This window comes from Streptomyces sp. NPDC043853, assembly GCF_056436025.1.
On record NZ_JBWKDJ010000001.1, the window covers coordinates 1,099,251 to 1,214,593 of the forward strand.

A 115,343-nucleotide genomic window follows, 5' to 3' on the forward strand; every position below is an offset into this window, starting at 1 on the left:
GGTGGGGGCCCCTCCCCCAGCCCCGTCTCCGCCCTCCCCCCTCCCAGGGGCGGGAAAAGCGGGGGAAAGAACGGAAGAAGACGGGGGGGGGGCAACCGTTGTTCCCCCCGCCCCTGTCTTCGTCGTCACCCGGGCGCCGGTGCGCCCGTGGGTCAGGACTCGCGCCGCTCGGCGCCGGCGGCGGCCGCCTTCCGGGCCCGCTCGGCCTCCTCCTCCGCCTCCATCTCGGCGAAGACGTCGATGGGCGGCGGGGCCTTCGCCAGGAAGACCCAGGTGAAGTACACGGCCAGCACCATCGGCGGCAGCTTCAGCGCGATCAGCAGCCAGCCCAGCTGGGTGGCGTCGCCCCACCAGTACAGCGGGAAGAGGATGGCGTACTTGGTGAGGAAGATGATGCCCCAGGCCAGGCTCGCCTTGGTGTAGGCCTTCTTGCGCCCCGGGTTCCGGGTGCGCCAGGAGAGGTTCTCCTTGAACACCGGCCCGAGGACCACGCCGAGCAGCGGGAAGCCGACCAGCGCGGAGAGCGTGAAGGCCACTCCGAGCCCGGCGCCGTAGATCATGCCCGGGAGGTAGAAGCCCTTGGCGGTTCCGGTGAAGAGGGCGAAGGCGACTCCGACGCCCACGCCGAAGACCCCGCTGAAGGCGTGCTTGACGGTGTCCCGCCGCAGCAGTCGCACGATCACCAGCAGGACCGCGACGGCGCCCGCCGCGATGGCGGACATCTTCACGTCCTTGTTGACCGTGTAGATCATCACGAAGAGCAGCCCCGGGAGCATGGTCTCGAGGGTGCCGCGGATGCCGCCGAAGGCATCGAAGAGGGCCGCCTGCGTCACCGCCTTCTGGTCGGCGGCGGCCGCGGCCTGCTCAGGGGTCGGCTTGTCCACTGACGTCACCGGCTAGTGCTCCTGTCCGAGCGGTCGGAGTTCGTACTTCGGGTTGAAGAGGACCCGGCGGCCGTGGCTCATCGAGATCCGGCCGGAGGCGATCATGCGCCGACCGGGCTCGATTCCCACGATCGAGCGACGTCCGAGCCACACCACGTCCAGTGCGGCCGAGCCGTCGAACAGCTCGGCCTCCAGCGCGGGGACGCCCGCTCGCGGCCGCAGGGTGACGGTACGCAGGGTGCCCGTCACCTTGACTATCTGGCGGTCGTGGCAGTCGCAGATCCGCGTGCACCCCGCGGCTTCTGCGTCCTCCTGCAGTTCCGCCGAATGCAGCTCCTCCTGGGTGGAGGACAGCCGCTCTATCATCCGGCGGAACCGGCCCGCCGGCTTCGCCGGTTTCGCGGGCTGGTCGGGACGCGGTTCAGCACTCATACAGGAAGCGTACCGGCGGCCCCCGGCGTCCCGAAGCCCCCGCCTACTTCTCGAAGCGGTAGCCCATGCCCGGTTCGGTGATGAAGTGCACGGGGTGCGCCGGATCCGTCTCCAGCTTCCGCCGCAGCTGGGCCATGTAGACCCGCAGGTAGTTGGTCTCGGTCCCGTACGAGGGCCCCCAGACCTCCTGCAGCAGCTGTTTCTGGCTGACGAGGCGCCCGCCGTTGCGGACCAGCACCTCCAGCAGGTGCCATTCCGTGGGGGTCAGCCGTACGTCGCGTCCGTCGCGCACCGCCTTCTTCGCGGCCAGGTCCACGGTGAAGCCGGCGGTCTCCACGACCACCTCCTCCCCGCCCGCCGAGGGCGCCGGCTCGGCCCGCCGGACGGCCGCGCGGAGCCGGGCCAGCAGCTCGTCCATGCCGAAGGGCTTGGTCACGTAGTCGTCGGCACCCGCGTCCAGCGCCTCGACCTTCTCGTCGGAGCTGTGGCGGGCGGAGAGCACCAGGATCGGGACCCGGGTCCAGCCGCGCAGCCCCTTGATCACCTCGACCCCGTCCATGTCGGGCAGCCCCAGGTCGAGGACGACCACGTCGGGGTGGCGGGCTGCGGCCAGCTCCAGGGCGGTGGCGCCGTCGGGGGCCGCGTCGACCTCGTACGCGCGGGCCTTCAGGTTGATCACGAGGGCGCGGACGATCTGCGGTTCGTCCTCGACCACGAGCACCCGGGTCATTGAGGTCCTGCTTTCTCTTGGTGATGTGTGTCAGGGGTGGCGGGGTCCGGGGCCGCGGCGCGGAGGGTCAGCACCATGGTCAGTCCCCCGCCGGGGGTGTCCTCGGCGGCCAGGGTGCCGCCGACGGCCTCGGTGAAGCCGCGGGCGACGGCCAGGCCCAGGCCCACGCCGGCCCCGCGGGGGGCGTCGCCGTGCCGCTGGAAGGGGTCGAAGACGCGTTCCTTGGCCTCGTCGGGCACACCGGGCCCACGGTCGACGATCCGGAGCTCCACACGGTCCCCGAGGGCGCCGGCGGCCACCGTGACGGGCCGGCCGGCGGGGCTGTACTTGACGGCGTTCTCCACCACGTTGGCGACGGCGCGCTCCAGCAGCCCCGGATCGACCTCCACCATCGGCAGGGTCTCGGGGAGGTCCAGCGTCACGCTGTCCGCCGGTACGCCGCCCAGCGCCATGGGGACCACCTCGTCCAGGCCGACCGGGCGGACCAGCGGGGTGACGGTGCCCGTCCGCAGCCGCGACATGTCGAGCAGGTTGCCGACCAGGTGGTCGAGCCGGTCGGCGCCCTCCTCGATGCCGGCGAGCAGTTCGGCGCGGTCCTCCTCGGACCAGTGGACGTCGTCGGAGCGCAGGGAGCTGACGGATGCCTTGATGCCGGCCAGCGGGGTCCGCAGGTCGTGGCTGACGGCGGCGAGCAGCGCGGTGCGGATCTTGTTGCCCTCGGCCAGCCGGCGGGCCCGGTCGGCCTCGTCGACCAGCCGCTGCCGTTCGAGTACGACGGCCGCCTGGGCGGCGAAGGCGCCCAGGACGCGCCGGTCCTCGGCGGGCAGCACCCGTCCCGACAGGGCGAGCGCCAGGTGCTCGCCGACCGGCACGCCGACGTCGGCCTCCTCGGGGCGGGCCGCCGGGTGCGGGCCCGCACTGCCGGCCGTGACCCAGGTGCCGAGGCCGCCGTCCCACTCCAGCAGGGCCGCCGATTCCATCGCGAAGGTCTCCCGGACCCGCTCCAGGAGGGCGTCCAGATCGGTCTCGCCGCGCAGCACGCTCCCCGCGAGGAAGGACAGGATCTCGGACTCGGCGCGCAGCCGCGCGGCCTGCTCGCTACGGCGGGCGGCCAGGTGGACCACGGAGGCGACCGAGGCGGCCACCCAGAAGAACACCACGATGGCGACGATGTTCTTCGGGTCGGAGACGGCCAGCCGGTGCACCGGCGGGGAGAAGAAGTAGTTGAGCAGCAGGGACCCCGAGGCCGCCGAGGCCAGCGCCGGCAGCAGGCCGCCCAGCAGGGCCGCGGCCACGGTGAGCGCCAGGAACAGGGGCATCTCGTCGGCCGGGCCGGGGTCGGAGTCGAGGTGCGTGAGCAGGAGTGCCAGCAGTGCCGGTCCGGCGGTGCCGACCGCCCAGCCGGCGGCGATCCGGGGGCGGCCTAGGAGGGCCCCGGTGCGGGTGGCGGGCAGTCCGCCGCGCTCGGCCGCCACCGTCTGTCCCATGCGCCCATTCTTGCGTACGGCGGCATCGGGTACGGCGACGGGCCGCACTCCCCGGGCAGGGGCGTACGGCCCGTCGGACGCACGGCGGGCTCCGGTCCGGTCAGCGGATCTCGGTGACCTCCGGGCCGCGCTCCAGCTGGCCCATGCCGCCGGAGAAGCGGGAGCCCTCCTGGTCCTCCGTCTGCACGCCGTCCGGCACCATCTGGGCATCGGTCGGCAGCTTCAGGACGATCGGGTCGCGCGGAGCCATCGGGCCCTCACCGCGGACCACGACGGTGTCGCGGAAGATGGTCTCCAGCAGCCCCGCGGACTCGGGCTGCACGGCGCCCTGGCCGGAGATCACACCGCGCAGGAACCAGCGCGGCCCGTCCACGCCCACGAAGCGCACCAGCTGCGCACCTCGGGTGCCGTCCGGCAGCGGGACCGGGACCTGCGCGCGGAGCTCCCAGCCCAGCGGGCCCTCGACCTCGTCGATGAGCCCGCCCTGCTGGGTGATGCCCGCGGCGATCTCGTCGCGGACCTCGCCCCAGATGCCCTCCTTCTTCGGGGCGGCGAAGGCCTGGAGCTGGATGGCGCTGTCGCGCAGCACCACGGTCGCGGCGACGATCGCGTCACCGGCGACCTCCACCCGCAGTTCCATGCCCTCCACACCCGGAACGAAGATGCCGCCGAGGTCGACCCGGCCCTCGGCCGGATCGCCGGGCACCTCGGAGACGTCCCACGGGCCGTCCGGCCGCGGGGCCGGCGGCAGGTTCACGCGACGCGGCCCGCCCGTGGCGGGCTCGGCGGCCTCGTCGGCCTCATCGGAAAACGTACTCTCCTCCGCCCCGACGCCGCCCGCGACCTGCTCGGCCGCGCCACCGTCCTTGACGGAGCTGTTCTTCTTGCGACGTCCGAACACGTCACTGTCCTTCCCGGTCGGATACGACCGAAGCGTAGCCATTCCCACCCTGCTGACCAGCGCCGTTTCCGGCCACAGCCGCATGACCACCGGTGGAGCCGAAACCCCCCTCGGCCCGTGCCGAGCCGGGAAGTTCCGCCACCTCGTGGAAGCGCACCTTCTCGACCCGCTGGACAACCAGCTGGGCAATGCGGTCGAAGCGCTCGAACCGGACGCTCTCGCGCGGGTCGAGATTGACCACGATCACCTTGATCTCCCCACGGTACCCGGCATCCACCGTCCCCGGGGCATTCACCAGCGCGAGCCCGCACCGGGCCGCGAGTCCGGAGCGCGGATGCACGAAGGCGGCGTAGCCGTCGGGCAGGGCGATGGACACCCCGGTGGGGAGCACGGCGCGCTCCCCGGGGGCGAGCTCGGCGGCCTGGGTGGTCACCAGATCGCAGCCGGCGTCGCCGGGGTGGCCGTACGCCGGAATGGGCACGTCCGGGTCGACCCGCTTGATGAGTACGTCGACGGGGGCGTGGAGGCTCTGGGCCATCAGGGATTCACCTCGAAGGCGCGGGCGCGCCTGACCTGGTCCGGGTCGGCCATGGCCGCCCGGATCTCCTCGGGCCGGCCGTTCTCGATGAAGTGGTCGACCTTGACTTCTATGAAGAGGGCTTCGGCGCGCACGGCGACCGGGCCCCCGGGGCTGCCTATCCGGCCGACGGCCATGGAGTAGATCTTCCGTCCGGCGACGGCGGTGACCTCGGCCGACAGGTGGAGCACGGTGTCCACGGGGACCGGGAGCAGGTAGTCGGTCTCCAGCCGGCCGGTGACGGCGATGACCCGAAGCAGCCAGTTCAGCGAGCCGAGGGTCTCGTCGAGGGCGGTGGCCAGCACCCCGCCGTGGGCGAGACCGGGGGCGCCCTGGTGGGCGGGCTTGACGGTGAACTCGGCGGTGACGCTCACGCCGTCCCCGGCCCGGGCCTCCAGGTGCAGGCCGTGCGGCTGCCCGGCACCGCAGCCGAAGCAGTGCTCGTAGTGCGCCCCGAGGAGTTCCCCGGGGGCCGGTGCGTCCGGGTGACGGACCGGCACCACGGCGTCGGCCGGGGGCGTCAGGCTTGGGTTTCGTCCACTCACAGGCGGAGACCTTACCCGCGCGGCTACCCGCGGGTCGCCCCGTGCCAAGCTTGGGGACATGCAGCATGCTTCCGCTTCCCCCGCGGGCCCGGTCACGGGCCACGACGAACGTCTGACCGCTCCCCGTGCCTGGTGGGGGATCTCGGTCCTGCTGGGGCTGGCCTGCGCCCTGATGCTGCTGCCTCTGGGGACCCTGCCGCTGCTGGCCGGCCTGGTCGGCGGCACCGCCCTGGCGGGACTGGCCACGAGTGCGTACGGCAGTGCTCGCGTTCGAGTGGTGAACGGGGTGCTGGCCGCGGGAGAGGCGCGGATCCCGGTCTCGGCGCTGGGCGAGCCGGAGGTCCTGGACGAGGAGCAGGCGCGCGCCTGGCGCACGTACAGGGCGGACACCCGGGCCTTCATGCTGATGCGGAGCTACGTGCCCACGGCGGTCCGGGTCGAGGTCACCGACCCGGACGATCCGACGCCGTACGTCTACCTCTCCACGCGGGAGCCGGCGGCCCTGGCGGCGGCGATCAGCGCGGCCCGGGCGGGTTCCGCGGGCTAGCCCGGCCTGCGGGCGGCTTCCGCCGGCCGGAGCCCATGGCGCGCTCCGGGGTCGGCGGGGACGGCCGGGACGGCGCTCAGGCCCGCGGGCCCGCCTCCGGTCCCTGCAGGGCCTTGGGGTCCTCCGGGCCGGGGCCGAGCGGCCGGTCGGGCCGTTCCAGCGGCGGGAGGGCGGACAGCGCATCCCACGGGACGGCCCGCTTCCGCAGGTCCGAACGGACCTTCTCGGCGAGTTTCCTGGTGTCGCGGCGGTTCATCACCGCGCCCACGGCCGCGCCCACCATGAACGGCATCAGGTTCGGCAGGTTGCGGAACATGCGCTTCACGATCTGCTGGCGCAGTTCGCGTTTCATCTGACCGCCGAGGGCCGCGTTGAGCGTGGTCGGCTTGGTCAGGTCGATGCCCCGCTCTTCCGTCCACGCGGTCAGGTACGCCATGCTGCGGTCCTTCAGACCGCCGGGCGGGCGCTGCCCGTAGACCTCGTGGAGCTCGGCGACCAGCTTCAGCTCGATCGCCGCGACTCCGGTGATCTCGGCGGCCAGCTCGGCCGGCATGGCCGGCGGGGCGGGCAGCATCGCGGCCGCGCCGATTCCGGCGCCCACGGCCGAGGACCCGTGGGCCGCGCCGGCGATCAGCTTGTCGGCCAGCTGATCGGGGCCCAGGCCCGGGAACTGGGCGCGCAGTGTCGCCAGGTCCCGTACCGGAACGCGCGGGGCGTTCTCGATGATCCGGTCGGCGATGTACCCCACCACCGCCCGGGCGGTCACGCCGCTCTTGCGCATACCGCTGCGGACCGCCTCCATACGGCGTCCGGCGGGCTTGCCCGCGTCCTCGCCGGGCAGTGCGGGCAGCGGGGTCGCGGCCCGCCCGGTGGACACGTCAGGGACGCCGGGGCCCGTCTCCGGGCCCGTGGCTTCCGTGTCCGTCTCCACCGCGTCACCCTGCTTGCGGAGCCCCAGGAACCGCTTACGGGACGGCGTCGCGCCTGTCACGGCCGGCAGCCTCAGTCGCAGTCGCGGCAGATGGGCTGGCCGTTCTTCTCGCGTGCCAGCTGGCTGCGGTGGTGCACCAGGAAGCAGCTCATGCAGGTGAACTCGTCGGCCTGCTTGGGCAGCACCCGGACGGCCAGCTCCTCGTTGGAGAGGTCCGCGCCCGGCAGCTCCAGGCCCTCGACGCCGTCGAAGTCGTCGTTGTCGATGACCGTGCCGGACTTGTCGTTGCGCCGAGCCTTGAGTTCTTCGAGGCTGTCACTGTCGACGTCGTCGTCGGTCTTGCGTGGGGTGTCGTAGTCCGTTGCCATTTTTCGCTCTCCCCCTCTGGGTGTTAGCGGTGTCTCAGCGCACGTAACGCGCGAGAGGCCGGACTTGTGCCCGACCTGAGGCGGAGATTTTGCCTCACATCAAGGTCTGTTACTCAATCGACACCCGGCCGCCCGCCTGAAGGGGCGATGGGCCGATATGTCGAGGCGGACCGTACACGGTTCGGAATCCTCCTGCACGGACGCCACCCCGAGTATTTTCCGCTGTTCGAGGTGCCGGAAACCCGTACTTTCCCGGGCGTTCCGGCACCCGGGAGATCACGGAACGTGCCGGGGCGGGCACTCGCCACTGTGATCGATCACACAGGGGTGCGGGTCACCGCCCGCTCCGGAATTCAGCCCGGAGCGAACACGGCGTCCTCCGTCAGATCGGCAGGGTGACACGCATCACCAGGCCACCGCCCTCGCGGGGCTCGGCGTGGATGCGGCCGCCGTGTGCGCGCGCCACGGAGCGCGCGATGGACAGCCCGAGGCCGACACCCTTGTCGCTGCCCGTTCGCTCGGTACGGAGCCGTCTGAAGGGCTCGAAGAGGTTGTCGACCTCGTACGCGGGAACCACCGGGCCGGTGTTCGAGACCACGAGCACCGCCTGGCCGTGCGTCACCTCGGTGACGACCTCCACCCAGCCGGCCTCGGGCACGTTGTACCGGACCGCGTTCTGCACCAGGTTGAGCGCGATCCGCTCCAGCAGCACGCCGTTGCCCTGGACCACGGCCGGGGCCCGCTCGCCGCGGATCTCCACGCCCAGGGCCTCGGCCTCGCCGCGCGCCTGGTCGATGGCGCGCGAGGCGACCTCGGCCAGGTCCACGGGCTTGCGCTCGACGATCTGGTTCTCGCTGCGGGCCAGCAGCAGCAGGCCCTCCACCAGCTGTTCACTGCGCTCGTTGGTGGCCAGCAGGGTCTTGCCGAGCTGCTGGAGCTCGACCGGGGCCCCGGGGTCGGAGAGGTGCACCTCCAGGAGGGTCCGGTTGATCGCGAGCGGGGTCCGCAGCTCGTGCGAGGCGTTCGCCACGAAGCGCTGCTGGGCGCTGAAGGCCCGTTCCAGCCGGTCCAGCATCTCGTCGAAGGTGTCCGCCAGCTCCTTGAGCTCGTCGTCCGGGCCGTCCAGCTCGATCCGCCGGGTCAGGTCGGAGCCGACCACCCGGCGGGCGGTCCGGGTGATCTTGCCCAGCGGCGAGAGCACCCGGCCGGCCATCGCGTAGCCGAAGGCGAAGGCGATGATCGACAGGCCGAGCAGGGCCATCAGCGACCGGCTGAGCAGGTCGTCCAGGGCGTGCTTGCGCTGGACGTCCATGCAGGCGGCGACCGCGTCGTTGAGCTCGCGGGCGGTCCGCACCAGGTCGACGGCCGGGCAGGTGCTGCTGGTGACCTTGACGTTCTCGCCGCCGACGATCTTGAACGGGACGGGGCTGCCGACGCGCATGGTCTGCGCGGCGAGCAGGTAGATGATCGACAGCAGCAGGATCCCGGCGATCAGGAACATCCCGCCGTAGAGCAGGGTGAGCCGTATCCGGATGGTCGGCCTCAGCCACGGGAAGGGACCCTCGGGCGGGCCGGGGTCCCAGGTCGGTTTCGGCGGTGCGGCGGGTGGCACGGGGGTCGTGGCCACGCGCGTCAGATCCGGTATCCGGAGCCGGGCACGGTCACGATGACCGGCGGCTCGCCGAGTTTGCGGCGGAGCGTCATCACGGTCACCCGGACCACGTTGGTGAACGGGTCGGTGTTCTCGTCCCACGCCTTCTCCAGCAGCTGCTCGGCCGAGACCACGGTGCCCTCGCTGCGCATGAGCACCTCCAGCACGGCGAACTCCTTGGGCGCCAGCTGGACCTCGCGGCCCTCCCGGAACACCTCGCGGCGGTTCGGGTCCAGCTTGATGCCGGCCCGCTCCAGGACCGGCGGCAGGGCGACGGTGGTGCGCCGCCCCAGGGCGCGCACGCGGGCGGTCAGCTCGCTGAAGGCGAACGGCTTGGGCAGGTAGTCGTCCGCCCCGAGCTCCAGGCCCTCGACGCGGTCGCTGACGTCGCCGGAGGCGGTCAGCATCAGCACCCGGGTGGGCATGCCCAGCTCGACGATCCTGCGGCAGACGTCGTCGCCGTGCACCAGGGGGAGGTCCCGGTCGAGCACGACCACGTCGTAGTCGTTGACGCCGACGCGCTCCAGGGCGGCCGCGCCGTCGTACACGACGTCGACGGCCATGGCCTCCCGGCGCAGTCCGGTGGCCACCGCATCGGCGAGCAGCTGCTCGTCCTCGACGACGAGTACGCGCACGTCGTTTTCCTTCCTCATGGGCCCGGGGCGGGCAGGGTCGATTCCCGCCCTACATCCTGCCCGTTTCGGCCGTAAACCGGCTGTAAGGCGGCGTACGGCGGCCGTACGGCCCGTTCGGGGCGCGGGCGGACCGCTCCCGGCCCGCCCGGGAGTGGTGGACCCCACGCGGACGTCAGGGGGAGGTCAGGCGGACGCGATGCGGAGGTGATGCGAAGGTACGGCGTACGTGAGGCGGACGTGAGGATTCCCTCGCTTCACGAGGTTTCTGGGGCCGACGTGCTGGGGAGGACGTCTGCACACCCCGATCAGCCGATCACCTACCTCCCGGACACCTCCGTGCCACGAAGAGGGGGCGCAACCACCATGGACGCATTCACCGCAGGACTTCTGCAGCGGATCCGCACCACCCAGTCCGACCTGGACCGGGCCCGCCAGTCGGGCGACGACTTCCTGGCGGAGGTCGAACAGGGCGAACTGGAGGACCTCCACCGCCTCGCGGCGGAGTACGGCGTGCACGTCAACGCCGCCTGACCCGCTTCGCCTCACGGCGGGGCCGGCCCACCCTCGGGGGCGGACCGGCCCCGCCGCCGTCTTCCCGCCTCCCGCGAGGGCTGCCGCGGGGTCAGTCGTGCCAGGCGCCCGCCGCGTCGAGCAGCGGCTGCAGCGAGGCGAACACCGCCGGGGTCGCCGCGATCGCGAGCTCGCCGGAGGCCGGAGCGCCCGGCCTGCCCCCGGTCAGCGCGCCCGCCTCGCGGGCGATCAGCTCGCCCGCCGCCAGGTCCCACGGGTTCAGGCCGCGCTCGTAGTAGCCGTCCACCCGGCCGCAGGCCACGTCGCACAGGTCGACCGCCGCGGACCCGCCCCGCCGGATGTCCCGTACCAGCGGGATCACCCGCGCCACGACCTCCGCCTGGCGCACCCGCCGCTCCTGCAGGTAGCCGAAGCCGGTGGCGACCAGCGCCCGGTCCAGCGGCGCCGCCGGACGGCAGGACAGCCGTACGCCGTCCAGCCAGGCCCCACCGCCGAGCACCGCGTGGTACGTCTCCCCGCGCATCGGGGCGTACACCGCGCCCACGACCGTCTCGCCCCGGTACTCGGCCGCGATGGACACCGCCCAGCTCGGCAGGCCGTAGAGGTAGTTCACCGTGCCGTCCAGCGGGTCCACGACCCACCGCACGCCGCTGGTGCCCTCGCTCTCGGACCCCTCCTCGCCGAGCAGCCCGTCCTGCGGCCGGTGCCCGGCCAGGAAACCGGTGATCAGCTTCTCCGCCGCGATGTCCATCTCGGTGACCACGTCGACGGCGCTGGTCTTGGTGGCGGCCACGGACAGGTCGGCCGGACGGCCGTCCCGCAGCAGCTCGCCCGCCCGCCGGGCGGCCTCCAGGGCCAGCTCCAGCAGTTCCCGCTTCAGTGCCTCGCCGGCCGTGTCCCGGTTCGTCACGCCGCCGCCCCTCACGCGTACGGGCTGTCGTCGCCGGCCGCCGCGGGGCGCGGCTCACGCGCCGGGCAGCAGTCCACCGCGCAGCGGTCCTGGGACGCGCCCAGCATGCCCGCCCAGCACCGCTCCACGGGTTCCCCGCGCTCGACCGCGGCCCGCTCCAGCACCAGGTCGCGCACGGCCTCGGCGAAGCTCGGGTCGGCGCCCACGGTCGCCGAGCGGCGGATCGGCAGCCCCAGCTCGGCGGCCTTGGCGGTGGCCTCGGTGTCGAGGTCGTACAGGACCTCCATGTGGTCGGAGACGAAGCCGATCGGGATCATCACCACCGCCGGGGCGCCGGCCTCGTGCAGCTCCTCCAGGCGGTCGCAGATGTCCGGCTCCAGCCACGGGATGTGCGGGGCGCCGCTGCGGGACTGGTAGACGAGCTCCCAGGGACGCTCCACCCCGGTGAGCTTGACGACCTCGTCGACGATCACCTCGGCGACGTCCAGGTGCTGCTTGACGTACGCGCCGCCGGCCCCGCCCTCGGTGTGGTCCTCGACCGGGCCGGAAGTGTCGGCCGCGGCCGTCGGGATGGAGTGGGTGGTGAAGACCAGGTGGGCGCCGTCGCGGACCTCCTCGGGCAGCGACTCCAGCGAGGCCAGCACCCCGTCGATCATGGGTTCGATGAAGCCGGGGTGGTTGAAGTAGTGCCGGAGCTTGTCCACCCGCGGCAGCTCGTAGCCCTCCGCTTCCAGCAGCGCCAGCGCGTCGGCGAGGTTCTCGCGGTACTGGCGGCAGCCCGAGTACGAGGCGTACGCGCTGGTCGTGAGGACGGCGATGCGGCGGCGCCCGTCGGCGGCCATCTCGCGCATCACGTCGTTCAGGTACGGGGCCCAGTTCCGGTTGCCCCAGTACACGGGGAGGTCCAGGCCGTGCTCGGCGAAGTCCTTGCGCAGCGCGTCCAGCAGTTCCCGGTTCTGCGCGTTGATCGGGCTGACCCCGCCGAACCCGAAGTAGTGCTGTCCGACCTCCTTGAGGCGCTCCCGCGGGATGCCCCGGCCGCGGGTGACGTTCTCCAGGAACGGCACGACGTCGTCGGGTCCCTCGGGGCCGCCGAAGGACAGCAGCAGGAGGGCGTCGTAGGGGCGGGCGGATCCGCCTTCGGGGTTCGGGCGCTGGTCAGACATGTCTGGAATCCTGCCACCCGCCACCGACCGGCGGTAACCGGCCCGCACGGAATCCCGTAGGTAAGGTAAACCTAACTTCGACACCCGTTCACCTTGATCCCGCTGCCTGGACAGCCCGTGCGCCCGTGACCGGGCGAACGTAATCTGTTCGGATTGACCACGTCCCTTACGGAGGGCACCCCTTGCCCAGTCCCTACCGCGCGATATTCGCCGCCCCCGGCACCACGGCGTTCACCACCGCCGGGTTCATCGGGCGGCTGCCGCTGTCCATGGTCGGGGTCGGCATCCTGACGATGATCTCGGAGTTCACCGGCCGCTACGCGCTGGCCAGTGCCCTCACCGCCACGCTCGCGCTCTCCGCCGCGGCGGTCGGGCCCCAGGTCTCCCGGCTCGTCGACCAGTACGGGCAGCGGCGGGTCCTGCGGCCCACCGCCCTGGTCTCGTTCCTCGCCGTCGCGGGCCTGGTCCTGGCCGCCGCGGGCGGCCTGCCGGACTGGACCTACTTCGTCTTCTGCGTGATCGCCGGCTGCGTGCCGAGCGTGGGCTCCATGACCCGGGCCCGCTGGACGGCCATCTACCGGGACACGCCCCAGATGCACACCGCGTACTCCTTCGAGTCCGTGGTGGACGAGATCTGCTTTATCTTCGGCCCGATCATCTCGATCACCCTGTCGACCGTCTGGTTCCCCGAGGCGGGTCCGCTGCTGGCCGCCGCCTTCCTCCTGATCGGCGTGTGGTGGCTGACCGCGCAGCGCGCCACCGAGCCGGCGCCGCACCCGCGCGTCGAGCGGACCGACAGGACCTCGGCGCTGCGCTCCCCCGGCCTGCAGGTCCTCACCCTCACCTTCGTGGCCACCGGCGCGATCTTCGGTTCGATCGACACGGCCACGCTGGCGTACGCGGAGGACCTGGGCCACAAGAACCTCACCGGGATCGTCCTGGCGATCTGGGCCTTCGGCTCCATGGTGGCGGGGATCGTCTTCGGCCTGCTGAAGCTCAAGGGCCGGGCCGAGCCCCGCTGGGTGCTGGGCGTGCTCGCCATGGCCGTGAGTATGATCCCCCTCCTACTGGCCGGGAACTTGCCGTTTCTGGCCGTGGCGCTCTTCGTCTCGGGCCTCGCGATCGCTCCCACGATGATCACCACGATGGCCCTGATCGAGAAGCACGTACCACGCGGGAAGCTGACCGAGGGCATGACCTGGATCAGCACCGGCCTGGCGGTCGGCGTCGCGGCGGGGTCCTCCCTGACCGGGATGGTCGCCGACGCCTCCGGCGCGCGCAGCGGATACGTGGTCTCCATCTCGGCGGGGGCGGCCGCGGCGGCGGTGGCGTTCGCGGGTTACCGCCGGCTGACGAGGCCGGCGCAAGGGGAGGAGCCCTCTACCGATGGGGACGGCGACAGCAGCGAAGTACGGGACCGAGTGGCGTAACTGGGCGGGCAACGTCAGCGCCACACCCGCCCGTGTGGTGACTCCGGCCTCGGTCGGGGAGCTTCAGGAGGTGGTCCGCCGGGCCGCCGAGGACGGGCTGCGGATGAAGGCGGTCGGCACCGGCCACTCCTTCACCGCGGCCGCCGTCACCGACGGCGTCCTGATACGGCCCCAGGCCCTGGCCGGCATCCTCGCGGTCGACCGGGAGGCCGGAACGGTCAAGGTGGGCGCGGGAACCGCGCTCAAGGACCTCAACCGGGCGCTCGCCCGGGAAGGCCTGTCGCTGACCAACATGGGCGACATCATGGAGCAGACGGTGTCGGGCGCGACCGGCACCGGCACGCACGGCACCGGCCGGGACTCCGCCTCCATCGCCGCGCAGATCCGCGAACTGGAGCTGGTCACCGCCGACGGCACCCTGCTCACCTGCTCGGAGAAGGAGAATCCCGAGGTCTTCGCGGCCGCCCGGATCGGCCTCGGCGCCCTGGGCGTGGTCACCGCGATCACCTTCGCGGTGGAGCCCCTCTTCTTCCTCACCGCCCGTGAGGAGCCCATGGGCTTCGACCGGGTGACCGCCGAGTTCGAGCAGCACTTCGCGGAGAACGAGCACTTCGAGTTCTACTGGTTCCCGCACACCGGCAACTGCAACACCAAGCGGAACAACCGCAGCGCGGGCCCGGCCGCCCCGCCCGGCGCGGTCAGCGCCTGGGTCGAGGACGAGCTGCTCTCCAACGGCCTCTTCCAGGCCGTCAATTCGCTGGGCCGCGCGGTCCCGGCGACCATCCCCTCCATCGCCCGGATCGCCAGCCGCGCGCTGTCCGCCCGCACCTACACGGACATCCCGTACAAGGTGTTCACCAGTCCGCGCCGGGTGCGGTTCGTGGAGATGGAGTACGCCCTCCCGCGCGAGCGGATCGTCCCGGCGCTGCGCGAACTGAAGGACATGGTGGACCGGTCGGATCTGCGGATCAGCTTCCCGGTGGAGGTCCGCACCGCTCCGGCGGACGACATCGCGCTGTCCACCGCGTCCGGGCGGGACAGCGCCTACATCGCCGTCCACATGTACAAGGCGACGCCCCACCAGGCCTACTTCACCGCGGCCGAGCGCATCTTCACCGCCCACGGGGGCCGGCCGCACTGGGGGAAGCTGCACACCCGGGACGCGGAGTACCTCGCTGGGGCGTACCCGCGGTTCGGCGAGTTCACGGCGCTCCGCGACCGGTTGGACCCGGAGCGCAGGTTCGGCAACGACTATCTGCGGCGGGTGCTCGGGGACTGACCGGGGAGCGGGCCGCCCGCGACCCGGAGCTCCCGGTCCGGCGGTGTGCGGCCCGCGTCCCGTGCCGTTCCCTGACCCTTCCTCAACTCCACGACGGCTCTTGCTCCCCGGCCACGGTGGTCGCCTCGGCGGCCGCCGCGGCAGTTGCTGACAGATGGGCGAAGCAGATAGTTCCACTTCTGTGGATCCTGTGAATCCGGACACCCCGAATCGACCCTGTCCGCAGGCATATCGCCCCCGGCGGGACCGTAACCCCCCAGCCCCCGGACAAGTTCGGCGGCGCGGCGGTCCACCCAGGTGGCCCGAATGGAGTACTGTGGCGAGCCCTGGGACCGTCCGTCCTCACGGATGTCCGGACCCGGGAGAGGGGGCCGACGATGGAGAAACGGCGCTCGAAACCGGCGGTGACGCACTATCGCACGGGTTCCTGCTGCGCAGAGTGACCAATCGGTCACTGTGAGTGGCCAACAGGTAACCGTGCCATAACGGCGATCAAGGGCGCATGCCCGACACGCCGGTTTAACTCGGCAAGGTTGTGGCAGGCTGCACCCGGGCAGGCCACACTCGACTAGCGGAAGCAGCGACGCACGTGACGTCGGCAGGCACCACCCGGGAGGTCCCCATGCCCGAACTGCGTGTCGTGGCCGTCTCCAATGACGGCACACGACTGGTTCTCAAGGCTGCGGACAGCACGGAGTACACGCTTCCGATCGACGAACGGCTGCGGGCGGCGGTGCGGAACGACCGTGCCCGGCTGAACCAGATCGAGATCGAGGTGGAGAGCCACCTCCGCCCGCGGGACATCCAGGCGCGGATACGTGCCGGTGCCTCCGCGGAGGAGGTCGCACAGCTCGCCGGCATCCCCGTCGACCGCGTCCGCCGCTTCGAGGGACCGGTCCTGGCCGAGCGCGCCTTCATGGCCGAACGCGCCCGGAAGACCCCCGTACGGCGCCCGGGTGAGAACACCGGACCCCAGCTCGGCGAGGCGGTGCAGGAGCGGCTGCTGCTGCGCGGGGCCGACAAGGACACCGTGCAGTGGGACTCCTGGCGCCGCGACGACGGCACTTGGGAAGTGCTGCTGGTCTACCGGGTCGCCGGCGAGCCGCACTCGGCGAGCTGGACGTACGACCCGCCGCGCCGGCTGGTCGTGGCCGTGGACGACGAAGCCCGCTCGCTGATCGGCGAGTCGGACGACCTGCCGTCCGCACCGGAGCCGACCTTCCCCTTCGTGCCGCGGATCGCGCGACTGCCGCGGGACCGGCCGTTGGACCGTGCGCTGGACCGCCAGCTCCCGGCGATCGCACCGGCTCCGCCGCCCGAACCGGAAGAGGAACGGGACTCGCTGACCAGCCTGTTGGAGGCGGTGCCCAGCTTCCGGGGCGACCTGGTGGTGCCGGAGCGGCCCGCCGCGGCCGCGGCCGAGCCGTACGCGGAGGGCGCCGAGGAGGCCGAGGAGGCCGCCGCCCCGCCCGCGGCGTCGGCGGGCGCGGGCTCCGCCTACGCGGACGTCCTCATGCCGCGCACGGTGGCGGGCCACCGCGACCGGCTGACCGGCACCACGGACCGCCAGGCCGAGGCGGACGGCGTCCGCCCGGGCCGCCGCGCGGCGGTCCCCAGCTGGGACGAGATCGTCTTCGGCACCCGCCGCAAGAAGCAGGAGTAGCGGGAGCGGGCAGGACAGCCGTCCGCCCGGCGCGCACCACCGCGCCGGGCCGGTGCGGGCCGTGCCCGCACCGGCCCGGACGGCTACTGCGGGTCGGGGCCGACCGCGACCGGACGGGACTCGTCCGAGGACCACTCCGACCAGCTGCCCGCGTACAGCGCGGCCGGGATGCCGGCGACCTCCAGCGCCAGGACCTGGTGCGCGCCCGAGACCCCCGAGCCGCAGTACACGCCCACCTCGGTGTCCGCCGCGGCACCCAGCGCCCCGAAGCGCTCGCGCAGCTCCGCCGCGGGCAGGAAGCGGCCGTCCGTGCCGACGTTCTCCGTCGTCGGGGCCGACACCGCGCCCGGAATGTGACCGCCGACCCGGTCGATCGGTTCGACCTCGCCCCGGTACCGCTCCCCCGCCCGCGCGTCGAGCAGCAGGCCCGAGCGGGCCAGCGCGGCGGCGGCCTCGGCGTCCAGCAGCCCCACCGCACCAGGCTGTGGCTTGAAATCACCCTCGGCCGGAGCCGGTACCTCCGCCGACAGTGCGCCGCCCGCCGCCGTCCACGCGGCCAGTCCCCCGTCGAGGACCCGCACGTTCGGGTGACCCGTCCAGCGCAGCATCCACCACGCCCGGGCGGCCGCCCAGCCCAGCCCGCCGTCGTACACGACCACGGGCGTGTCCGCGCCGACGCCGGCCCGCCGCATCACCGCCCCGAAGGCCTCCGCGTCCGGCAGCGGGTGCCGTCCGCCCGCCCCGGGCGGACCGGCCAGTTCCCGGTCCAGGTCCACGTACACGGCCCCCGGCAGGTGCCCGGCCTCGTACTCCGGCCGCAGGTCGGGCCCGCCCAGCTGCCAGCGGACGTCCAGGAGCACCGGCGGCCGGGAGCCCGCCAGCTCGGCCGTCAGTTCGGATGCAGAGAGGATTGCAGTCATGGCTCCATCCTCCACCCCCGCCCGTACCACGTGTAACAAGGACGACATCGACGGGCCGCAGTGATTCGGTCATCTCCGCGCCGCCACCGGAAAACCCGGCCCGGTCGAGGCGCGGGACGGCCCTCGGAGTGGAAGCATCAGCCCCACAACCGACGCGGCGGCGACGGCGGCACGACGGAGGAGACAGGGCGATGACCGACCAGGCGGAGACGCGGCGCGCCCCCGGCACACCGTGCTGGGTGAGCCTGATGGTGCACGGTCTCGGCACGCAGGAGGATTTCTACGGCGCCCTGTTCGGCTGGGAGTTCGCGCCCGGCCCGGAGCCCTTCGGCCCGTACGTGCGGGCGCTGATCGACGGCAAGGAGGTGGCCGGCATCGGGCAGCTGCCGCCGGACCACAACCTGCCGGTGGCCTGGACGACGTACTTCGCGACCGACGACGCCGACGAGACGGCGGAGACGATCCGCGGCTGCAGCGGCACGGTGGCGGTGGGCCCGCTGGACGCGGGCAACGCCGGCCGGGTGGCGATCTGCTCCGACCCGGTCGGCGCGGTCTTCGGCATCTGGCAGGCCGCCGCGCACATCGGCACCCGGCTGACCGGGGTGCACGGCACCCCGGCGTGGAACGAACTGGTCACCCGGGACACCTCGACGGTCGGCAAGTTCTACCAATCGGTTTTCGGCCATGAGCCGGAGGCCGTGGTCTCGGCCGACTTCGACTACCTGACCCTGCACGTGTCGGGCCGGCCGGTCGCCGCGGTGCACGGGGTGGGGCGCGCCCTGCCGCACGACCGCGGCGCGCACTGGATGACGTACTTCGAGGTCGACGACACCGACGTGGCCGCGGAACTGGCCGCCGACCTCGGCGGGCGGGTCCTGCGGCCGCCCCACGAGACCGCGAACGGCCGGCTGGCCGTGGTCGCGGACCCGGAGGGCTCGATCTTCACGATCGTCCGCAGCGAACGCTGATTCCCCGCGGGGGGCCGCGGCGGGTGCCCTCAGCGCACCGCCGCGGGCACCTGCCCGGCGTCCGCCGAGGGCGCCCGGGGAGCCTTGGCGGTGACCAGCAGGCCTGCGGCCAGGGCTGCCAGGAGCAGGCAGCCGGCCGCCCACCAGAGGGTGCCGGTGTAGCCGTTCAGCAGGGCGAGGCCGGGTGACTTGGGGTCCCAGTCCCGCATGCGGGCGTTCAGGACGCTGCTGAGCAGGGCCGCGCCGAGCGTTCCGCCCGCCTGCTGGACCGCGGTGACGGCCGCGGCGGCCGCGCCGGAGCGCTGCGGGGCGACGCCTGCCGTGCCGGTGGCGAGGAGCGGTGCGAAGGCCGTGCCGGTGCCGAGGCCCAGGAGGAGCATGCCGGGCAGTACCCCGGCCGCGTAGGACGAGGCGTGGGAGGAGAAGGACTCCCGGCCGGTCGTCAGCAGGACCAGTCCGACGGCCGCGGCCAGCAGGCCCGCGACGGCAAGGACACGGGGCCCGGTGCGGTGCAGCAGGCGGGCGGAGACCTGGGTGGAGCCGACGACGACGGCGGCGGCCATGGGCAGCATGGCGGCCCCGGCCAGGGCCGGGGTGTAGCCGAGGGCGCTCTGCAGGAGGAAGACCAGGGGCGGGAACGCGGCCATGGTCCCCGCCCCGGCCAGGAACAGGGCGAGGAAGCAGCCGAGGCGGACGTGCGCGGGGACCCCCTGCGGTGCGGAGGGGCCCTGCGCTGCGAGGCCGCCGTGCGGCGCGGGTGACGGGCGCGAGGTCCGGCACTGCCACCCCAGGTAGGCCGCGAAGAGGCTGCCGCCGGCCACGAGCAGGCCCAGGTTCACCGGCTCGGTCCAGTGGTCCGGCTGGGCCGCGGTGAAGGCGAGGGTGAGGACGAGGAGTCCGGCGGTGCCGAGGATCGCGCCGACCCCGTCGAAGCGGCGTTCGGGGCCGCGGCCGTGGCCGTGGCCCTCGCGCACCAGGGTGAGCGTGCCGATCAGGGCGATCACGGCGAGGAGGACGAGGACGTACAGCGCCGCCCGCCAGCTCAGGGCCTCCATGAACCAGCCGCTCGTGAGGAGGCCGAGGGCCGAACCGCCGCCGGCGATCGCGGCGTAGACCCCGAAGGCCCTGGCACGCTCCTTCGGGTCGCGGAAGCCGGCCGTCACCAGGGCCAGCGCGGACGCCGTCACCAGCGCGGCGAAGGCTCCCTGGGCGCCACGGGCCCAGAGCAGCATGCCGGAGTCGCTCGCCGAGCCGGTGACCACGGAGGCCACCGCGGACCCGGCCAGCCCGACGAGCAGCAGGGTCCTGCGGCCGACGAGGTCGGCGAGGTGGCCGCCGAGGACCAGCAGGCCCGCGAAGGCGAGGGTGTAGGTCCTGAACAGCGGGGCCAGGTCCTCCGAGGGCAGGCCCAGGTCGGCCTGGACGGCGGGCAGGGCGCTGTTGAAGGTCGTCGCCTCGATCAGCACCAGCAGCTGGGCCAGGGCGATCGCCACCAGACCCCACCAGCGCCTGGGGTGGGGCGGCGGCACGGCCGGGCCGAAGGCGTGGGGCGGGCCGAAGCCCGAGTGGGCGGGTGCCGTCGGTGGAGCCGGTGGCGTCGGAGCGTACTCGGGCGGCGGAGGTGCCTGCGGGGACGGCGGCGGGGTCCGGGGCTGTGCGGGTACCCGGGGGTCCTGCGCCACGGCGGGCCCTCCGGCCTCGCCCCCGGCCCGTATCTCGGGAGCGAAGTCCAGCAACTGTGCCGCATGGCGACCCAGTTGGGCCAGCACCGGGCCCGGCAGCCATTCCGCGTCCCGGTCCCCGGGCCCCTCGGCCGCGGTGCGTTCGGCCACCTGTCGCGGGGTGGGGCGGCCGGCCGGGTCCTTGGACAGGCAGGCGCGGACGAGGTCGAGCAGGCTGTCCGGGACGCCGGTGAGGTCCGGCTCCTCCTCGGCCACCCGGAAGAGGTGCGCGTTCAGGCCGGTGTTCCCGGCGCCGAAGAGCATGCGCCCGGTGGCGGCGTGGACGAGGACCGCACCCAGGCAGAAGACGTCGCTGGCGGGGGTGAGTTCGAGGCCGCGGACCTGTTCGGGCGACATGAAGCCGGGAGAGCCGATCAGCATGCCCGTGTGGGTGTGCAGGCTGTCCGGTCCGAGGGTGTCCATCGCCCGTGCGATGCCGAAATCGATGACGCGGGGGCCGTCGACGGTGACGAGGACGTTGGACGGTTTGAGATCACGGTGGATCAGACCCGCTCCGTGCACGGCCTCCAGGGCGAGGGCGAGGCGGTTGGCGAGGATCCGGAGCGTGTGCTCGGGCAGCGGGCCGTAGTCCTCGGCGACCACGGTGTGCAGGTCGGGTCCCGGGATGTACCGGGTGGCCACCCAGGGCACGGCGGCCTCGGGGTCGGCGTCGAGCACGGACGCCGTCCAGCTCCCGTCCACCCGTCGCGCGGCGGCCACCTCGCGCGCGAAGCGTCTGCGGAACTCGGGGTTCTGGGCGTGCTCGGCCTGGACGACCTTCACCGCGACCGTCCGGCCGCCTTCGGAACGCCCCAGATAGACCAGGCCCATACCGCCCGCGCCCAGGCGGGCGATCAGCCGGTACGGGCCTATGCGAGCCGGGTCTTCGGCCGTCAGTTGATCCACAGCAGCACGATAGCCCTGCCGTCGGACCGGGGCAGGGCTATTGTCCGAGCGGGCTGTGCGGAATCCGGTGAACGCGGCATCCCCGGCTCAGGAAGGCTTCGTGGCGGTGAAGAGGTACCGGTTCAGACTGAAGAAATAGTCGTGGCCGAGTCCGCGCAGGTCGTTCGACCAGGCGTCGACCTCGTCATCGGTCAGTACGCCGCGCCCGACCACGTACGAGGCGACGATGTCGATCAGGCCCGCGCTGTACGTGTCGTGCCGGTAACCGACGTTGAGCAGCGGTATGACCAGCGGTGGGGAGGTCTCGAAACCGGCCCGGCGCAGAGCCGGGAGAAGGGTGCGGGGAAGGTGCGGATCGGCGAGGTGCCGATCCCACGCGGCGAGCATCCGGGCCATCCGCGGCCGGTCGCCGGAGTGCCACACGAGGGACTCCCAGTCGGTGTCCAGCACCGCGATCCGACCGCCCGGCACGAGCACCCGGTGGATCTCGGCAAGAGCGCCTGGCACGTCCACGACGTATTCCAGGACCTGCGTCGACACCGCCACGTCGACGCTCGCGTCGGCGCACGGCAGGTGATCCGCCGCCGCGGGTCGCAGGTCGACCTTCGCCCCGCCCGGCACGACGGCCCGGGATCGGGCCAGGGCCAGCATGCTCCCGCTCACGTCGACGCCGATGACCTGACCGCGTGCGCCGACGGCCGAGGCCATCTCCGCGGCCAGCAGACCCGGTCCGCACCCGATGTCGAGCACCCGCTCGCCGGGCCGCAGCCGGAGGGTGTCGAGGACGGTGCTGCGCTGCGCGACGACATCCGGTGTGCGGTAGGTCCGCTCGATCCTGCGGGCCTCTTCCGCGTCGAAGGTGAGCATGCCGGTCATGAGGTGCTCCTCGGGTGAGTGGTCCCGCCGGGCTCCGCGAGCTCGGCGAGATAGTCCTGGGCGGAGTCGTAGGCAAAGGTCAGGATCCGTGTGCCGGGGCGGCAGGTCCGGGCGCGGGTGAGTGCGGCGACCACGTTCGCCGCGGAGGACAGACCGACCGCGAGGCCCTCGACCCGCATCAGGGTCCGCATCATCGCCGCGGCCTCTTCCTCGGTGACGACGATCTCCTCGTCCATGAGCGTGACGTCGAGATTGGCGGGCACCAGTCCGACGGCCAGGCCCTGCAGCCGGTGCGCGGTGAAACTGTTCCGGGTGAAGGAGCATCCCGGAGGCACGACGGCGGCGATCCGCAGATCCGGTCTGTGCCGGCGCAAGGTCCGGCCGATTCCGGTGAGGTGCCCGCCGGTCCCGACGCCGGCGATCATCAGGTCCGGCAGCTCGCCGGAGAACGCCTCCACCAGCTCGACGGCGGTGGTCCGGTCGTGCACGTCCGGGTTCGCCGGGTTGGCCTGCTGGTTGAGCAGGATCCAGTCCGGGTGCGCGAACTGCAGTTCCATCGCCTTCTCACCGTGCGAGTTGCCGCCCAGCCGGTGATCGGACAGCACGATCTCGGCGCCGAACGCCCGGAGGAGCCGTTGCTTGGCCGGGCTGTAGTTGTCCGGGATGACGAGGACCAGCCGGTATCCGAGAGATGCGGCGACCATCGCGAGCCCGATGCCGGTGTTCCCACCGGTGGGTTCGAGGATGGTCTGCCCGGAGCCGCGGACGAGGAGCCCCTCGTGCTCGGCGGCCAGCACCATGTTGAGCGCGATCCGCGCCTTGTGGCTTCCGCCCGGGTTCAGCATCTCCAGCTTCAGGTACACCGTCCGGTCCAGGCCGGCGGTCAGCCGCCGCAGTTCGAGCAGGGGCGTCCGGCCGATGAGGTCCAGCACCGACGAGGCGATCACGGGCGTGACCATGTCCATCACCCCGCCGTGGCCTGTGAGGCGGCGGGGCGGGCTCCACCGTCGCGCGTACGCCGGACACCGGCGGCGCGGGGCACCGGGATCGACGCGCTGCTGCCGTCGGGCACGGTCAGCCGGACGTGCGCGGGGGGCTTGCCGGCCGTTGCGTCCAGCCCGATCAGCAGATGCCGGCTGCCACGGTCGAGTACCGCCACCGGTGTGGCGTTCCGGTGGCGGCCGGACAGTCCCTCCACGCGGAGGCCGGGATCGGCCAGGCCGCTGCCGCGAAGCAGGAGGAGGCCTTCACCGATCACTTCGACGGCGGTGATGCCGATGGAGGTTCCGCCCCGGATCTCCTGATAGTGGTTCAGCACGCTCACCCGGGCACCTGCCGGGATGTCGCACTGGACGAGGGCATGGCATCCGATCACGGCATCGTCACCGATCTCGACCGGGCCGAGAACCCGTGCGAACGCACCGATCTCGACGCGCGAACCGATGGCCGGGTGCCGCCGGGCTCGCGGGTTGTCCGCGATTCCCGTCGATCCCAGGACGACACCGTGCAGGACGTAGCAGTCCTCGCCCAGGCTCGCGGTCTCGCCGATGACCGTCCCCATGCCGTGGTCGACGACGAATCGTCTCCCGATCACGGCCGCCGGGTGGATTTCTACGCCCGTCTCCACCGTGGCCCGCTCGGCGATGGAGCGCGCGAGCATCCGCAGGCGAGCGCCGTCGGCATCGGAACGCGGGGGCGTGCGCAGGATCGAATGTGCCAGCCGGTGGCTCAGCACCGCCCGGAAGCACCGGTAGGAACCCAGGACCTCGCGCCATGAGCCGTGGGCTGCGGGATCCCGGCGCGTGAAGGCGAGCAGGTCGCCCTCCACCTGGTCGATCAGCGCCGGTGAGCACGGGTCCCACGCCCCGAGCACCGAGCTGATGCGGTACGTGCTCGGACGCGCGACGTCCCGCAGCGCGGCGGCCAGGACCGCGTGCCGCGCCTCGGCCTCCGCGTCGCCCACGGCGGTCATGTGGTGAAGCCGGGTCGTGGCGACCTCGCCCGGCGGACGGTTACGTCTCATCGAACAGCCTCTCCAGTTCACGTTGGTACACCGCTTCCTCCTCCGGATCGCCGCAGACGATCACGTACAGGAACCCGCCCTTCCCGGATGACTGCGAGACGGGCATCGTCATGAGCACGCCGCGCCGTCGATCACGGTCGAACAGGAGGCCGGCGTCGGCCACGGCCGCGAGGAAGCCCGCGGTGGAGATCGGCTTCCAGGTCGCGGGGGTGAGCCGCTGGCTGAGCATCGTCATCTCGTCGGGCGTCAGGCCCGCCATGGTCTCGTAGAGGTGGGTGGAGGTCGTCGTACGGGCGTTGACCTCGGTGAAGGCGATCCGCCCGTCACCGGTGGCCACCGCGTCGGCGCAGAGCTGCCCCCGGTATCCGATGCCGTGGTAGGCACGGGCAAGGGTCTCGGCCCCGGAGACCAGCTCCAGATGTTGTGACTCGGTCAGCGAGCGCGCCGGGAAGGTCTCGAAAGCAAGCCTCCGGTCGACGAAGGACAGGTGGCCGACACCCCCCAGCTCGACCCCCGCGTCGGTCACGGCGTACTCGGCGTAGTAGCTGGCCGTGGCATCGAGGAGCTGCTCGACCACGACGGCGTACCTGCCGTCCGCGGATGCCCAGTCCCACCGGTCACTCCAGTACCGCGACACGGCGTCCTGCCGGCCGTCCAGCTCGTGCACGGTCCGGCCGCCGATGTGGGCGGGTGCGCGCCTCCCCGGCCGCAGGACCATCTCGTTGCCGGAACCGGCCCCGTGGTGCGCCATCTTCACCATCACGTCGTGGCCGGCGTCCAGCAGCCACTGGGTCGCCGCGGTCGCCTCGCCGGGGCTGCGGCACACCGACCCCGCCCCGATGCGCACCCCGGCGCCCGCGGCCAGGGCTCGGAAGGTCCCCTTGCTGTTGGCCAGCTCGCCACCGCCCTGGGCGATGAACTCCGCTCCCGGCAGGCGGTCCCGGATCCCGAGCCGTGAGGCGAACTCGCTCAACTGGGCGGACGGGAACAGGCCGAACACCTCGGTGACGCCGGCGACGTCCCGGCCGATCGAGTCCAGGAACCCCCGGTCGAACAGCGCGAGGAAGTCGATCCGTCGCCGGCCGTGCCGGCCCTCGGGGCACAGACGGACGTCCACCCGGGACATGTCGGTGCCCTTGACCCTGCCGACGTGCCGGACGAAGTCCGGATCCGGGGTGTCGGAGACGAGGACGAGATCGCCCTCCTCCGCGAACCAGAACACGCGTTGCGCCCAGGCCCGGGGGTCCGGCCGGAGGAACAGGGTGTCGTCGATGTCGTTCGCCATCAGGAGTCTCATCGCATTCCCATCGCCGGCGCCCGGTGGGTGGGGCGGAGGGGTGCGCCGACCGAGGCGACCTCGGTCCCGGCCCGGAGTGCGGCGCGGCCGCGCTCGTCGTGGATCGCTCGTACCCGGGCCACGGCCTCGGCCATGACCTGCCGGCACTCGGCTTCGTCCGCCGCGGCGACGGTCGCGTACCCGATCCCGGCGGACGAGGTCTCGGACATGTCCCGCATCGGCACGCCCACCGGCACGAGAACGACGCCGTCGACGCCCGGGAGGGCCCTGATGTCGGCCTCGTTCACGGTGTTCGGGAACCCGGCCACCGACGGCAGGTGAACCCATCCGTGGACCTTGTCCGGCGACGCCGTGAGCGTCTCCACCTCGTCTCCGGTGAACAGCTGCGTGGCGGCGGCGAACAGGTCGAGGCCGATCGTCTTCTCGGCAACCGTCCACAGCCCGCTGCCACCGGGCCGGCAGGCGAGTTCGTTGGCGACGAACCCGCCCGGGTGGCCGAACGCCTCGAAATGGAAGACGCCGGTCTCCAGGCCGAGCGCCTCGAGCGCGCGCGTCGCGAACTCGTTCGCGGCGGCGTACGCGCCGGGATGCCCGGCGGGAGGCAGACCCATCGACCGGGTCGGCTCGCCCCGCTTGGTGCACAGCAGGGGTGCGCCGTACCGGGAGACCATCAGCCTGCCGATCGATCCGTTCCGGACGAAGCCGTCGAAGTGCCATTCCGGGCCGTCGACGAACTCCTCCACGAGAATCCTGCGCAGCTGAGGGTTCTGCCGGGCGACGGCCACGATGTCGTGGGCGGTCTCCGCGACCGACACCGACTCCGCGCCGCCGGCGGCCGGGGGCTTGACGACGACCGGGAACTCGAGGCCGGCCTCGGCCAGCAGCGTCTCCACGGCGTCGGCGGACTGCGCCGCTGCCTCCGGCAGGACCACGCACCTCGCCGTCGGGACGCCCGCCTCACGCCACTTGCTCTTCTGCAGTGCCTTGTCCCGGCAGGCGAGTGCGACGGCGGGGTCCAGGGCGATGGCGTCGAGCCGCTCGCCGAGGAGGGCGGAACCGACGACTCCGTACTCGTTGGTCGTCAGCACCGCGTCCACCTTCGGCATCGGTCCGAGATGGTGCAGGGCCGACCACAGCGCTTCGACATGGCGGTAGGAATCGACCGCGCAGGCGCGGGTCGCGAGTTCTCTGAGCCCGGGGGTGCGGTACATCCGGTCCCCGTCCGCCGCCTCGTACAGCACCGTGACCTCGTGGCCGCCGCGGTGGAGCCCGCGGATCGCCTTGGGGTGGGCGCCGATGTGCAGAACGTGCATGGTCTTCCTCCGTCAGAAGTGGGTGATCGGGACTCGGTGGATTCCCAAGCCCGGGTCGGTGCCGGGGGTGCGCCGCGGGGCGTGATCCGGAACGGTGAAGTACTCCTGGCACTCGCCGGTCCGGCGGACGTCCCAGGTCGCGCAGTGCAGCGAGCCGCCGAACTCGTAGACGTTGCGGAACGGGACCGTGAGGACCTCGAACCCCAGCCCGCGCAGCAGCTCGTGCAGGTTCTTCTCGCTCGCTTCGCAGACGACCACGTCCGGAGCGACGCTCAGCAGGTTCATCGACAGCCACTTGGAGGACTGGCAGTAGCGGGGCATCTCGTCATTGCCGTACGCCGGCGCCGGTGCGTCGACGAGGCGCCATCCGTTGCGTTCGAAGAACTCCCGCTCGTCGGCCTCGAGCGGCCGGTCGGGGTTGGTGAGCACCAGCCCCGGTCGCAGCGGGACGAACGTGCAGTCGATGTGGGAGGGAAAGAAGTCGAGCGGGAAGTGCAGGGTATGGACACGGAAGCCGCGGGGTTCGAGCTCTCTTCGCAGCCAGCGGATGCCCGCCCGGTTGGTCGTCATGGATTCCTGGACGAAGATGTCGCGGCCCGCCCTGGTGATGTCGGCCGCATCGAAGACCACTTCGTCCTGCGTGACGCAGAACTCGAAGTCGTGCATCCTGGCGTGCCGCTCGGCCAGGGTCAGCCCCCAGAATTCCGGCCGGTACATCGTGTCGCTCATGGAAGGCTTCGGGGCCGCGGTCCACACCACGCGCTCGTCGGCGGTCCAGTAGTCGTAGACGAGGCTCCGGTACGGCAGGTACTCGAAGAACCTGGCCCTCCGCGACATCGTGGCCTCGATGATCTGGTTCCCGACCGTGATGAGGACGTCGCGGGGACAGACGGAGCAGTACTGGTTCTCGACCTCGAAGGACGGCGTCTTCACGGCCGTCGTGAAATCGGCGGCGCCGGGACGGCGAACCGTCACCCCGAGCGTGCGCAGGAGCTCGGCGAGCCCTTCCAGCTCCTCGTTGGCGCGGGCTATCACATCGGGCGGCTTCGGCCCGGTGGGAAAGTCCTGACCGCCGGGGGTTCCGCGGAGTTGGGGGCGGTACCCGGATTCGGTCGGTTCGAAGCAGGCTCCGTCCGCACGGCCGACGAGGATCTCCTCGAGCGGGTCCCATTCGTTCCACGCATTGACGATCGGGCCGGCGGCCGTATCCGACCGGGTCACCCGTGACACATCGGCGGCGGTGTCCGCCTGCTGCGGTGAAAGAATCTCCGAAGTCATCTCAATCCCTTTCCAAGTCGGCACATGCCTTGATTTCAGACGGCTCGCCGACGCGTTCCGCGGTGGTCGCCCGGTCCGCGGACCCGGATTCCCACCGGGTGAACTTCGGCAAGGCGACGGCCAGCAGCGCTGCCGCGAGAACGGACGTCGCGCCGCCGATGACGGCGGACAGGCCGGGTGAGGTGACCGCGCCGAGCGCGCCCGCGCGCATGCCGCCGAGCTGCGGACCGCCGGCGCCCACCACGAACTCGAACGCGCTCACCCTGCTGCGGTAGTTGTCGTCCACCGTGGTCTGGACGATCGTCGTGAGGAGGACGACGCTGATGACGTCCGCCATGCCGGCGACCACCAGGAGCGCGATCGCGAGTGCCGGAGCCCGGACCAGCCCGAAAACCGCGATGCAGGTTCCCCATACGCCACCTGCGAGCAGCATGCCCCGGCCCTTGTGGGCGACTCGACCGGCCCGCCCGGAGAACAGCGATCCCAGGACGCCTCCGACGGCCGGCGCCGCCATCAGCATGCCGAGCGTCTCGGCATCGCCACCCAGATGCAGCTCATTGACCGCCGGAAGCAGCGCGGTCGGGGTCGCGAGCAGCGTCAGGCTGAGATCGGCGAGGAACGCACCCCTGAGGACCTCGTTGACCCGGATGTAGCGCAGGGCTGCGACGATCGCCTTGGCGCCGGGGCGGGCGATCGATCCTTGCGGCGGCATGGCCGGGAGTTTCGCGACGACGTAGATCGCAACGAGGAAACTGAGGGCGTCCACGGCGTAACACACCTGCAGTCCCCAGACACCGGCGACCGCACCGGCGAGGATCGGGCCCGCGATCCCGGCGAAATGCATCGTGAGCATGGTGAGGCCGGCGCCCGCGGGGATCTGGTCCTTGGGCAGCAGGTGCGCCATGAAGGTCCGTTTGGCCGGGACGCTGACGGCGCCGAGGGTCGACTGGGCGACACAGAGGACATAGAGCAGCCAGATCCGGTCGTTCCCGGCGATGGCCTGCACGGCGAACGCCAGCGACACCGCCACCTGACCGACACCCGCGAAAAGCACGATCTTCCTGCGGTCGTACCTGTCCCCGAGTGTGCCTCCGACCAGCGCTACGGACAGCATGGGAAGCACGTTGCACACACCGATGACGCCGACCGCCAGAGTGCTCTTCGTGAGCAGATAGACCTGGAGCGCCGTGGCGAAAACGGTCATCTGTCCGCCGACGCCGGATACGGCTTGCCCGATCCAGAGCAGGCGGAATGCCGACGACTGCCGCAGTGGCGTCACGTCGAGCATCAGCTTCCTGGCCATGCCTTCCGGATCCTTCCTCGCTCGTGAACAGGGGTCGGTCGGGCACGAGCGGACGCGATTGCTTCTCGGCGCCGGGCCCGTGCGCCCGCCCGGGATCGACACATGGGATCAATGGCCCAGGCGCACGGGCAGCGCTTCCAGATTCCGAAGCGTCGCGGAGCGCATGTACCTGGGCTCGCCGGCCAAGGTCAACGCCGGCGGCCGCTCGTTCAGGAAGTCGATGAGCTCACACAGCCAGTCCGTTGCGAGTTGTGCGCCGGCGCAGATGTGCGGGCCCCATCCGAATCCCAGATGCTGGTTGGGCGTACGGTCGAGAACGAGCTCGTCCGGCCGCTCGAAGTACTCCGGATCCCGGTTGGCTGCGGCGAAAAGGGTCACGACGGACTCGCCCTGCTCGATCGTGGTGTCGCCGATCCGCGTGCGCTCGGTCGCCACCCGGCTCGTGCCCTGGGCCGGGCTGCAGAAGCGGATCAGCTCCGCCACCCCGGTGGCCGTCAGACTTCGATCGCGCAGCTGATCGAGCACGTGTGGATGCTGCAACAGGGTCAGGACGACGGCTCCGGTCGAGGCGTAGACCGTGCTGTAACTGGCGTTGAAGACCGCACTCACCGTGTTCCGGACGTATGCGTCCGGCATCGACTCGGTGTGCGGGCTCTCCCGCAGGCTCGCGATCATTCCCGGAAGGCGGGTCTCCGCGAACCACGCCTTCATCATGGCGTGGAGTTCGAGTCCCACTTTCTCCCCGGGCTCGGCGTGGCGCGGATCGAGCCCGCTGTCCATCCGCCGGGTCAGCCCTTCGAAGATCCTCACGTACGTGTCCAGCGGCGGCGGTTCCACGCCGACCAGGTCACAGGTGATCTGCAGCGACAGCGGGGCCGCGATCTCGCTCATGAGGTCGAACTCGTCCCGGTCGCGGAGCCGTTCGAAATGCCCTTCGAGATCGGGACGGGCGCGCCGGCAGATCTCGCGCATGTCCGGGGCGCGCATGGCGTTGACGATCAAAGCCCGCAACTTCGCCTGCTCCGGCGGGTCCTGGTACTGGATGTTCAGTCGCTCCTCGGGAACCTCGGCGCCGACTCGGCGCAGGTCCCGCGCCCACAACGCGTGGTTGCGCAGTACCTCTCGGCAGTCGCCGTACCGGGTGAGCACCCAGGACTGCATCTTTTCGTGCCAGAACACCGGCGCGCGGGAGCGCATCTCGGCATAGACCGGATACGGGTCGACGATCGTCGCCCAGTCCAAAGGGTCGTAGCTGATGGATGTCGTCATTGGCCTTCGTTCCTGTTTCCGATCTCGGCGGTTCGCGTGTGAAGTGGAGTGGAGTGAAGTGAGGTCGGGCCCGGCATTCTCCCGGGCCCGACCTGCTTGAACTAAAGGCAGTGGTCATACCGCATGGCGACCCCTCCTTTCCCCGTGAGAAACACCGGCCGCGGAAACCGCGGCCGGGGGCGCGGAAAGCCCCGGCACTAACGTGCGCGGCACGCGACGGTGTGTACGGTCGGCGACGCGAAGGCCGTGGCCGGAACCACCGCGACGGCGCCTGCCAGCGCCAGGGTGGCCGTGGCCGCCGCCATACGACGCGTCCAGAAATGCCCGTTCATGGGATCCTCCCTCAAGTTTTGCGGGTTTTGTTTTTCACCCCCGCGGAAATGAGGAAAAGCTCGGCCTCGTATTTTGTTATGGGTAGGGGTTGAGGTGAGGCCGTGACTTCAAATAAACCCGATCGGGCGAGACGCGTCATGCCACTGGAGAACGTGGCTTGACGTCCTTCCGCCATCCCGGTAGGAGCCGTTTCGGCGGGAGGCCGGGACTGCGGGTGACCGGCACGTCACTTTCCGGGCATGAGGGCAGGCGTCGTGGAGTCCGGCAGGAACACGGGTGCCGCTTTGTGCCGCGGGGCACGGACCGTCAAGGGGTCGGATTCCCGTATCCGCTGCTCACCTGGGCTTCTTCGGCCAGTCGTAGCTGCTGGGCACGTCGACCTTCAGGCCTGCCGGTCCGTACACGAGCGCGATCTCGTCATGGTCCCGGAGCTCGATCGCGGCCGGGTTGCCGGGGCGCGCCTTGCCGTTCACGTAGGCGCGGAATGCGTTGTCGCCGCCGGCCTTGAGCCCGCCGATGGAGTCCTGGGTGAGGGCGACGTCCCATTCGGTCATGAACTGGCCGAGGGTGAAGACGGCCTTGACCGGGGACTCGACGTGGATCACGCCGTTCTCCGCGTGGGTGTGCAGCGGGCTGAGCCGCTTCGTCTTCAGGTCGATGCCGATGTCCGCGGGGACGACCACCGGTTTGCCGTTCACGATGACGTCCAGGTGGGCGTGGATGTGCTCGACGTTGCTCTCCTCGCCCAGCATCGGCAGCCCGGCCGCCGCTACCCGCGCGGAACGATCGTTCGGCGCGGCCCACGGCGGGTCGGCCGTACGGCCCGAGGCGGTCTTCATCGGGGTGGCCGGTATGCCGGACCCAGCAGACGTGGGACGGGACGGACCGCCGCTCGCGGAGAGCACCACGAGCGCGAGCCCGGCGATGACCGCGGCCACGACGACGCTCACGATCACCGTGAACCGCACTCTGCGGCGGCGTCCGGCACGCTCCGCCCGCTCACGCAGCACTGCGGCTCGGGCGCTGAGGTCCTGCGGCGGTTTCCTGTCAGGCGTGCGAGGCATAAGACGGGTCACTGTTCCTCGACAGTCGGGCGACCACACCCCGCGCGAGAGTCGGACCATGGGGGTGAGACCCGTCTCAAGGCTACGCGCCGACGACGTCCGGCGCCCCTCGGTAGCAGCCTTGACCTCGCCTCAGGGGGCAGGTCTCGGCGTCATCGCACAGGTCAGCCCGAGGTGACCGGCAGTACGTCGGGGGACAGGGCCCCCGCGCGCGCGGTCGCACTCGTCATCCGCTTACGGTGATGACGGCGGCACAGGACCTCGTACCCGACGATCTCCGCGGCCACGCCCACGTCCCCCACCACGACCTGCTCGCCTTCGACGACCATCTCGCCCCCCACCGTGCGGGCGTTGTGGGTGGCGCGGGCGCCGCACCAGCACATCGCCTCGACCTGGAGCGTCTCGACCCGGTCCGCCAGTTCGATCAGCCGCTGGGAGCCCGGGAAGAGCTTGGTGCGGAAGTCGCTGGTGATACCGAAGGCGAACACGTCGAGGTCCAGGTCGTCCACGATCCGGGCCAGCTGGTCGATCTGCTCCGGGGCCAGGAACTGGGCCTCGTCGACGATGACGTAGTCGGCCTTCCCGCCCTGGGACAGCTCGCCGACGAGATACGCGTAGAGGTCCATCTCGTCGGCGACCTCCACCGCGTCGGTGACCAGGCCCAGGCGCGAGGACAGTTTGCCCTCGCCGGCCCGGTCCTGGCGGGTGAAGATCACCCCCTGCAGGCCGCGTGCGGAGCGGTTGTGCGTGATCTGGAGCGCCAGAGTGCTCTTTCCGCAGTCCATCGTTCCGGAGAAGAACACCAGCTCGGGCATGGGGGGTACGGAACCTTTCGGCAAGGGTCGGCGATGTGCGGAAGGTCAGGGGGTGCGGACTTCGAGGAGCGGGACCAGTTGCTCCGCCGGGGTCATCGAGCCGTGCATGCCGGTCAGGCCGGACTCGTTGGGCTCGTTGACGGACGCGGTGATCGCGACGTCGCCGTGGGCCGCGGCGATCACGTCGCCGATCCGGCCGAGGACGCGCTCGTCGCACTCCCCCGGCGGGCCGAACCAGCCCAGGGCCAGGGCCTCTTCGCGGCTCGCGACCCAGAACCGGTCGCCGAGCACCTCGCGCCAGACGGTGAGCACGTCGGCCTCGGCGCCCGGGACGGCGTACACGTGCCGGGCGCGGCCCTCGCCGCCCAGCAGGGCGACTCCCGCGCGCAGTTCCCAGTCCTCGTCGAAGTCGATGCGCGCTTCCTCGTCGAACGGGATGTCGACCATGCCGTGGTCGGCGGTGACGTAGAGGGCGGTGCGCGGCGGGAGTTGCTCCGCCAGGCGCTGTACGAGCCGGTCCACGTACATCAGCTGGCCGCGCCAGAGGTCGGAGTCCACGCCGTGCCGGTGTCCGGCGCCGTCGAGTTCGCTGTAGTACGTGTAGACCAGCGAGCGGTCTCCGGCGGCGAGCCGGTCCGCGGCCAGGTCCATCCGCTCCTCGCCGCTCATCCGGCCGTGGAAGGTGCCGCCACTCAGTGCGATCTTGGTGAGCGGGGTGGTCTGGAAGGCCGGCGAGGACACCTGGGCGGTGGCCACTCCGGCGGCGTCGGCGAGCGCGAAGACCGTCGGGTACGGCTGCCAGACCGCGGGAGGGGTCCACGGGTGCCAGCGGAGCTGGTTCATCAGCTCGCCGGTCTCCGGGTTGCGGGCGGCGTAGCCGGGCAGGCCGTGCCGGGCCGGCGGGAGGCCGGTGCCGACCGAGGCCAGCGAGGTGGCGGTGGTCGCCGGGAAGCCGGCGGTGATCGGTCGGCCGGTGCCGCCGCGGGAGGAGGGCAGCAGCGAGGTGAGGAAGGGCGCCTCGGCCGGGTGGGCCCTGACCTGCTCCCAGCCGAGCCCGTCGATCAGGAAGACGCAGTTGCGGTCGGCCGGGGTGAGCTCGGCGAGGGTCGCGGAGACTCCGGGCACGCCCTGGCCGGCCGCCAGCGTGGGCAGCAGGTCGGCGAGCGAGCCGGCGCCGTATTCGGGCACGGGGGCCCTGCCGGGGTCCAGCGGCTCGGGCTCGTGCCAGTCCGGCTGCTCGTGGGTGTACGCCATCAGCGGGCCGCGGCGGAGCCGGCGGCGGTGGCTTCGGAGAGCGCCTGGGCGAAGGCCAGGGTCTGGCGGACCGTCTCGGGGCCGTCGCCGGCCTCGCTGACCCGCAGGCTCAGGTCGTCGGCGGTGGAGTTACCGGTGTAGCCGTGGTCGGAATCGCAGTTCGGGTCGCCGCAGGCGGCGGGCTCCAGGTCGATCCGGGAGACCGCGCCCCAGCCGATGGTGAGGACGACCTCCCGGGGCAGGGTGCCCGGGGTGTAGGACTCGGGGTTGGCCACGACGCGGCTGAGGACCACCGAGGAGATCGCGCCGATCTTGACCGACTCGGTGGAGGTGGTCGCGTACGGGGACGGCGAGCCCGCGTCGGCGGCCTGCTCGTCGGTGTGGCTGACGATGAAGCGGTTGTCGGTCAGGACCAGCACCGTGACGTGGCGGCGCACCTCGTTGGAGTCGAAGGTGGTCTCCTGGTGGACCAGGTACGACGAGATCGGCTCGCCGCCCACCGCGGCCTCCACGGCCTCGGCCACGAGGGCCGGGTAGTAGCCGCTGCGCTCGATCGCCGCGCGCAGCCCCTGGGTCGTCGTACCGGATTTCGCCATGGGGTCCATCCTACGGCCCGTACGGGGCGCTCCGGCCTCGCCGTGCGGCGCCCTGCGGCCGCCGCGCGCCCCCGGGCCGGGTCCGGTGGCGTTCCGCTCAGTAGCTGGGCAGGGTCCGCGGGCCGAGGTCGGTGCGGGCGGGCGGGCGCGCGACGCGGACGCTCGCGCTCAGCACGGAGAGCCCCTCGGTGGCGACCACGACCGGTTCCAGGGAGACCCCGACCACCTCGGGGTGGTCGTCGACCAGCCGGGACAGCCGCAGCAGCAGCTCCTCCAGGGCCGGGGTGTCGACGGGGTCGCTGCCGCGCCAGCCGAACAGGAGCGGGGCGGTCCGGATGGACCGGATGAGCTCGGCCGCGTCGCGGGAGGTGGCGGGGACCAGGCGGTGGGCGGTGTCGCCGAGGAGCTCGGAGGCGACGCCGGCCAGGCCGAACGAGAGCACCGCGCCGACGGCCGGGTCGATCACGGACCGGATCACGGTGTCCACCCCGCGCGGCACCATGGCCTGGACGACCGGCTGCAGCTCGGCCGGCTTCCCGAGGGTCTCGGTCAGCTCCTCGTAGGACCGGCGCAGCTCGGTCTCGGTGCTCAGGTCCAGTCGTACGCCGCCCAGGTCGGCACGGTGCCTCAGGTGCGGGGCGGTGGTCTTGAGGGCGACGGGGTAGCCGATCCGCCGGGCCGCCTCGACGGCCGCGTCCGGGGTGGGTGCGGGGAAGGTGGGCAGGACGCGGATGCCGTACCGGGCCAGCAGCGCGGCGGCGTCCGCCGGGTCGAGGGTCAGCGCGGCGTCGCCTTCGGCCTCCCGCAGCAGTGCGGCGAGCTGCGCGGCCGCTCCGGCCTCGTCGATGTCCTCGTACTCGGGCATGCTGCCGGTCTCGGCGTTGGCGCGGCGCCAGTCGGCGTAGCGGACGGCCTGGGCCAGGGCGCGGGCGGCGCGTTCGGCCGCGGGATAGGCGGGGATGCGGAAGGGCGGCGCCGCGGGCCCGTCGGCGGGGGGTCGCACGGCGCCGGGCTGTACGTCGGCGGGCGCAGCCGTGGTCGCGGCGGGGCCGGGCTGCGCGCCGGAAGGGGCCTCGCCCGGGGTGGGCGCGGCGGGGGCGGGCGGGAGGCCCGCGAGGCCGGCGGGGGCCGGCGGACGCCCGGCGGACAGGGCGTCGGCCAGGTCGCCGAGCTCGACGTGGACCACCAGCACCGGCTTGCCCGGTACCTCAGCGACGGCCTCGCGCAGGGCCTGGGCCAGCTCGTCGGCCAGTTCCGGTTCCCCCACCGCCGGTATGGCGGTGACGACCACCGCGTCGTTCTCCGCGGAGGCCAGGGCGTCGGCGAGGGCGGCCCGGAAGTCCTCCGGCGTCGCCTCCGTGGTCAGGTCGAGCGGGGGCCGCGGGCGCAGCCGCTCCCACACGCAGGCGTCGTAGGTGAGCACGCCCAGGGACTCGGAGTTGCCGAGGATCGCCACCCGGGAGCCGTCGGGCAGCGGCTGCGCGGCCAGCAGCAGTCCGGCGTCGACCAGTTCGGTGACGGTGTCCACCCGGATCACGCCGGCCTGGCGCAGCAGCGCCGAGACGGTGGCGTCGGGGAGGCGGGTGCCGGGGACGGCGTGCCCGGCCGGGGTGACCCCGGTGTGGCTGCCGCCCTTGGCGACGACCACCGGCTTGACCGCCGAGGTGCGGCGCGCGAGGCGGGTGAACTTCCGCGGGTTGCCGAGGGTTTCGAGGTACATCAGGGCCACGTCCGTGTCCGGGTCCTCGTACCAGTACTGGAGGATGTCGTTGCCGGAGACGTCGGCGCGGTTGCCGGCCGAGACGAAGGAGGAGAGCCCTTCGCCGCGGCGCAGCAGTCCGGACAGCAGGGAGATGCCGATCGCGCCGGACTGGGTGAACAGCCCGATCCGGCCGCGGGCCGGTGCGGGGGCCGGGGTGAGCGAGGCGTTGAGGCTGACCTCCGGCGAGGTGTTGATGACCCCGTAGGCGTTGGGGCCGATGATCCGCATCCCGTACGACCGCGCCTGGCGCAGGAGTTCGCGCTGGCGCTCCAGGCCCTCGGGGCCGCTCTCGCCGTATCCGGCGGACAGGACGACGAGGCCCTGGACCCCGTGCTCCCCGCAGGCGGCGGCCACCTCGGGGACGCGGTCCGCGGGGACGGCGACGACCGCGAGGTCGACGGGGGCGCCGACATCGGCGAGCGAGCGGTAGGCGCGGACGCCTTCCAGCAGGTCACCGGCTATGCCGCCGGCGGGGAGGGCGTGGTTGACCGCGTAGAGGTGGCCGCGGAAGCCGCTGTCGCGCAGGTTGCGCAGGGCGGCGGCGCCCACGCCGCCGCCGGACCGGCTGACCCCGATCACGGCGACGGAACCGGGGGCGAGCAGCCGCTGCACCGAGCGGGCCTCGGCGCGCTGTTCGCGGGCGCGCTGGACGGCGAGGGACTCGGCGGTCGGTTCGAGGTCGAGGGTGAGGTGCACGGAGCCGTCCGCGAAGCTCCTCGTCTGCTGGTAGCCCACGTCCTTGAACACCTTGATCATCTTCGTGTTGGCGGGCAGCACCTCGGCGACGAAGCGGCGGATGCCGCGTTCGCGGGCCACCGCGCCGATGTGTTCGAGGAGGGCGGAGGCCACGCCGCGGCCCTGGTGGGCGTCCTGGACGAGGAAGGCGACCTCGGCCCGGTCGGCGGGGATGGAGGCGGGGCGGCCCTCGGCGTCGATCCGGTCGTAGCGCACGGTGGCGATGAACTCGCCGCCGACGGTGGCGGCGAGCCCGACGCGGTCCACGTAGTCATGGTGGGTGAAGCGGTGGACCTGGCGGTCGGAGAGCCGCGGGTGCGGGGCGAAGAAGCGGTAGTACTTCGACTCCTCCGAGACCTGCGCATAGAAGCTGACCAGCCGGTCTGCGTCCTCGGGAGTGATCGGGCGGATGCGGGCGGTGCCGCCGTCACGCAGCACGACGTCCGCTTCCCAGTGGGCCGGGTACGAGGGATCCGACGCGGTGGTCATGGGGTGATCTTAAGGCCGGAACGGGCTGGTGGGCCCTCGCGCGGCGTGGGGTACATACGGGGTAAATCGGTGCAAGCTGGGGAAGGTCCCACGGCGAGGACACCGGACCGGAGGTCGGTCGGAGCATTCCGCACACCGTGAGAGACTGGTCTAGACAACCGCCAGAACCTGAAGGGCAACCACCATGGCAGAGCGCCGCGTCAACGTCGGCTGGGCCGAGGGCCTGCACGCTCGTCCCGCCTCGATCTTCGTCCGTGCGGCGACGGCTTCCGGCATCCCGGTGACGATCGCGAAGGCGGACGGCACCCCGGTCAACGCCGGTTCCATGCTCGCGGTGCTGGGCCTGGGCGCCCAGGGCGGCGAGGAGATCGTGCTCGCCTCCGAGGCGGAGGGCGCCGAGGTCGCGCTGGACCGCCTGGCCAAGCTGGTGGCCGAAGGCCTGGAGGAACTCCCCGAGACGGTCTGACCCTCCGGTCCCCGCACACCCCAGGGCCGCGGCTCCACTTGGTCGGGAGCCGCGGCTCCGGCATGTGGTGAATTCCCCCGGACGCGACGCCGCCGGCACATTTCACGTACGCCTCGAACGAGCGGGCGGACGTGAAATCGAGAAAGCGGGGACGGGCGGCGCGAGAATACCCGGCTTCTCTCGAATTCCGGGGCACCGGAAAATACGCGGACCGGCCACCGCCCGGAAATACTCAAAGTGGCCGCGCACCCGGCAGCCCATTCTTTGTATACGGCCGGTGTTACATTTCGCCGCCCGCCGTGTTGACGTCACGTTGCCGACTCCTCACCGCACCGCACGCGCCCGCGCCCCGTGCCGGCGCGGCCGGTGCGCCTCCTCCGTCCGCTCCGCGTGCGCCGCCATCAGGGCACGGGCCCGCTCCGCGTCGCCCCGCGCCACCGCGTCCACGATCGCACCGTGCTCCGCCCAGGACTCCACGGGACGGACCGGCGCCTGGACGGCGAACATCCAGGCGACCTTGTGCCGCAGCTGCGCCAGCAGCGCGATCAGGCCGGGGCTGGCCGACGCCTGGGCCAGCGTCTCGTGGAACCAGCCGCCCAGCGCCCGCAGGTCCTCGCCCTGCCCCTGCCGGGCCCGCTCCTGGCCCAGCCGGACCAGCCCCCGCAGCACCTTCAGGTGGGCGTCCGTACGGCGCCGGGCCGCCCGCGCCGCCGCCAGCGGCTCCAGCAGCATCCGCAGTTCCAGCAGGTCCGCCGCCTCCTGCACGGTCGGCTCGGCCACGCACGCGCCCGCGTGCCGCCGGGTGATCACGAAACCCTCGGACTCCAGGGTGCGCAGCGCCTCGCGGACCGGGACCCGGGAGACCCCGTACCGGCGGGCCAGCAGTTCCTCGGTGAGTCTGCTGCCCGGTTCGAAGACGCCGGCGACAATATCGTCGCGAATTGCCGTACACACCGCATGCGCAGGAATACGCAAGACCGGACCTCCGCCTGATTACGAGCCGCCGATTCCGTCACGGATACCGGCACCGATCGGATACCGGTCCAAGAACTGTATGGCAGAGCGCCGAATTTTCCGAGCGCGGAGGGGAAAAACAGAAGAAGGCCCCGGCTCGGTGAGCCGGGGCCTTCTTCTGGAATCTTCGGGCGGTGCGTCCGGTCGGACGGTCACGCGTCCGGTCAGACGGTGACTCGTCCGGTCAGACGGTGACTCGTCCGGTCAGACGGTGACGCCGTGCTGGCGCAGGTACGTGATCGGGTTGATGTCCGAGCCGTAGTCGGCGCCGGTGCGGGCCTCGAAGTGCAGGTGCGGGCCGCTGGAGTTGCCGGTGGAGCCGGACAGGCCGATCTGCTGGCCCGGGGTGACCTGCTGGCCGACGCGCACGTTCAGCGAGGACATGTGGCCGTACTGGGTGTAGGTGCCGTCCGCGTGCTTGATGACCACGTTGTTGCCGTAGGCGCCGCCCCAGCCCGCCTCGACGACGGTGCCCATGCCCACGGCGCGGACCACGGTGCCGGAGGCCGCGTGGAAGTCGATGCCGGTGTGGCTGCCGGAGGACCACATGCCGCCGCCCGCCTTGTACTGGGTGGAGACGTAGGAGTCGGAGAGCGGGGAGACGAAGGTGTTCAGCCGCTTCCGCTCGGCCTCGCGCTCGGCGCGCTCCTTGGCCTCGCGCTCCGCCTTCGCACGGACCTCGGCCATGCGCTTGGCCTCGGCGGCCCGCTGCTTGGCCTCGGCCTCGGCCTGGGCCTTGAGGGCGGCGGCCTCGGCGGCGGCCTGCTGGGCGTCAGCCTGGGCCTCGATCTCGCCGGCCGCGTCGTCACCGACGCTGATCGTGTTCAGGCCCGCGTCCTGCGGCGCGTGGTCGTTGTCGGCGGCGAAGGCCGGGGCCGCGAAGGCGCCGATGACGCCGGTGGTGGCGAGGGCGGCGATCCCGGCTATGCCGGCGGTCTTCTTCGTCAGGCGGCTGGAACCACGGTGCTTGCCGGCGCCACGAGTGCCCATGAAAAGGGTGATCCTTTCCTTCCTTCTCGCCTACCGGGTTAGCTGACGGGTTCGGAGCAGGAAGGTCTCCTACGGACCCCTCGCGCGGAGGCGGTCCGATTCACCCCAGGGACTGATGTGGGTCCCCGGCTCCCCAGGCTCGCGCCTGACGGGGACTCGGCGATCGCTGTCCGGTGCCGCGGGTGCGGCTGTTGCAGCTGACGGACAGCGAGACCGACGCTAGGCGGATCATCACTCGATCACCAAATGGACACGGGTTTTTGTTGCGTACGCCACACGACATACAGGCAACCCCACCCGCAACCCGGACATTCAAGCGCAAAGGGGCCCTGGCGGACAACGCGCCAGGACCCCTTGCCCCGAAACCCAGTTGACGGCGGCCTGACCCGGCCGGCCGTCGCCGGCACGGTCGGTCGGCGACCGCAATCAGCGGGTGATCACGGTCAGTTGGCGACCACGGTCACCTCGCCGATGCCCAACGCCCGCACCGGCTCGGCGATCTGCGCCGCGTCACCGACGAGCACCGTCACCAGGCGGTCCACCGGGAAGGCGCTGACCACGGCCGACGTCGCCTCCACGGTGCCGGTTTCGGCCAGCCGCGCGTACAACTCCGCCTGGAAGTCGTCCGGGAGCTGCTGCTCGACCTGGTCGGCGAGGGTGCCGGCGACGGAGGCCGCGGTCTCGAACTTCAGCGGGGCCACGCCCACCAGGTTCTGCACCGCCACGTCCCGTTCGGCATCGGTCAGGCCGCCCTCGGCGAGCGTCCGCAGCACCGTCCAGAGGTCCTGCAGCGCCGGACCGGTGTTCGGGGTGTCCACGGAGCCGCTGATGGCCAGCATGGCCGCTCCGGTGCCCTCCCGGGTGGACCGCAGCACCTGCCCGAAGGCGCGCACCCCGTAGGTGTAGCCCTTCTCCTCGCGCAGCACCTTGTCCAACCGGGAGGTCAGGGTGCCGCCCAGGCAGTACGTGCCCAGCACCTGGGCCGCCCACACGCGGTCGTGCCGGTCCGGCCCGATCCGGCCGATCAGCAGCTGCGTCTGCACCGCGCCGGGCCGGTCCACGATGATCACGCGGCCGGTGTCGTCGGCGGTCACCGGGGGCACCGGGCGGGGCGCGGCGGTACCGCCGGTCCAGCCGCCCAGGGTGTCCGCCAGCACCGCGTCCAGGTCGATGCCGGTGTAGTCGCCGACGACGACCGCGGTGGCGGTGGCGGGGCGTACGTGGGCCTCGTAGAAGGCGCGCACGGCGGCGGAGTCGATCCGGGCGACGGTCTCCTCGGTGCCCTGGCGCGGCCGGGACATCCGCGAGCCGGCCGGGAACAGCTCCTTGTAGAACTGCTTGGCGGCCCGGCGCTGCGGGTTGGCGAGCTCGTGCGGGATCTCGTCGAGCCGGTTGCGGACCAGCCGGTCCACCTCGCCGTCGGCGAAGGCGGGGGCTCGCAGCGCCTCGGCGAGCAGGGCCAGCGCCTTGGGCAGGCGGGAGGCGGGCACCTCCAGGGAGACCCGGACGCCGGGGTGGTCGGCGTGCGCGTCCAGGGTGGCGCCGCAGCGCTCCAGCGCGGCCGCGAACTCCTCGGCGGAGTGCTTGTCGGTGCCCTCGGACAGTGCGCGGGCCATGATCGCGGCCACCCCGTCCAGTTCCTCGGGCTCGGCGTCCAGCGGGGCGTCGAGGAAGATCTCGACGGCCACCACCTGCTGGCCGGGGCGGTGGCAGCGGAGCACGGTCAGGCCGTTGGGCAGGGTGGCTCGCTCGGGGGCGGGGAACGCCCACGGCTTGGGCGCGCCGGCCTGCGGCTGCGGGTGGAAGGTCATCGTGACGGCTGCGGTGTCGCTCACTGCTCCGCCCCCTCGTTCTCGTCGTTCCCGGAATCGGCGGCGCCGGCGGCACCGGCCTCCGCGTCCCCGGCGTCGTCCTCGTCCTCGTCCTCGGCCGTCAGCGGCTCGTAGGCCAGCACCGCCCGGTTGTCGGGGCGCAGCCGGGCCGCGGCCACGGCCTGCACCTCCTCGGCGGTGATGTCGAGCACCCGCTGGACGGCGGTCAGCGCCAGCTGCGGGTCCCCGAACAGCACCGCGAACCGGCAGAGTTCGTCGGCTCGGCCGGCCACCGTGCCCAGCCGGTCCAGCCATTCGCGCTCCAGCTGGGCCTGGGCGCGCTCCATCTCCTCGGCCGTGGGGCCCTCGGCGGCGAACCGGGCGAGCTCCTCGTCCACGGCGGCCTCGATGACGGGGGTCTCCACCCCGCCGGAGATCTTCACGTCCAGCCAGCCCAGCGAGGGCGCGCCGGCCAGCCGCAGCATGCCGAAGCCGGCCGCGACGGCCGTCTGGTCCCGGCGCACCAGGCGGTTGTGGAGCCGGGAGGACTCGCCGCCACCGAGGATGGTCAGCGCCACGTCGGCGGCGTCGCACTCGCGGGTGCCGTCGTGGGGCAGCCGGTAGGCGGCCATCAGGGCCCGGGCGGGCACCTCCTCGACGAGCTCCTGGCGCAGCTGCCCGCCGATGGTCTCGGGCAGCGTGCCGTCGCGCGGCGGCTGCTTGCCGTCGTGCGCCGGGATGCTGCCGAAGTACTTCTCGATCCAGGCGAGGGTCTGCTCGGGGTCGATGTCGCCGACGACCGAGAGCACCGCGTTGTTCGGCGCGTAGTACGTGCGGAAGAACGCGCGGGCGTCCTCCAGGGAGGCCGCGTCCAGGTCGGCCATCGAGCCGATCGGGGTGTGGTGGTACGGGTGACCGTCGGGGTAGGCCATGGCCGTCAGCTTCTCGAAGGCCGTGCCGTACGGGACGTTGTCGTACCGCTGGCGGCGCTCGTTCTTGACGACATCGCGCTGGTTCTCCATGGACTCGTCGTCCAGGGCGGCCAGCAGCGAACCCATCCGGTCCGCCTCCAGCCAGAGCGCGAGCTCCAGCTGGTGGGTGGGCATCGTCTCGAAGTAGTTGGTGCGCTCGAAGCTGGTGGTGCCGTTGAGGGAGCCGCCGGCGCCCTGGACGAGCTCGAAGTGGCCGTTGCCCTTCACGCTCGCCGAGCCCTGGAACATCAGGTGCTCGAAGAGGTGAGCCAGGCCGGTACGCCCCTTGACTTCGTGCCGGGAGCCGACGTCGTACCACAGGCAGACCGCGGCCACCGGCGTCAGGTGGTCCTCGGAGAGCACCACGCGCAGGCCGTTGGCCAGCCGGTGCTCGGTCGCTGTCAGGCCGCCGGAGGCGGTCTGCTCGGTGGCCGTGTGACCCATGGGCATGTGGTCCCTTCGATCGCGATGCTGGGATTTCCGTCAGACCTGTCACTGTATGCAAGCGCACCGACAGCCGGAGAAGTTCCCGGCGGCCGGCGACCCCGCCGGGGGCGCCGGGTACGGTTCCGGAGCTGCCCCGCGCGGCGGCTCCCCCTGGGTCGGAGTCGGCGTTGTCGGTGCGTAGGGCCACAATGGTCCGCGTCAGACCCCCGTCATGGTTAAGGAGCGCCGCAGCGATGGCCCGCCGCAGCACGAAGACCCCGCCGCCGGAGGATTTCGAGGAGAAGATCCTCGACATCGACGTCGTCGACGAAATGCAGGGCTCCTTCCTCGAGTACGCGTACTCGGTGATCTACTCGCGTGCCCTGCCGGACGCGCGGGACGGCATGAAGCCGGTGCACCGCCGGATCGTGTACCAGATGAACGAGATGGGACTGCGCCCCGACCGCGGATACGTCAAGTGCGCCCGCGTCGTCGGCGAGGTCATGGGCAAGCTGCACCCGCACGGCGACGCCTCGATCTACGACGCCCTGGTGCGCATGGCGCAGCCCTTCTCCATGCGGCTGCCGCTGGTCGACGGCCACGGCAACTTCGGCTCGCTGGGCAACGACGACCCGCCGGCCGCGATGCGGTACACCGAGTGCCGGATGGCCGACGCGACCTCGCTGATGACCGAGTCCATCGACGAGGACACGGTCGATTTCACGCCGAACTACGACGGCCAGGAGCGGGAGCCGGTCGCCCTGCCCGCGGCGTACCCGAACCTGCTGGTGAACGGCGCCTCCGGCATCGCGGTCGGCATGGCCACCAACATGCCCCCGCACAACCTGGGCGAGGTCATCGCGGCGGCCCGGCACCTGATCCGGTACCCGCAGGCGGACCTGGAGGCGCTGATGCGCTTCGTCCCGGGCCCGGACCTGCCGACCGGCGGCCGCATCGTGGGCCTGGCCGGGATCAAGGACGCGTACGAGAACGGCCGCGGCACCTTCAAGATCCGCGCGACGGTGTCCGTGGAGGACGTGACGGCCCGCCGCAAGGGCCTGGTCGTGACGGAGCTGCCGTTCACGGTCGGCCCCGAGAAGGTCATCGCGAAGATCAAGGACCTGGTCGGCTCGAAGAAGCTGCAGGGCATCGCGGACGTCAAGGACCTCACCGACCGCGCGCACGGCCTGCGCCTGGTCATCGAGGTCAAGAACGGCTTCCACCCGGAGGCCGTGCTGGAGCAGCTCTACAAGCTGACGCCGATGGAGGAGTCCTTCGGCATCAACAACGTGGCGCTGGTCGACGGGCAGCCGCTGACCCTGGGTCTGAAGGAGCTGCTGGAGGTCTACCTCGACCACCGCTTCGACGTGGTGCGGCGGCGCAGCGAGTTCCGCCGCGGCAAGCGCCGCGACCGGCTGCACCTGGTCGAGGGCCTGCTGGTGGCGCTGCTCGACATCGACGAGGTCATCGCGCTGATCCGGGAGAGCGAGAACTCGGCGCAGGCCAAGGAGCGCCTGATGGAGCGCTTCTCGCTGAGCGAGGTGCAGACCCAGTACATCCTCGACACCCCGCTGCGCCGGCTCACCAAGTTCGACCGGCTGGAGCTGGAGTCGGAGCGCGACCGGCTGAACACCGAGATCGAGGAGCTCACCCGGATCCTGGAGTCGGACAGCGAGCTGCGCAAGCTGGTCAGCTCCGAACTGGCCTCGGTGGCGAAGAAGTTCGGCACCGAGCGGCGCACGGTGCTGCTGGAGTCGGCGGGCGCGCCGGTGGCGACGGTGCCGCTGGAGGTCGCGGACGACCCCTGCCGCGTGCTGCTGTCCTCGACGGGCCTGCTGGCCCGTACGGTGACGGCCGCGCCGCTGCCCGAGGGCGACGGCCGACGCAGCAAGCACGACCTGATCGTCTCCCAGGTCACGGCGACGGCCCGGGCGGACGTCGGGGCCGTGACCTCGGCCGGCCGGCTGCTGCGCATCGCGGTGATCGACCTGCCCCAGCTGCCCGACACGGCCTCCACGCCCAACCTGGCGGGCGGCGCCCCGCTCAGCGAGTTCCTGTCCGGCCTGGAGCCGGACGAGAAGGTGGTCTGCCTGACCTCGCTGGACGAGGCGAACTCCCAGGGCCTGGCGCTGGGCACCGAGCAGGGCGTGGTCAAGCGGGTGGTGCCGGACTACCCGGCCAACAAGGAGGAGCTGGAGGTCATCACCCTCAAGGAGGGCGACCGGATCGTCGGCGCGGTGGAGCTGCGCACCGGTGAGGAGGACCTGGTCTTCATCACCGACGACGCCCAGCTGCTGCGCTACCCGGCCGGCCAGGTGCGCCCGCAGGGCCGCCCGGCGGGCGGCATGGCGGGCATCAAGCTCGCCGACGGCGCCAAGGTGATCCATTTCTCGGCGGTGGACCCGGCGGCGGAGGCCTACGTCTTCACGGTCGCCAGTGGGCAGGGCACCCTGGACGGCTCGGTCTCCACGGCCAAGCTGACCCCGTTCGACCAGTACCCGCGCAAGGGCCGGGCCACCGGCGGTGTGCGCTGCCAGCGGTTCCTGAAGGGTGAGGACGGACTGGTACTGGCCTGGGCGGGCCACGCCCCGGCCCGCGGCGCCGCGGCCAACGGCACCCCGGTGGACCTGCCGGAGCCGGACCCGCGGCGGGACGGCTCGGGCGCGCCCCTGGCGAAGCCGGTGGACGTGGTGGCGGGCGGACTGCTCTGACCGCCGTACCGGACCTGCCCGCCGGACCGTCCGTGGCCGCGCCGCCACGGCCGGTCCGGACGGCCGGGCGGTCCGGGTGGGTCCGGGTGGACCGGCCGGTCCGCGCGGTCCGGGTGGGTCGGGATGCTTCCGGGGGTCCGGTTCCGTCCGGGGTCCGGTTCCGTCCGGGTGGTCCGCGTCCCGTTTCGGGCCGTTAAGGTCTTTGTGAGCAGTCGGCCTTCGTGTCGTCGCCGCTGCCGGTGGGGGGAGAGCCGCTGATGAGCCGCCGTTCGAACGGTCCGCTGCAGACCTGGGCAGCCATCCAGCGACAGCAGCAGGAGGCGGAGCGACAGCAGCGCGCGTACGAGCGCGAGGTCGCACGGAGCCTGCGGCAGCAGGAGACCGTCTACCGGAGGCACCGCGCGGCCGAGGCCCAGCGCCGCACCGAAGAGCTGGAAGCCAGGGCCGAGGCCCTGCGCGGACTGCTGGCCGCCGGCTGCCGCGCCCCCGCCTACCGCGCCGGCGGCGCGCAGCGGCTCCCGGAGCAGGTGGAACCCTTCGACCCCGGACACCTCGCGCAGCCGGTGCCGATGCCCCAGCTGGCCCACTTCCAGGCGCAGTCGGGCTGGTCGCTGACCTCGGGGCAGCGGCAGCGGGCCGAGCGCGAGGCGCACGCCCGCTACACCCAGGCCTGGCAGGCGGCACACGCCGCGGAGACCGAACGGCAGCGGCAACTCGAAGCGCTCCGGAGGCAGTACGACCGGTGGGCGGAGCAGCGCCTCGCCGAGATCCGCCGGCACAACGCGGCACTGGCCGGCCGGGCCGGCGCCCTGCTCGCCGGGGACCCCGAGGCCGTCGCGGACCACTTCTCCGAAGCCCTGGAATCCGCCCCGGGATGGCCGCAGGAGCTGCCCCTGGAGCACGAGGCCGGCTACGACCCGGCGTCCCGGCGGCTGGTGGTGGACTGGGAGCTGCCCGGCTTCGAGGTGGTGCCGGAGGCCAGGGCCGTGCGGTACGTGCCGAGCACGGACCAGGACAAGGAGACCACCCGCCCGGTCACCCAGCGGCGCGAGCTGTACCGGGACGTGCTCGCGCAGTGCGTGCTGCTCGTCGTGCACCGGGCGTTCGCGGCGGACGAGTCCGGCGTACTGGACGAGGTCGTGGTCAACGGCTTCCTGGACGGGCACGATCCGGCGACCGGGCGACCGGCCCGGATCTACCTGGCGACCGTGCAGGCCGCCCGTGCCGCGGTGGCCGGTCTGCACCTGGAGCAGGTGAGCGCGGTGGACTGCCTGGTGGGGGAACTCCGCGGGCAGCTGTCGGCGCGCCCCGACCAGCAGACGGCCGTACGGCCCGTGCTGCCGGCCGCGGAGGCGGGCCGCGGCGCCGGGCGGGCGGGCGGTGCACCCGGTCCGATCGCCGGGTCCGCGGGAGCCGCCGGGGCCCCTGGAGCCGCCGGGGCCGCGGGCGGCGGGCACGGCGGGCCGGAGCCCGATCTGTTCGCCATGGACCCGATCGCGTTCGAGGACCTGGTCGCGGAGCTGTTCCGGGCGATGGGCATGGAGGCGGTGACCACCCAGCGGTCCGGAGACGGCGGGGTGGACGTCGAGGCGGTGGACCCGGCACCGATCCGCGGCGGGCGGATCGTGGTGCAGGTCAAGCGCTACCGGAACACGGTGCCGCCGACAGCGGTCCGGGACCTCTTCGGGACGGTCCAGGACCGCGGCGCGAACAAGGGCGTCCTGGTCACCACCTCGTCGTTCGGTCCCTCCTCGCACCGGTTCGCCGAGGGCAAACCGCTGGAGCTGGTGTCCGGGCCGGACCTGGTCGAGCTGCTGCACCGGCACGGACTGCGCGGCCGGCTGGGCGGCGGCCCGGCGGGACGGCAGCCGGGCCCGGCGCCGACGGCACCGGCGGGCGCGCCCGCCCCGGCCGGTACGCCCGCCCCGGCGGGCCCCGCGGACGCCTGGGCCCCGACCCTGGCCGCGGTGCCCCTCGCCCCGGTTCCGCTCCCGCCCGCGCCGCCCGCGATGCCCTCCGCTCCCCCGGCCGCCCCCGCGTTCCCCTCGGTGTCCACGGCGCCCACCGTGGCCGCGATGCCCGCGGTCGCGGTGCCGGGGCCCGCGGGTTCCCCGCCCGCCGCGGCGCTCATACCGGCGGACGCGTTCAACGTGCTCGGGCTGAACTGGTCGGGTGCCGTCCCGATCGACGTGTGCGCGTTGGTCTGCCGCGGCGGCGAGGTGCTGACCGAGGAGCACCTGGTGTTCTTCAACAACCCGAGCACCCCCGACGGCTCGGTGCGGGCCCGGCCGCAGGCCGCGCCGGACCGTGCGGCGGTGGAGGTGGCCTTCGACCACCTCCCGGACCGGGCCGACCGGGTGGTGCTGGTCGCCGCCGTCGACCCGGAGGAAGCCCCGGCGGGCGACCTCGCCGGATTCTCGGCGGCGTACGTACGGCTGCTCGGCCCGGCCGGCGAGGAACTGGACCGGCTGACGGTGGGCGAGGGCCGGCCGGGCGAGACCGCGCTCGCCCTCGGCTCGTTCCGCCGCCGGGCGAACGGCGACTGGGACTTCGTGGCCGGCGGCCGTGGCTACCGGGGCGGCCTGGCGGAGCTGCTGGGCGACTACGGCGTCGAGGTGGCCTGACCCTCCTCGACGGCCCCCGGATCCGCTTCCTGCTCCTGCTCCTGCTCCTGCTCCTGCTCCTGGCGTACGTACCGCAGCACGCCCCACATGGTGTCGGGGTGCAGACGGCCCGGCTCGGGCTCCCGGCAGGCCTCCAGCCCGGCGAGCAGGGCGGCCGCGTCGGTTCCGGAGCCGATCATCACCAGCTGGGTCCGGCGTGGCTCGGTCCGGCCCCAGGGGTGCGGAGCGAACCGGAGGAACCGGCCCACCGCATGGACCTCGTACTTCTCCTCGTGCCCGGGGACGCCGAAGTACACGTACCCCTTGACCCGGTACAGACCGGGCGGGCGGCCGTCGAGGAAGTCGATGAACCGGCGCGGGCTCAGCGCCCCGTCCGCCGCGAACTCGGTGCTCTCGTACTGCGCGTGGGCATGCCCCTCGTGCCCCTCGTCCTCCTCGGCCTCCGCGAGCAGGTCCTCGAAGGACAGCTGGCCCCGGGTCGCGGTCCACGCCCGCCGGTCGAAGAGGACCTCCGGATCGATGCGCCCGTGGTCGGCGGGGAGCACCGGGATGCCGGGGCACAGGCCCGCCAGCACCCCTTCGATGCGGGCGAGTCCGGCCGGGTCCACGCGGTCGGTCTTGTTGAGCACGACGAGGTCGGCCACGGCGAGGTGGCGGTCGGTCTCCGGGTGCCGCTCCCGGGTGGCGTCGAACTCGGCGGCGTCCACCACCTCGACCATGCCGCCGTACCGGATGGCGGGGTTCTCACTGGCCATCAGCATGCGGACGATCTCCTGCGGCTCGGCCAGCCCGCTCGCCTCGATGACGATCACGTCGATGCGGTGCTGCGGCTGCGAGAGCTTCCCGAGGTAGACGTCGAGTTCGCTGCCGTCCACCGCGCAGCACAGGCAGCCGCTGCCGAGCGACACCATGGAGTCGCCGACCTGGCCGGCGACCTTCATCGCGTCGATCTCGATGGAGCCGAAGTCGTTGACCACCACCCCGATCCGGGTACCCCGGGCGGCCCGGAGGAGGTGGTTGAGCAGGGTGGTCTTGCCGGAACCGAGGAATCCGGCGAGGACCACGACGGGGATGGGCTGCCTGCTGTCCGCCCGGGCGCTGCTGTTCACCCGGACGATCGTAGTCAGCCGGCCGCCGGCACGGGCTGGGGCGGGGTGGGGCCGACGTAGCGGGCGGCCGGGCGGATGATCTTCGAGTCGGCCGCCTGCTCCAGGACGTTCGCACTCCAGCCGACCACCCGCGCCACGCAGAAGGTCGGTGTGAACATCTCGCGCGGCAGACCGCACAGCTCCATGACCACCCCGGCGTAGAACTCGACGTTGGTGTGCAGTTCGCGGCCCGGCTTGAGCTCGGCGAGGATCGCCTCGACCCGCTCCTCGACCTGCACCGCGAAATCGACCAGCGGGCCGCCGAAGTCCCGCGCGATCTCCCGCAGCATCCGGGAGCGCGGGTCCTCGGTGCGGTACACCGGGTGACCGAACCCCATGATCCGCTCCCCGGCCCGCACCCGTTCGCGGATCCACTGGTCGATCCGGTCCGCGCTGCCGATCGCGTCGAGGGTGTCCAGGGCCCGGCTGGGCGCCCCGCCGTGCAGCGGCCCGGAGAGCGCGCCGATCGCGCCGGTGAGGCAGGCCGCCACGTCCGCTCCGGTGGAGGCGATCACGCGGGCGGTGAAGGTGGAGGCGTTGAAGCCGTGGTCCACGGTGGAGATCAGGTAGCGCTCGACCGCCCTGGCCCGGACCGGGTCGGGCTCCTCGCCGGTGAGCATGTACAGGTAGTTGGCGGCGTAGGCCAGGTCATCGCGCGGCGCCACCGGCTCCAGGCCCTGTCCGAGCCGGTGCAGTGCGGTGAGCAGGGTGGGTACGGCGGCACAGGCGGCCAGGGCGTCGGCGGCCCGGCGGGCCGGGTCGAGGTCGTACAGCGGGCGGAACCCGGCCGAGGCGCCGAGCAGCGACAGCGCGGTGCGCAGGCCGGCGAGCGGGCCGGAGGCGGAGGTGGACCGGGCGAGCGCGGGCAGGGCCCGCTGCACGTCCTCGGGGAGCCGGCGCAGCGGGGCCAGCTCGGCGGCGAAGGCGGCCCGCTCGGCGGGGCCGGGCAGGGTGCCGCGGAACATCAGGTGCCAGACGTCCTCGAAGCCCCGGCGCTCGGCCAGTTCGACGGCCGAGTACTGGCGGTAGTGATAGAAGCCCTCGCGGCCCCGGACGTCGCCGAGGGCGGTCTCGGTGACGACGACGCCCGCGAGTCCGCGGGGAGCGATGACCTCTGCCCGGGTGGCGGTTCCGGCGGCGGTTCCGGTGGCGGATTGAGTGGTGGCTGCATTCATGATTCGACCATCCATGCTTGATGCAGTCCTCGTCAATCTTGATTGAATCAATATATGTAGCCTGGGTTCATGACTGACCGGCTCACCACCCGCGAGGCCGCCGAACTGCTCGGCGTGAAACCGGCGACGGTGTACGCGTACGTCAGCCGCGGCCTGCTCGGCAGCCGGCGCGACCCGGTGGGCCGGGGCAGCACCTTCGACGCCGCCGAGGTCGCCGCGCTGGCCCGGCGCAACCGCCGGGAGGCGGCCGCCCCGCCCGGCGAGCTGTCCGTCCGCACCGCGCTGACCCTCATCGAGCCGGACCGCTACTGGTTCCGCGGCGTGGACGCCGTCGAACTGGCCGGCCGGCACACCTACGAGGAGGTCGCCGAGTGGCTGTGGACCGGGCGGCTGCCGCGGGGCACCCGCTTCACGGCCCCGCCCGGGCTGCTGGCCGCCGCCCGCCGCGCGGTGGCGGCCCTGCCGGAACACAGCGGTCCGGTGGACCGGCTGCGAGTGGCGACGGCGGCCGCGGCGGTGGCGGACCCACTGCGCTTCGACCTGTCGGAGGAATCGGTGCTCGGAGCGGCCCGGGGCCTGATCCCGACCCTGGTCGGCTCCCTGCCGGTGCTCGGCACCGAGCCGCCGGCCGGGGAAGGGCCCACCGGGACCGGACTGGCCGGGGAGCTCTGGCCGCGCCTCACCGGGCTCCCGCACGACCCGGCGGCCGTGGCCGTCCTCGATCTCGCGCTGGCCCTGCTCACCGACCACGACCTCGCCGCCTCCACCCTCGCCGTCCGGGTCGCGGCCTCGTCCCGGGCCCACCCCTACGCCTGCGTCTCGGCCGGGCTCGGCGCGCTCGAAGGCCCCCTGCACGGAGGGGCGGGGCCACTGGCCCACCGGATGCTGCTGGAGGTGGTGGAGCGCGGCGGGGCCGCCCCCGTGGTCGCCGACCACCTGCGGACCGGCCGCCGGGTGCCGGGGCTCGGGCACCGCCTCTACCAGGGCGAGGACCCCCGCGCCAGCGCGCTGTTCGCCCGCCTCGCGGACCTCGGAGCCGCAGCGCCAGCCCTGGCCGCCGCACACGAGGTCGTGGCGGTCACCGCCCGCCAGGGCCGCGGGCTGCACGCCAATGTCGACCTGGCGCTCGCCGTGCTGACCGTCTCCCACGGGATGTCCGCGGAGGCCGGGGAGACCGTGTTCGCGGTGGCCCGCACCGCCGGCTGGATCGCCCACGCCCTGGAGGAGTACGGCGAACGCCCCCTCCGCATGCGCCCCACCGGCCACTACACCGGCCCCCTCCCGCCCCAGCCCCTCCCCTGACGGCGCGAGCTGCGCCCCGTCAGAGGCACGGGGAACTGCCCGACCAGCCACGACCGGCCCGCAGACCCGGTACGCCGGGGACCGCCCCGAACGGGGACGGCCCCTGGCCGGGCACCGGCCAGGGCTGGACGGCCGCCCGGAGCCACGGATTCCCCCCGGGAGCCAATCGGCTTACCGTGGGACGCCATGAGCACATGGCGCGCCCCCCTGCGGTTCCCCCGGCGGGCGGTCTCCCAGATCCTGCTGACCCAGCTGGCCATCGCCGCCGGGGTCGCCGTGCTGGCCACCGGGCTGTTCCTGGCCCCGCTCGGCGCCCAGCTCGACGACCAGGCGATGCGGCGCGCCCTCGCCATCGCCCAGAGCACCGCCGCCGACCCGGCCGTCGCGGCCGGCCTGCTGGATTCCACCGCCACCCCGGACAGCCCGGTGCAGGCCGCAGCCGAACGCATCCGCCGCGCCACCGGCGCCGAGTACGTCGTCGTCCTCGACCGGAACGGCATCCGCCGCTCCCACCCGAGCCCCGGGAGGATCGGGCTGCCCGTCTCCACCGACCCGGGCCGGGCCCTGGCCGGCCACGAGGTGATGGAGATCGACGAGGGCACCCTGGGCCGCTCGGCCCGTGGCAAGGTACCGCTGCTCGCCGCGGACGGGGAGATCGTCGGCGCCGTCTCGGTCGGCATCGCCTACGACAGCGTCCGCGACCGGCTGCTCGGCGCCATCCCCGGCCTGCTCGCCCTCGCGGGCGGCGCGCTCTCCGTGGGCGCGCTGGCCGCCTGGCTGATCTCCCGCAGGATCCAGCGGCAGACCCGTGACCTGGCCTTCTCCGATATCTCCGGACTCCTCGCGGAGCGCGAGGCGATGCTCCACTCCATCCGCGAGGGCGTGGTCGCCCTCGACCGCGACGGCCGCATCCGGCTGGTCAACGACGAGGCGGCCCGGCTGCTCGGCCTCGACCCCGGAGCCCTCGCCGGCCGCCCGGTGGAGGAGGTGCTCGGCCCCGGCCGCACCACCGACGTGCTCTCCGGCCGGGTCACCGGCCGCGACCTGCTCGCCGTCCGGGGCCCCCGGGTGCTGGTCGCGAACCGGATGCCCACCGAGGACGGCGGCGCCGTCGCCACTCTGCGCGACCGGACCGAACTGGAGCACCTGGGCCGCGAGCTCGACTCCACCCGGGGCCTGATCGACGCCCTGCGCGCCCAGGACCACGAGCACGCCAACCGCCTGCACACCCTCCTCGGGCTGCTGGAGCTCGGCCTCCACGAGGAGGCCGTGGAGTACGTCACCGAGGTGGCCGGAGTGCACCGCAGCACGGCCGAACAGGTCACCGAGAAGGTCCGGGACCCGCTGCTGGCCGCCCTGCTGGTGGGCAAGTCCACGGTCGCCGCCGAGCGCGGGGTCGCCCTGCGGCTGGCCGGCACCACCCTCCTCCCCGACCGCCTGGTGGACCCCGGCGGGCTCGTCACGATCCTCGGGAACCTGGTGGACAACGCCCTGGACGCGGCGGCGGGATCGGACGGGGCCCGGGTCGAGGTGGAACTGCGCGCGGAGGGCCGTACGGCCGTCTTGCGGGTGCGCGACAGCGGGCCGGGGGTCCCCGCCGCCCGGCGCGAGGAGATCTTCACCGAGGGCTGGTCCACCAAGCAGCCCACGGCCCACCGGGAGCGCGGTCTGGGGCTGCCGCTGGTCCGCCGCCTGGCGGAGCGGCAGGGCGGCAGCGCGCGGGCCGGGGAGGCGGGGGACGGCGGGGCCGAGTTCACCGTCGTCCTTCCGGAGGCCCTGCGATGACCGGCGCGAGCATCCAGGTCCTGGTCGTCGACGACGACGTACACGTCGCCCGGATCAACGCGGCGTACGTCGCACGGGTGCCCGGGTTCGCCGTGTCCGGGCGGGCGCATTCCGCGGCCGATGCCCTGGAGTTCCTCGGCGGGCACCGGGTGGACCTGGTGCTGTTGGACCACTACCTGCCGGACGGGAACGGCCTGGACCTGGTCCGCAGGCTGCGCCAGCTCGGCCGGCAGACCGACGTGATCATGGTGACGGCGGCCCGCGACCTGGCCACCGTCCAGTCGGCCATGCGGCTCGGCGCCCTCCAGTACCTGGTCAAGCCGTTCACCTTCGCCGGCCTGCGCGCCAAGCTGGAGGCGTACGCGGCCCTGCGGCGCACCCTGGACGAGGGCGGCGAGGCCGAACAGGCCGAGGTCGACCGGATCTTCGGGGCGCTGGCCGGAGCCGGCGGCCCGGTGGACCTCCCCAAGGGCCACTCCCCCACCACCGCCGAACTGGTCCGGCAGGTGCTCCGCACGGCCGACGGGCCGCTCTCCGCCCAGCAGATCGCCGACCGGGCCGGGATCAGCCGGCAGACCGCCCAGCGGTACCTCAAGCTCCTCGACCGGGCGGGCCGGGTCCGCCTCACCCTCCGCTACGGCGAGACGGGACGCCCCGAACACCGCTACGCCTGGGTCCCGGCCGGGCCCGAGCGCCGGTAGGTCCTTTCCCGCCGGTCAGGCCGCCCCCGCCCCGGTCAGCGCGCGGACCTCCGTCTCCGCGTACTTCACCGGATCCGGTGCCTCGCGGGAGGTGACGGTGCCGAGCCAGCCCGCCAGGAAGCCCAGCGGGATCGAGACGATCCCCGGGTTCTGGAGCGGGAAGACCTGGAAGTCCACGCCGGGGAACAGCGCGTCCGGGCTGCCCGAGACCACCGGCGAGACCAGCACCAGCAGCACGGCCGGGACCAGCCCGCCGTAGACGGACCACACCGCGCCCCGGGTGGTGAACCCGCTCCAGAACAGCGAGTACAGCAGCACCGGCAGGTTGGCCGAGGCCGCCACCGCGAAGGCGAGTCCGACCAGGAAGGCCACGTTGAGGTCCTGGGCCAGCAGCCCCAGCCCGATCGCCACCGCCCCGATGCCCACGGCTGCCAGCCGGGCCACCGCCACCTCACTGCGCTGCTTCGCGTGGCGCCGGCGCAGGGAGGCGTACAGGTCGTGCGCCACCGAGGCCGAGGAGGCCAGGGTGATCCCCGCGACCACGGCGAGGATGGTGGCGAACGCGATCGCGGCCACCAGGGCGAACAGCACCGCACCCCCGGTGGAGTCGGCCCCGCCGCCGAGGAAGGCGGCGAGCAGGGGTACCGCCGTGTTGCCCGAGGCGTTGGACTCCCGTACCGCGTCCGGACCGATCAGCGCGGCCGCCCCGAAGCCCAGCACGATGGTCATCAGGTAGAAGCCGCCGATAAGGGCGATCGCCCAGACCACCGAGCGGCGGGCCGCCCGGGCGGTCGGCACGGTGTAGAAGCGGGACAGGATGTGCGGCAGGCCGGCGGTGCCGAGCACCAGGGCCAGGCCGAGGCTGATGAAGTCGAAGCGCGCCGTCCAGTCGCCGCCGTAGCGCAGGCCCGGCCCGAGGAAGGCTGTGCCGTGTCCGCTGCGGTCGGCGGCGACGGCCAGCAGACGGCCGAAGTCCCCGTGGAAACGCAGCAGGACCAGCACCGTGAGGGTGATCGCGCCGCCCATCAGCAGGACGGCCTTGACGATCTGGATCCAGGTGGTGGCCCGCATCCCGCCGAAGGACACGTAGAACACCATCAGGGCGCCGACGCCGACCACCGTCCAGGTGCGGGCGGCCGCGCTGCCGCCGCCGAGCAGCAGCCCGACCAGGCTGCCCGCGCCGACCATCTGGGCGACCAGGTAGAGGACGGAGACGGTGACGGAGGAGGCGCCGGCGGCGATCCGGACCGGCCGCTCGCTCATCCGCGCGGCGACCACGTCGGCGAGGGTGAACCGGCCGCAGTTGCGGACCAGCTCGGCGACCAGGAAGAGCACCACCAGCCAGGCGACGAGGAAGCCCACGGAGTAGAGCATGCCGTCATAGCCGAACAGGGCGATCAGGCCGGAGATGCCCAGGAAGGAGGCGGCCGACATGTAGTCGCCGGCGATGGCGAAACCGTTCTCCAGGGGGGAGAACAGGCGGCCGCCCGCGTAGAACTCCTCCGCCGAGCCCTGCCGGTGGCGGCTGACCCAGGTGGTGATGCCCAGGGTGACGGCGATGAAGAGGCTGAACAGGACGAGGGCGAGGGTCTGGTGCTCGGCGGTCACCGGCCGGCCTCCCGGGCGTGCTCCCGGTCGAACACCGTCCAGCGCAGGTCGAGTGCGGCGCGGTCCCGTCGCAGCCGGGCGTGCCGGGCGTACGCCCAGGTCAGCAGGAAGGTGCTGAGGAACTGGCCGAGCCCCGCCAGCAGCGCCACGTTGACCGTGCCGAACACCGGCCGGGCCATCAGGCCGGGGGCGGCGGTGGCGGCGACCACGTAGGCGACGTACCAGAGCAGGAAGGCCCCGGTCGCGGGGACCACGAAGCGGCGGTAGCGGAGGCGGACCTCCTGGAAGGCGGGGCTGCGCTGCACCTCCAGGTAGATCTCGGCCGCCGTGCGGGCCGTGTGCTCCCCGTCCCGCTCCGGGCCCGGTCCGGGCTCCTCGCCCGCGCGCCCGACCTCACCCTCGTCCACGTCCTCGCCCCAGCCTGCGGCCAGCGCGTCGTACCAGGGATCGTCGAGCCGGATCGTTCCGGCGTCGCGACCGTCGTGGTTGTCCACCGAGCTCTCCTTGGTCGCGGCCGCAGTGGCCGAGTGTCCCCAAGGATGGGCGGAAGGACTCATTCCGGACTGGTGTATCGAAAGGGCTTCACTCCATCAGGTGATGGAGTGAAGCCCCGCGGCGGGTCAGGCGTCGATGCGCGAACGGTCCAGGGTGGCCGCCGAGCTGGTGATGAACTCCTTGCGGGGGGCGACCTCGTTGCCCATGAGCAGGTCGAACACCTGCTCCGCCGCCTCCAGGTCGCCGATGTTGATCCGGCGCAGGGTGCGGTGCCGCGGGTCCATGGTGGTCTCCGCGAGCTGGTCGGCGTCCATCTCACCGAGGCCCTTGTACCGCTGGATGGAGTCCTTGTAGCGGATCCCCTTGCGCTGGTACTCCAGCAGGGTCTGGCGGAGCTCGCTGTCGGAGTACGTGTACACGTACTTGTCCTGGCCCTTCTTGGGCTGGACCAGCTCGATCCGGTGCAGCGGCGGTACGGCGGCGAAGACGCGGCCGGCCTCGACCATCGGCCGCATGTACCGCTGGAACAGGGTGAGCAGCAGGCAGCGGATGTGCGCGCCGTCGACGTCGGCGTCCACCAGCAGGACGATCTTGCCGTAGCGCGCCGCGTCGATGTCGAAGGTGCGGCCCGAGCCGGCCCCTATGACCTGGATGATCGCTCCGCACTCGGCGTTCTTGAGCATGTCCGAGACGGAGGACTTCTGGACGTTGAGGATCTTGCCCCGGATCGGCAGCAGGGCCTGGAACTCGGAGTTCCGGGCGAGCTTGGCGGTGCCGAGGGCGGAGTCGCCCTCGACGATGAAGAGCTCGCTGCGGTCCACGTCGTCGCTGCGGCAGTCGGCCAGCTTGGCGGGCAGCGAGGAGGACTCCAGCGCGGTCTTCCGGCGCTGCGCCTCCTTGTGCTGGCGGGCCGCGATCCGGGTCCGGGCGGCTGCGACGATCTTCTCCATCACGGCGCGGGCCTGCTGCTTGTCGTCCCGCTTGGTGGAGGTGAGGAACGCCTTCAGCTCCCGGGCCACCACCTGGCCGACGATCCTGGCGGCCGCAGAGGTGCCGAGCACCTCCTTGGTCTGGCCCTCGAACTGCGGCTCGGCCAGCCGGACGGTCACGACCGCGGTCATGCCCTCCATGGCGTCGTCCTTGACGACGTCGTCCTCGGCGACGCGGAGCAGCTTTGCGGAGCGGAGCACCTCGTTCACCGTCTTGGCGACCGACCGCTCGAATCCGGACACGTGGGTGCCGCCCTTGGGGGTGGCGATGATGTTGACGAAGGACTTCAGCTGGGTCTCGTACCCGGTGCCCCAGCGCAGGGCGATGTCGACGCCGAGCTCGCGGGTGACCTCGGTGGGGGTCATGTGACCGCGGTCGTCGAGGACCGGGACGGTCTCCTTGAAGGTGCCCGTGCCGCTCAGCCGCAGCACGTCGCAGACGGCCTTGTCCTGCGCGAGGTACTCGCAGAACTCGCTGATGCCGCCGTCGAAGCGGAACGTCTCCTCGGTCTTGCCGGCCCCGTCGATGCCGCGCTCGTCGCGGACCACCAGGGTCAGGCCGGGCACCAGGAAGGCGGTCTGCCGGGCGCGCTGGTAGAGCGTCTCCAGGGAGAGCCGGGCGTCCTTGAGGAAGATCTGCCGGTCGGCCCAGTAGCGGACCCGGGTGCCGGTGCGGCCCTTGGGGATCCGCTTGGTCTTCTGCAGGCCGTTGGCCGGGTCGAACGGGCTGTCGGGGCCCTGCTCGGTGAAGATGCCCGGCACGCCGCGCCGGAAGCTGATCGCATGGGTGGAGCTGTTGCGGTCGACCTCGACGTCGAGGCGGGCCGAGAGGGCGTTCACCACGGAGGCACCGACGCCGTGCAGACCGCCGGAAGCCGCGTAGGAGCCGCCGCCGAACTTGCCGCCGGCGTGCAGCTTGGTCATGACGACCTCGACACCGGACAGTCCGGTCTTGGGCTCGACGTCGACCGGGATGCCGCGGCCGTTGTCGCGGACCTCGACCGAGCCGTCGTCGTGCAGCACGACCTCGATGTGATCGCAGAAACCGCCGAGGGCCTCGTCGACGGAGTTGTCGATGATCTCCCAGAGGCAGTGCATCAGGCCACGACTGTCGGTCGAGCCGATGTACATGCCGGGACGCTTGCGGACGGCCTCGAGACCTTCGAGGACGAGCAGGTGCCGCGCGGTGTAGTTGGAGCCGTCCCGGTCCGCTCCGGTCAGCAGCGCGTTGGAAGGCACGGACGTGTCGGCGGTCACGCAGTTCGCTCCTCGCTGAATTTCTTTTCCGGCCCGTTCGGGCCCAGGGTTGGCTCGTTGCCCGTCAGAGGGTACCGATGCCTGGTAGAGCCGGTACAACGCCACCCTCGCGGTTCATCAGCCTAATGCAGAACCGTACGGATGTTCGATCCCCCGATGGGGTGAAGCAAACATCACGTTCCCTTCCGCGCATGAACCATTTAGGGTTCGGGCACGTCCTCATGAACAACCGGCACTCCCGCCGGGGAGGACGAGACCCCCATGCGACGACGACAAGCAACGACAAACAACGCGAAACCGTAAAGCAACGCAATACGGCTCCTTCGCCGCCAACCGGCAGCAGCCGGCCAGCTTCGGAAGGAAGTTTCGAGGAAAAGCCGCGAGCGGGAACGTTTTCGGCCTGGTTGGATGTTGACCCTGGTACGACAGCTCGTCGAGCTAGAGAAGAGGCGACGTGACTACTGTTCTGACCCCCGCGACCCCGCTGACGGCCGCTGACCGATGCGACCGTTGCGGCGCCCAGGCATATCTGCGCGTCGTCCTGATGAGTGGCGGTGAACTGCTCTTCTGCGCCCACCACGGACGCAAGTTCGAGCCGGAACTCAGGAAGATCGCCGCGGAAATACAGGATGAGACCGAGCGGCTCACGGCCGTTCAGGCCCCGGCCGACACCGAGGAACGCTGACACGCTGATCCCTCGCATCCCGACGAGCCAGGACCGGCCAGGCCGGTCGACGGGCGGTACCCCTGAGATCCAGGGGGCACCGCCCGTCCTCATTTCCACCCGCGACGGTTTCGCTCGCCGCGGACCCCACCACGAGCCGCACCGCGGGCCCCACTGCCGACCCGGCCGGGCCCGCTCCGGAGCGTGCTCTCAGCCGGCCACGAACGCGGCGAGCGGGGCGATCTTGGTGTAGACACCGGGACTGTCCGCACGGCCGCAGCCGCGCCCCCAGGACACCAGGCCGATCAGCCGGCCCCCGGCCACCAGCGGCCCGCCGCTGTCTCCCTGGCAGGCGTCCTTGCCGCCCTCCTTGTCCCCCGCGCACACCATGGAGTCCCGCAGGTACCGTCCGTCCGCGTCGCCGGGATACGCCTCCCGGCAGACCTCGTCGGACAGCACGGTCACCTCGGAGACCCGGAGCCCGTACGCGTAGTCACCAAAGCCCGTGGTGTCGCCCCACCCGTACACCGAGGCCGTGGTACCCGCGGTGTAGCCCGGGTCCGCCGCACCGGCCAGCGGCAGGACGTGGGCGGCGGGCACGGCTTCGTCGAGTTCCAGGACGGCCAGGTCCCCCGCGTTGGTCACCGCGTCGTACGCGGGGTTCACCCGCGCCCCGCGCACCGCGATCTCCCGGCCCTCGGCCGCCCGCAGCTCGGTCCGCCCGGTGATCACCCGCAGGTCGCGCACGGATTCGACGGGGCCGCCCAGCACCGCGCGGCCCAGACAGTGGGCGGCCGTCAGCACCTTGGTCGGCCCCACGATCACACCCCCGCAGAACTGGCCCGCCCGCGTACCCCCGAACCGGTCACGGCTGGAGAGGGCGACCACCCAGGGGCTGTCGCCGACCTTGGCAGGCTTCCCCCCGATCACCACCCCGTCCGCGGCCGCCCGCGGCGCCTGGGCCAGAGGTATGGCGGCCGTTCCTGCCGCCAGGGTCAGTGCGCCCGCCAGGAAACGGGCGAAGGGACGACGCATGGGGCCTCCTGACTCTGGGTGGATGTGACTCCACCCAGAGTGGAATGCCCGGTGGCCGCGCGCACCCGCGCGACCACCCCCCTACGTGCTCCCCGGCGTCCCGGGAGCCGGTCGGGCCGGACCTCAGTCGAGGTAGTCGCGCAGCACCTGGGAGCGGGACGGGTGGCGCAGCTTCGACATGGTCTTGGACTCGATCTGGCGGATCCGCTCACGGGTGACCCCGTAGACCTTGCCGATCTCGTCCAGGGTCTTGGGCTGCCCGTCGGTGAGGCCGAAGCGCATGGAGACCACGCCGGCCTCGCGCTCGCTGAGGGTGTCGAGCACGGAGTGCAGCTGTTCCTGCAGGAGCGTGAAGGAGACCGCGTCGGCCGGGACGACCGCCTCGGAGTCCTCGATGAGGTCGCCGAACTCGCTGTCGCCGTCCTCGCCCAGCGGCGTGTGCAGGGAGATCGGCTCGCGGCCGTACTTCTGGACCTCGATGACCTTCTCGGGGGTCATGTCGAGTTCCTTGGCCAGCTCCTCCGGGGTGGGCTCGCGCCCGAGGTCCTGGAGCATCTGGCGCTGCACGCGGGCGAGCTTGTTGATCACTTCGACCATGTGCACCGGGATGCGGATGGTGCGGGCCTGGTCGGCCATGGCGCGGGTGATGGCCTGCCGGATCCACCAGGTCGCGTAGGTCGAGAACTTGTAGCCCTTGGTGTAGTCGAACTTCTCGACGGCGCGGATGAGACCCAGGTTGCCCTCCTGGATCAGGTCCAGGAAGAGCATGCCGCGGCCGGTGTAGCGCTTGGCCAGCGAGACGACCAGGCGGAGGTTGGCCTCCAGCAGGTGGTTCTTGGCCCGGCGGCCGTCCTCGGCGATGATCTCGAGCTCGCGCTTGAGCTTGGGCGCCAGCTTGTCGGAGTTGGCCAGCTTGTCCTCGGCGAACAGACCCGCCTCGATCCGCTTGGCGAGCTCGACCTCCTGCTCGGCGTTGAGCAGCGGGACCTTGCCGATCTGCTTGAGGTAGTCCTTGACCGGGTCGGCGGTGGCGCCGGCCACGGCGACCTGCTGGGCCGGGGCGTCGTCCTCGTCCTCGTCGGACAGCACGAATCCCTTGGCCTCGCCGGTCTCTTCCTCTTCCTCGGCGCCCTTGCCGGCGGCGGCCTCCTCGACGGGTTCTTCGTCGGTGGGCTCGTCGGCGGTCTTCGCGGCCGCCGTCTTCTTCGCCGCGGTCTTCTTCGCGGCCGTCTTCTTGGCCGGGGCGGCCTTCTTGGCCGCCGTCTTCTTCGCCGCGGCCTTCTTCACGGGCGCGGGCTCGGTTCCGGTCTCGTCCGCAGTCGCTTCGGCGGCGGTGTCCGGGGCCGCCGGCATCTCCTCCGGGGCGGCGGCCGGGGCGGCCGTCGTCCTGGCCGCGGCGGTCTTGGTCGCCGCCCGCTTGGCCGGCGCCTTCGCCGTGACGCTCTTACGGCTGCGCTTGGGGGACTCCGCGGCACTGACCATCAGCGTCACACCCTCTTCCTCGAGGATCTGGTTGAGGCTGCGGAGAACATTCTTCCACTGGGTCTGCGGAATCTGGTCAGCCTCGAAGGCCCGACGCACGTCATCGCCGGCGATCTGCCCCTCGGCCTTGCCCCGCTCGATGAGCGCCATCACAGAATCGGACTCGGCGATCTCCGGCGGGAGCGTACGGGATGTGCTGGCCGACACGAACAACCTCTCGGAACGATGGAAACGGCTTCCGACCCCGGTCTGGTGCTGGACCGGAGCCGACGACCACCGACGGGGATGGGCCGGCGGCGCGGGCAGCGGCCTGGGAGCTGCACAGCACCCGGTCCGGCTGCTGTCTTCCCTCCGTCGGCCATCACCTCTTAGGTCATCGCACGACCTCGCAGAGCGTTACGCCCAATATTCGTGGCCCGAATCACATCCCCTTCACACCGGCAGGTCCCGATACGTTCCTGCCGGGCCCTGACGGGGTGCGGAACGGAGTGCCGGACGGCCCAGCCGCCGGACCTTCCCCCAGACTTCGTCCGGGGCCCAGGGCCCGGCGACCACCCGTTCCGCCCCCGCGTGCCCCCGCGCGCACTGCCGCTCAGTGCTCGCGCGGGGCGGGGACCACGCGCTCGACCTCCGGATGCACCATCAGCAGCTGGCGCATGGCGTTCTCGGCTCCCGTGGCGTCGCCGGCGGCCAGGGCTTCGACGATCCGCGCGTGGTGTCCGACACAGGTCTCGCTCCGGCGGTCACAGGCAGTGACCGGGCTGCCGGAGACCTGGAGGGCGGCGGAGACGATGCCGGAGAGGTGCTCCAGCATGCGGTTGCCGGCCACCTGGATGAGCAGGCCGTGGAACTCGTTGTCGGCGCGGGAGAAGGTGATCGTGTCGCCCTGGCCGAGGGCGTGGCCCATGATCTCGACCATGTCGGACAGGCGCTGCTGGATGTCCTGGCGTCCGTGGCCCGCGGCGAGCCTTGCGGCCAGCGGCTCGATGGTCCAGCGGAGCTCGGTCAGCTCGCGGCGCTGGTCCTCGCGCTGGGGGCCGAAGGCCCGCCACTCGATGATGTCGGGGTCGAGCAGGTTCCAGTCGCTGACCGGGCGGACGCGGGTGCCGACGTTGGGGCGGGCGCTGACGAGACCCTTGGCCTCCAGGACCCGGAGGGACTCGCGGACGACCGTGCGGGAGACCTCGAACCGCTGGCCGATTTCCTCGGGGACCAGCGGGCGGTCCGCGCCGAGGTCGCCGGAGACGATCATCTGACCGAGCTGCTGGACGAGTTGGCCGTGCAGTCCGCGGCCGCGGCTGCCGGCCGCGCGCCGGCCGACCCGGCTCAACTCGACGTCGGAGCCGTCCCAGTGGGGCGCGCCGACGCGGTCGGCACCGGGGGCCTCCGCGTAGGGGTAGCGGTCGAGTTCGCCCGGGCCTGCGAGACCGGTCTCGGCATGGCGGGCGGTGGTCATCATGGTGTGCGCAAGGGTACTCACGCATCCTTTGTCGGCCGTGCCCCGAAGGCCCTTGAGGTCTTTGGTGAAAAGCACACGAAAGGGTGATCAGCGCCACCTTCCCAATTGACGCCTTATCGTAAGGAACCGATCATCGCCGGATCACCAGCGGACGCGGCCGCGCAGACCGGTGAACCCATAGGCGCACAGCAGCACCGTCAGGGACAACACCAGTGCGGTTCCGACGGGTTGGGTCATGACCCGCAGCGCCCCCAGGACCAGGCGGTCCGCCTCGGGCGGCCACTGTGCGAAGCTCAGCCCGCGCAGCCGGGCGGCGATCCCGGCCGCCGGGTAGGCCGAGGGCCCGGCCAGCACCCTGCTCACGAGCGGGACCACGAACAACGGCACGGCGAGGACGGCGGCCAGCCCGGCCATCGCGGAGCGGAACACCCCGGAGGCCAGCACCCCGGCCCAGGCGCAGCCGACGAGCAGCCCGGCCCAGCTCGCGGCGGGCGAGAGCCACTCGGCCGGGGCCCGTAGCGGGCCGTGGTCGAACACCAGCTTGAGCGCGGCCGCGTCGGCGGCCACCGCGAGCCCGCCCAGGAGCAGCGCGAGGGCCGCGCCGACCCCGAGCTTGGCCAGGAGCAGGCCCATCCGGCGTGGCACGGTTCCGCGGTCGGCGGCGAGCGCCGGATACCGGTACTCCTCGCCGAACGCCAGGGCGCCGAGCAGCCCGGCGCCGAGGGCGGCCGGGGGCAGCGGCAGCTTCTCCGGCCAGGCGGCGAGCAGTCGGTTCTGCGGGGTGTGCCCGGCGCGGGCGAGCAGCAGGGCGGTGAGCACGGAGGCGGCGAGCACGGAGGCGGCGGTGAGCACCGGGGTCGCGGTGCCGAAGACGCGGCGCAGCTCGTAGCGCAGCGGCCGGAGCGGCCCTCCGACCCGGCGCACGGCCGAGGGCGGCCGGCCGGAGGCGGCCCGCCGGGCCGGTCCCGCGGTCCACGCCGCCTCCGCCCCGGCAGGGGCTGCGCCGGCGGGGGCCGCGTCGGCCGGGGCTGCCGCTCCGGCGCCCGGGTCCGCGGCGGGCCGGGCCGCCTGGGCGGGGATACCGGTGTCGCCCGTCTCGTCGGCGAGCCGGTGCACCAGCACCCCGTGCCGGAAGGCCGTCTCGCCGATCTCGGCGCAGCTACTGCCGTAGACGGAAAGCCGGTTGCCGCTCTCCTCGACGATCTCCACCGTGCGCTGTCCCTCGCGGGCCTCCCGGCCCAGTACGTCGGCCAGCCGGGCGGCGTGCGGGCTGCGCACGGCGACCCTGGGGCGCAGCCGGGTCCGGGAGAACTCGGCCGCGTCCTGGTCGGCGAGCACTCGCCCGGCCTCGATGGTGACCACCCGGTCGGCGGCGCGGGCGGCCTCCTTGGGGTCGTCGGTGGTGAACAGCACGGCCCCGCCGAGGGAGGCGTGGCCGCGCAGGAGTCCGTGCAGCCAGTTCTGTTCGCGGGACGACAGCCCGGCGGAGGGCTCGTCGAGCAGCAGCGTGCAGGGGTCGGCGAGCAGGGCCGCGGCCAGCCCCAGCCGCCGGTCCATGCCCAGCGAGAGGGAGCCGAGCCGGTGGTCGCGCAGGCCGGCGATCCCGACGACGTCGAGCATGGCGTCCGCCCGGGAGGCGGGGACGCCGACCGCCGCGCACAGCATGCGCAGCTGGCTGCGCACGGTCCGGGCGGGATGACCGGGGACGTCGCCGAGGAGGACGCCGACCTCGCGCGCGGGGTGCGGGATCCGGTGGAGCGGCCGGCCGCGGAAGTAGGTGACGCCGCGTCCGGGTTCGAGTTCGAGCATGAGTCGGAGGGCCGTGGTCCGGCCCGAGCCGGGCGCGCCGAGGAGGGCGGTCACCTGCCCCGGGCCGGCCTCGAAGGTGAGGCCGTCCACGGCGGGTGGGTGGTCCCGGCGGGGTGCGCTGGTGAGTCCGATCGCCTGGAGCATCGCTGTCTCTCGCGGGGGATGTGACCGCTCGGCGGCCGTGTGAGTACCGCCATCAAGATAACGCGATATGTCCGATTTTCGGCGCAAGCAGGCCGGTTCGGTGTCGGACCGTCAGACTTCCGGGCGCAGCATCGGCGGGTTGAGCAGGGTGGCCCCGCCGGCCCGGAACAGCTGGGCGGGGCGGCCGCCCTGACGGGTGGTCGTGCCGCCGGACGGCACCAGGAACCCGGGGGTCCCGGTCACCTTGCGGTGGAAGTTGCGCGGATCGAGGGCCACGCCCCAGACCGCCTCGTACACCCGGCGCAGCTCGCCGACGGTGAACTCGGGCGGGCAGAAGGCGGTGGCGAGCGAGGAGTACTCGATCTTCGAGCGGGCTCGCTCCACACCGTCCGCGAGGATGCGGTCGTGGTCGAAGGCGAGCCGGGATGCCTCTCCCTCGGGGGTGAGGAGTTCGTCGACCGGTGCCCAGCGGGCGCTGTTGGCGTCCCCGCCGGCGCGCGGGGCGGGCAGGTCCGGGGCGAGCACCAGGTGGGCGACGCTGACGACGCGCATCCGCGGGTCGCGGTCCGGAGCCCCGTAGGTGGCGAGCTGTTCGAGGTGGGCGCCGTTGTCCGCGTCGGGCTGGGCGGGATCGTGGGCGGACAGTCCGGTCTCCTCGGAGAGCTCCCGGGCGGCGGCCGCCGCCAGGCCCTCGTCTCCGCGCACGAAGCCTCCGGGCAGCGCCCAGGTTCCCTGGAACGGCTGCTCACCCCGCTTGACCACGAGCGCGCAGAGCGCGTGGCGCCGCACGGTGAGCACGACCAGGTCGACGGTAACGGCGAAGGGCGGGAAGGCCGACGGGTCGTAGGGCGACATGCGGCGATCATAGTCGTCTTCCTGACGATAATCAGCGCTTTGGTGATCCGGAAAGCGATGCCCCTCCGGGACGGGCTTCGCGGGCCCGGGCGAACCGGTGTCCGGTCGAGCAGGACCGGACGTCCGGGACCGTCCGGTGCCGTGGACGGCAGGGCGGAGGAGGGCCGTCCAGGCGGTGGGGGCACCTCCCGGCGGCAGCCCGGGCACACCGGCGGCCGGTGGCGACTCGGCGAAGGCCGGTGCCGGGCGGGCCGCGCCCGGCAGTGATCCGCCCTGTGCCCGCTACGTGGCCAGTTGGAGCGCACCGGCCGCCTCCTCCACCATGCCGAGGCCCAGTCTGCTGACCCGGACGGCGAACGGTTCGCCGGCCACCCGCAGCCCGGACAGCCGGAGCGCGCCGAGCGGGGCCCCGGCGAGCGGGGCGAGGGTGACCGTGCCGGACGGGGCGTCCGGGCGGACGCCGACCACGGCGGCCAGCACGTGGACCCCCGCGGCGGCGGCGACCGAGGCGGGCCGGCAGGCGGCGGGGTGCGGCAGCGGGGCGCTCCCGGCGGTCCGCTGCTCGGCGGCGTACATCTCGGGCAGCCGGTACCCGAAGTGCTCGGCGGCGTCGAGCAGGCCGCGCAGCAGACCCGCGGCCTCCTTCTCGAACCCTGCGGCGGCCAGGCCTGCCACGGCCACGGCGGTCTCCTGCGGGCGGACGGCCCCGGAGCGGTGGCCGAACGGGTTGTGCCCGGGCTCCCGGGCCGCCATGCTCCGCAGTCCCCAGCCCGAGTCCATCGGCGGGGCTCCCAGGAGCCGGGCCAGGTGTTCGGTGCGGACCGGGTCGAGCAGCCCCTGCGCGAGCCTGCCGCCACCCAGCAGCCCCGTGTCGAGCAGGTGCGCGGCGGCCGCGGTGAGCCGGGGCAGCGGCCGGCCGTCGGGGTGCAGGGCCGCCGCCGGACGGCCGCCGGAGGGGCCGTCTGCGTGGATCCAGAACTCGGCGCGGAACCGCTCCCGCAAGGCGGCCGCCCGGTCCCGCCACTCCTCGGCGCCCGGCCGGCCGCAGGCGGCGAGCAGATCGGCGCCGAGCAGCGCGGCCCGGTGGACGTGGGCCTGGGTCTCGCAGCGGCGGGGTCCGGCGGCCGGGTCGGCCAGGAAGGCGTCTGCCCCGAGGCGGGCGCGGAGCCAGTCCAGGCACCGCTCGGCGGCGGGCAGCAGCTCGTCCAGTTCCGCTTCGGGCAGGCCCCAGCGGCGGGCCTCGGCGAGCACGACCGGGAAGGCCAGGGTGGCCTCGGTGCCGGTGCAGCCCGGAGGGAGCTGGGGGCCCGCCCCGCGCAGGGGTCCGGGGATCATCCCGGCTTCGGGGCCGCGGCCCGCGGTCTGGGTGCGGGCCAGCACGCGCAGGGTCGCGGCGGCGAGGCCGGTGCCGAGCGGCAGCGCCATCCTGGCGGCCCACAGGGACTCCGCCGGTGCGATCCCCAGGCGCCAGGGCGCACCGGCCGCGAGGAAGGCGTCCACGGGCCCTGCGGGGTCTCTCAGCAGCAGCGCCCGCAGGTCCGCGACGCTGCTCCGGAACCAGTCCTCGGCGCGCGGGTCGTCGCCCTCGGCTCGGGCCTCGGCGAGCGGCCCGGCGGCCGTTCCGCCGGGCGCCCGGCCGGTCCGGTCCGGGGCGGTGCGCAGCTCGATGGTGCGGGCCTCCCCCGCGGGCAGGTCCAGCTCCCACCGGAGCAGGCCGGCGGAGGCCAGGGCGTCGTCCGGCGGCGGTTCGGCAGTGGTGACGGCCTGGGCGCCGTCCTCCGTGCTCCAGCGCAGGCCGGCGGTGTGCACCCCGGCGGGCAGTTCGGGCCCGGCGCGGCCCCCGGCGACGGCGGCCAGGTCGGCGAGGTCCGTGCCGAGGGCGATCTCGACGGGCAGCCGGTGCCGCCGCGCGCTGAAGTTGCGCAGGGTGATCCGCTCGGTGCCGTCCGCGTGCCGTACTCGTTCGACTCCGATGTCGGGGTCCGGGCCGGCTTCGGCCCCGGTGCGGACGGTGGCGGTGAAGCCGGCCCGGTCCGCGCCGAGGCTGCGGCCCTGGATGGCGACCGGATCGCGGCCCGCGACCCGGAGCAGGCAGCGGGAGAGCAGCCGGCGCCCGGAGCGGTAGATGCCGTCCAGGCCGCGTCCGGTCAGCTGGCCGTGCTCCGGGGAGATCACCAGACAGGGGGCGGCGACGCAGATCACCGCGCCGTGCACCGGGGGCAGCTCGGGCCGGCGGGCGGGGGAAACGGGGTGCGCCATGCGTCGGCCTTCCTTCTCTGCCGGGGCCGCGCTCGCTGTCGGCGCCGCGCTCGGATCGGGTCCACGGGGGTGGCCGCGGCCCCGGGCCGCCGCCACCGCATGGCTGAACGCCCTCACCCCCGCCCGGGTCACGCTCCGTCCCGCCCGGCACGGCCGCCCGTCGCGGAGCCGAACGGTGCACCGGGCGCTCACTGCCCGCTCCCGGCCGTCCGGCGGGCGCCTCGCCGGGCACCACGCGAACGGCGGCCGGGCGGGCGGGCGATGATCCGCTTGCGCCGCGGTTCCCGGCGGCGCCGCTCCTGGCGCAGGCACTCCCGCAGTCCCTCCGGGTCGATGCCCTCGTTGCAGGCACGGTGCAACAGCTGGGCGAAGCGGTACTCGCCGTCGGCCTGCAGGGCCAGCGCGAGCACGATCCTGGCGGTGGGCTCGTCCCCGGTGGACCAGGACACCCAGCCGGCCAGGGTGAGCGGTGCCGCCGCGTGTTCCCGGTAGGCGCCGACACAGCGGCGGGCCAGGGCCCGCCAGAGCCGGAGGGCGGGAGCGGCCTCCTCGTCCTCCATCCACTCGGCGGCGATGTCGCGGACCTCCCGGTCCTGCAGGCCCAGGACGAGTGCGGCGGCCTCGTCGTGGCCCAGCAGCGCGTCGTCCCAGTCGTCACCTGAGGGACCGGCATCCGCGGGCGGGGCGAGGGCGAGGCGCTTCATCAGGGTCCGGGCCAGCGCGAGGGTCTCCTCGCCCGCCTCCTTGCGGGTGTCCCCGTCGAGGATCTTCGGCACCAGGGTGGCGGCGGCCCGGTCCAGCGCCCGCAGCTGCTCCTCGGCGACCCGGCCGCGCAGCGGGGCGAGCCGGTTCTCGATGTCCTTCAGGGACCCGCGGACCCGCAGCCCGGCGTAGGTGGCGGCGGCTGCCATGACCGAAGTGCCGGGCGCGGCCAGCTCGTTCCCCTCGGCCGGGCAGCAGCGCGGGTCGGGGCAGCAGTAGGACCAGTACCGGCCGCCGGAGATGCACAGGGCCTCCAGCACCGGTACGTCCAGCGCCCCGCAGGCCAGCCGGATCCGCTGGGCGAACGGCCGGAGCCCGGTCATCACCCGCTGCGGACTCCCGCCCTCCGGCGGGTCCTGACAGAGGAACAGGACGATGCCGTCGGGCTTGCCGCCTCGCCGTTCGCTGCCGCGTACCAGGCAGTCGGCGACCTGCCGGGCGGTGTCGTCCCACTCCGCCGGGCCGGCGGGCAGACCGACCCGCAGCCTGCCGCCGAACCGCCCGCCCGCGCCGTGCACGGCGACCATGACCAGGGAGTCGGTCGGGTGAAAGCCGATCATGTACGGGAGCGCGTCGGCCAGTTCGGCCGGACTCCGCAGGGTGATCTGGGGGCCCTCGTAGAACCCGCCGAACCCACCGGACCCACCGACCCCACCGACCCCACCGGATCCGCCGGGCGCGCTGTCCTGTCGCCGGCCGCGGTCCTGCTCCTGCTCTCGGCCCTGACCCTGACCCTGCCCCTGGCCCTGATTCTGGTTCGCGTTCTGGTCCGCGTTCTGGTTCTGGTTCTTCGTCATGGCTCGACGGTCCCGCACCGGTCCGGGCACCGAAACCCCTGTGGATAACCCCGGAGCCGCCCCTCGACACCCGTGGTCCGGCGGGACCCGGGCCTCGCCCGCGCGGCCCGCCGGGCGCTCAGCCCGCCGCGGCGAGGACCAGCGGAAGGACCCGTTCCCCGCCTGCCCGGCGGAGCAGACGGGCCGCCACGGCCAGCGTCCAGCCCGAGTCCGTGGAGTCGTCCACGAGCAGGACCGGGCCCGGGGAGCCGGCCAGCGCGACGGCCAGCTCCTCGGGAACGGCGAAGGCACCGGACAGCGCGGCGAGTCGCTGGGCGGAGTTGCTGCGGCGGGCCCGGTGCGCGCCGTCCGGCCCGGTGTACGCGAGCGCGCCCAGGAAGGGCAGGCGGCCGACCTCCGCGATGCCCCGGGCGAGGGAGCCGACCAGCTCCGGGCGGGTCAGGGACGGCACGGCGACGACGCCCACCGGCCGGGCGGTGGCGTCCGGGACGCCCGGCGCCCAGCCGCCCGGAGAACGCGCCCAGTCGGCGAGGACGGCCACGGCGGCCCGCAGGACGTCGTCGGGGACCGGGCCGTCGGGCGCGTTCTCGGCCAGCAGCGGGCGCAGCCGGTTGCCCCAGCCGATGTCCGAGAGCCGGCCCAGGGCGCGCCCGGTGGCGCACTGCTCGCCGGCCGGAATGCGCCCCTTGAGGTCGATGCCGAGGGCGGGCATTCCCGTCGGCCACATCCGGCGCGGCTCGACCTCGACGCCCGGGCGGTCCAGTTCCTTCACCGCGGCCGTCAGGGTCTCCGCGGACACGCCGGACTCGGCCCAGGCTCCGGCGCAGTTGTCGCAGCGGCCGCACGGGGCCGCTCCCTCGTCGTCCAGCTGGCGGCGCAGGAACTCCATCCGGCAGCCGCCGGTGCCCACGTAGTCGCGCATGGCCTGCTGTTCGGCGGCCCGCTGTCGCGCCACCCGGGCGTACCGCTCGGCGTCGTACGCCCAGGGCGCGCCGGTGCTCTCCCAGCCGCCCTTGACCCGCCGCACGGCACCGTCCACGTCGAGGACCTTGAGCATGGTCTCCAGGCGGCTGCGCCGCAGGTCCACGGCCGCCTCCAGAACGGGCACGGACAGCGGCCGGCCGGCCTCGGCGAGCGCGGAGAGGGTCTGGCGGACCTGTGTCTCCGGCGGGAAGGCGGTGTCGGCGAAGTAGCGCCAGATGGCCTCGTCCTCCTTGCCCGGCAGCAGCAGCACGTCCGCGTGGTCCACGCCGCGGCCGGCCCGGCCGACCTGCTGGTAGTAGGCGATCGGCGAGGACGGCGAGCCGAGGTGGAGTACGAAGCCCAGGTCCGGCTTGTCGAAACCCATGCCCAGGGCCGAGGTCGCGACCAGTGCCTTGACCCGGTTCTCCAGCAGGTCGGCCTCGGCCTGCAGCCGGTCGGCGTTCTCCGTGCGCCCGGTGTAGGAGGACACCGGGAAGCCACGCTGCCGCAGGTAGGCGGTGGTCTCCTCGGCGGCGGCCACGGTCAGCGTGTAGATGATCCCGGAGCCCGGCAGCTCGTCCAGGTGCTCGGCGAGCCAGGCCAGGCGGTGCGCCGCGTCCGGCAGCCGCACCACGCCGAGCCGCAGGCTCTCCCGCTCCAGCGGGCCGCGCAGCACGAGGGCCTCGCCCGCGCCGGTGCCCAGTTGCTCGGCCACGTCCGCGGTGACCCGCGCGTTGGCCGTGGCGGTGGTGGCCAGCACCGGCACGCCGGGGGCCAGCTCGGCGAGCATCGCCCGCAGCCGCCGGTAGTCGGGGCGGAAGTCGTGGCCCCAGTCGGAGATGCAGTGCGCCTCGTCGACCACCAGCAGACCGGTGGTGGCAGCGAGCTTGGGCAGCAGCTGATCGCGGAAGTCCACGGAATTGAGGCGTTCCGGGCTGACGAGGAGGACGTCGGTCTCGCCGCGCTCCACCTCCCCGTGGATGGTTTCCCACTCCTCCGGGTTGGCCGAGTTGATGGTGCGGGCCCGGATGCCGGCCCGCTCCGCCGCCTCCACCTGGTTGCGCATCAGCGCCAGCAGCGGCGAGACGATCACCGTGGGGCCGGCACCGCGCCGGCGCAGCAGAGCGGTGGCCACGAAGTACACCGCCGACTTGCCCCAGCCGGTGCGCTGCACCACCAGGGCCCGGCGGCGGTCGACCACCAGGGCCGCCACCGCCTGCCACTGGTCCTCCCGCAGCCGTGCCGCTCCCGCGGGGGCGCCGACGAGTCCGGCGAGGATGGCATCGGCTTCGGTACGGAGCTGCGGATCGTCCATGCCCCCATGCAACCGGATGGCACCGACAATCGGCCAACTCACCCAGAGTGACGAGCGGGGGGCCGACGGTCCCCGAACGGTCCACACCCTGGGCACCGATCAAGGACGGCCAATGCCGGGCTGTCCGCCGGGACCGTACGGCTGCTCCGGCGGGCCGTGCCGTATGGAGTGTTTCCGCTGGTAATAGCGGTTCGAGTGGAACGGGATGCGTCATCACCTGCCTGACGGGGCAAGGATATGAACGGCATACCAGCCAATTCCGGTCCGCGGCAGCAATTGCTCGTTGCCGCGCGCTGACGGGCCACGCGAGAATTGGAGGGCTCCCGCTCGGCTCGACGGCGCTCAACAGGGCCGCGCTGCGGCGCGCCCTCACCCAGCTGTGCCCGTCACCGGGCGTGTACCCGAAGGGAGGACCGTGACCTTCGGATTCGCCCCGTCCGCGAGCTCGTCGTCCGTCATCGCCGGCCACGGCCCCGGCCGGAACGACCGGGTGCTGGAGCCCGCCGAGTGGACGGCCGCCGGAATTCCCCTGCTGCGCAATCCGCGTGAGGTGGTCAGCGGACTCCACTCACGGCACGCGCCGGTGCCCGGCGTCGCGGTGATCGCCGTGCTCGGCCCGGAGGAACGTCTCGTCGCCAGTGCCTCCTTCACCCAGCGGTCGGTCTCGGCCGACGGGTGGGACTACCGCAACGCGCTGCTGGCGCGGCTGCGCCGGGTGATCCCGCACGACCTGCGCCGCCGGACCCCGGTGCGCACGGCGGTGCTGCTCTACTGCCGTGACGGCGACGAGCGGTGGACCCCGGAGGACGGGGCGTGGATGTGGGGGCTGCGGGACGCCTGCACCCTGCACGGGCTGCGCTGCGGTGCGTACATCACGCTGACCCGGGAGGGATGGCAGGTGCTCGGCGAGGGCCGCGGCGGCCGCCGGCCCGACGCGGACAGCAGGCCCGTCGGGCTGGGTGAGACCGTGACCGACCCGGTTCCCCTCACACTGCGCACCGGCGGTGGCGCGGCCGAGCCGCTGCGCCGCACCGCCGCTCGCTGAGCACGCCGGACACACAGCACGCCCGTCACACAGCACGCCCGTAACACGGCCGCCGGTCACCGAGCACCCCGGTCACCGGACCGGGTGCAGCGGACCGGCACGTGCCGCTGCTGCCGTGCCGTCAACACCCCGCGCGGGGCACGGCGTACGCACCCGGACGCGCGTACGGTCGCCCACCGGCGGGGCGGGGAACGTCGTCGGGACTCCGGTGTCCCGGCTCCGGCGTCAGGCGCCGTCCGGGCTGCCGCGGGGCCGGCCATGGCCCGCCCCGCCCCGAGACGCCCCCCAGCGCCCCTCCCGGGGAACGGGGCGTCAGACGCCCGCCCCCAGCACGGAGTTGACCTGCTGCGGATCGCCGCACACGATCAGCAGCGCACCGGCGCGCGCGAGCGCGACCGGCAGGGCGCGGGCGGTCGCGTCGACCGGCCCGCCGTTGACCGCGAACACCACGACGGGACGGCCGGCGGCCCGCTCCGCGTGTGCCGCGTCCGCGTAGAACACGTCGTCACCGGCGTCGTGCTGGGCCCAGTAGGCGGCCTCGCCGAAGGACAGCTCGTGCGCTGCCCACGGGTGCGGTTCGCCGGTGGTGAGCACCAGGACGTCGCCGGGCGCCCGGCCGGTGTCGAGCAGCAGGTCGACGGCTTCCTCGGCGGCGTCCAGCGCGCCCTCGGCCGAGGCCGGGATCAGCTGGACCTGCGGCACCGCGGCGGAGACCGAAGGGGCTGCGGGTACGGGTCCGGGAGTGGCGGCCCGCTGCGCCGGCGGGGCGGGCCTGGGGGCACCGCCCGCGCGGTTCGCCGCTGCGGGGGACGGACCGGGGCGCCCGGGCCGGGGTACGGCGGCGGGACGCGGACCAGGTACGGGGCGGGGGGTCTGCGCGGTGCGGCTCGGGGCCGGGGTGACGCGGGGACCCTGGGCACTCTCGTGAATCTGAGGCTCCTCGGGGGTGAGAGGCATGGGTTGATGTCTATCAAACACCGGTACGAAACGTACCGGTGGGTGGCACATGGGCGCGATCAGAAATCGAAGCCGAGCTGGCCTCCGGTTTCCAGTTCCAGCGATTCCTCACTGCGGCGGACCTTCTTGAGGTGTCGCCACCGGGGCAGTCCGTCCATGTACGCCCACGAGAGGCGGTGGTACGGGGTGGGCCCCAGTTGTTCAAGTGCCGCCCGGTGCACGGGCGACGGGTATCCGGCGTTCGCGGCGAACCCGAACTGCTCGATGCCGTCGGCGCCTTCGCCGAGGGCGGCCATCATCCGGTCGCGCCGGACCTTGGCGATCACCGAGGCCGCGGCGACGGCCACGCAGGACCGGTCGCCCTTGATCACCGTCCGGACCTGCCAGGGCGTGCCGAGGTAGTCGTGTTTGCCGTCGAGGATCACCGCGTCGGGCCGGACCGGCAGCGCCTCCAGCGCGCGTACCGCGGCCAGCCGCAGGGCGGCCGTCATCCCGAGCTCGTCGATCTCCTCAGGGGAGGCGTCGCCCAGGGCGTACGCCGTCACCCAGCTCTCCAGCACCTCGGCCAGCTCGTCGCGCCGCTTCACCGTGAGCAGCTTGGAGTCGGTGAGTCCGTCCGGCGGCCGGCGCAGTCCGGTGATCGCCGCGCACACGGTGACGGGGCCGGCCCAGGCCCCTCGTCCTACTTCGTCGACCCCGGCGATGACCTTGGCGCCGGTGGTAGCGCGGAGGGAGCGTTCGACGGTGTGGGTGGGTGCTTCGTACGGCATGGCGCCAGCAAGGGTACGCCCGTCGGCGCCGCCTGCGACACCCCGGCCCGGACCGTGGTCACCCGCGGAGCAGCGGCACCAGCACCTGGTCGATGAATTCCTCGATGTCCGCGTTCCGCCATTCGCTTCCGCACACCTTCGAGCGGTACATCATCATCGCCGGAATCACATCCGTGACATACTCCCCACGGGCACCGGTCCGCACGTCCCCCCGCGCAATTCCACGCTCCACGAGCTGCTGGAACACCTGCCCGGACGGCCGCACGAGGCGGTTGGAGATAAGTTCCCGGAATCGCTCGACGCCGCTTGAGTCACATTCGTGAAGGACCGACCTCAGGGCCTCCCCGGACCGGGAGTGCATCACGTCACGCATCCACCGACAGAGCTGCAGCAGGTCGCCCCGGATGGACCCGGTGTCGGACGGCTCCAGCAGCGGGGGCAGCCGAGCCTCGAGTGCGTCGGCGACCAGGTCGGCCTTGCCGGACCAGCGCCGGTAGACGGCCGCCTTGCCGGTGTGCGCACCCGCCGCCACGCCCTCCATCGTGAGCGAGTTCCAGCCGACTTCGCAGAGCTGCTCGATGGCGGCATCGATGATCGCCCCCTCCAGCTCGGCACCCCGCCGACGCACCGGAATCACCATCACATCCACCTTCGCCCGGCTCGGGGTGACCGCCAAGGGGCCCCACATCGCCCGTCGTTCGCGCGCCCGCCGTACACAATTTCACCCTTAGGGAACGCTTGCGTTCTCTTGCGCCGCCATCCTACGGTGGTCACTCAGTGAACGGGTCCGTTCACTATTTCGTCTTGGGGGATCAGCAGTGACAAGGACACAAGAGGCAGCGGCCCGAATACCCGGGGCGGCCCGCCGTGAGGGGCGCCCCGGAATCGCGCTCACCGTCATCGCAGCCTGTCAGCTCATGGTCGTGCTCGACGCGACCATCGTGAACATCGCCCTCCCGCACATCCAGACGGCGCTCGACTTCTCGACCACGGGCCTGTCCTGGGTGCTCAGCGCCTACACCCTCACCTTCGGCGGGCTGCTGCTGCTCGGCGGCCGGGCCGGAGACATCCTCGGCCGCCGCCGGGTCTTCCTCGCCGGAATCGCGCTGTTCACGCTCGCCTCGCTGATCGGCGGCTTCGCCCAGGAGCCCTGGCAGTTGCTGGCCGCCCGGGCGCTGCAGGGCGTGGGCGGCGCGATCGCCTCGCCGACCGCCCTCGCGCTGATCACCACCACCTTCCCGGAGGGCCCCGAACGCAACAAGGCCTTCGGGGTGTTCGCCGCCGTCTCCGCGGGTGGCGGCGCGATCGGCCTGCTCGCCGGCGGTGTGCTCACCGACTGGCTCGACTGGCGCTGGGTCCTCTTCGTCAACGTGCCGATCGGCGCCCTGATCCTCTTCCTGACCCCGCTCTACATCAGCGAGTCCGAGCGCCACCCCGGCCGCTTCGACCTCGCCGGGGCACTGACCTCCACCCTCGGCATGGCCTCGCTGGTCTACGGGTTCATCCGCGCCTCCGAGGAGGGCTGGCGCGACGGGCTGACCGTGGGCTCGTTCGTGGCGGCCGTCGTCCTGCTGGCCCTCTTCGCCGTGGTCGAGTCGCGGGCCAAGGAGCCGATCACCCCGCTGCGCATGTTCGCCGACCGCAACCGGGCCGGCACCTACCTGATCATGCTCAGCCTGGCCGCCGCGATGTTCGGCATGTTCTTCTTCATCGTCCAGTTCGTGCAGAACGTGCTGGGCTACTCCCCGATCGCGTCCGGCTTCGCCTTCCTGCCGGTGACCGCCGCCATCGGTGTCGCCGCCGCAATCTCGCAACGGCTCCTGCCCCGCTTCGGCCCAAAGCCCTTCATGGTCACCGGATCCGCCCTCACCGCAGTCGGCCTGGGCTGGCTCACCTTCATCGACACCGACAGCTCCTACGTGTCCGGGCTCCTCGGCCCGATGGTGGTCTTCGCCTTCGGCATGGGCCTGAACTTCGTCACCCTGACGCTGACAGCCGTCTCCGGGGTGGCCTCGCACGAGGCTGGCGCCGCGTCCGGACTGCTCAACGCCAGCCAGCAGGTGGGCGGTTCGCTCGGTCTGTCCATCCTGGTCACGGTGTTCGGCACCGCCGCCCGCGAGGAGACCACCGAGCAGTTCCCGGCGTTCGCCGCCGGGGCGACCCCCGAGCAGCTGGCGAAGTTCAAGGAGACCGGGGTCATCCCCGGCCCGGCCGGCCACCAGGTGCTCACCGTCGGCATCTCCGACGCCTTCGTCGCGGCCGCCGGCATGGCCCTGCTGGCCCTGCTCGTCGCCCTGATCGTGGTCCGGGTCCGCAAGAGCGACCTCGCCGCCCTCAACGGCAACGCCGCGGCCGGGGGCCCGGCCCACTGACGACGTACGGGAGCACCACCCAGCGCGTACGGGGCGCCGGGCCCGGTGGATCGACCGCCGGGCCGGCACCCCGCCGTCCTCGGGAACCACCACCGCCCCGGGCAGCCCGCCGCGCCCTGCCCGGCCGCCGGCCGGTGGCTCAGTACGCGTAGCGGTCCGCGAACGCCCCCAGCCGCGAGCACTCCTCGTAGGAGGCGGTGACCGGGCGCTCCTTCAGGATCCGCATGGCCCGCTGCTCGCCCAGGCTCGTCGCGTACCAGGGCCTTCGGCCGCGGTCCGCCAGGGCGTCGTTGATCCCGCGCAGCGCACAGGACCGGTGCGGCTCGGGCAGCCGGTCCAGGGCGGGCACCGCGTCCGCCGACAGCGACTGGAAGTACGCCAGGTCGATCGCCCCGTCCTTGTCGGCCGCCCGCTCGAAACGGGCCACGTTCCGCTCGGCGACCAGCCCGTCCGGGGAGGCGAGCCCGAAGGCCAGGACGGCGGCCGCCGCGCTCGCCACCACCGCGCGGGGCAGCCACCGGGCGCCGAACAGCCCGGCCGCGACGATCAGTACGATCACCAGCCCGAGCCACAGCTCCACCGCGGCGACCGAGAGCCGCAGCCGGGTCAGCCCGTACGCGTCCACGTAGAGGTCCATGCGGCGCAGGGCCGAAGCGACCACGACGAGGGTCAGCACGCACAACGTGCCCAGCACCGCGCGCACCAGGCTCCGGTCGCGGGCACCGGAGCGGGGCGCCCAGCGCAGCGCCAGGGCGATCACCACCAGGGTCAGCAGGGTGGCCCACAGCAGTTGCCAGAAGCCCTGCCGGGCGTACTCCGCGTAGGTCAGGCCGGTCCGCTCCAGAACCCGGTCGTAACCGCCGAACAGCACCGTCAGCTGGACCGTGTTGAACCCCGCGAAGAGCAGGTCGAGCACGATCAGCGGGAGGGCCCACTCGGCCCGGCCGCGCTGCTTCCCCGGCGCGGTGCGGATCCGGTCCCAGCGCAGCGGGCCGGCCGCGGCCCGGGCGGCGGCCACCGCCACGACCCCGCCGAACAGGAAGAGCAGCACCCGGACCGGCCCGTCCTCGACCGAGACATCGGGGGCCAGCCCGCCCACCAGATCGGCGAACGCGGCATCGGCCGAGGCGAACAGGGCACCGAACAGGACGAGCAGCACCACCGCCACCGCCGCGGCCCGGACCAGCGGCCACCAGCGGTCCCGGGTCCCGCTGCCGAGGCCCCGGACGCCCTGCCACGCCCAGGCGAGCCCGGCGGGCGCGGCATCGAAGAAGCCGAGCGGGCTGAGCAGCATCCCCGGCCAGGTCCGGCTGCCGTGGAGGGCGAGCGCGCCGAGGCCGACGGCCGCGAAGACGGCCAGGACGGACGGCCAGCCGGCGTCGCGCAGCGCGGGTACGGCGAGCAGGGCGAGGCAGCCCAGCGCCCAAGCCACGGCCCACGGGCGGGCCTTGCGGCCGGCGGTACGGGCGGCGGCGTACGCGGCGAACGCGGCCGGGAGCGCGGTGATCAGCAGCCCGATGCCGAGCCCGTCGCCGAGCAGCAGGGCGGCGGCGACGGCGGTGCCGAGGACGCCCCAGAGGGTGGCCGGGCGGACGGGGGCGGGGTCGGCGGGGCGGATCAGGGTGGCCCATCCGGGCCGCGCGGGCCGGACCCCCGCCGGGGCGGCCCATCCGGCGTGCGCGGGGTGGGCCTGGCCGCCGGGCCGGGGGCGGTCGGCGGGGCCGGAAGGGCTGGCAGGGCCGGAGGGGCTGGCAGGGCCGGAGGGGCCGACAGGGCCGGAGGGGGCAACGGGGCCGCCTCCCTTGCCCCCGTCGGCCCCGGCCCGCTGCTGAGGGGTGCGCCATGCCGGGTGGGGCTGCCGGTCCGCCCGGCCGGCCCGGTCCTCGGGGATCCGCTCCTCGGCGGTCCCGCCCGCCGGGCCGTCCTCCGTCGCCCCGTCGTCGCGCTGTTCCGGCATCGGTGTCCTCCCTGTCGGGCCACCCCGTCCTCCGGCCAGGCGGCGAAGCGGTCAGGGTAGGCCTATGACGTGCGGTTCCCTCCCACCGGGGAGCGCGGTGTGGCAGGACCGTGACAATCGGAGGCCGAGAACGGCACGACCGGGGCGGGGTCCGGACCGGTTCAGCCCGCCGTCTGCGGCAGCCAGTCCGGCAGCGCCTCGGTCCGGGACAGCCAGCTGTCCGGGACCACGTCCGCACCCCGGGCCCCGAGCACCCCGCCCACGATGGCGCAGGTGGTGTCCACGTCCCCGCCGGCCTGGGCGGTGGTCCAGAAGGCCTGCTCGAAGTCGTCCAGCGACCGGGCCGCCGACCACAGCGCGAAGGGCACGGTGTCGTGCGCGCTGGTCCGGCGCCCGCAGCCCAGCACCGCCGCCACCGTGGTCGCGTCGCCGTAGTCCAGCATGTCCTTCGCCCGGCGCAGCCCGGCGCCCACCGCGCTGCGCGGCACCAGCGCGATCACCCCGTCCAGCAGGTCGGCCGGGGCGGGCGCTCCCGCCGGGTCCGCCGCCAGGGCGGCGGCCGCGGCCACTGCCATCGCCCCGCACACCGCCTCCCGGTGCTGGTGCGTGGTGTACGCGGAGATCTCCGCCTGGTGCGTGGCCTGCTCGGGGTCGTCGGCGTACCAGGCGCCCAGCGGTGCGATCCGCATGGCCGCTCCATTGCCCCACGAGCCCTGCCCGTTGAACAGTTCGGCTGCCAGCGTGCGCCAGTCCCCGCCCTCCCGGATCAGCCGCAGCATCCGGTTCACGGCCGGTCCGTAGCCCCGGTCGAAGTCGTGGTGGACGGCGAAGGACGTGGCCAGCGCGTCCTGGTCGATCCGGCCGTGTCCGGCCAGCACGGCGGCCACGGAGCAGGCCATTTCCGTGTCGTCGGTCCACTGCCAGGGGCCCGGCGGCAGCTCGCGCCGCTTGAGCAGCGGGTAGTTCGCGGGAACGAAGAACTGGGAGCCCAGGGCGTCCCCGACCGCCAGGGCGCGCAGGCTCGCCAGCGCCCTGGCGTAGCGCGGGTCGGCGGCGAGCGGGGCGGCGGCGAGCGGGGCGGTGGGAAGGCCGGAAGGAGCGGGCAGGCCGGCCGGGGCGGGTACGTCGGAAGGGGAGTCAGGGGTCGTCATCGCGGGTCACTCTAGTCGGCTCGGTCGTCCAGGTCGTAGGACTCGGGCGTGGTCCACCGCTCGAACGGGCGGTCCAGGCGGTAGCGCCCGTCCGCCCCCAGCTGCAGGATCCGGTACTCGCCGTTGCCCGGGTTCGACAGGCATTCGAACTCGGCGACGGACCAGTGGAACCAGCGCATGCAGAACAGCCGCATGGTCAGCCCGTGCGTCACCAGGAGCACGTTCGGCGGGTGGTCGGGCTGCTCGAAGCTGCGGTGCAGGCTCTCCAGGAAGGAGCCCACCCGGTCGTACACGTCGGCTCCGGACTCCCCTTGCGCGAAACGGTAGAAGAAGTGCCCGTAGGCGTCCCGCTTCGCCTTCTGCTCGCGTACGTCGTTCCGGTCCTGCCAGTTCCCCCAGTCCTGCTCGCGCAGCCGCGGTTCCTCGCGTATCCGCACCCGGCCGGGATCCAGCCGCAGCTCCCGGAAGGTCTGCAGGGTGCGCCGGTACGGGGAGACGTACGCGCTGATCTGCTCCTCGCCGAAGAGCGCGCGCAGCCGTTCGCCCGCCTCGACCGCCTGCCGGTGGCCCTTACGGGTCATGCGCAGGGCGTGGTCGGGTTCGCGCTCGTACACCGAGTCATCGGTGTTGCCCTCCGATTCCCCGTGCCGGAGGAGGACGATGCGCTGTGGGCGTGCCATTCCTCGACCCTAGTTCGAACACCCCGGCGAGGACGAACGCAGCGCGCCGAGGGCCGGTAGGACCATCGGACGCACCGGGGCCACCGGACGCAGCGGCAGCCCGTCGGACGCGGGGCCGGTCAGACCGTCCAGGACGGCTCCAGATCGACCACGTCCCCGGTGAGCGCCTCGACGTCGGCTTCGGTCTGCGCGCGCAGCGACAGCCGTTCGACCCTTTCCTGCCGGTACTTGCCGTGCTCGGCCGCCGACTTCCACATGGACAGCACCAGGAACTCGCGCCCCGGCGCCTCCCCGAACAGGCCACGCACCATGCCCGGGGACCCTGCCATGGCCGGGTTCCACACCTTCTCCTGCATCAGCGCGAAGTGGTCCACCCGGCCCTCGCGGACCCGGGTGTGCGCGACCCGGATCACGTCGGCATCGGTGAAGCGCGGCTCGAAACCGGTCTTCACGTCGAAGCGGTGGTCGAAGAGCGCGCTGCGCAGACCGGTGTAGGTGCCGTTCTGCGCGGCCGCCAGCCGGTCGTACGAGCGGGCCATGAAGGAGTCGTAGAAGGCCCGGCTCTCCCAGAACGCGAAAACGTGCGCGACGCCCTGACTCCCCCGGCTCCAGCCACCGCCCTGCCCCCTGAATCCCGGCTCGCCGGGCAGCCCGGCCCATTTCCGCTGCCCGCGCTCGAACCCCCGTCGATCCGTCACCGTGCAGCGAATCCACTTGACCAGCACCGGGCCATCGTACGGGCCCCGGGCCTGCCTGGGTCAGTTCTCGGCGGGGTACCTCCGCAGGACTTCCACCCCGTCCCGATCGGAGAGCCGGATCCCGAACTCCCGGTCGAGCAGGGCGAACAGCTCCCCGGCCGGCACCGTGCGGCGCTCGGCCGGGCCCCGGCCACCGGCCGGCACGACGGTCAGCCGGTCGCCGATCAGCGCCGTCCGGGCCGACTCGGCGGCCCGCTGGACGATCAGCTCCCGGGTGAAGGCCGCCCGGGGGTGCGAGGAGCTGTAGTGGTTCATCAGGACGTAGTCCACCGGGTACATGCGCTGCGGGGAGAAGGCGTACAGGTCACGCCACTCCCCCTCGCGCAGGAAGGACAGGGCGAGGATGCCGTCCTCCTCCTCGCGGACCCGGTACGTCCACTCCCCCTGCCGGACCTCGGCGCCGGGACGGGCCAGCGGGACGGGCTCCAGCGGGCCCTGGTGGCCGAAGCCCACGTCGCACAGCCAGGGCTCGCCTTCGAGCGTGACCACGAGGAGGGCGTGGGTGACGGGCATCAGGGCGCCGCGGGTGCGGTTGCGGGCGGCGCGCCCGGTGACCTCGAAGCCGATCCGCTCCAGGGCCGCGGCGAGCAGCGAGTTCTGCTCGTAGCAGTAGCCGCCTCGGCCGCCGTGCACCAGCTTGTCCTGGAGGCTCTTGAGGTCCAGCTCGACCGGACGGCCGAGCAGCACGTCCAGACTCTCGAAGACGATCGACCGCGCGTGGGCCCGGTGCACCCCCCGCAAGGTCTCCAGGTCCGGGGCGAGTGGCCCCTCGTACCCGGTCCGCGCCAGGTACGCGTCCAGGTCCAGTTCGTCACCGCTCCACATGGCTCCCCCGTCTCCCCGCCGTACGTCCTGATCGTGCGGATCATGCCGATCACGAGATCGTGCAGATCGCGCTCGGACAATGATCGCCTACGGTCCCCGCACCGGCCCGGACGAGTGATCCTCGCCGCCCGCGTACGACATGGCCGCGTCGCTCGCCGCGGGCGGCGGCTCCCGGATGTGTCATGGCAGGGGCCTCCCCGCACCCCGCGCACAGGCCGACCCGCCAGAGAAGGGAACCACCCATGTTCGGGAACACCGAGGCGTTCAGCAGTTTCGCCGTGGACGACATCCAGGCGGCGAAGCAGTTCTACGGCGAGACCCTGGGGCTGCGCGTGACGGAGGAGTCGATGGGCGCCCTGCTGCTGCACCTCTCCGGCGACCGCCCCGTCTTCGTCTACCCGAAGGACGGGCACACCCCGGCGACGTTCACCGTCCTCAACTTCTCCGTCCCGGACATCGACGCGGCCGTCGACGAACTCACCGCCCGCGGAATCTCCCTCGAGCGCTACCCGGAGTTCGAGGCCGACGGGAAGGGCATCACCCGGGGCGGCCCCGAGGGCGGCCCGGCGGCCATCGCCTGGTTCACCGACCCGGCCGGCAACGTCCTGTCCGTCATGCAGGAGAACTGAGCGGGGAAGGAGCGGGGAAGGAGCGATGACGCCGCGGTGTCAGCCGTTCTGCCAGCCCGGGAGCGTCGGCAGCACCTTCTCCGCCACGGCGAGCAGCGTCGTGTCATCGGGCATCAGGCTGCCGCTCTGCCGCCAGATGACCACCTCGTAGAAGCCGCCGCCGTCCTTCGCGTCCCTGGCCACCGCCAGGGAACGGGCCATGGGACCGCGGCCCGAGGTGGCCTTGCCGCTTCCGCCGAGATTGAAGCCGATGGCGAGGGTCTGGCTGGAGTAGAAGACCGCGGGGCGCCCCAGGACCGTCTGCTTCTGTACCTCCGAGCCCAGGAGCGCGGCCGACTCGACCCGGAGGTCGTAGTCCACCCCGATCTCCACGTGGTGCTTCTCGGTCTCCACGGTCGCCTCCGGCGCTGCCCTCTTGGTGCCGCTGCCGAAGGTCTGCCAGTCGCCTCTGCCGCTCGCGGACCTCACCCGGTCCTCCGGGGTGCCGAGGAGCACCGGCAGGTCCGGCCGGTTCAGCGCCTCGCACAGCCGGGCCCCGGAGGCGTACTGCGCGGGCAGCACGTCCGTGGAGACGGAGCACCGGGCCGGCCCCTCGGCCTCCTTCCGATCGGCCGCCTGCATCGCCCAGGCTCCGGCCGAGAGGCCCCCGACCAGCACCACGGCCGCGATCACCTGCGCCGGCGCGCTCATGCCCTTGTCCGCCACTGCCACGTTCTCGGCCATGTGCCCCCCACCCTCATGTACGCGCCCCCTGCGCGCCGGTGAGCCTAACCCGTGATCATTACCCAGGGGTAGCCCCGTCTCACCTGCTGCTTTCCCAGGCGGGCAGGCCGAATGACGCCGAAGGGGACCGGCCGAGGCCGGTCCCCTTCGGGTCATCTATCGGTCAGGCTCAGCTGCAGCCGCTGGTCGAGCCGCAGCCCTCGCAGATGTAGCAGGAGCCGGCGCGCTGCATCTTCGTACCGCAGGAGAAGCAGAGCGGGGCGTCGGCCGAGACGCCGAGCTGCATTTCCACCAGTTCCGCGTTGGTGTGGGCCACCTTCTTCGGGGCCGGGACCTCCACCACCGGGACGGCCGGAACGGCGGCCAGCGGGGCGGACTGGGCCAGGGACTCGGTGTCGAGCTCCTCCTCGAGCGGCTCGTAGGAACCGGTCTCCAGGTGGCGCTGGCGCTCCTCGGCGGTGTGGATGCCGAGCGCCGAGCGGGTCTCGAACGGCAGGAAGTCCAGGGCCAGGCGGCGGAAGATGTAGTCGACGATCGACTGCGCCATCCGCACGTCCGGGTCGTCCGTCATGCCGGCCGGCTCGAAGCGCATGTTGGTGAACTTCGAGACGTAGGTCTCCAGCGGGACGCCGTACTGCAGGCCGACCGAGACGGCGATGGAGAAGGCGTCCATCATGCCCGCGAGGGTGGAGCCCTGCTTCGACATCTTCAGGAAGACCTCGCCCAGGCCGTCGTCCGGGTAGGAGTTGGCGGTCATGTAGCCCTCGGCGCCGCCGACCGTGAAGGAGGTGGTGATGCCCGGGCGGCCCTTGGGGAGGCGCTTGCGGACCGGGCGGTACTCGACGACCTTCTCCACCGCGGTGCGGATGGTGTCCTCCGCCTTGGCGGTGACCTCGGCCTTCTCGTCCTCCTTCTTCTTGGCGGAGAGCGGCTGGCCGACCTTGCAGTTGTCGCGGTAGATCGCGAGGGCCTTGACGCCGAGCTTCCAGGCCTCGAAGTAGATCTCCTCGACCTCCTCGACGGTCGCCGACTCCGGCATGTTCACCGTCTTGGAGATGGCGCCGGAGATCCACGGCTGGATCGCGGCCATCATGCGGACGTGGCCCATCGGGGAGATGGAGCGCTCGCCCATCGCGCAGTCGAAGACCTCGTAGTGCTCGGTCTTCAGGCCGGGGGCGTCGACCACGTTGCCGTGCTCGGCGATGTGGGCGACGATCGCCTCGATCTGCTCCTCCTGGTAGCCCAGGCGGCGCAGGGCCTGCGGGACGGTGCCGTTGACGATCTGCATCGAGCCGCCGCCGACGAGCTTCTTGAACTTGACCAGGGCCAGGTCCGGCTCGACACCGGTGGTGTCGCAGGACATCGCCAGACCGATGGTGCCGGTCGGGGCGAGGACGGAGGCCTGCGCGTTGCGGAAGCCGTTCTTCTCGCCCAGGCGGATGACGTCCTGCCAGGCCTCGGTGGCCGCGGCCCAGACGGGGGTGTCCAGGTCGTCGGTGCGCGGGGCGACGGCGTTGGCGTCGGCGTGCTGCTTCATGACGCGCTTGTGCGGCTCGGCGTTGCGGGCGTAGCCGTCGTATGGGCCGACGACGCCGGCCAGCTCGGCGGAGCGCTTGTACGCGGTGCCGGTCATCAGCGAGGTGATGGAGGCGGCGAGGGTGCGGCCGCCGTCGGAGTCGTACGCGTGGCCGGTGGCCATCAGCAGGGCGCCGAGGTTGGCGTAGCCGATGCCCAGCTGGCGGAAGGCGCGGGTGTTCTCGCCGATCTTCTGGGTCGGGAAGTCCGCGAAGCAGATGGAGATGTCCATCGCGGTGATGACGAGCTCGACGACCTTGGCGAAGCGCTCGACCTCGAAGGACTGGTTGCCCTTGCCGTCGTCCTTGAGGAACTTCATCAGGTTCAGCGAGGCGAGGTTGCAGGACGTGTTGTCCAGGTGCATGTACTCGCTGCACGGGTTGGACGCGGTGATGCGGCCGGACTCGGGGCAGGTGTGCCAGTTGTTGATCACACCGTCGTACTGGATGCCCGGGTCGGCACAGGCCCACGCGGCCTCGGCGAGCTTGCGGAACAGCGCCTTGGCGTCGACCTTCTCGATGACCTCACCGGTCATGCGGGCACGCAGGCCGAACTCGGTGCCGTTCTCCACGGCCGTCATGAACTCGTCGTTCACGCGCACCGAGTTGTTGGCGTTCTGGTACTGGACGGACGTGATGTCGTCGCCGCCCAGGTCCATGTCGAAGCCCGCGTCGCGCAGGGCGCGGATCTTCTCCTCCTCCTTCACCTTGGTGGCGATGAAGTCCTCGACGTCCGGGTGGTCCACGTCGAGCACGACCATCTTGGCCGCGCGGCGGGTGGCACCGCCCGACTTGATCGTTCCTGCCGACGCGTCGGCGCCGCGCATGAAGGAGACCGGGCCGGAGGCGTTGCCGCCGGAGGAGAGGAGCTCCTTGGAGGAGCGGATGCGGGAGAGGTTCAGGCCGGCACCGGAGCCGCCCTTGAAGATCATGCCCTCTTCCTTGTACCAGTCGAGGATCGACTCCATGGAGTCGTCGACGGACAGGATGAAGCAGGCGGAGACCTGCTGCGGCTGCGGCGTGCCGACGTTGAACCACACCGGGGAGTTGAAGCTGAAGATCTGGTGCAGCAGGGCGTAGGTGAGCTCGTGCTCGAAGATCTCCGCGTCGGCGGGCGTGGAGAAGTACCCGTACTCCTCGCCGGCCTTGGTGTAGGTCTTCACGATCCGGTCGATGAGCTGCTTCAGACCGGTCTCGCGCTGCGGGGTGCCGACCGCGCCGCGGAAGTACTTGCTGGTGACGATGTTGACCGCGTTCACCGACCAGAAGTCGGGGAACTCGACGCCGCGCTGCTCGAAGTTGACCGAGCCGTCGCGCCAGTTGGTCATGACGACGTCACGGCGTTCCCAGACGACCTCGTCGTACGGGTGCACGCCGGGGGTGGTGTGGATGCGCTCGATGCGCAGGCCGCCCTTGCCCGCCGACTTGGCACCCTTCGCGCGGGAACCGCGTGCCGGGCCGCTCGCCGTCTCTGTCATGCTGCCGCCTCCCATATGCGGGCAAAAACGCCCTGATGTGCCAGCAATATTCCGTGGCACGGTCTGACTTGATCTTCGTATGGCTCTGTGTGCGGACTGACGGGCCGCTGTGCGGCCGCCCGGTCAGTCGGCGGCGGAGGCGGGCGCGGGGACCGGACCGGCCCCGGCGGGCCTGCCGCCGGGAGGCCGCTGCCGGAGTTCGGCGATGGCGGCCTCGAAGTCTTCCAGCGTGTCGAACGCTCGGTATACGGACGCGAAGCGCAGGTACGCGACGAGGTCGAGCTCCTGCAGGGGGCCGAGGATGGCCAGGCCCACGTCGTGGGTGGTCAGCTCGGCGCTGCCGGTGGCGCGCACGCACTCCTCGACCCGCTGGCCGAGCTTTGCGAGGGCGTCCTCCGTGACGGGCCTCCCCTGGCACGCCTTGCGCACGCCGGAGATGACCTTGGTACGGCTGAAGGGTTCCGTGACTCCGCTTCGCTTGACCACCATCAGTGACGCGGTCTCCACCGTGGTGAATCGGCGGGAGCAGTCCGGACACTGACGGCGACGGCGGATCGACGTGCCGTCATCCGTGGTGCGGCTGTCGACGACGCGGCTGTCGGGGTGCCTGCAGAAGGGGCAATGCACGGTTCTCCCACCCTCCCTCATGGCACGACTGAATGGCCCAGGACGGCCTGATCCGACAGCGCGACGGCTGTCGTGGGGGCTCCTGAAGCAGCCACAAGCATATGCGATCCCGGGAGCCTCAGAGGCCACCGGGAGCACAACTGCTGGGTGACTTCGCCCATCCAACCACTAGATCTTGTGTTTCGCAGGACTGGGGGCCCTACCGCGTGTCGCGCCACGGAATGCCCGGTTTCGGGGCCCGGGGCTGCCAGACTGGGCGAGCCCGGACGGTGGCCGTCCGACCGGGAAGGGTACCGTAAGGGTGCGGTGCCGGACCGAACCCCCGTTCGGCATCCGGACCGCCGGCCACCCCGGACACCGGCACGACATGGGCGTCCGAAATCCGGCCCATACACCTCTTACGGTCGTCACGTAGAGCAATCTGCGATTTTTCACTCGAACGTGTGTTTGGCGCAACCTTTCGAAAGCAACTACCGTTGTCCAGCCAGGGGAGAACATTCCGTTCGAGAGGGGCCGCCGACGTGACCACCACCGCAGACAGTGCCACCATCACTGCCCAGAACCGCTCCCAGAGCCGAGTCGAGCCGGTGCATGCCATGACTGACGCAAGCCTGAATCCCGACGGGGAGGCCTCCGTACGCCCCGCGCGCTCGCTGCCCGGACGACCTCCCGGGATCCGCGCTGACAGCTCCGGACTCACCGACCGGCAGCGGAGGGTCATCGAGGTCATCCGTGACTCGGTGCAGCGCCGCGGCTACCCGCCGTCGATGCGGGAGATCGGCCAGGCGGTGGGCCTGTCCAGCACCTCGTCCGTGGCGCACCAGCTGATGGCCCTGGAACGGAAGGGCTTCCTGCGGCGCGACCCGCACCGCCCCAGGGCCTACGAGGTCCGCGGCTCGGACCAGCCCAGCTCGCAGCCCACGGACACCACCGGCAAGCCCGCCGCCTCGTACGTGCCGCTGGTCGGCCGGATCGCCGCCGGCGGCCCGATCCTCGCCGAAGAGTCCGTCGAGGACGTGTTCCCCCTCCCCCGGCAGCTGGTCGGCGACGGCGAGCTCTTCGTGCTGAAGGTCGTCGGCGACTCGATGATCGAGGCCGCCATCTGTGACGGCGACTGGGTCACGGTCCGCCGCCAGCCCGTCGCGGAGAACGGGGACATCGTGGCCGCCATGCTCGACGGCGAGGCCACGGTCAAGCGCTTCAAGCGCGAGGACGGCCACGTCTGGCTGCTCCCGCACAACTCCGCCTACCAGCCCATCCCCGGCGACGAGGCGACCATCCTCGGCAAGGTCGTCGCCGTCCTGCGACGGATCTGACACCCCGCCGCCCCTGGCGAACCCCGGGACCCACTGCGCCGGTCCCGGGGTTCTTGGCGTGCCCGCGTACCTACTTCCCCTCGGCCTGCGCGGCAGCGTCGATCGCCGCCAGGGAGCGGCGGACCTGGTTGCGGTCCGTGGTGTACCAGAAGTCCGGCAGCGAGGCCTTCAGGAAGCTGCCGTAGCGGGCCGTGGCCAGCCGCGGGTCCAGCACCGCCACCACGCCCCGGTCCCCGGAAGCCCGCACCAGCCGACCCGCGCCCTGCGCCATCAGCAGGGCCGCGTGCGTGGCGGCCACGGCCATGAAGCCGTTCCCTCCGTGCTCCTCGACCGACTTCTGCCGGGCGCTCATCAGCGGGTCGTCCGGACGCGGGAAGGGGATCCGGTCCATGATCACCAGCTGGCAGCTGGGACCGGGCACGTCCACTCCCTGCCACAACGACAGGGTGCCGAACAGGCAGGTCCGGGGGTCTGCCGCGAAGTTCTTGATCAGCTCGCCGAGGGTCTCCTCGCCCTGGAGGAGGATCGGCTGGTCGAGCCGGGTCCGCAGTTCCTCCGCGGCCGCCTTGGCGCCGCGCATGGAGGAGAACAGGCCCAGGGTGCGGCCGCCGGCCGCCTCGATGAGCTCGGCCAGCTCGTCCATCATGTCGCCGCGGGTGCCCTCGCGGCCGGGCGTGGCCAGGTGCTTGGCGACGTAGAGGATGCCCTGCTTCGGGTAGTCGAACGGCGAGCCGACGTCCAGGCCCTTCCAGGGCGGGACGTCCTCCCCTGCCACGCCCTCCGGGGACAGGCCCAGCGAGGCGGCGACCCCGTTGAAGTCCCCGCCCAGCTTGAGCGTGGCCGAGGTGAGCACCACCGAGCGGTCCTCGAACAGCTTCTCCCGCAGCAGCCCGGACACCGACAGCGGAGCCACCCTGAGCGTCGCTCCGCTGTGCCGATAAGCGGCTCCGCCGCGGGGCTCGTGCCGCTCGTACCAGACCACGTCGTACTCGGAGCCGAGGGTGATCCGCTCTGCCACCGCGTGGATGTTCTCCACGGATGCCAGCGCCTGCTTGCGGACGGCGTCCTCGTCGGCCAGCGACTTGTCGCGGGTCGCGCCGATCCGCGTGATCACCTCGCGGGCCGCGTCCCGCAGCGAGAGCAGCGCGTAGCCCAGGTCCTCCGGGACGGTCTCCAGCCGGCCCGGCAGGGCCAGCTCCATGATCCGCTCGAAGGACTCGGCGGCGGTCTGCAGGGAGTCCGCGGACTTCTCGTCGACCAGCTTGGCGGCGCGCTTCACCGCCCGGTTGACCTGCCCCGGGGTGAGCTCGCCGGTGGCCACGCCGGTCACCCGGGAGACCAGTTCGTGGGCCTCGTCCACGATCAGCACCTCGTGCTGCGGGAGCACCGGGGCGCCCTCGATGGCGTCGATGGCGAGCAGCGCGTGATTGGTGACCACGACGTCCGCGAGCTTGGCCCGCTCCCGGGCCGCCTCGGCGAAGCATTCGGCTCCGTACGGGCACTTGGTCGCGCCCAGGCACTCCCGGGAGGAGACCGAGACCTGGGACCAGGCCCGGTCGGAGACGCCCGGGGTGAGGTCGTCGCGGTCGCCGGTCTCCGTCTCGTCCGCCCAGTCGCGCAGCCGCAGCAGGTCCTGGCCGAGCTTGCTGCTGGGGGCGGCCGCCTCGAACTGGTCGAAGAGGCCCTCCTCCTCGTCCTGCGGGGCGCCCTCGTGCAGCCGGTGCAGGCACAGGTAGTTGGAGCGGCCCTTGAGCATGGCGAACTGCGGCCGGCGGCGCAGCTGCGGGTGCAGCGCCTCGACGGTGCGCGGCAGGTCCCGCTCGACCAGCTGGCGCTGGAGGGCCAGGGTGGCCGTGGCGACCACCACGCGCTCGCCGTGCGCGAGGGCCGGCACCAGGTAGCCGAGGGACTTTCCGGTGCCGGTGCCGGCCTGGATCAGCCGGTGCGCGTTCTCGTCGATCGCTTCGGCCACGGCTTCGGCCATGGCCACCTGGCCGGGGCGCTCCGTGCCGCCCACGGCGGTGACGGCGGCGTGCAGCAGGTCGGGGAGGGAGGGCTTCGTCATAGCACTGACAACCCTACGCGGCTCCACCGACACCGGTGGTCAGAGCAGCGTGCGCAGGGCGCGGTCACGGATCATCAGGGCGGCGCGCTTGTCGGGCAGGTCGATCTCTTCGGCCAGACGGAAACCGGCGTTGAGGAAAGCGGTCACCGAGGGCGTGTTGCGGAGGTCGGGTTCGGCGAGGACCCGGGTGCAGCGGGGACGGTGGTCGAGGATCAGGTCGGCGACGGCCCGCAGCAGGACGGTGCCCAGCCCGCGTCCCCGGTCGGCGGCCTCGCCGATCAGCACGTGGATCCCGGTGTCGTGGGGGTGGGCCGGGTAGTGCGCGGCGAGCGGGTCGAGATCGGCGCGGTAGATCTCCCAGTAGCTCATGGGGGTGCCGTCGAGCAGGCCCAGGCAGGGGATGCTGTGGCCGTCCCCGGCCAGCTGGGCGCCGAGATGGGCGTCGGTCAGCGCGCCGGGGCCGTTCAGCCCCCAGAAGGCGGCCACCTCGGGGTCGTTCATCCAGCGGGTGATCAGGGTCCGGTCACGGGCGGGGCGGACGGGTTCCAGCCGGAACAGGCCCGCGCGGGTGGTGGCGGGGCCCCAGCCGGCGGGGCTGTCGAGGAGGTCGGCCTCGGCGAGCCGGGGCAGCAGGCCGGGGTCGAGCCGCCGGGCCTGGGCCGGAACGGTGCCCGGCGGGACGGCCGTGCCCGGGGCGACGCCCCTGCCCGGGGCGACAGCCGTGTCCAGGGCGACGGAGGTGCCCGGCGTGGTGGCCGTGCCCGGTGCGGTGTCGGGCTGGATGTGGATCGAGGTCATGGCGGTCACCCGTGGAGGGGATTGGGGATGGTGACGTAGACGGACTGGGTGTCGACCGGCCCGACCAGCTCGTCGAGGCCGCCCACCCGGGTGAGCAGGTTGGCCTTGCACCGCAGGGTGGACGAGTCGAGCAGCAGGGCGGGGAGCGGGCCGAGGCCGGCGGCCTTGCCGAGGAAGCCGCGGAACGCGGCGAGCAGGACGCGCTCGTCGGCGAGTCCCTGCGAGCCCAGGGCGCCGACCAGGCCGAGCACGTTGTTGATGCCCAGGTAGTAGGCGAAGCGCTCGTCGGTGACGGCGTCGGAGACGAAGGTGTCGCTGGTGGTGCCGATGCCGGGCAGCCGGGCGTCGAGGGCCGCGCGGTGGGACTCGCGGAAGTAGTAGCCCTGGTTGTCGCGGTAGCGGCCGCCGACGGGCCAGCCCTCGGCGTCGAGCAGGACCAGGGTGTTCTGCTGGTGCGCCTCCAGGGCGATGCCGGCGAGCGCGTCGAGCCCGAGGACGGGCAGGACCACGTGGTCGAGGTAGCGGAGGAACCATTCGGCGGCGACGGCCGGGGTGGGGCGGCCGGTGCGCGCGGCGAGCCGGGAGACGGTCCCGGCCAGCCGGGAGCGCAGGGTGCTCCGACCGGGCCAGGGCCGCGGCGCGGTGAGTCCGGCGACGCAGAGGGCCTGCTCGCCGGAACGGAAGGGGCTGTGTCGGAGGACCGCGTCGAGCCCGGGGAGCGGGGTACCTGCTCCGGTGCCGTCGTGGAGGTCCACGCCGACCCAGGCGGGATCGCGGACGATGTCGAAGCCGGGGTGGGCGGCCTGCCACTGGTCGGCCAGGCCGGTCCGGAGCAGCCGGTGCACCTCGACCCCGCGGTGCAGTTCCTTGCGGAGGTTCTCCCGGCGGGAATTGGTGATCGGCAGGCCCAGGGAGAGCTTGAGCATCGCGGGGCTGCCGGGCCGGTGGACGGTGCGGACCGAGGACGTCGGGTACCAGGGGGCCCCGTACGCCCCGAGGTCGTGGAGCAGTCCGGCGTCCCGGAGGGCGGCGACGGCCGGGCGCCGGAGCACCTCGCGGGCCTGCCAGGGGTGCAGCGGGAGGGCGGTGGTGCCGGCGGGCAGGGGGAGCCCGGGGGCCAGCCGGGCCAGCAGGTGTCCGGCGGGAAGGGCGCGTCCGCCTTCGGTCCAGGCGGAGTCGGTGGCGAGCACGGAGGGGGCGATGGCCACCCAGTGGAGGGGGAAGGAGCCGTGGAGCTCCGGTGAGTAGCGGCGGGCCTCGCTCTCGGTGAGTCCCTCCCGGCTCTTGGGGGTCGGGTGGAGGGGGTGGCCCAGCACCAGGGACTGCTCGGCGTCGAGGAACGGGGCATGGGCGACGGGGGCGGGCGGCTCGGGGCGGGCGCGGCGCTCGGCGAGGAAGACGGCCGTACGGCGGACGGAGTCGGCGACCCGGCCGACCAGGTCCGCACCGGGCGGGACCGGGTCGGCGGGGGCGGGCGGGCCGGCGGGAGCGGCGGCCGGAACGCCGGTGCCGGCCTCGCGGACCAGGAGTGCCGCGGTGGTGACCGCGTCCAGGGCGGGGGCCGCGGCCGGGGCCCCGTCGATCCGCGCGGGGCCGAAGCGGTGCCATCCGGCCGCGGACCAGTGCCGTACGGGCACGCGAAGGACGAGCCCCGAGGCGGGCAGGGGGATCCGCAGCGGGGCGTCCGCCGCGGGCCGGGGCAGGGCCCGCTCGCGGACCCAGCAGCGGAGCAGGTTCTCCACCCCCGCCGCGTCGGCCGCGACGGCCGGGTCGGGGTGGTCCAGCGGATCAACCGGGGCGGACACCGCGGCGGGGGCGGCGGTGCGGGCCGGGAGGGAGCCGTCGTTCTGGCGCGGGAGACCCGCGTGCGGGGTGCCGGTGGAGCGGAACGGATCGGGAGTGGAGGTCACTGCGGGTTCCTTGGGATGAGTCGGCGGTGCCGGGCCCGTTCGGCGGCGGCCACGGCGTCGGCGAGCCGGTCCAGCACCGCAGTGGCCTGCTCGTCGGTCAGGGTGAGCGGGGGCAGCAGCCGTACGACCGCGCTGTGGCGGCCGCCGAGCTCCACGATCAGCCCCCGGGCCAGGCACTGCTCGCGGACGGCGGCGGCCAGCGCCGGGGCGGCGGCGTTCCCCGGGGTGTCCGGGTCGGTGAACTCGATGCCGATCATCAGGCCGCGACCGCGGACCTCGGCGACGCAGGGGTGGGCGGCGGCGAGGCCCCGCAGGGCGGCGAGCATGCGGTCGCCCAGGGCGGCGGCGCGTTCGGCGAGACGGTTCTGCCGGACGTAGGCGAGGGTGGCGGTGCCGGCCGCCATGGCGAGCTGGTTGCCGCGGAACGTTCCGGCATGCGCGCCGGGCTGCCAGACGTCCAGGTCGCCGTGGTAGACGACGACGGCCAGCGGCAGGCTGCCGCCGATGGCCTTGGACAGCACCATCACGTCCGGGACCACGCCGGCGTGGTCCACGCCCCAGAAGGCGCCGGTGCGGCCGACCCCGGTCTGCACCTCGTCGGCGATCAGCGGGATGCCGCGCGCCGCGGTGATCTCGCGCATCCGGCGCAGCCAGTCGTCGGGAGCGGGCAGCACCCCGCCCTCGCCCTGTACGGCTTCGAGGATCATCCCGGCCGGCTGGGGGATCCCGCTCTTGGGGTCGTCGAGCAGGCTCTCGGTCCAGTGGGCGGCCAGGGCCGCGCCCTCGGGGCCGCCCACGCCGAACGGACAGTGACGGTCCCGCGGGAAGGGCAGCCGGGTCACCCGGCCGTCGCGGGCTCCGCCGGAGGCGGCCAGGGCTCCGGCGGTCATGCCGTGGTAGGCGCCGGTGAAGGCGAGCAGCCCGGAGCGTCCGGTGGCGGCGCGGACCAGCGTGAGGGCCGCCTCGACGGCGTCGGTGCCCGCCGGGCCGCAGAACTGGATCCGGGCGTGCGCGGCCAGCGCCGGCGGCAGGTTGGCGAACAGCTCGGTGGTGAAGGCGTCCTTGACGGGGGTGGCCAGGTCCAGGACGTGCAGCGGGGCTCCGGAGTCGAGGACCGCCCGGACGGCTTCGAGCACCACCGGGTGGTTGTGCCCGAGGGCCAGGGTGCCCGCGCCGGAGAGGCAGTCCAGGTAGCGGCGCCCGTCGGCACCCTCGATGGTGAGCCCGCGGGCCCGTACCGGGACGATCGGCAGGGCCCGGGCGTAGGTCCGGGCCGCGGACTCGCGCAGGGACTGCCGGCGCAGGATGCCCTCGGGGGCGACGCCCGCCGGGCCGTGGGCCGCCACGACCTCGCCGGCCGCAGCCGTGCCCTGCACGGTCGCGCCCTCGGGTGCTCCTGCCCGATCGTCAACTGCCGCGGGAGGAACGGCGGTCCCGGCGTCCGCGGCTTCCCGCGGCGCGGCCCGTTCGGTCAAGGCGGCCACCTCTGTCGCACCTCCCGCGTGCACGGCTCGTCGAAGGATGGATCGTCGAACAGCAGCGCTGTCGCGCTTCCCCCGTACGTACCAACGACGGTGACTCCGGCAGATCACGGGTAGCGTCAAGATCCTTGCCGGAACCGCGGACCCGCTCTGCGCCGTCCCCAACGTCATCGGCATAGTGGGGGGTTGCACTCCACGTCCGAACACTGATCCATCCACATGGGGGACTCGACGACATGCGACCGATGCGACCGGTCACCGCCGTACTCTGCGCGGCCGCCCTCTCGCTGACCGCCGCGGCCTGCGGGCCGGAGGAAGACCAGGCGGGCGGCGATGCCAAGCCGACCGTGGCGGCCAGCGACCCCACCGGCACGGACGGGATCCAGATCCCGGACCGGCTCAAGGACAAGCTGAAGGAACGCGGCTTCGACATGGACAAGTGGAAGGGGGGTGAGTGGAAGAACTGGAAGAAGGAGGACTGGCTGCGCGAGGCCGAGGACTTCATGAACCCCGTCATCGAGGACCTGTGGGACCCGGACCGGATGCGTGACGCGCAGAAGCCCGAACGGCCCGGCGCGGACCCGGACCTGGGCAAGGACAAGGGCGTGACGGACCCGACTCCGGCCCCGGTCACCGCCAAGGCGGTCGCCCCGACGTACCACAAGAACGCCCCGGAGGCCGGCAAGGTCTTCTTCGACGGTCCCGAGGGCTCGATGGTCTGCTCGGCGACCGTGGTGAAGGACCCGGCGCACCCGGGCAAGTCGAACATGGTGTGGACGGCCGGCCACTGCGTGCACGCGGGCGCCAAGGGCGGCTGGTACCGCAACATCGCCTTCGTCCCCTCCTACAACAACGGGGGCAAGTCGGCGGCGCAGCTCAAGGGGCAGACCCGGGAGCAGGTCGCCCCGTACGGAGTGTGGTGGAGCGACTGGGCGCAGACCTCGAACCAGTGGATCGCCACCGGCGGCCCGGTCGGCGGCGCGGGCGCGCCCTACGACTTCGCGGTGCTGCACGTGACCCCGGAGAAGGGGACGACGACGAAGTCGCTGGAGGAGACGGTCGGTTCGGCGCTGCCGGTGGAGTTCAACGCCCCGGCCGTCCCGAAGATCTCCAAGATGACGGCGACGGGCTACCCGGCCGCGGCGCCGTTCGACGGGCAGCGCGCCTTCCAGTGCAACGACAAGCCGGGCCGCCTGTCGCTCAACCAGAACGACCCCGTGATGTACCGCATCGGCTGCACCATGACCGGTGGTTCCTCGGGCGGCGGCTGGGTCGCGGCGGGCGCGGACGGAAAGCCGGCGCTGGTGTCGAACACCTCGATCGGCCCGGCCAAGGCGTCCTGGCTGGCGGGGCCGCGGCTCGGTCCCGACGCGAAGGGCATCTTCGATGCCGTGAGCAAGAAGTTCGCCGCCAAGCGCTAGCCGCGGCGGCGATCGGCTCCTGAACGACACTGCGCCCCCCGGGTCGAACCCGGGGGGCGCAGTGCTGGTCGGCGCAGGGTCCGCGTCAGCGGGTGACCAGTGCGTACGGTGCGAGGTCCGCGGCGAGTTCCCGGTGGACGCGGGCCTTGAGCAGGGTGCCCTCCGGGGTGTGCTCCTCCGAGAGCACCTCGCCCTCGGCGTGCGCCCGGGCGACGAGGCCGCCCCGGGTGTACGGGACGAGCACCTCCACCTCGACCGCGGGCCGGGGCAGCTCGGTGTCGATCAGCTCCAGGAGCTCGCCGATGCCGTGGCCGGTACGGGCCGAGACGGCGATGGAGTGCTTCTCGATGCGCAGCAGCCGCTGGAGGACCAGCGGGTCCGCCGCGTCCGCCTTGTTGATCACCACGATCTCGGGCACGTCGACCGCGCCGACCTCGCGGATCACCTCGCGCACGGCCGCCAGCTGCTCCTCCGGCGCCGGGTGCGAGCCGTCCACGATGTGCAGGATGAGGTCGGAGTCGCCGACCTCCTCCATCGTGGAGCGGAAGGCCTCGACGAGGTGGTGGGGCAGGTGCCGGACGAAGCCGACGGTGTCGGCCAGGGTGTAGATCCGGCCGCTCGGCGTCTCGGCCCGGCGCACGGTCGGGTCGAGGGTGGCGAACAGGGCGTTCTCCACCAGCACGCCGGCTCCGGTGAGCCGGTTGAGCAGCGAGGACTTGCCCGCGTTGGTGTAGCCGGCGATCGCGACCGACGGAACCTTGTTCCGCTTGCGCTCCTGCCGCTTGAGGTCGCGGCCGGTCTTCATCTCCGCGATCTCCCGGCGCATCTTCGCCATCTTCTCGCGGATCCGGCGCCGGTCCGTCTCGATCTTGGTCTCACCGGGACCACGGGTGGCCAGGCCGCCGCCCTTGCCGCCGCCCATCTGGCGGGACAGCGACTGACCCCAGCCTCGCAGCCGCGGCAGCATGTACTGCATCTGCGCGAGCGCGACCTGCGCCTTGCCCTCGCGGGACTTGGCGTGCTGGGCGAAGATGTCGAGGATCAGGGCGGTCCGGTCGATGACCTTGACCTTGACCACGTCCTCGAGGGCGATCAGCTGGCCGGGGCTGAGCTCACCGTCGCAGACGACGGTGTCGGCGCCGGTCTCGACGACGATGTCGCGCAGCTCCCGGGCCTTGCCGGAGCCGATGAAGGTGGCCGGGTCGGGCTTGTCGCGGCGCTGGATCACGCCGTCGAGCACCAGGGCGCCCGCCGTCTCGGCGAGGGCCGCGAGCTCGGCCAGGGAGTTGTCCGCGTCCTGGACGGTTCCCGAGGTCCAGACGCCGACGAGGACGACCCGTTCCAGTCGCAGCTGCCGGTACTCGACCTCGGTGACGTCCTCGAGCTCGGTGGAGAGGCCCGCGACACGGCGCAGGGCCGCGCGCTCGGAGCGGTCGAACTGCTCGCCGTCCCGCTCTCCGTCGATCTCGTGGCTCCAGGCGACGTCCTCTTCCATCAGGGCATCGGCCCGAAGGCTCCCGGTAAAGCTCTGTGCGTCCTGTGAAGGGGAAGAAGAGGAGGTCATTGGATCCTTACGTCGTTGTGGTCAGGTGCCGCGCTGTAGGGGTACAACGTGTCACACCGGCGGGGGATTCCCGCCACCGGGCGGCCGTACCGCCCTGTCGATGGTGACATGCCCGTTCCACACGAGTCACACCCTTTTCGGCGCCGTCTTTCCCTCCGCGGCCGGGCCGCCCCACTCGGGGTGGCCGGGCATCGACGGGGTGGTCTTCCCGTACAGCCAGGGGTGCAGGAAGGCCGTGAGATCCCGTCCGGCCTCCGTCGAGGCCAGGCGTACGAAGTCGGCGGTGCCGGCCACGCCGTCCGCGTGCAGGGAGACCCAGCGGCGCTGGATCCGCTCGAAGACGGCGGTTCCGACCTCCTGCCGCAGGGCGTAGAGGACGAGCGCGGAGCCGTCGTAGACCACCGGCCGGAACAGGCTGATCTTCCGGCCGGGCTCGGGGAGCCGCGGGGCGGCCGGCGGGCCGCCGGCCGCGCGCCACTGGTCGGAGCGCTGGTACGCCTCGCGCATGCGCCGCTCCAGGGAGTACGCGCCGAGGTGGTCGGCGTAGAGCGCCTCGTACCAGGTGGCGTGGCCCTCGTTGAGCCACAGGTCGGACCAGGTGCGCGGGGTGACGCTGTCGCCGAACCACTGGTGGGCGAGTTCGTGGACCATCACGGCCTCGACGTACCACTCCGGGTAGCCGCCCTGGGTGAACAGTCCGCGTTCGAAGAGGGAGAGGGTCTGGGTCTCCAGCTCGAAGCCGGTGGAGGCGTGGGCGACCAGCACGCCGTAGGTCTCGAAGGGGTAGTGGCCGACCTGCTCCTCCATCCAGGCCAGGTGGCGGGGGGTCTTGTTCAGCCAGGGTTCGAGCCGCTCCCGGTCTGCGGCGGGCACCACGTCGCGCAGCGGCAGGCCGTGCGGGCCGGTGCGGCGGACCACGGCGGAGTCGCCGACGGACACCTGGGCGAGTTCGGTGGCCATCGGGTGGAGGGTGCGGTACGTCCAGGTGGTGGTGGCCGCGCTGCCGCTGCCGGTGGTCCGGGGCGCGGCGAGGGGCAGGCCGTTGGCCACGGCTGTCAGGCCGGCCGGGGCGGTGATGCGGAAGGTGAAGTACGCCTTGTCGGCGGGGTGGTCGTTGCAGGGGAAGACGCGGTGTGCGGCGTCGGCCTGGTTGGCCATGGCGAGCCCGTCCTGGGTGGGTACCCAGCCCCCGTCGCCGCGGCCGCCCGGGTCGCTGGTGTGCCGGACGGCGATCCGTACGGGGGCGCCCGCGGGGACCGGCCGGTCCGGGGTGAGCACGAGGTCCTCGCCGGCGCTCGCGAACTCCGCCGGGAGCCCGTTGACCGTGGCGGAGGCGACCTTGCCGTGGGTGAAGTCCAGGTTGATCCGGTCCAGCCGCTGCCGGGTGCGGGCGTCGATGACGGTGACGGCGTCGAGCGCCGACTTGTTGTCCTTGTAGGTGAGGGAGAGGTCGTAGGCGAAGACGTCGTACCCGGGGTTGCCCAGCTCGGGGAAGAGGGGGTCGCCGATGCCGAGCGGTTCGGGGGCGGGGAGCACCGCGGCGACGAGGGTGAGCGAGGCGGTGGCGAGCAGTGCCGCTCGGAGGCGGGGGGCCAGGCGGGGGGCGGTGAGGCGCATTCCCTAGGCGATACCAGTGCCCGCGCCCTGTGCTGCGACGGCGCGGCGGTCCCCCCACCGGACCACCCGAACGGGGCCCGCCCCCGGCCCCGCCGGACGGGCCCGCCCACCGGGCGGGCGGGGTCAGGCGCGGCCGACGTCGTAGACGCCGGGGACGTCGCGCATGGCGCGCATCAGTGCGGGGAGGACGGTGGCGTCGGGGAGCTGGAGGGTGTAGCGGTGCCGGACGCGCTGTTCGTTCGGGGGTTCCACGGTGGCGGAGACGATGTCGGCGCCGGCCCGGGAGATCGCTTCGGTGAGGTCGGCGAGCAAGTGCGGGCGGCCGAACGATTCGGCGACCAGCGTGACCCGGCAGTCGGCGGTGGCCTTCCAGTGCACGGCGACCGAGGTGCGGCCGAGGGAGCGCATCTGGCCGACCGCGGGGCATTCCACGCGGTGCACGGTGACGGCGCCGCCGCGTACGACGAAGCCGGCGACGTCGTCGGGGGGTACCGGGGTGCAGCAGCCGGCCAGCCGGACGGGCGCGTCGGGCAGTTCGGCGGCGGCGTTCCCGCCGTGGCCGCGGGCTCCGACCACGGAGAGCGGGGCCCGCGGGGCCGCCTGGTCGGTCCGTGCCCCGTCCGGATGGGACTGCAGCCAGCTGCTGATGGCGATCCGGGCGGCCGGGGTGCGGGCGTGGTCGAGCCAGCTGGCGGCCGGGCCGGACGAGGCGTCCTGGGCCAGCAGCAGTTGCACGGTGTCCCCGTCGGCCAGCGGGCTGGCCAGGGAGGCGAGGCGCCCGTTGACCCGGGCGCCGATACAGCCGTGCGCGGCCTCGCCGTGCTGGGCGTAGGCCGCGTCGATACAGGTGGCGCCGGCCGGCAGGCCGAGGCGGCCGCCGCCGTCGGCCCGGAACACGGTGATCTCGCGGTCCTGGGCGAGTTCGGCGCGCAGGGAGCTCCAGAACGTGTCGGCATCGGGCGCGGACTGCTGCCAGTCCAGGAGCCGGGAGAGCCAGCCGGGCCGGGTGGGGTCGGTGCGCTCCTCGTCGGACTCCCCTGCGGCGCCCGATTCGGCCACGGCGTACGGGTTGCCGAGGGCGACCACGCCGGCTTCGGCGACCCGGTGCATCTGGCGGGTGCGGACGATGACCTCGGCGACCTCGCCGTCGGGGGTGGCGACGGCGGTGTGGAGGGACTGGTAGAGGTTGAACTTGGGGACGGCGATGAAGTCCTTGAACTCCGAGACCACCGGGGTGAAGCAGGTGTGGAGTTCGCCGAGGGTCGCGTAGCAGTCGGCGTTCTCGCCGACCAGGACGAGCAGTCGGCCGAAGTCGGAGCCGCGCAGTTCGCCGCGTTTGAGGGAGATGCGGTGGACGGAGACGAAGTGCCGGGGCCGGATGAGGACCTCGGCCTGGATGCCGGCTTCGCGGAGCACACCGCGGACGGCTTCGGCGACGGCGGGCAGCGGGTCGTCCTCGGCGGTGTGCCGGGCGATGAGGGCGCGGGTGTGCTCGTACTCCTCGGGGTGGAGGATGGCGAAGACGAGGTCTTCGAGCTCGGTCTTGAGTGCCTGGACGCCGAGCCGCTCGGCGAGCGGGATCAGGACGTCGCGGGTGACCTTGGCGATGCGGGCCTGTTTCTCGGGGCGCATCACGCCGAGGGTGCGCATGTTGTGCAGGCGGTCGGCGAGTTTGATGGACATCACGCGGACGTCGTTGCCGGTGGCGACGAGCATCTTGCGGAAGGTCTCGGGTTCGGCGGCGGCACCGTAGTCGATCTTCTCCACCTTGGTGACGCCGTCGACGATGAAGCACACCTCGTCGCCGAATTCGGCGCGCACCTGATCGAGGGTCACCTCGGTGTCCTCGACGGTGTCGTGCAGCAGGGAGGCCGTCAAGGTGGTGGTCTCGGCGCCGAGTTCGGCGAGGATCAGGGTGACGGCGAGCGGGTGCGTGATGTACGGTTCGCCGCTCTTGCGCATCTGGCCCCGGTGGGAGGACTCGGCGAGCACGTAGGCGCGGCGGAGCACGCCGAGGTCGGCGTCGGGATAGTGGGCCCGGTGCGCCTCGGCGACATGGCTGATGGCGTCCGGGAGGCGGTCCCGGGGCGCGGGACCGAGCAGGGCGGCCCGCCCGAGCCTGCGCAGGTCGAGCCTGGAGCGGCCGCGTCTGCGGAGCTCAGGGCGGGCGTCGGGGTTCGTGGCCTCTGCACTCATGGGCACCTCCGGCGGCTTCGACCGGCGACGGTGGGCATGGGGTGAGCCCTCAGGGCCGGTGTCTGATGTTACCGACCCCACCACGTGGCGGAGTCCGGCTCTCGCTGAGCGTGAAACGGATCACCCATGAGAGGGAATCTTCAGGCGAAAGCCGTTTCGGTGAGCCAGTCGGGGTCGAACTCCCCGGCGGCGACGATGACGGCCGGTCCGGTCTTGTGGACCGTTCCGTCCGGGTCCTCGGTGATCATCAGCGTACCGCCCAGGACGTCCACGGTGTACGTGACGGATTCGCCGGTGACGGCGGGGTCGGCGCCGTCGCGCCGGGCGGTGGCGACGGCGACCGCGCAGGCGCCGGTGCCGCAGGACCGGGTCTCGCCGGAGCCGCGTTCGTGCACGCGCATGGCCACGTGGCGGGGCCCGCGGTCGACGACGAACTCGACGTTGACCCCGTCGGGGTAGGCGGCGGCGGGGCTGAACGGGGGCGGGCTGAGCAGGTCGCCGGCGTCGTCGAGGCTGTCGACGAAGGCGACGGCGTGCGGGTTGCCCATGTTGACGTTGGTGGCCGGCCAGCTGCGGTCGCCGACGGACACCGAGACCTCGCCCTCCGGGAGGACGGCGCGGCCCATGGTCACGCTGACGAACTCCTCCTTGTGGAGGTGGACCTTCTTGATGCCGCCGCGGGTGGCGACGGCCAGGTCGCCGGGTTCGACGTGGCCGGCGTGGTGGAGGTAGCGGGCGAAGACGCGCACGCCGTTGCCGCACATCTCGGCGATGGAGCCGTCGCTGTTGCGGTAGTCCATGAACCACTCGGCCTCGTCGGCCATGTGCGCGGCCTCGGGGTGGGCGGCGGAGCGCACGACGTGGAGAACGCCGTCCGCGCCGAGGCCGGCCCGGCGGTCGCAGAGCCTGGCCACCGCGGCGGCGGGGAGGTCGATCGCGTTGTCCGGGTCGGGGATGATCACGAAATCGTTCTCGGTCCCGTGGCCCTTGAGGAAGGCGAGGCTGCTGCGCTGACTGGTCACGGGCCCATCGTAATCGGGGCGTCTCCGCCTGCCGCGCCGGGCCTCCCGCAGGCTCGCGGAACGGCGGGGTCCGCTCCGGTGCGGAGCGGACCGCGGGACTACCGCAGGCGCGCGACGCGCCAGACCGCGAGGGCCACGACCGTGAGGGCGATCACCGTGTAGAGGGCGATCACGCGCCAGTCGGAGCGGATGCCGGAGCCGCGGGCGGGCAGGCCGGGCCAGGTGTAGCCGACGCGGCGGGCGGCCATCATGCCCCAGCCGCCGGCGCAGGAGCTGATCAGCAGGCCGAGCATGGCGACGAGGGCGCCGCCGTCGCCGAACTCGAAGGCGAGGGGGAAGGCGAACATCAGCGAGCCGGCCGCGGCGAGCATCACGATGGGGGCGAGCTGCCAGATCCGCAGGCGCCGCTGCGGACGGAGCTCGACCTCGACGGCGGGGCCGCCGGCCTCTTCGGCGGGGTCCGGGCCATCGGGCCCGTCGGGGCCGTCCGAGGTCAGGCGTGCGGGGTCGGCGGGGAGTCCCAGGCCGTCGGGAACCATGGGGTCCGCTTCCTGCCCGGCATCGTCCCGCCCAGTGTCGCGAGGGCCGGCCTCCATCGCCACGCGCCCTCCCCACTCGGACTTCGTTCGCCGTCGTTCACCGCCGGTGACCGCACCGTCGGAATTTGATGATGGCACGCCACGGGCCCCGCGACGGGCGCCCGGGGCGTCCCGATGCCATCACGTGATCAGGCTGTAACCGCTCGTTCGACCAACGACTGCGCGAGTCCGGAGAGTTCCTGCCGGTCGGCGGCGGCACCGCTCAGCCAGTGGACCCGCGGGTCGCGCCGGAACCAGGAGTCCTGACGGCGCGCGAAGCGCTTGGTGGCGCGTACGGTCTCCGCGCGCGCCTCCTCCTCGGTGCACTCCCCCGCCAACGCGGCCAGCACCTGCTGGTAGCCGAGGGCGCGGGAGGCGGTGACGCCCTCCCGCAGTCCGGCCGCCTCCAGGGTGCGGACCTCCTCGACGAGGCCGGCCTCCCACATCCGGTCCACGCGGGTGGCGATCCGCTCGTCGAGTTCCGGCCGGGCCACGTCCACGCCGATCTGCACGCAGTCGTACACCGACTCGTGACCGGGCAGGTTGGCGGTGAACGGCTTGCCGGTGATCTCGATGACCTCCAGCGCGCGGACGATGCGCCGGCCGTTGCCGGGCAGGATCGCGGCGGCGGCGGCCGGGTCCAGGGCGGCGAGGCGGGCGTGCAGGGCACCGGGGCCGCGCAGGGCGGCCTCCTCCTCCAGCCGGGCCCGGACCTCCGGATCGGTGCCGGGGAACTCCATCACGTCCAGGGCCCCGCGCACGTACAGGCCGGAACCGCCGACCAGGACCGGGGTGCGTCCCTCGGCCAGCAGGCGGTCGATCTCGGCGCGGGCCAGCCGCTGGTACTCGGCGACGCTGGCGGTTTCGGTGACGTCCCAGATGTCGAGGAGGTGGTGCGGGACGCCGCCGCGCTCCTCGGTCGTCAGTTTGGCGGTGCCGATGTCCATCCCCCGGTAGAGCTGCATGGAGTCGGCGTTGATGACCTCGCCGCCGTAACGGCGGGCCAGGGCGACGCCCAGATCGGACTTTCCGGCCGCGGTGGGACCGACGACGGCGATGACGCGCGGGGCGGGGGCTGCACTTCTCACCGCACCAGTCTCGCAAACCTCCGACGGCTACCCGAACGAGTGAGGTGGCGGTCCTGCCCCGGGGTCGTGGCCCTGGCGGGTTTCCGGCCGGCGCGGCGGACGGACGGCAGGTGGGCGGGTGGTCGGCGACGCACCGTGACCGCGGCGGAACTTCACCCGCGCGAGTACCGTTGGAGGAGTAGACATGGGTGTTTTCAGTCGGTTTCGTCGCCGCGAGGGTGAGGACGGGAATCCGGCCGGAGCAGCCGCGGAAGCGCGGTGGCGGACGGGTCCGGGGCCGAGTCCGCCGTGGCGGCGGAGCCCGTCGGCGAACCGCCGCGGACAGCGGAGCCGGCGAGGGCGCCCGTACGTAGCCACCGCCAAGGGGAAGGTGACCCATGGGCCTGCTGGACAATCTCAAGGCCAAGATCGGGCCGACCAAGGACAAGGTCGGTCACAAGGTCAGCGGTCTCGCGCAGCAGCACGAGGGCCGGATCGGACACGGGCTGGACAAGGTCGCCAAGGCCGTGGATTCGAAGACCAAGGGCAAGTACAGCGACCACATCACGAGCGGCACGGACAAGGCGAAGGGCGCCATCGGCAAGATCGCGCACCACGACGACACCCCTGGCGGCGGACCGACCCCGCCACCGCCGGCCGCCTGACGGCACGCGACCGCGGAAGGAGGGGGCTCGGGCAGTGCCCGAGCCCCCTCTCCGCGTGTCCGGCCGACGCGGGCCGGGACCGGCGGCCCGCCCGGGTCCTACGACCAGGCGGCGACGAAGTAGCCCACGCCGTACGGGGCGTCCTCGTACAGCAGCCGGCCGTCCAGGCCGGTACCCCGCGCGGCACCCGCCAGCACCTGCCAGGGGGCACGGCCGGCGGCCTGGAGCTCGTGGGCCAGGGCGGGGTCGATCGCGGCGAGCGCGGCGGTGTCCGCCGCGGCGAGCGCGCGGGCCGCGGCGGCGTCGAAGGGCTCCGCGCGGTCGTCGAGGTAGCCGGGGGCCTTGAGGGCGCGGCAGGCACTGCCGTCGCCGAGCACCAGCATGGCCACCCGGTCGGCGGAACCCCCGAGGTCGGTGCCGAGGGCGGCGCAGGCGTCCGGTTCGAGCCCCTCCGCGACGGCGACACCGGCCACGGGCGCGGCGGACCAGCGGGCCCGCTCCAGCAGCCAGGCGCCGACGGCCAGGGAAGTCGGCAGCGGGCCGGGGGCGCCCTCTCCGGTGGGGCGGGCGCCGGCGCTGCCGAGGGTGACGGTCAGGTCGACCCCGAAGGGGGCGAAGGAACCCTGGGTGCCCTCGTCGTATCCGCCGCCCGGTCCGTGGACGACGGACCCGACCACGACCAGCAGGTCGGGCCGGGACGCGGCGAGCACGGCGAGCGCGTCGGAACATGCGGTACGGGCGGCCGCCAGCTCCTCGGCGGCCCCGGCCGCGAGCTGCGGCACGAGGAGCGGCGGGCTGGGGCAGACGGCGGCGGCTACGAGCATGATCCGCAGCGTAGCGCCAGCCGGGCCTTGGGGGCCGCCCGGGTGGTCCGGGCCGACGCCAGGAGCGGGGTTCCGCTGGGCCGGGAGCGGCGGCTCCGGGCCGGGCGGGATCAGGCCACGCGGCGGCGATGTCCCGGTGTGCCCACCCGTCCCGCCCTGCGGGGCGGGTGGGCACACCGGGACGGGATCAGACGGCGGCGCAGCCGCCCGTGGCGGCCGGCAGGGGTGCCGGGACGCCCAGGGTGGGGATGCCGAGCAGGACGCCCTGCGGCCGGTCCGGGGTGGCGTTGCGCTTCTCCCAGGCGTCACCCGCGCGGGTGCGGCGGACCGCCCCGGCCGGGACGGAGCCCTCGGCGAGCAGGTGGTGCGGGGCCGCGTAGGTGATCTCGACGGTCACCACGTCACCCGGGCGGACCTCCACGTCCGGCTTGGTGAAGTGGACGAGACGGTTGTCGGGGGCACGCCCGGACAGACGGTGGGTGGCGCCGTCCTTGCGGCCCTCGCCCTCCGCGACCATGACCTCCAGCGTGCGGCCGACCTGCTTCTTGTTCTCCTCCCAGGAGATCTCCTCCTGGAGCGCGACCAGGCGCATGTAGCGGTCCTGGACGACCTCCTTGGGGATCTGCCCCTCCATCTCGGCCGCGGGGGTGCCGGGCCGCTTGGAGTACTGGAAGGTGAAGGCGTTCGCGAACCGGGCCTCGCGCACCACGTGCATGGTCTGCTCGAAGTCCTCCTCGGTCTCGCCGGGGAAGCCCACGATGATGTCGGTGGAGATGGCCGCGTGCGGGATGGCGGCGCGCACCTTCTCGATGATCCCGAGGAAGCGCTCCTGCCGGTACGAGCGGCGCATCGCCTTGAGGATCGGGTCGGAGCCGGACTGCAGCGGCATGTGGAGCTGCGGCATCACGTTCGGGGTCTCGGCCATCGCCGCGATCACGTCGTCGGTGAAGTCGCGCGGGTGCGGCGAGGTGAAGCGGACCCGCTCCAGGCCCTCGATCTGCCCGCAGGCGCGCAGCAGCTTGCTGAACGCCTCCCGGTCGCCGAGGTCGGAGCCGTAGGCGTTGACGTTCTGGCCGAGCAGGGTGATCTCGGAGACGCCCTCGGCGACCAGCGCCTCGACCTCGGCGAGGATGTCGCCGGGACGGCGGTCCTCCTCCTTGCCGCGCAGCGCCGGGACGATGCAGAAGGTGCAGGTGTTGTTGCAGCCGACGGAGATGGAGACCCACGCGGCGTAGGCGGACTCGCGGCGGGTCGGCAGGGTCGAGGGGAACGCCTCCAGCGACTCGGCGATCTCGACCTGCGCCTCCTCCTGGATCCGGGCGCGCTCCAGCAGCACCGGCAGCTTGCCGATGTTGTGGGTGCCGAAGACCACGTCGACCCAGGGGGCCTTCTTGACGATGGTGTCCCGGTCCTTCTGGGCCAGGCAGCCGCCGACGGCGATCTGCATGCCGGGGCGCTTGGTCTTCATCGGGGCGAGCCGGCCGAGGTTGCCGTAGAGCTTGTTGTCCGCGTTCTCGCGGACCGCGCAGGTGTTGAAGACCACCACGTCGGCGTCGCCGTCGGAGCCCTCGGGGGCCCGGACGTAGCCGGCGTCCTCCAGCAGACCGGAGAGCCGTTCGGAGTCGTGCACGTTCATCTGGCACCCGTAGGTGCGCACCTCGTATGTTCCCTTGACGTCCACTGCTCCACCCGGCTCCACGCTGCTCATGGGACAAGGGTAAAGGGGTCCCCGGCGGCCGTATGACCGAGCGCTTGATCGGCGGGGCCGCACGGCCGCGGGGCGGACCGGGCGGCCGGCCGGGCGTGACTTTTCAGACGGTGACAGGAGCGCGGGCGGCTGGCAGGATCGCGCGCATGCCATTTGCCCCGCTCCGGTTCCCGCGGCTCACCAGGCGCCGCGCGCTGCGGAGCCTGGTCGCCGGGCTGGTCGCGCTCGGGCTGCTGGTGTGGTGGCTGTGGCCGCTGGGGAGCCCCGAGCCGACGGGCCGGCTGACCTTCAGCACGGGTGTGCGTACGGGCGTCTACCACCGCTACGGCGAGCTGCTGGAGAACGCCCTGGGCAGCGACATGCCCGAGGTGGACGTACGGCTGCTGCCCAGCGAGGGCTCGCAGGAGAACCTGGCGCGGGTGGCCTCCGGCCAGGCCGACTTCACGGTGGCGACGGCGGACGCGGTGTCGAAGTTCCGGCGGGACGGACGGGCCGGGGCGGACCAGCTGCGCGGGGTGGCACGGCTGTACGACGACTACGTGCAGCTGGTGGTGCCGGCCGGGTCGCGGGTGCAGTCGGCGCGGGACCTGCGGGGCCTGAAGGTGGCCGTGGGACAGCCGGGCTCGGGTGTCCGGCTGATCTCGGACCGGCTGCTGAAGGCGGCGCAGCTGGATCCCCGGGAGGACGTCACGCCGGTGTCGATAGGCATCGACACCATGCCGGCGGAGCTGGAGGCGGGGCGCATCGACGCGTTCTTCTGGTCCGGTGGACTGCCGACGAACGCGGTGCGGGAACTGTCGGAGCGGTTCGACGTCCGGCTGGTGCCGCTCGGCGACCTGGTACCGGAGCTGCAGTCCGGGGGCAACTCGAACTACTACCGGACCGCGGTGATGCCGCAGGACGCGTACGCGCGGGCCCGGAACACCTCCGCGGTGACCACGGTCGCCGTGCCGAACCTGCTGGTGACCACCGTCCGGACCAGCCCTGAGCTGACCGAGCGCTTCACCCGCGCGGTGATCAACAGCCGTGACCGCATCGGCCGCGAGGTGCACGCGGCCCAGCGCGTGGACCTGCGTACGGCGATCTACACGGACCCGCTGGACCTCCACGAGGGCGCGCGGCGCTACTACCGGTCGGTCAAACCGTAGCGGTCCGGGCGTAGGGGCCCGCCGGACCGCGTCGCGGGGACCGGTTCAGGAGGACGGGAGCAGGGTCATGGCGGCCGAGGCGGCGCCGATGAGGCCGGCCTCGGTGCCCAGGGCCGCGGGGACCACGGTCAGGCCGCTGACGAAGCCCAGGGTCGCGTACGTCGCCAGGTGGGCGCGGACCGGGTCGAACAGGGTGTCCCCGGAGGCGGCCACGCCGCCGCCGATGACCGCGATGTCCGTCTCCACCAGGGTGGCGGTGGCGGCGATGGCCGCCGCCAGGGCCCGGCCCGCCCGGTCGAACGCGGCCAGCGCCACCGGGTCGCCGGCCCGTGCCGCCGCGGCGACGCCGGCGGCCGAGGGATCGGCGCCCGTCCAGCCCTGTGCACGGGCCCAGCGGGCGATGGCGGTACCGGAGGCGATGGCCTCCACGCAGCCCCGGCCGCCGCAGGCGCATTCCTCGCCGCCGAAGTCCACGCTGATGTGACCGATGTGCCCGGCGTTGCCGGTGGGGCCGGGGTGCAGGCGGTTGTCCAGCACGAGGCCGCCGCCGACTCCGGTGGACACCACCATGCAGAGGGCGTTCGCGTGGCCCCGGGCGGCGCCCAGCCAGTGCTCCGCGGCGGTCATGGCGACCCCGTCCCCGACCAGCACGGCCGGGACCGGGCGGCCGTGCCGGGTCAGGGCGTCGATGGTGCGGGCCAGCACCGGGTAGTCGCGCCAGGCCGTGATGTTGACCGGGCTGACGGTGCCCCGGACGGAGTCCACCGGGCCGGCGCTGCCGATCCCGCAGCGCCGTACGGAGGACCAGCCGGGTGCGGCGGCGAGCTCGGCGACCACCTCGGTGACCGCCGCCATCACGGCGTCCGCGTCGCCCCCGCGCGGGGTGGGCCGGCGGGTGGTCGCGGTCATCGTGCCGTCGGGGTGGACCAGCGCACCGGCGATCTTCGTACCGCCGATGTCGATGGCCGCGGTGAGTCCGGATGCCGCCGCCGCGCGCGGCGCGGGAAGGGCGGAGGTCGGGCTGGGCGTGGTCACGGGAGCGCTCCTGAGGGTGGTCACCATCAGTATGGTGCCGCCGCACCGGCCGTGCCCGCACCGGGTCCCGCCGTCCGGCCTTCCTGCCTTCCTGCCTTCCCGCCTCCCGCCGTCCCGCCGTCGCGCCCCGGTCGCTACGCGGTGTCGGGGCCGGTGCGGGGGACGGAGACGGTCACGCGCAGCCCGTGCGGCGGGTTCGCCGCGTACGAGAGGGTGCCGCCGCCCGCCGCGAGGAGCATGCGGGAGATGGACAGGCCTAGGCCGGACCCCTTGATGTTCTGGTGACGGTTGCTGCGCCAGAAGCGGTCACCGATGCGGGCGAGTTCCTCCTCGGTGAGGCCGGGGCCGCGGTCGGCGATCACGATCAGCGCGGTGCCCTCTTCCGCCGAGACCGAGACCTCGACCTCCTCACCGGGAGGGGTGAACTTCACCGCGTTGTCGATGACCGCGTCGAGCGCGCTGGACAGGGCGATCGGGTCGGCCCAGCCGGTGACCGCGGTCCGGCCGCGTTCCACCAGCGTGACGTCCTTCTCCTCGGCGAGCGGACGCCAGGCGGCGACCCGTTCCGCGGTCAGGGCGCCGATGTCGGTGAGGGCGAGCTCGGCGGTGGCGTGTTCGGCCAGGGCCAGGTCGAGGAGGTCGTCGAGGACCTGGGCCAGCCGCTTGCCCTCGGTGCGCACCGAGGCGATCTCCTCGTTGTCCGGCGGAAGTTCCAGCGCGAGCAGTTCGATGCGCAGGAGCAGCGCGGCGAGCGGGTTGCGCAGCTGGTGGGAGGCGTCGGCGACGAAGGCCCGCTGCTGTTCCAGCACCTCTTCGACGTTGTCGGCCATCTCGTTGAAGGACCGGGCGAGGCGGCGGAGTTCCGGCGGGCCGCCGGCGGCCGCGACCCGGGAGTTCATCCGGCCGGTGGCGATGCCGTGGGCGGCGGCGTCCAGGGTGCGTACGGGCTTGAGCACCCAGCTGGTCAGCCGCAGGGCGGCGCCGAAGGCGACCAGCATGGCGGCGGCCAGTCCGGCGGCGATGAGCAGCCAGCCCTGCAGGGTGCGGGAGCGCATCTGGTCGGTGGGTGATTCGGTGACGACCACGGCGACCACGTCGCCGTCGAGGACCACGGGGGACGCGACGAGGAGTCTGCCGTGCGGCTGCCAGGGCCACACCTGTGCGGGGTCGTGGCTGCGGCGGCCGGCGAGGGCCTCGTCGAAGGCGTCCCGGGCGTCCTTGGTGTCCGGGAGCCGCCACCAGCCGGGCGCGGCGGCCATGGCGTTGCCGTCGCGGTAGAGGATCCCGGTCCGGATGCCGTACAGCCCCTGGTAGCGGGTGAGTTCGAGTTTGAGGGTCTCGCGGCGCTCGTCGGCGCTCTTGTCCCCGGCGCCCTCGGCCTCGACGACGAACTGGGCGAGGGCGGCGAAGCGCGCACTGTCGTCGATCCGGTCGACGACCACGCGCTGCTGCTGCCCGGCCGCCAGGCTGACGGCGAGCGGGAAACCGAGGGCGATCAGCACGCCGGCCATGAGGACGACGAGCAGGGGGAGCAGCCGGGCGCGCACGGCGAAGGGCCTCCTACGGGGCGCCCGGGCCGGGGGCGACGAGCCGGTAGCCCACCCCGCGGACCGTTTCGATCAGGGCGGGCATCCGCAGTTTGGAGCGGAGCGAGGCGACGTGCACTTCGAGGGTCCGGCCGGTGCCCTCCCAGCTGGTGCGCCACACCTCGCTGATGATCTGTTCCCGCCGGAAGACCACTCCGGGGCGCTGCGCGAGCAGCGCGAGGAGGTCGAATTCCTTACGGGTGAGCGGTACGTCGGTGCCGTCGACGGAGACCCGCCGGGTGGGCAGCTCGATGCTGACGCTGCCGAGCCGGACCACGCCCGGGGGCCCGCCGGGGTGCCCGGCCGTGCCGGCCCTGGCGGAGTCCTCGGCTCCGGCGCCGGTGCCGTTGCCGCCGGGGCTGCTGGTGCGCCGGGCGACGGCGTGGATCCGGGCGAGCAGCTCGCCGGTGTCGTACGGCTTCACCACGTAGTCGTCCGCGCCCATGTTGAGCCCGTGGATGCGGGAGCGGACGTCGCCGCGCGCCGTCACCATGATCACGGGGATGGCGGTGCGCTTGCGGATCTTGCCGCAGACCTCGTAGCCGTCCTGGTCGGGCAGGCCGAGGTCGAGCAGGATCACCCCGTAGGGAGCGGGTGAGGGCGCCACTCCGGCGGGCAGCAGGGCCTGCAGGGCCTCTTCGCCGCTGCGGGCGTGGGTGACCTGGAAGCCGTGCCGGGCCAGGATCGCGGACAGGGCCGCGGCGACGTGGTCGTCGTCCTCGACGAGCAGCAGTCTCATCTTCCTCGGGCCCCTTTCCTGTTTCCTGGTTCCTCTTCCGCCCGGTCGCGCCCAGTAAAACAGCACACCCGGTGCCTCACGCAAGGCGCCGCTCCCCTTGACTCCCCTACGTACGGAGCGTGTCCGGCAGAGTCCGGATCGTTATGCTCAATTCTCGCTCAGATGTGGTGACGCTGTGCAGAGCCGCTCACTACTGTCCTCCCAACCGAGGAGGACGGAGCCACAAGCCGATGAGCGGAGTATCAGTGACCAAGGGCGCGGGGGCCGAGGAGTCGGCACCCGCGGCGGACGGCCTGGTCGTACTGAGCAACGTCAACAAGCACTTCGGCGCGTTGCACGTGCTTCAGGACGTCAATCTGAGCATTGCCCGCGGTGAGGTCGTCGTCGTGATCGGTCCTTCGGGATCGGGCAAGTCGACGCTGTGCCGGACCATCAACCGGCTGGAGACCATCGATTCCGGCACCATCACCCTGGACGGGAAGGAACTCCCCTCCGAGGGCCGCGAGTTGGCCCGGCTCCGGGCCGATGTCGGCATGGTGTTCCAGTCGTTCAACCTCTTCGCGCACAAGACGGTGCTCGAGAACGTGATGCTGGGCCAGCTGAAGGTGCGCAAGAAGGGCAAGGCGGAGGCCGAGGCCAAGGCCCGCACCCTGCTGGACCGGGTGGGCGTCGGCTCCCAGGCCGACAAGTACCCGGCGCAGCTCTCCGGCGGCCAGCAGCAGCGCGTGGCGATCGCCCGGGCGCTCGCGATGGAGCCGAAGGTGATGCTTTTCGACGAGCCCACCTCGGCCCTCGACCCGGAGATGATCAACGAGGTGCTGGAGGTCATGCAGCAGCTCGCCGCCGAGGGCATGACGATGGTCGTGGTCACCCACGAGATGGGCTTCGCCCGCTCCGCGGCCAACCGCGTGGTCTTCATGGCCGACGGGAAGATCGTCGAAGAGGCGGCCCCCGAGCCGTTCTTCAGCAACCCGCGCAGCGACCGCGCCAAGGACTTCCTGTCGAAGATCCTGCACCACTGAACGTCCGGTCTGGTACTGATCCGGGGGTAGTTCAACTCCGGTGGTAGTTCAACAACGTCTCATCCGAGGGAAGTTCACATGAAGCTCATCAAGACCGGTGCGGCCGCGGCGCTCGCCCTGACCATGGCCCTGACGGCGACCGCGTGCGGTGGCGACAAGGACAAGGACTCCAAGGCCGGTTCGGGCGGCAAGAAGGACAAGATCGTCGTCGGCATCAAGTTCGACCAGCCCGGTCTGGGCCTGAAGACGCCGGACGGCAAGTTCACCGGTTTCGACGTGGACGTGGCGACCTACGTGGCCAAGGAGCTCGGCTACGAGGCGAACAAGATCGAGTTCAAGCAGGCCGTCTCCGCCGAGCGCGAGAACCTGATCTCGAACGGTGACGTCGAGTTCGTCGTCGCGAGCTACTCGATCAACGACAAGCGCAAGGCGAAGGTCGACTTCGCCGGCCCGTACTTCCTGGCCCACCAGGACCTGCTGGTCCGTGCCGACGAGTCCGGCATCACCAAGGCCGAGGACCTGAACGACAAGAAGCTCTGCTCGGTCACCGGCTCCACCTCGGCGCAGAACGTCAAGGAGAAGCTGGCGCCCAAGGCGAACCTGCTGCAGGTCGGCGGCTACTCCGAGTGCCTCACCGGCCTGGAGAACAAGAAGCTCGACGCGCTGACCACGGACAACTCGATCCTGGCCGGCTACGCCTCGCAGCAGAACAACCAGGGCAAGTTCAAGCTGGTCGGCCTGAGCCTGAGCAACGAGAACTACGGCATCGGTCTGAAGAAGGGCAACAAGGAGCTCCAGACCAAGATCAACGCCGCGCTGAGGAAGATGGTCCAGGACGGCTCCTGGGAGAAGTTCGTGAAGGCGAACTTCGGCCCGGCGAACTACAAGAACGAGCCCGCGCCGCAGATCACCGAAGGCAGCTGAGTCATCGGGTGAGGCACGTCGCCGCCCGCCTGCCGCGGGCGGCGGCGCGCCTCACCGGCCATCCTGGGGAGAGCGCAGGACAACGTGTTCGATTTTCTTGATTCCGGGCAGTACGACCTGCTCGGCGCCTTCTGGGTGACGGTTCAGCTCACCCTCTACTCGGCCATAGGCTCCCTGATCTGGGGAACCGTGCTCGCCGGGATGCGGGTCAGTCCGGTCCCGCTGATGCGGGCCTTCGGCACCGCGTACGTGAACGTGGTGCGGAACACGCCGCTCACCGTGCTGGTCGTCGGCTGCCTGCTGGGCCTGAACCAGACCCTCGGTTTCGACCTGGGCACCGAGAACTTCGACGACATCGGCTTCCGGCTCGCCGTCCTGGGTCTGACCGCCTACACCGGTACCTTCGTCTGCGAGGCGCTGCGCTCGGGCATCAACACGGTGCCGGTCGGCCAGGCCGAGGCGGCCCGCGCCCTGGGCCTCAGCTTCGTCCAGGTACTCACCCTGA

The 115,343-nt window shown here is 72.8% G+C and carries 93 protein-coding genes, 1 pseudogene and 1 riboswitch (1 of these 95 only partly in view); of the genes and pseudogenes, 23 read left to right on the top strand and 71 right to left on the bottom strand.

Translation table 11 applies throughout. The features are described 5' to 3' along the window. Positions 1 to 152: 152 nt before the first annotated feature. From AC067U_RS04670 to AC067U_RS04700, 7 genes and pseudogenes are all read right to left on the bottom strand, one after another. Positions 153 to 893 (bottom strand): DUF3159 domain-containing protein, encoded by a 741-nt coding sequence (locus AC067U_RS04670; protein WP_478828128.1) that lies wholly within the window; start codon positions 891 to 893, stop codon positions 153 to 155. A gap of 3 nt (positions 894 to 896) precedes the next feature. Further along, positions 897 to 1,316, bottom strand: coding sequence for an OB-fold nucleic acid binding domain-containing protein (locus AC067U_RS04675; RefSeq protein WP_478828129.1), 420 nt, complete (start codon positions 1,314 to 1,316; stop codon positions 897 to 899). A gap of 43 nt (positions 1,317 to 1,359) precedes the next feature. Then, the gene (locus tag AC067U_RS04680; protein ID WP_478828130.1) at positions 1,360 to 2,046 is read right to left on the bottom strand and encodes a response regulator; all 687 of its coding nucleotides are present in this window, start codon (positions 2,044 to 2,046) and stop codon (positions 1,360 to 1,362) included. Beyond that, a pseudogene (locus AC067U_RS04685) lies at positions 2,043 to 3,515 on the bottom strand (sensor histidine kinase); the annotation flags it as partial. The pseudogene AC067U_RS04685 and the gene AC067U_RS04680, both read right to left, overlap by 4 nt. A 118-nt stretch (positions 3,516 to 3,633) precedes the next feature. Beyond that, complete coding sequence (locus AC067U_RS04690) at positions 3,634 to 4,434, bottom strand: DUF3710 domain-containing protein (RefSeq protein ID WP_478828131.1); 801 nt, start codon at positions 4,432 to 4,434, stop codon at positions 3,634 to 3,636. A gap of 1 nt (position 4,435) precedes the next feature. Then, entirely contained in the window at positions 4,436 to 4,972 is a 537-nt protein-coding gene (gene dut / locus AC067U_RS04695) for a dUTP diphosphatase (RefSeq protein WP_478828132.1), read from the bottom strand. Continuing rightward, positions 4,972 to 5,556: a PaaI family thioesterase gene (locus tag AC067U_RS04700; protein WP_478828133.1), complete on the bottom strand. Its 585-nt coding sequence runs from the start codon at positions 5,554 to 5,556 to the stop codon at positions 4,972 to 4,974. The genes dut and AC067U_RS04700 overlap by 1 nt, the downstream gene beginning before the upstream one ends. Before the next feature lie 58 nt (positions 5,557 to 5,614). Here AC067U_RS04700 and AC067U_RS04705 point away from each other — a divergent pair, with 58 nt between their 5' ends. After that, on the top strand, positions 5,615 to 6,103 hold the full coding sequence (locus AC067U_RS04705; protein WP_478828134.1) for a DUF3093 domain-containing protein: 489 nt from the start codon (positions 5,615 to 5,617) through the stop codon (positions 6,101 to 6,103). 76 nt (positions 6,104 to 6,179) lie between these two features. Here the strand turns inward: AC067U_RS04705 and AC067U_RS04710 are convergent, their stop codons facing one another. The 4 genes from AC067U_RS04710 to AC067U_RS04725 all read right to left on the bottom strand — a co-directional run bounded on the left by AC067U_RS04710 (position 6,180) and on the right by AC067U_RS04725 (position 9,688). Then, positions 6,180 to 7,094 (bottom strand): hypothetical protein, encoded by a 915-nt coding sequence (locus AC067U_RS04710; protein ID WP_478828135.1) that lies wholly within the window; start codon positions 7,092 to 7,094, stop codon positions 6,180 to 6,182. A gap of 11 nt (positions 7,095 to 7,105) precedes the next feature. Next, positions 7,106 to 7,402: a DUF4193 domain-containing protein gene (locus tag AC067U_RS04715; RefSeq protein WP_365101946.1), complete on the bottom strand. Its 297-nt coding sequence runs from the start codon at positions 7,400 to 7,402 to the stop codon at positions 7,106 to 7,108. Between the two features lie 382 nt (positions 7,403 to 7,784). Continuing rightward, positions 7,785 to 9,029, bottom strand: coding sequence for a sensor histidine kinase (locus AC067U_RS04720; protein WP_478828136.1), 1,245 nt, complete (start codon positions 9,027 to 9,029; stop codon positions 7,785 to 7,787). Between the two features lie 5 nt (positions 9,030 to 9,034). Next, on the bottom strand, positions 9,035 to 9,688 hold the full coding sequence (locus AC067U_RS04725) for a response regulator transcription factor (protein ID WP_393578941.1): 654 nt from the start codon (positions 9,686 to 9,688) through the stop codon (positions 9,035 to 9,037). Between the two features lie 363 nt (positions 9,689 to 10,051). Between AC067U_RS04725 and AC067U_RS04730 the strand changes: the two genes are divergently transcribed. Continuing rightward, on the top strand, positions 10,052 to 10,219 hold the full coding sequence (locus AC067U_RS04730; RefSeq protein WP_478828137.1) for a hypothetical protein: 168 nt from the start codon (positions 10,052 to 10,054) through the stop codon (positions 10,217 to 10,219). A 91-nt stretch (positions 10,220 to 10,310) separates the two neighbouring features. Here the strand turns inward: AC067U_RS04730 and AC067U_RS04735 are convergent, their stop codons facing one another. Together AC067U_RS04735 and AC067U_RS04740 are read right to left on the bottom strand one after the other, a co-directional pair. Continuing rightward, positions 10,311 to 11,129: an inositol monophosphatase family protein gene (locus tag AC067U_RS04735; RefSeq protein ID WP_478828138.1), complete on the bottom strand. Its 819-nt coding sequence runs from the start codon at positions 11,127 to 11,129 to the stop codon at positions 10,311 to 10,313. Positions 11,130 to 11,140: 11 nt separating this feature from the next. Next, positions 11,141 to 12,295 (bottom strand): ferrochelatase, encoded by a 1,155-nt coding sequence (locus AC067U_RS04740; RefSeq protein ID WP_478828139.1) that lies wholly within the window; start codon positions 12,293 to 12,295, stop codon positions 11,141 to 11,143. Between the two features lie 182 nt (positions 12,296 to 12,477). Between AC067U_RS04740 and AC067U_RS04745 the strand changes: the two genes are divergently transcribed. The 3 genes from AC067U_RS04745 to sepH all read left to right on the top strand — a co-directional run bounded on the left by AC067U_RS04745 (position 12,478) and on the right by sepH (position 16,667). Next, positions 12,478 to 13,725 (top strand): MFS transporter, encoded by a 1,248-nt coding sequence (locus AC067U_RS04745; RefSeq protein WP_478828140.1) that lies wholly within the window; start codon positions 12,478 to 12,480, stop codon positions 13,723 to 13,725. Then, a complete protein-coding gene (locus tag AC067U_RS04750; RefSeq protein WP_478828141.1) occupies positions 13,682 to 15,004 on the top strand; it encodes a D-arabinono-1,4-lactone oxidase in 1,323 nt (440 codons plus the stop codon). The genes AC067U_RS04745 and AC067U_RS04750 overlap by 44 nt, the downstream gene beginning before the upstream one ends. Positions 15,005 to 15,626: 622 nt before the next feature. Continuing rightward, positions 15,627 to 16,667 carry a septation protein SepH gene (gene sepH / locus AC067U_RS04755; RefSeq protein WP_478828142.1) on the top strand — a complete coding sequence of 347 codons (1,041 nt, stop codon included), beginning with the start codon at positions 15,627 to 15,629 and terminating at the stop codon, positions 16,665 to 16,667. 83 nt (positions 16,668 to 16,750) lie between these two features. Here the strand turns inward: sepH and AC067U_RS04760 are convergent, their stop codons facing one another. Beyond that, complete coding sequence (locus AC067U_RS04760; protein ID WP_478828143.1) at positions 16,751 to 17,587, bottom strand: sulfurtransferase; 837 nt, start codon at positions 17,585 to 17,587, stop codon at positions 16,751 to 16,753. 191 nt (positions 17,588 to 17,778) lie between these two features. Here AC067U_RS04760 and AC067U_RS04765 point away from each other — a divergent pair, with 191 nt between their 5' ends. Beyond that, complete coding sequence (locus AC067U_RS04765; RefSeq protein ID WP_478828144.1) at positions 17,779 to 18,555, top strand: VOC family protein; 777 nt, start codon at positions 17,779 to 17,781, stop codon at positions 18,553 to 18,555. A gap of 29 nt (positions 18,556 to 18,584) precedes the next feature. On the opposite strand, the gene AC067U_RS04770 is transcribed toward AC067U_RS04765, so the two are convergent. The 14 genes from AC067U_RS04770 to AC067U_RS04835 all read right to left on the bottom strand — a co-directional run bounded on the left by AC067U_RS04770 (position 18,585) and on the right by AC067U_RS04835 (position 37,589). After that, positions 18,585 to 21,182: an MDR family MFS transporter gene (locus AC067U_RS04770; RefSeq protein ID WP_478828145.1), complete on the bottom strand. Its 2,598-nt coding sequence runs from the start codon at positions 21,180 to 21,182 to the stop codon at positions 18,585 to 18,587. Between the two features lie 87 nt (positions 21,183 to 21,269). Continuing rightward, positions 21,270 to 22,058 (bottom strand): methyltransferase domain-containing protein, encoded by a 789-nt coding sequence (locus AC067U_RS04775; RefSeq protein ID WP_478828146.1) that lies wholly within the window; start codon positions 22,056 to 22,058, stop codon positions 21,270 to 21,272. Beyond that, positions 22,055 to 23,017 (bottom strand): PLP-dependent cysteine synthase family protein, encoded by a 963-nt coding sequence (locus AC067U_RS04780; protein WP_478828147.1) that lies wholly within the window; start codon positions 23,015 to 23,017, stop codon positions 22,055 to 22,057. Before AC067U_RS04780 ends, AC067U_RS04775 begins: the two co-directional genes overlap by 4 nt. Positions 23,018 to 23,022: 5 nt before the next feature. After that, complete coding sequence (locus AC067U_RS04785; RefSeq protein ID WP_478828148.1) at positions 23,023 to 24,081, bottom strand: serine O-acetyltransferase; 1,059 nt, start codon at positions 24,079 to 24,081, stop codon at positions 23,023 to 23,025. Beyond that, positions 24,071 to 25,366, bottom strand: coding sequence for a preATP grasp domain-containing protein (locus AC067U_RS04790; protein ID WP_478828149.1), 1,296 nt, complete (start codon positions 25,364 to 25,366; stop codon positions 24,071 to 24,073). Before AC067U_RS04790 ends, AC067U_RS04785 begins: the two co-directional genes overlap by 11 nt. An 8-nt stretch (positions 25,367 to 25,374) precedes the next feature. Continuing rightward, a complete protein-coding gene (locus AC067U_RS04795; protein WP_478828150.1) occupies positions 25,375 to 26,691 on the bottom strand; it encodes an ATP-grasp domain-containing protein in 1,317 nt (438 codons plus the stop codon). A 12-nt stretch (positions 26,692 to 26,703) separates the two neighbouring features. Further along, positions 26,704 to 27,969 (bottom strand): glycine amidinotransferase, encoded by a 1,266-nt coding sequence (locus tag AC067U_RS04800; protein ID WP_478828151.1) that lies wholly within the window; start codon positions 27,967 to 27,969, stop codon positions 26,704 to 26,706. A 1-nt stretch (position 27,970) separates the two neighbouring features. Then, entirely contained in the window at positions 27,971 to 29,272 is a 1,302-nt protein-coding gene (locus tag AC067U_RS04805; RefSeq protein WP_478828152.1) for an MFS transporter, read from the bottom strand. Between the two features lie 108 nt (positions 29,273 to 29,380). After that, positions 29,381 to 30,541, bottom strand: a complete 1,161-nt coding sequence (locus AC067U_RS04810; protein ID WP_478828153.1) for a cytochrome P450 — start codon at positions 30,539 to 30,541, stop codon at positions 29,381 to 29,383. Positions 30,542 to 31,209: 668 nt separating this feature from the next. Continuing rightward, complete coding sequence (locus AC067U_RS04815; RefSeq protein WP_478828154.1) at positions 31,210 to 31,824, bottom strand: hypothetical protein; 615 nt, start codon at positions 31,822 to 31,824, stop codon at positions 31,210 to 31,212. Between the two features lie 278 nt (positions 31,825 to 32,102). Further along, positions 32,103 to 32,753 (bottom strand): thymidine kinase, encoded by a 651-nt coding sequence (locus AC067U_RS04820; RefSeq protein WP_478828155.1) that lies wholly within the window; start codon positions 32,751 to 32,753, stop codon positions 32,103 to 32,105. Positions 32,754 to 32,798: 45 nt separating this feature from the next. Further along, positions 32,799 to 34,007, bottom strand: coding sequence for an alkaline phosphatase family protein (locus AC067U_RS04825; RefSeq protein ID WP_478828156.1), 1,209 nt, complete (start codon positions 34,005 to 34,007; stop codon positions 32,799 to 32,801). Beyond that, positions 34,007 to 34,603, bottom strand: a complete 597-nt coding sequence (locus AC067U_RS04830; RefSeq protein ID WP_478828157.1) for a DUF5998 family protein — start codon at positions 34,601 to 34,603, stop codon at positions 34,007 to 34,009. Before AC067U_RS04830 ends, AC067U_RS04825 begins: the two co-directional genes overlap by 1 nt. A 97-nt stretch (positions 34,604 to 34,700) precedes the next feature. After that, complete coding sequence (locus AC067U_RS04835) at positions 34,701 to 37,589, bottom strand: bifunctional acetate--CoA ligase family protein/GNAT family N-acetyltransferase (protein ID WP_478828158.1); 2,889 nt, start codon at positions 37,587 to 37,589, stop codon at positions 34,701 to 34,703. Positions 37,590 to 37,773: 184 nt separating this feature from the next. On the opposite strand from AC067U_RS04835, the gene AC067U_RS04840 reads away from it, so the two are divergent. Continuing rightward, positions 37,774 to 38,055, top strand: a complete 282-nt coding sequence (locus tag AC067U_RS04840; RefSeq protein ID WP_125647959.1) for an HPr family phosphocarrier protein — start codon at positions 37,774 to 37,776, stop codon at positions 38,053 to 38,055. Positions 38,056 to 38,379: 324 nt separating this feature from the next. Here AC067U_RS04840 and AC067U_RS04845 read toward each other — a convergent pair whose 3' ends face one another. The 4 genes from AC067U_RS04845 to AC067U_RS04860 all read right to left on the bottom strand — a co-directional run bounded on the left by AC067U_RS04845 (position 38,380) and on the right by AC067U_RS04860 (position 43,285). After that, positions 38,380 to 39,030, bottom strand: a complete 651-nt coding sequence (locus tag AC067U_RS04845) for a GntR family transcriptional regulator (RefSeq protein ID WP_478828159.1) — start codon at positions 39,028 to 39,030, stop codon at positions 38,380 to 38,382. A 243-nt stretch (positions 39,031 to 39,273) separates the two neighbouring features. Then, positions 39,274 to 40,059, bottom strand: coding sequence for a M23 family metallopeptidase (locus tag AC067U_RS04850; protein ID WP_478828160.1), 786 nt, complete (start codon positions 40,057 to 40,059; stop codon positions 39,274 to 39,276). Positions 40,060 to 40,072: 13 nt separating this feature from the next. Continuing rightward, positions 40,073 to 40,231: riboswitch (cyclic di-AMP (ydaO/yuaA leader) on the bottom strand. 271 nt (positions 40,232 to 40,502) lie between these two features. Continuing rightward, the gene (locus AC067U_RS04855) at positions 40,503 to 41,870 is read right to left on the bottom strand and encodes a M16 family metallopeptidase (RefSeq protein ID WP_478828291.1); all 1,368 of its coding nucleotides are present in this window, start codon (positions 41,868 to 41,870) and stop codon (positions 40,503 to 40,505) included. Between the two features lie 20 nt (positions 41,871 to 41,890). Continuing rightward, positions 41,891 to 43,285, bottom strand: a complete 1,395-nt coding sequence (locus tag AC067U_RS04860; protein WP_478828161.1) for a M16 family metallopeptidase — start codon at positions 43,283 to 43,285, stop codon at positions 41,891 to 41,893. 236 nt (positions 43,286 to 43,521) lie between these two features. On the opposite strand from AC067U_RS04860, the gene AC067U_RS04865 reads away from it, so the two are divergent. After that, the gene (locus AC067U_RS04865) at positions 43,522 to 45,978 is read left to right on the top strand and encodes a DNA gyrase/topoisomerase IV subunit A (RefSeq protein WP_478828162.1); all 2,457 of its coding nucleotides are present in this window, start codon (positions 43,522 to 43,524) and stop codon (positions 45,976 to 45,978) included. A 257-nt stretch (positions 45,979 to 46,235) separates the two neighbouring features. Continuing rightward, complete coding sequence (locus AC067U_RS04870) at positions 46,236 to 48,602, top strand: restriction endonuclease (RefSeq protein ID WP_478828163.1); 2,367 nt, start codon at positions 46,236 to 46,238, stop codon at positions 48,600 to 48,602. Here AC067U_RS04870 and AC067U_RS04875 read toward each other — a convergent pair. Continuing rightward, a complete protein-coding gene (locus AC067U_RS04875; protein ID WP_478828164.1) occupies positions 48,581 to 49,711 on the bottom strand; it encodes a CobW family GTP-binding protein in 1,131 nt (376 codons plus the stop codon). The genes AC067U_RS04870 and AC067U_RS04875 overlap by 22 nt on opposite strands. Before the next feature lie 14 nt (positions 49,712 to 49,725). Further along, positions 49,726 to 50,925 (bottom strand): citrate synthase, encoded by a 1,200-nt coding sequence (locus tag AC067U_RS04880; protein ID WP_478828165.1) that lies wholly within the window; start codon positions 50,923 to 50,925, stop codon positions 49,726 to 49,728. Between the two features lie 69 nt (positions 50,926 to 50,994). Here AC067U_RS04880 and AC067U_RS04885 point away from each other — a divergent pair, with 69 nt between their 5' ends. From AC067U_RS04885 to AC067U_RS04895, 3 genes are all read left to right on the top strand, one after another. Further along, a complete protein-coding gene (locus AC067U_RS04885; RefSeq protein ID WP_478828166.1) occupies positions 50,995 to 52,227 on the top strand; it encodes a citrate synthase in 1,233 nt (410 codons plus the stop codon). Between the two features lie 186 nt (positions 52,228 to 52,413). Beyond that, the gene (locus tag AC067U_RS04890; RefSeq protein WP_478828167.1) at positions 52,414 to 54,012 is read left to right on the top strand and encodes an ATP-binding protein; all 1,599 of its coding nucleotides are present in this window, start codon (positions 52,414 to 52,416) and stop codon (positions 54,010 to 54,012) included. After that, positions 54,009 to 54,713: a DUF7342 family protein gene (locus tag AC067U_RS04895; RefSeq protein ID WP_478828168.1), complete on the top strand. Its 705-nt coding sequence runs from the start codon at positions 54,009 to 54,011 to the stop codon at positions 54,711 to 54,713. The genes AC067U_RS04890 and AC067U_RS04895 overlap by 4 nt, the downstream gene beginning before the upstream one ends. Positions 54,714 to 54,728: 15 nt before the next feature. Here AC067U_RS04895 and AC067U_RS04900 read toward each other — a convergent pair whose 3' ends face one another. From AC067U_RS04900 to AC067U_RS04910, 3 genes are all read right to left on the bottom strand, one after another. Continuing rightward, positions 54,729 to 56,321 (bottom strand): solute symporter family protein, encoded by a 1,593-nt coding sequence (locus AC067U_RS04900; RefSeq protein ID WP_478828169.1) that lies wholly within the window; start codon positions 56,319 to 56,321, stop codon positions 54,729 to 54,731. Next, entirely contained in the window at positions 56,318 to 56,815 is a 498-nt protein-coding gene (locus AC067U_RS04905; protein ID WP_478828170.1) for a DUF485 domain-containing protein, read from the bottom strand. Before AC067U_RS04905 ends, AC067U_RS04900 begins: the two co-directional genes overlap by 4 nt. A 126-nt stretch (positions 56,816 to 56,941) precedes the next feature. Next, the gene (locus AC067U_RS04910) at positions 56,942 to 59,062 is read right to left on the bottom strand and encodes a DNA gyrase/topoisomerase IV subunit B (RefSeq protein ID WP_478828171.1); all 2,121 of its coding nucleotides are present in this window, start codon (positions 59,060 to 59,062) and stop codon (positions 56,942 to 56,944) included. A gap of 454 nt (positions 59,063 to 59,516) precedes the next feature. On the opposite strand from AC067U_RS04910, the gene AC067U_RS04915 reads away from it, so the two are divergent. Continuing rightward, entirely contained in the window at positions 59,517 to 59,747 is a 231-nt protein-coding gene (locus tag AC067U_RS04915; RefSeq protein WP_478828172.1) for a DUF7455 domain-containing protein, read from the top strand. A gap of 189 nt (positions 59,748 to 59,936) precedes the next feature. Here AC067U_RS04915 and AC067U_RS04920 read toward each other — a convergent pair whose 3' ends face one another. The 8 genes from AC067U_RS04920 to AC067U_RS04955 all read right to left on the bottom strand — a co-directional run bounded on the left by AC067U_RS04920 (position 59,937) and on the right by AC067U_RS04955 (position 72,606). Further along, positions 59,937 to 60,761 (bottom strand): serine protease, encoded by an 825-nt coding sequence (locus tag AC067U_RS04920; protein ID WP_478828173.1) that lies wholly within the window; start codon positions 60,759 to 60,761, stop codon positions 59,937 to 59,939. A gap of 123 nt (positions 60,762 to 60,884) precedes the next feature. Next, on the bottom strand, positions 60,885 to 62,450 hold the full coding sequence (locus tag AC067U_RS04925; RefSeq protein WP_478828174.1) for an RNA polymerase sigma factor: 1,566 nt from the start codon (positions 62,448 to 62,450) through the stop codon (positions 60,885 to 60,887). Between the two features lie 385 nt (positions 62,451 to 62,835). Next, positions 62,836 to 63,777 (bottom strand): FadR/GntR family transcriptional regulator, encoded by a 942-nt coding sequence (locus AC067U_RS04930; protein WP_478828175.1) that lies wholly within the window; start codon positions 63,775 to 63,777, stop codon positions 62,836 to 62,838. A 66-nt stretch (positions 63,778 to 63,843) separates the two neighbouring features. Beyond that, positions 63,844 to 65,655 (bottom strand): ATP-binding cassette domain-containing protein, encoded by a 1,812-nt coding sequence (locus AC067U_RS04935; RefSeq protein ID WP_478828176.1) that lies wholly within the window; start codon positions 65,653 to 65,655, stop codon positions 63,844 to 63,846. Between the two features lie 111 nt (positions 65,656 to 65,766). Then, complete coding sequence (locus AC067U_RS04940) at positions 65,767 to 66,510, bottom strand: NUDIX hydrolase (protein ID WP_478828177.1); 744 nt, start codon at positions 66,508 to 66,510, stop codon at positions 65,767 to 65,769. A gap of 282 nt (positions 66,511 to 66,792) precedes the next feature. After that, positions 66,793 to 68,769 (bottom strand): glycogen debranching N-terminal domain-containing protein, encoded by a 1,977-nt coding sequence (locus AC067U_RS04945; RefSeq protein ID WP_478828178.1) that lies wholly within the window; start codon positions 68,767 to 68,769, stop codon positions 66,793 to 66,795. 188 nt (positions 68,770 to 68,957) lie between these two features. After that, on the bottom strand, positions 68,958 to 70,328 hold the full coding sequence (locus AC067U_RS04950; RefSeq protein ID WP_478828179.1) for a DUF4192 domain-containing protein: 1,371 nt from the start codon (positions 70,326 to 70,328) through the stop codon (positions 68,958 to 68,960). A 118-nt stretch (positions 70,329 to 70,446) separates the two neighbouring features. Then, a complete protein-coding gene (locus AC067U_RS04955; RefSeq protein ID WP_478828180.1) occupies positions 70,447 to 72,606 on the bottom strand; it encodes a RecQ family ATP-dependent DNA helicase in 2,160 nt (719 codons plus the stop codon). A gap of 415 nt (positions 72,607 to 73,021) precedes the next feature. Here AC067U_RS04955 and AC067U_RS04960 point away from each other — a divergent pair, with 415 nt between their 5' ends. Continuing rightward, positions 73,022 to 73,651: a hypothetical protein gene (locus tag AC067U_RS04960; protein WP_478828181.1), complete on the top strand. Its 630-nt coding sequence runs from the start codon at positions 73,022 to 73,024 to the stop codon at positions 73,649 to 73,651. A gap of 312 nt (positions 73,652 to 73,963) precedes the next feature. Here AC067U_RS04960 and AC067U_RS04965 read toward each other — a convergent pair whose 3' ends face one another. The 3 genes from AC067U_RS04965 to AC067U_RS04975 are packed head-to-tail and all read right to left on the bottom strand — an operon-like array spanning position 73,964 to position 76,018. Beyond that, complete coding sequence (locus tag AC067U_RS04965; RefSeq protein WP_478828182.1) at positions 73,964 to 74,608, bottom strand: hypothetical protein; 645 nt, start codon at positions 74,606 to 74,608, stop codon at positions 73,964 to 73,966. Positions 74,609 to 74,667: 59 nt separating this feature from the next. Next, positions 74,668 to 75,378, bottom strand: a complete 711-nt coding sequence (locus AC067U_RS04970) for a ribonuclease HII (RefSeq protein ID WP_478828183.1) — start codon at positions 75,376 to 75,378, stop codon at positions 74,668 to 74,670. A 58-nt stretch (positions 75,379 to 75,436) separates the two neighbouring features. Then, positions 75,437 to 76,018, bottom strand: a complete 582-nt coding sequence (locus AC067U_RS04975) for a TetR/AcrR family transcriptional regulator (RefSeq protein ID WP_478828292.1) — start codon at positions 76,016 to 76,018, stop codon at positions 75,437 to 75,439. Positions 76,019 to 76,196: 178 nt separating this feature from the next. Here AC067U_RS04975 and AC067U_RS04980 point away from each other — a divergent pair, with 178 nt between their 5' ends. Continuing rightward, a complete protein-coding gene (locus tag AC067U_RS04980) occupies positions 76,197 to 77,750 on the top strand; it encodes an MFS transporter (RefSeq protein ID WP_478828184.1) in 1,554 nt (517 codons plus the stop codon). Positions 77,751 to 77,889: 139 nt separating this feature from the next. On the opposite strand, the gene AC067U_RS04985 is transcribed toward AC067U_RS04980, so the two are convergent. From AC067U_RS04985 to AC067U_RS05005, 5 genes are all read right to left on the bottom strand, one after another. Next, complete coding sequence (locus tag AC067U_RS04985) at positions 77,890 to 79,707, bottom strand: DUF4153 domain-containing protein (RefSeq protein ID WP_478828185.1); 1,818 nt, start codon at positions 79,705 to 79,707, stop codon at positions 77,890 to 77,892. Positions 79,708 to 79,868: 161 nt separating this feature from the next. Continuing rightward, on the bottom strand, positions 79,869 to 80,858 hold the full coding sequence (locus tag AC067U_RS04990; protein ID WP_478828186.1) for an ADP-ribosylglycohydrolase family protein: 990 nt from the start codon (positions 80,856 to 80,858) through the stop codon (positions 79,869 to 79,871). A gap of 11 nt (positions 80,859 to 80,869) precedes the next feature. Then, positions 80,870 to 81,538, bottom strand: a complete 669-nt coding sequence (locus AC067U_RS04995; RefSeq protein ID WP_478828187.1) for a histidine phosphatase family protein — start codon at positions 81,536 to 81,538, stop codon at positions 80,870 to 80,872. 119 nt (positions 81,539 to 81,657) lie between these two features. Beyond that, entirely contained in the window at positions 81,658 to 82,263 is a 606-nt protein-coding gene (locus AC067U_RS05000; protein ID WP_478828188.1) for a YdbC family protein, read from the bottom strand. A 33-nt stretch (positions 82,264 to 82,296) separates the two neighbouring features. Further along, a complete protein-coding gene (locus AC067U_RS05005; protein ID WP_478828189.1) occupies positions 82,297 to 83,121 on the bottom strand; it encodes an arylamine N-acetyltransferase family protein in 825 nt (274 codons plus the stop codon). 242 nt (positions 83,122 to 83,363) lie between these two features. Here AC067U_RS05005 and AC067U_RS05010 point away from each other — a divergent pair, with 242 nt between their 5' ends. Beyond that, the gene (locus AC067U_RS05010; RefSeq protein ID WP_478828190.1) at positions 83,364 to 83,750 is read left to right on the top strand and encodes a VOC family protein; all 387 of its coding nucleotides are present in this window, start codon (positions 83,364 to 83,366) and stop codon (positions 83,748 to 83,750) included. Between the two features lie 39 nt (positions 83,751 to 83,789). Here the strand turns inward: AC067U_RS05010 and AC067U_RS05015 are convergent, their stop codons facing one another. From AC067U_RS05015 to nrdR, 3 genes are all read right to left on the bottom strand, one after another. Next, positions 83,790 to 84,473, bottom strand: a complete 684-nt coding sequence (locus AC067U_RS05015; RefSeq protein WP_478828191.1) for a DUF6215 domain-containing protein — start codon at positions 84,471 to 84,473, stop codon at positions 83,790 to 83,792. A 169-nt stretch (positions 84,474 to 84,642) separates the two neighbouring features. Beyond that, positions 84,643 to 87,525, bottom strand: coding sequence for a vitamin B12-dependent ribonucleotide reductase (locus AC067U_RS05020; RefSeq protein ID WP_478828192.1), 2,883 nt, complete (start codon positions 87,523 to 87,525; stop codon positions 84,643 to 84,645). A 123-nt stretch (positions 87,526 to 87,648) separates the two neighbouring features. Next, positions 87,649 to 88,152, bottom strand: a complete 504-nt coding sequence (gene nrdR, locus AC067U_RS05025) for a transcriptional regulator NrdR (protein WP_478828193.1) — start codon at positions 88,150 to 88,152, stop codon at positions 87,649 to 87,651. Between the two features lie 521 nt (positions 88,153 to 88,673). Between nrdR and lexA the strand changes: the two genes are divergently transcribed. Beyond that, positions 88,674 to 89,468, top strand: a complete 795-nt coding sequence (gene lexA, locus AC067U_RS05030; RefSeq protein WP_478828194.1) for a transcriptional repressor LexA — start codon at positions 88,674 to 88,676, stop codon at positions 89,466 to 89,468. A 70-nt stretch (positions 89,469 to 89,538) separates the two neighbouring features. Here the strand turns inward: lexA and AC067U_RS05035 are convergent, their stop codons facing one another. From AC067U_RS05035 to AC067U_RS05050, 4 genes are read right to left on the bottom strand one after another with little or no spacing between them, the layout of a single operon-like run. Beyond that, a complete protein-coding gene (locus AC067U_RS05035; RefSeq protein ID WP_478828195.1) occupies positions 89,539 to 91,533 on the bottom strand; it encodes an ATP-dependent DNA helicase in 1,995 nt (664 codons plus the stop codon). Positions 91,534 to 91,572: 39 nt separating this feature from the next. Further along, positions 91,573 to 92,331, bottom strand: coding sequence for a GNAT family N-acetyltransferase (locus AC067U_RS05040; RefSeq protein WP_478828293.1), 759 nt, complete (start codon positions 92,329 to 92,331; stop codon positions 91,573 to 91,575). A 5-nt stretch (positions 92,332 to 92,336) separates the two neighbouring features. After that, the gene (locus tag AC067U_RS05045; protein WP_478828196.1) at positions 92,337 to 94,241 is read right to left on the bottom strand and encodes an IucA/IucC family protein; all 1,905 of its coding nucleotides are present in this window, start codon (positions 94,239 to 94,241) and stop codon (positions 92,337 to 92,339) included. After that, entirely contained in the window at positions 94,238 to 95,587 is a 1,350-nt protein-coding gene (locus tag AC067U_RS05050) for a diaminobutyrate--2-oxoglutarate transaminase family protein (protein WP_478828294.1), read from the bottom strand. Before AC067U_RS05050 ends, AC067U_RS05045 begins: the two co-directional genes overlap by 4 nt. 371 nt (positions 95,588 to 95,958) lie before the next feature. On the opposite strand from AC067U_RS05050, the gene AC067U_RS05055 reads away from it, so the two are divergent. After that, positions 95,959 to 97,143, top strand: a complete 1,185-nt coding sequence (locus tag AC067U_RS05055; protein WP_478828197.1) for a trypsin-like serine peptidase — start codon at positions 95,959 to 95,961, stop codon at positions 97,141 to 97,143. 85 nt (positions 97,144 to 97,228) lie between these two features. On the opposite strand, the gene hflX is transcribed toward AC067U_RS05055, so the two are convergent. From hflX to miaA, 6 genes are all read right to left on the bottom strand, one after another. Continuing rightward, positions 97,229 to 98,707 (bottom strand): GTPase HflX, encoded by a 1,479-nt coding sequence (gene hflX / locus AC067U_RS05060; RefSeq protein ID WP_478828198.1) that lies wholly within the window; start codon positions 98,705 to 98,707, stop codon positions 97,229 to 97,231. 126 nt (positions 98,708 to 98,833) lie between these two features. Further along, on the bottom strand, positions 98,834 to 100,324 hold the full coding sequence (locus AC067U_RS05065; protein WP_478828199.1) for a M1 family metallopeptidase: 1,491 nt from the start codon (positions 100,322 to 100,324) through the stop codon (positions 98,834 to 98,836). Between the two features lie 123 nt (positions 100,325 to 100,447). Beyond that, positions 100,448 to 102,520, bottom strand: a complete 2,073-nt coding sequence (locus AC067U_RS05070; protein ID WP_478828200.1) for a RelA/SpoT family protein — start codon at positions 102,518 to 102,520, stop codon at positions 100,448 to 100,450. Positions 102,521 to 102,660: 140 nt separating this feature from the next. Continuing rightward, complete coding sequence (dapF, locus tag AC067U_RS05075; protein WP_478828201.1) at positions 102,661 to 103,542, bottom strand: diaminopimelate epimerase; 882 nt, start codon at positions 103,540 to 103,542, stop codon at positions 102,661 to 102,663. Between the two features lie 98 nt (positions 103,543 to 103,640). Further along, positions 103,641 to 104,144, bottom strand: a complete 504-nt coding sequence (locus tag AC067U_RS05080) for a hypothetical protein (protein WP_478828202.1) — start codon at positions 104,142 to 104,144, stop codon at positions 103,641 to 103,643. 125 nt (positions 104,145 to 104,269) lie between these two features. Next, positions 104,270 to 105,208 carry a tRNA (adenosine(37)-N6)-dimethylallyltransferase MiaA gene (miaA, locus tag AC067U_RS05085; RefSeq protein WP_478828203.1) on the bottom strand — a complete coding sequence of 313 codons (939 nt, stop codon included), beginning with the start codon at positions 105,206 to 105,208 and terminating at the stop codon, positions 104,270 to 104,272. Between the two features lie 377 nt (positions 105,209 to 105,585). On the opposite strand from miaA, the gene AC067U_RS05090 reads away from it, so the two are divergent. Next, positions 105,586 to 105,852, top strand: coding sequence for an antitoxin (locus AC067U_RS05090; RefSeq protein ID WP_478828204.1), 267 nt, complete (start codon positions 105,586 to 105,588; stop codon positions 105,850 to 105,852). Between the two features lie 98 nt (positions 105,853 to 105,950). On the opposite strand, the gene AC067U_RS05095 is transcribed toward AC067U_RS05090, so the two are convergent. Further along, a complete protein-coding gene (locus AC067U_RS05095; RefSeq protein WP_478828205.1) occupies positions 105,951 to 106,676 on the bottom strand; it encodes a class III extradiol dioxygenase subunit B-like domain-containing protein in 726 nt (241 codons plus the stop codon). A gap of 187 nt (positions 106,677 to 106,863) precedes the next feature. After that, on the bottom strand, positions 106,864 to 108,384 hold the full coding sequence (gene miaB, locus AC067U_RS05100) for a tRNA (N6-isopentenyl adenosine(37)-C2)-methylthiotransferase MiaB (RefSeq protein WP_478828206.1): 1,521 nt from the start codon (positions 108,382 to 108,384) through the stop codon (positions 106,864 to 106,866). Between the two features lie 146 nt (positions 108,385 to 108,530). Here miaB and AC067U_RS05105 point away from each other — a divergent pair, with 146 nt between their 5' ends. Further along, on the top strand, positions 108,531 to 109,532 hold the full coding sequence (locus AC067U_RS05105; protein WP_478828207.1) for a TAXI family TRAP transporter solute-binding subunit: 1,002 nt from the start codon (positions 108,531 to 108,533) through the stop codon (positions 109,530 to 109,532). A gap of 45 nt (positions 109,533 to 109,577) precedes the next feature. Here the strand turns inward: AC067U_RS05105 and AC067U_RS05110 are convergent, their stop codons facing one another. From AC067U_RS05110 to AC067U_RS05120, 3 genes are all read right to left on the bottom strand, one after another. Beyond that, positions 109,578 to 110,567 (bottom strand): ROK family protein, encoded by a 990-nt coding sequence (locus AC067U_RS05110; protein ID WP_478828208.1) that lies wholly within the window; start codon positions 110,565 to 110,567, stop codon positions 109,578 to 109,580. A gap of 134 nt (positions 110,568 to 110,701) precedes the next feature. Further along, the gene (locus tag AC067U_RS05115; RefSeq protein WP_478828209.1) at positions 110,702 to 112,114 is read right to left on the bottom strand and encodes a sensor histidine kinase; all 1,413 of its coding nucleotides are present in this window, start codon (positions 112,112 to 112,114) and stop codon (positions 110,702 to 110,704) included. Between the two features lie 13 nt (positions 112,115 to 112,127). After that, positions 112,128 to 112,892, bottom strand: coding sequence for a response regulator transcription factor (locus AC067U_RS05120; RefSeq protein ID WP_478828210.1), 765 nt, complete (start codon positions 112,890 to 112,892; stop codon positions 112,128 to 112,130). Between the two features lie 230 nt (positions 112,893 to 113,122). Between AC067U_RS05120 and AC067U_RS05125 the strand changes: the two genes are divergently transcribed. The 3 genes from AC067U_RS05125 to AC067U_RS05135 all read left to right on the top strand — a co-directional run. Then, positions 113,123 to 113,914, top strand: a complete 792-nt coding sequence (locus AC067U_RS05125; RefSeq protein ID WP_478828211.1) for an amino acid ABC transporter ATP-binding protein — start codon at positions 113,123 to 113,125, stop codon at positions 113,912 to 113,914. 78 nt (positions 113,915 to 113,992) lie between these two features. Further along, complete coding sequence (locus AC067U_RS05130; protein WP_478828212.1) at positions 113,993 to 114,838, top strand: glutamate ABC transporter substrate-binding protein; 846 nt, start codon at positions 113,993 to 113,995, stop codon at positions 114,836 to 114,838. 84 nt (positions 114,839 to 114,922) lie between these two features. Further along, positions 114,923 to 115,343, top strand: partial view of an amino acid ABC transporter permease gene (locus AC067U_RS05135; protein WP_478828213.1) — the 5' portion only. The gene runs 254 nt beyond the window's last position; only the first 421 of its 675 coding nucleotides appear in the window; the start codon lies at positions 114,923 to 114,925; its stop codon lies beyond the right edge, outside the window.

Bases quoted from the DNA above. Each gene is read 5' to 3' on its own strand.
- AC067U_RS05130 (WP_478828212.1), top strand. From the start codon at position 113,993: ATGAAGCTCATCAAGACCGGTGCGGCCGCGGCGCTCGCCCTGACCATG.
- AC067U_RS04850 (WP_478828160.1), bottom strand. From the start codon at position 40,059: ATGGGCACTCGTGGCGCCGGCAAGCACCGTGGTTCCAGCCGCCTGACG.
- AC067U_RS04775 (WP_478828146.1), bottom strand. From the start codon at position 22,058: ATGACCGGCATGCTCACCTTCGACGCGGAAGAGGCCCGCAGGATCGAG.
- AC067U_RS04680 (WP_478828130.1), bottom strand. From the start codon at position 2,046: ATGACCCGGGTGCTCGTGGTCGAGGACGAACCGCAGATCGTCCGCGCC.
- AC067U_RS04965 (WP_478828182.1), bottom strand. From the start codon at position 74,608: ATGCCTCTCACCCCCGAGGAGCCTCAGATTCACGAGAGTGCCCAGGGT.
- AC067U_RS04800 (WP_478828151.1), bottom strand. From the start codon at position 27,969: ATGACTTCGGAGATTCTTTCACCGCAGCAGGCGGACACCGCCGCCGAT.
- AC067U_RS05105 (WP_478828207.1), top strand. From the start codon at position 108,531: ATGCCATTTGCCCCGCTCCGGTTCCCGCGGCTCACCAGGCGCCGCGCG.
- AC067U_RS05020 (WP_478828192.1), bottom strand. From the start codon at position 87,525: ATGACAGAGACGGCGAGCGGCCCGGCACGCGGTTCCCGCGCGAAGGGT.
- AC067U_RS05010 (WP_478828190.1), top strand. From the start codon at position 83,364: ATGTTCGGGAACACCGAGGCGTTCAGCAGTTTCGCCGTGGACGACATC.
- AC067U_RS04760 (WP_478828143.1), bottom strand. From the start codon at position 17,587: ATGACTGCAATCCTCTCTGCATCCGAACTGACGGCCGAGCTGGCGGGC.
- AC067U_RS04890 (WP_478828167.1), top strand. From the start codon at position 52,414: ATGAGCACATGGCGCGCCCCCCTGCGGTTCCCCCGGCGGGCGGTCTCC.
- AC067U_RS04825 (WP_478828156.1), bottom strand. From the start codon at position 34,007: ATGGCGTACACCCACGAGCAGCCGGACTGGCACGAGCCCGAGCCGCTG.
- AC067U_RS05070 (WP_478828200.1), bottom strand. From the start codon at position 102,520: ATGAGTGCAGAGGCCACGAACCCCGACGCCCGCCCTGAGCTCCGCAGA.
- AC067U_RS04880 (WP_478828165.1), bottom strand. From the start codon at position 50,925: ATGAATGCAGCCACCACTCAATCCGCCACCGGAACCGCCGCCGGAACC.
- dut (WP_478828132.1), bottom strand. From the start codon at position 4,972: ATGGCCCAGAGCCTCCACGCCCCCGTCGACGTACTCATCAAGCGGGTC.
- AC067U_RS04715 (WP_365101946.1), bottom strand. From the start codon at position 7,402: ATGGCAACGGACTACGACACCCCACGCAAGACCGACGACGACGTCGAC.
- AC067U_RS04830 (WP_478828157.1), bottom strand. From the start codon at position 34,603: ATGGCGAAATCCGGTACGACGACCCAGGGGCTGCGCGCGGCGATCGAG.
- AC067U_RS04705 (WP_478828134.1), top strand. From the start codon at position 5,615: ATGCAGCATGCTTCCGCTTCCCCCGCGGGCCCGGTCACGGGCCACGAC.
- AC067U_RS04945 (WP_478828178.1), bottom strand. From the start codon at position 68,769: ATGGCGCACCCCGTTTCCCCCGCCCGCCGGCCCGAGCTGCCCCCGGTG.
- AC067U_RS05035 (WP_478828195.1), bottom strand. From the start codon at position 91,533: ATGACGAAGCCCTCCCTCCCCGACCTGCTGCACGCCGCCGTCACCGCC.
- AC067U_RS04955 (WP_478828180.1), bottom strand. From the start codon at position 72,606: ATGGACGATCCGCAGCTCCGTACCGAAGCCGATGCCATCCTCGCCGGA.
- AC067U_RS04810 (WP_478828153.1), bottom strand. From the start codon at position 30,541: ATGACGACATCCATCAGCTACGACCCTTTGGACTGGGCGACGATCGTC.
- AC067U_RS04855 (WP_478828291.1), bottom strand. From the start codon at position 41,870: ATGACCTTCCACCCGCAGCCGCAGGCCGGCGCGCCCAAGCCGTGGGCG.
- AC067U_RS04675 (WP_478828129.1), bottom strand. From the start codon at position 1,316: ATGAGTGCTGAACCGCGTCCCGACCAGCCCGCGAAACCGGCGAAGCCG.
- AC067U_RS04790 (WP_478828149.1), bottom strand. From the start codon at position 25,366: ATGGCGAACGACATCGACGACACCCTGTTCCTCCGGCCGGACCCCCGG.
- AC067U_RS04950 (WP_478828179.1), bottom strand. From the start codon at position 70,328: ATGACGAAGAACCAGAACCAGAACGCGGACCAGAACGCGAACCAGAAT.
- AC067U_RS04865 (WP_478828162.1), top strand. From the start codon at position 43,522: ATGGCCCGCCGCAGCACGAAGACCCCGCCGCCGGAGGATTTCGAGGAG.
- AC067U_RS04750 (WP_478828141.1), top strand. From the start codon at position 13,682: ATGGGGACGGCGACAGCAGCGAAGTACGGGACCGAGTGGCGTAACTGG.
- AC067U_RS04840 (WP_125647959.1), top strand. From the start codon at position 37,774: ATGGCAGAGCGCCGCGTCAACGTCGGCTGGGCCGAGGGCCTGCACGCT.
- hflX (WP_478828198.1), bottom strand. From the start codon at position 98,707: ATGACCTCCTCTTCTTCCCCTTCACAGGACGCACAGAGCTTTACCGGG.
- sepH (WP_478828142.1), top strand. From the start codon at position 15,627: ATGCCCGAACTGCGTGTCGTGGCCGTCTCCAATGACGGCACACGACTG.
- AC067U_RS05125 (WP_478828211.1), top strand. From the start codon at position 113,123: ATGAGCGGAGTATCAGTGACCAAGGGCGCGGGGGCCGAGGAGTCGGCA.
- AC067U_RS04920 (WP_478828173.1), bottom strand. From the start codon at position 60,761: ATGCGTCGTCCCTTCGCCCGTTTCCTGGCGGGCGCACTGACCCTGGCG.
- AC067U_RS04730 (WP_478828137.1), top strand. From the start codon at position 10,052: ATGGACGCATTCACCGCAGGACTTCTGCAGCGGATCCGCACCACCCAG.
- AC067U_RS04780 (WP_478828147.1), bottom strand. From the start codon at position 23,017: ATGGTCACGCCCGTGATCGCCTCGTCGGTGCTGGACCTCATCGGCCGG.
- AC067U_RS04885 (WP_478828166.1), top strand. From the start codon at position 50,995: ATGACTGACCGGCTCACCACCCGCGAGGCCGCCGAACTGCTCGGCGTG.
- AC067U_RS05090 (WP_478828204.1), top strand. From the start codon at position 105,586: ATGGGCCTGCTGGACAATCTCAAGGCCAAGATCGGGCCGACCAAGGAC.
- AC067U_RS04935 (WP_478828176.1), bottom strand. From the start codon at position 65,655: ATGCTCCAGGCGATCGGACTCACCAGCGCACCCCGCCGGGACCACCCA.
- AC067U_RS04795 (WP_478828150.1), bottom strand. From the start codon at position 26,691: ATGCACGTTCTGCACATCGGCGCCCACCCCAAGGCGATCCGCGGGCTC.
- miaB (WP_478828206.1), bottom strand. From the start codon at position 108,384: ATGAGCAGCGTGGAGCCGGGTGGAGCAGTGGACGTCAAGGGAACATAC.
- AC067U_RS04835 (WP_478828158.1), bottom strand. From the start codon at position 37,589: ATGACCACCGCGTCGGATCCCTCGTACCCGGCCCACTGGGAAGCGGAC.
- AC067U_RS04940 (WP_478828177.1), bottom strand. From the start codon at position 66,510: ATGTCGCCCTACGACCCGTCGGCCTTCCCGCCCTTCGCCGTTACCGTC.
- AC067U_RS04785 (WP_478828148.1), bottom strand. From the start codon at position 24,081: ATGAGACGTAACCGTCCGCCGGGCGAGGTCGCCACGACCCGGCTTCAC.
- AC067U_RS05095 (WP_478828205.1), bottom strand. From the start codon at position 106,676: ATGCTCGTAGCCGCCGCCGTCTGCCCCAGCCCGCCGCTCCTCGTGCCG.
- AC067U_RS04860 (WP_478828161.1), bottom strand. From the start codon at position 43,285: ATGGGTCACACGGCCACCGAGCAGACCGCCTCCGGCGGCCTGACAGCG.
- AC067U_RS04870 (WP_478828163.1), top strand. From the start codon at position 46,236: ATGAGCCGCCGTTCGAACGGTCCGCTGCAGACCTGGGCAGCCATCCAG.
- AC067U_RS04765 (WP_478828144.1), top strand. From the start codon at position 17,779: ATGACCGACCAGGCGGAGACGCGGCGCGCCCCCGGCACACCGTGCTGG.
- AC067U_RS05005 (WP_478828189.1), bottom strand. From the start codon at position 83,121: ATGTGGAGCGGTGACGAACTGGACCTGGACGCGTACCTGGCGCGGACC.
- AC067U_RS04975 (WP_478828292.1), bottom strand. From the start codon at position 76,018: ATGGTGATTCCGGTGCGTCGGCGGGGTGCCGAGCTGGAGGGGGCGATC.
- AC067U_RS04895 (WP_478828168.1), top strand. From the start codon at position 54,009: ATGACCGGCGCGAGCATCCAGGTCCTGGTCGTCGACGACGACGTACAC.
- AC067U_RS04970 (WP_478828183.1), bottom strand. From the start codon at position 75,378: ATGCCGTACGAAGCACCCACCCACACCGTCGAACGCTCCCTCCGCGCT.
- AC067U_RS05055 (WP_478828197.1), top strand. From the start codon at position 95,959: ATGCGACCGATGCGACCGGTCACCGCCGTACTCTGCGCGGCCGCCCTC.
- AC067U_RS05120 (WP_478828210.1), bottom strand. From the start codon at position 112,892: ATGAGACTGCTGCTCGTCGAGGACGACGACCACGTCGCCGCGGCCCTG.
- AC067U_RS04805 (WP_478828152.1), bottom strand. From the start codon at position 29,272: ATGGCCAGGAAGCTGATGCTCGACGTGACGCCACTGCGGCAGTCGTCG.
- AC067U_RS04740 (WP_478828139.1), bottom strand. From the start codon at position 12,295: ATGTCTGACCAGCGCCCGAACCCCGAAGGCGGATCCGCCCGCCCCTAC.
- AC067U_RS04985 (WP_478828185.1), bottom strand. From the start codon at position 79,707: ATGCCGGAACAGCGCGACGACGGGGCGACGGAGGACGGCCCGGCGGGC.
- AC067U_RS04995 (WP_478828187.1), bottom strand. From the start codon at position 81,538: ATGGCACGCCCACAGCGCATCGTCCTCCTCCGGCACGGGGAATCGGAG.
- AC067U_RS04990 (WP_478828186.1), bottom strand. From the start codon at position 80,858: ATGACGACCCCTGACTCCCCTTCCGACGTACCCGCCCCGGCCGGCCTG.
- AC067U_RS04820 (WP_478828155.1), bottom strand. From the start codon at position 32,753: ATGCCCGAGCTGGTGTTCTTCTCCGGAACGATGGACTGCGGAAAGAGC.
- AC067U_RS05065 (WP_478828199.1), bottom strand. From the start codon at position 100,324: ATGCGCCTCACCGCCCCCCGCCTGGCCCCCCGCCTCCGAGCGGCACTG.
- AC067U_RS05040 (WP_478828293.1), bottom strand. From the start codon at position 92,331: ATGACCTCGATCCACATCCAGCCCGACACCGCACCGGGCACGGCCACC.
- AC067U_RS05015 (WP_478828191.1), bottom strand. From the start codon at position 84,473: ATGGCCGAGAACGTGGCAGTGGCGGACAAGGGCATGAGCGCGCCGGCG.